This window comes from Bacillus lumedeiriae, from assembly GCF_044891285.1.
Classification (GTDB): Bacteria; Bacillota; Bacilli; order Bacillales; family Domibacillaceae; genus Pseudobacillus; species Pseudobacillus lumedeiriae.
The window spans coordinates 1-86,436 of sequence record NZ_JAUIYO010000012.1 but is presented as its reverse complement, the minus strand read 5'-3'; the positions used below and the strand labels follow the sequence as shown (position 1 = coordinate 86,436).

78 protein-coding genes, 4 tRNA genes, 1 rRNA gene and 2 pseudogenes are annotated in these 86,436 nt (G+C 39.7%); 25 read left to right on the top strand and 60 right to left on the bottom strand.

Annotation, left to right across the window (positions count from 1 at the left end; all coding sequences use genetic code 11):
- Positions 1–417: 417 nt before the first annotated feature.
- Positions 418–1,536, bottom strand: a complete 1,119-nt coding sequence (locus tag QYG89_RS13375) for an NAD(P)/FAD-dependent oxidoreductase (RefSeq protein WP_404318119.1) — start codon at positions 1,534–1,536, stop codon at positions 418–420.
- Positions 1,537–1,750: 214 nt separating this feature from the next.
- Here QYG89_RS13375 and QYG89_RS13370 point away from each other — a divergent pair, with 214 nt between their 5' ends.
- Positions 1,751–1,930, top strand: a complete 180-nt coding sequence (locus QYG89_RS13370; RefSeq protein WP_404318117.1) for a small acid-soluble spore protein H — start codon at positions 1,751–1,753, stop codon at positions 1,928–1,930.
- 73 nt (positions 1,931–2,003) lie between these two features.
- On the opposite strand, the gene cidR is transcribed toward QYG89_RS13370, so the two are convergent.
- Positions 2,004–2,915, bottom strand: coding sequence for a cidABC operon transcriptional activator CidR (gene cidR / locus QYG89_RS13365; protein ID WP_404318115.1), 912 nt, complete (start codon positions 2,913–2,915; stop codon positions 2,004–2,006).
- Positions 2,916–3,026: 111 nt separating this feature from the next.
- Between cidR and QYG89_RS13360 the strand changes: the two genes are divergently transcribed.
- Together QYG89_RS13360 and QYG89_RS13355 are read left to right on the top strand one after the other, a co-directional pair.
- Positions 3,027–3,401, top strand: a complete 375-nt coding sequence (locus tag QYG89_RS13360; protein WP_404318114.1) for a CidA/LrgA family holin-like protein — start codon at positions 3,027–3,029, stop codon at positions 3,399–3,401.
- Positions 3,398–4,084 (top strand): CidB/LrgB family autolysis modulator, encoded by a 687-nt coding sequence (locus QYG89_RS13355; RefSeq protein ID WP_404318112.1) that lies wholly within the window; start codon positions 3,398–3,400, stop codon positions 4,082–4,084. Before QYG89_RS13360 ends, QYG89_RS13355 begins: the two co-directional genes overlap by 4 nt.
- Positions 4,085–4,152: 68 nt before the next feature.
- Here the strand turns inward: QYG89_RS13355 and QYG89_RS13350 are convergent, their stop codons facing one another.
- Entirely contained in the window at positions 4,153–5,211 is a 1,059-nt protein-coding gene (locus QYG89_RS13350; protein ID WP_404318110.1) for an NAD(P)/FAD-dependent oxidoreductase, read from the bottom strand.
- Between the two features lie 180 nt (positions 5,212–5,391).
- Between QYG89_RS13350 and QYG89_RS13345 the strand changes: the two genes are divergently transcribed.
- The 4 genes from QYG89_RS13345 (at position 5,392) to QYG89_RS13330 (ending at position 9,262) form a co-directional block, all read left to right on the top strand.
- On the top strand, positions 5,392–6,174 hold the full coding sequence (locus QYG89_RS13345; protein WP_404318108.1) for an ABC transporter ATP-binding protein: 783 nt from the start codon (positions 5,392–5,394) through the stop codon (positions 6,172–6,174).
- Positions 6,175–6,187: 13 nt separating this feature from the next.
- Positions 6,188–7,111, top strand: coding sequence for an iron-hydroxamate ABC transporter substrate-binding protein (locus tag QYG89_RS13340; RefSeq protein ID WP_404318106.1), 924 nt, complete (start codon positions 6,188–6,190; stop codon positions 7,109–7,111).
- A gap of 136 nt (positions 7,112–7,247) precedes the next feature.
- Complete coding sequence (locus QYG89_RS13335) at positions 7,248–8,258, top strand: FecCD family ABC transporter permease (protein WP_404318104.1); 1,011 nt, start codon at positions 7,248–7,250, stop codon at positions 8,256–8,258.
- Complete coding sequence (locus QYG89_RS13330; RefSeq protein WP_404318102.1) at positions 8,255–9,262, top strand: FecCD family ABC transporter permease; 1,008 nt, start codon at positions 8,255–8,257, stop codon at positions 9,260–9,262. The genes QYG89_RS13335 and QYG89_RS13330 overlap by 4 nt, the downstream gene beginning before the upstream one ends.
- Positions 9,263–9,361: 99 nt before the next feature.
- Here QYG89_RS13330 and psiE read toward each other — a convergent pair whose 3' ends face one another.
- From psiE to msrA, 3 genes are all read right to left on the bottom strand, one after another.
- On the bottom strand, positions 9,362–9,805 hold the full coding sequence (gene psiE, locus QYG89_RS13325) for a phosphate-starvation-inducible protein PsiE (protein WP_404318099.1): 444 nt from the start codon (positions 9,803–9,805) through the stop codon (positions 9,362–9,364).
- A gap of 291 nt (positions 9,806–10,096) precedes the next feature.
- Positions 10,097–10,702, bottom strand: a complete 606-nt coding sequence (locus QYG89_RS13320; protein ID WP_404318097.1) for a methyltransferase — start codon at positions 10,700–10,702, stop codon at positions 10,097–10,099.
- Positions 10,703–10,791: 89 nt separating this feature from the next.
- Complete coding sequence (gene msrA / locus QYG89_RS13315; protein ID WP_404318095.1) at positions 10,792–11,748, bottom strand: peptide-methionine (S)-S-oxide reductase MsrA; 957 nt, start codon at positions 11,746–11,748, stop codon at positions 10,792–10,794.
- Between the two features lie 260 nt (positions 11,749–12,008).
- On the opposite strand from msrA, the gene QYG89_RS13310 reads away from it, so the two are divergent.
- The 3 genes from QYG89_RS13310 to QYG89_RS13300 all read left to right on the top strand — a co-directional run bounded on the left by QYG89_RS13310 (position 12,009) and on the right by QYG89_RS13300 (position 14,279).
- Positions 12,009–12,782 (top strand): amino acid ABC transporter substrate-binding protein, encoded by a 774-nt coding sequence (locus QYG89_RS13310; protein ID WP_404318093.1) that lies wholly within the window; start codon positions 12,009–12,011, stop codon positions 12,780–12,782.
- A gap of 78 nt (positions 12,783–12,860) precedes the next feature.
- Complete coding sequence (locus tag QYG89_RS13305) at positions 12,861–13,517, top strand: amino acid ABC transporter permease (protein WP_404318090.1); 657 nt, start codon at positions 12,861–12,863, stop codon at positions 13,515–13,517.
- Positions 13,518–13,532: 15 nt separating this feature from the next.
- The gene (locus QYG89_RS13300) at positions 13,533–14,279 is read left to right on the top strand and encodes an amino acid ABC transporter ATP-binding protein (RefSeq protein ID WP_404318088.1); all 747 of its coding nucleotides are present in this window, start codon (positions 13,533–13,535) and stop codon (positions 14,277–14,279) included.
- A 64-nt stretch (positions 14,280–14,343) separates the two neighbouring features.
- Here QYG89_RS13300 and QYG89_RS13295 read toward each other — a convergent pair whose 3' ends face one another.
- The gene (locus tag QYG89_RS13295) at positions 14,344–15,228 is read right to left on the bottom strand and encodes a LysR family transcriptional regulator (protein ID WP_404318087.1); all 885 of its coding nucleotides are present in this window, start codon (positions 15,226–15,228) and stop codon (positions 14,344–14,346) included.
- A gap of 118 nt (positions 15,229–15,346) precedes the next feature.
- Between QYG89_RS13295 and QYG89_RS13290 the strand changes: the two genes are divergently transcribed.
- Positions 15,347–16,537 (top strand): coenzyme F420-0:L-glutamate ligase, encoded by a 1,191-nt coding sequence (locus QYG89_RS13290; RefSeq protein WP_404318085.1) that lies wholly within the window; start codon positions 15,347–15,349, stop codon positions 16,535–16,537.
- Between the two features lie 75 nt (positions 16,538–16,612).
- Here the strand turns inward: QYG89_RS13290 and QYG89_RS13285 are convergent, their stop codons facing one another.
- From QYG89_RS13285 to QYG89_RS13260, 6 genes are all read right to left on the bottom strand, one after another.
- A complete protein-coding gene (locus QYG89_RS13285; protein ID WP_404318083.1) occupies positions 16,613–17,431 on the bottom strand; it encodes a 6-carboxytetrahydropterin synthase in 819 nt (272 codons plus the stop codon).
- A gap of 82 nt (positions 17,432–17,513) precedes the next feature.
- Complete coding sequence (locus QYG89_RS13280) at positions 17,514–19,964, bottom strand: EAL domain-containing protein (RefSeq protein WP_404318081.1); 2,451 nt, start codon at positions 19,962–19,964, stop codon at positions 17,514–17,516.
- A 164-nt stretch (positions 19,965–20,128) separates the two neighbouring features.
- Positions 20,129–20,809 carry an SDR family oxidoreductase gene (locus tag QYG89_RS13275; protein WP_404318079.1) on the bottom strand — a complete coding sequence of 227 codons (681 nt, stop codon included), beginning with the start codon at positions 20,807–20,809 and terminating at the stop codon, positions 20,129–20,131.
- Between the two features lie 13 nt (positions 20,810–20,822).
- Positions 20,823–22,100: a DNA methyltransferase gene (locus QYG89_RS13270; RefSeq protein WP_404318077.1), complete on the bottom strand. Its 1,278-nt coding sequence runs from the start codon at positions 22,098–22,100 to the stop codon at positions 20,823–20,825.
- Positions 22,101–22,498: 398 nt separating this feature from the next.
- Positions 22,499–23,713, bottom strand: coding sequence for an ATP-binding protein (locus QYG89_RS13265; protein ID WP_404318075.1), 1,215 nt, complete (start codon positions 23,711–23,713; stop codon positions 22,499–22,501).
- Positions 23,714–24,106: 393 nt separating this feature from the next.
- Complete coding sequence (locus QYG89_RS13260; protein ID WP_404318073.1) at positions 24,107–25,570, bottom strand: protein adenylyltransferase SelO; 1,464 nt, start codon at positions 25,568–25,570, stop codon at positions 24,107–24,109.
- 353 nt (positions 25,571–25,923) lie between these two features.
- Between QYG89_RS13260 and QYG89_RS13255 the strand changes: the two genes are divergently transcribed.
- Positions 25,924–26,376: a GGDEF domain-containing protein gene (locus QYG89_RS13255; protein WP_404318071.1), complete on the top strand. Its 453-nt coding sequence runs from the start codon at positions 25,924–25,926 to the stop codon at positions 26,374–26,376.
- Positions 26,377–26,476: 100 nt separating this feature from the next.
- Here QYG89_RS13255 and QYG89_RS13250 read toward each other — a convergent pair whose 3' ends face one another.
- Both QYG89_RS13250 and QYG89_RS13245 read right to left on the bottom strand, forming a co-directional pair.
- On the bottom strand, positions 26,477–27,592 hold the full coding sequence (locus tag QYG89_RS13250; RefSeq protein ID WP_404318069.1) for a M20 metallopeptidase family protein: 1,116 nt from the start codon (positions 27,590–27,592) through the stop codon (positions 26,477–26,479).
- Between the two features lie 487 nt (positions 27,593–28,079).
- Positions 28,080–28,613: a DUF6143 family protein gene (locus QYG89_RS13245; RefSeq protein ID WP_404318067.1), complete on the bottom strand. Its 534-nt coding sequence runs from the start codon at positions 28,611–28,613 to the stop codon at positions 28,080–28,082.
- Positions 28,614–28,751: 138 nt separating this feature from the next.
- Between QYG89_RS13245 and QYG89_RS13240 the strand changes: the two genes are divergently transcribed.
- The gene (locus QYG89_RS13240; RefSeq protein WP_404318065.1) at positions 28,752–28,991 is read left to right on the top strand and encodes a hypothetical protein; all 240 of its coding nucleotides are present in this window, start codon (positions 28,752–28,754) and stop codon (positions 28,989–28,991) included.
- Positions 28,992–29,261: 270 nt separating this feature from the next.
- Positions 29,262–29,861 (top strand): hypothetical protein, encoded by a 600-nt coding sequence (locus tag QYG89_RS13235; RefSeq protein WP_404318063.1) that lies wholly within the window; start codon positions 29,262–29,264, stop codon positions 29,859–29,861.
- 310 nt (positions 29,862–30,171) lie between these two features.
- Here QYG89_RS13235 and QYG89_RS13230 read toward each other — a convergent pair whose 3' ends face one another.
- Positions 30,172–30,483 carry a DUF378 domain-containing protein gene (locus QYG89_RS13230; protein ID WP_404318061.1) on the bottom strand — a complete coding sequence of 104 codons (312 nt, stop codon included), beginning with the start codon at positions 30,481–30,483 and terminating at the stop codon, positions 30,172–30,174.
- A gap of 543 nt (positions 30,484–31,026) precedes the next feature.
- Here QYG89_RS13230 and QYG89_RS13225 point away from each other — a divergent pair.
- The gene (locus QYG89_RS13225; protein ID WP_404318059.1) at positions 31,027–31,965 is read left to right on the top strand and encodes an SDR family NAD(P)-dependent oxidoreductase; all 939 of its coding nucleotides are present in this window, start codon (positions 31,027–31,029) and stop codon (positions 31,963–31,965) included.
- A gap of 190 nt (positions 31,966–32,155) precedes the next feature.
- Here QYG89_RS13225 and QYG89_RS13220 read toward each other — a convergent pair whose 3' ends face one another.
- Positions 32,156–32,992, bottom strand: coding sequence for a DMT family transporter (locus QYG89_RS13220; protein WP_404318058.1), 837 nt, complete (start codon positions 32,990–32,992; stop codon positions 32,156–32,158).
- A 223-nt stretch (positions 32,993–33,215) separates the two neighbouring features.
- On the bottom strand, positions 33,216–34,403 hold the full coding sequence (locus tag QYG89_RS13215; RefSeq protein WP_404318056.1) for an amidohydrolase: 1,188 nt from the start codon (positions 34,401–34,403) through the stop codon (positions 33,216–33,218).
- Positions 34,404–34,879: 476 nt separating this feature from the next.
- On the opposite strand from QYG89_RS13215, the gene rluF reads away from it, so the two are divergent.
- The gene (gene rluF / locus QYG89_RS13210) at positions 34,880–35,587 is read left to right on the top strand and encodes a 23S rRNA pseudouridine(2604) synthase RluF (protein WP_404318054.1); all 708 of its coding nucleotides are present in this window, start codon (positions 34,880–34,882) and stop codon (positions 35,585–35,587) included.
- 276 nt (positions 35,588–35,863) lie between these two features.
- Here the strand turns inward: rluF and QYG89_RS13205 are convergent, their stop codons facing one another.
- From QYG89_RS13205 to QYG89_RS13050, 32 genes and pseudogenes are all read right to left on the bottom strand, one after another.
- Positions 35,864–36,631 (bottom strand): YhfC family intramembrane metalloprotease, encoded by a 768-nt coding sequence (locus QYG89_RS13205; protein ID WP_404318053.1) that lies wholly within the window; start codon positions 36,629–36,631, stop codon positions 35,864–35,866.
- A 119-nt stretch (positions 36,632–36,750) separates the two neighbouring features.
- Complete coding sequence (locus tag QYG89_RS13200) at positions 36,751–37,449, bottom strand: helix-turn-helix domain-containing protein (protein ID WP_404318052.1); 699 nt, start codon at positions 37,447–37,449, stop codon at positions 36,751–36,753.
- Positions 37,450–38,070: 621 nt separating this feature from the next.
- Positions 38,071–38,604, bottom strand: coding sequence for a 3-phenylpropionate/cinnamic acid dioxygenase subunit beta (locus QYG89_RS13195; protein WP_404318050.1), 534 nt, complete (start codon positions 38,602–38,604; stop codon positions 38,071–38,073).
- Positions 38,601–39,962 (bottom strand): aromatic ring-hydroxylating oxygenase subunit alpha, encoded by a 1,362-nt coding sequence (locus QYG89_RS13190; protein WP_404318049.1) that lies wholly within the window; start codon positions 39,960–39,962, stop codon positions 38,601–38,603. Before QYG89_RS13190 ends, QYG89_RS13195 begins: the two co-directional genes overlap by 4 nt.
- A 370-nt stretch (positions 39,963–40,332) precedes the next feature.
- Positions 40,333–40,583: pseudogene (locus QYG89_RS13185) on the bottom strand (transposase); the annotation flags it as partial.
- Positions 40,584–41,008: 425 nt separating this feature from the next.
- Positions 41,009–41,227 carry a zinc-binding dehydrogenase gene (locus QYG89_RS13180; RefSeq protein WP_404318129.1) on the bottom strand — a complete coding sequence of 73 codons (219 nt, stop codon included), beginning with the start codon at positions 41,225–41,227 and terminating at the stop codon, positions 41,009–41,011.
- A 263-nt stretch (positions 41,228–41,490) separates the two neighbouring features.
- The gene (locus QYG89_RS13175) at positions 41,491–42,999 is read right to left on the bottom strand and encodes a DUF1846 domain-containing protein (RefSeq protein ID WP_404318046.1); all 1,509 of its coding nucleotides are present in this window, start codon (positions 42,997–42,999) and stop codon (positions 41,491–41,493) included.
- Between the two features lie 311 nt (positions 43,000–43,310).
- On the bottom strand, positions 43,311–43,790 hold the full coding sequence (gene rlmH, locus QYG89_RS13170) for a 23S rRNA (pseudouridine(1915)-N(3))-methyltransferase RlmH (protein ID WP_404318044.1): 480 nt from the start codon (positions 43,788–43,790) through the stop codon (positions 43,311–43,313).
- A 324-nt stretch (positions 43,791–44,114) separates the two neighbouring features.
- The gene (locus tag QYG89_RS13165; protein ID WP_404318042.1) at positions 44,115–44,264 is read right to left on the bottom strand and encodes a CxxH/CxxC protein; all 150 of its coding nucleotides are present in this window, start codon (positions 44,262–44,264) and stop codon (positions 44,115–44,117) included.
- 75 nt (positions 44,265–44,339) lie between these two features.
- Positions 44,340–45,554: a S1C family serine protease gene (locus QYG89_RS13160; RefSeq protein WP_404318128.1), complete on the bottom strand. Its 1,215-nt coding sequence runs from the start codon at positions 45,552–45,554 to the stop codon at positions 44,340–44,342.
- Between the two features lie 183 nt (positions 45,555–45,737).
- The gene (locus tag QYG89_RS13155) at positions 45,738–46,532 is read right to left on the bottom strand and encodes an MBL fold metallo-hydrolase (RefSeq protein WP_404318040.1); all 795 of its coding nucleotides are present in this window, start codon (positions 46,530–46,532) and stop codon (positions 45,738–45,740) included.
- A gap of 15 nt (positions 46,533–46,547) precedes the next feature.
- Positions 46,548–47,342, bottom strand: coding sequence for a two-component system regulatory protein YycI (locus tag QYG89_RS13150; RefSeq protein WP_404318038.1), 795 nt, complete (start codon positions 47,340–47,342; stop codon positions 46,548–46,550).
- Positions 47,329–48,669, bottom strand: a complete 1,341-nt coding sequence (locus QYG89_RS13145; protein ID WP_404318036.1) for a YycH family regulatory protein — start codon at positions 48,667–48,669, stop codon at positions 47,329–47,331. The genes QYG89_RS13150 and QYG89_RS13145 overlap by 14 nt, the downstream gene beginning before the upstream one ends.
- Entirely contained in the window at positions 48,666–50,489 is a 1,824-nt protein-coding gene (walK, locus tag QYG89_RS13140; RefSeq protein ID WP_404318034.1) for a cell wall metabolism sensor histidine kinase WalK, read from the bottom strand. Before walK ends, QYG89_RS13145 begins: the two co-directional genes overlap by 4 nt.
- 5 nt (positions 50,490–50,494) lie before the next feature.
- Positions 50,495–51,205 (bottom strand): response regulator YycF, encoded by a 711-nt coding sequence (gene yycF, locus QYG89_RS13135; RefSeq protein ID WP_404318032.1) that lies wholly within the window; start codon positions 51,203–51,205, stop codon positions 50,495–50,497.
- A gap of 284 nt (positions 51,206–51,489) precedes the next feature.
- Positions 51,490–51,562 (bottom strand) — tRNA-Phe (locus tag QYG89_RS13130).
- 237 nt (positions 51,563–51,799) lie between these two features.
- Positions 51,800–51,876 (bottom strand) — tRNA-Asp (locus tag QYG89_RS13125).
- An 80-nt stretch (positions 51,877–51,956) separates the two neighbouring features.
- Positions 51,957–52,028, bottom strand: a tRNA-Glu gene (locus QYG89_RS13120).
- A 12-nt stretch (positions 52,029–52,040) separates the two neighbouring features.
- A tRNA-Lys gene (locus tag QYG89_RS13115) sits at positions 52,041–52,116 on the bottom strand.
- A 209-nt stretch (positions 52,117–52,325) separates the two neighbouring features.
- The gene (locus QYG89_RS13110) at positions 52,326–53,618 is read right to left on the bottom strand and encodes an adenylosuccinate synthase (RefSeq protein ID WP_404318030.1); all 1,293 of its coding nucleotides are present in this window, start codon (positions 53,616–53,618) and stop codon (positions 52,326–52,328) included.
- 144 nt (positions 53,619–53,762) lie between these two features.
- Positions 53,763–55,112 carry a replicative DNA helicase gene (gene dnaB / locus QYG89_RS13105; RefSeq protein WP_404318028.1) on the bottom strand — a complete coding sequence of 450 codons (1,350 nt, stop codon included), beginning with the start codon at positions 55,110–55,112 and terminating at the stop codon, positions 53,763–53,765.
- A gap of 123 nt (positions 55,113–55,235) precedes the next feature.
- On the bottom strand, positions 55,236–55,685 hold the full coding sequence (gene rplI, locus QYG89_RS13100; protein ID WP_404318027.1) for a 50S ribosomal protein L9: 450 nt from the start codon (positions 55,683–55,685) through the stop codon (positions 55,236–55,238).
- Entirely contained in the window at positions 55,682–57,652 is a 1,971-nt protein-coding gene (locus QYG89_RS13095) for a DHH family phosphoesterase (protein WP_404318126.1), read from the bottom strand. Before QYG89_RS13095 ends, rplI begins: the two co-directional genes overlap by 4 nt.
- 36 nt (positions 57,653–57,688) lie before the next feature.
- Complete coding sequence (locus QYG89_RS13090) at positions 57,689–58,627, bottom strand: YybS family protein (RefSeq protein WP_404318024.1); 939 nt, start codon at positions 58,625–58,627, stop codon at positions 57,689–57,691.
- Positions 58,628–58,819: 192 nt separating this feature from the next.
- Positions 58,820–59,758 carry a methyl-accepting chemotaxis protein gene (locus tag QYG89_RS13085; RefSeq protein ID WP_404318125.1) on the bottom strand — a complete coding sequence of 313 codons (939 nt, stop codon included), beginning with the start codon at positions 59,756–59,758 and terminating at the stop codon, positions 58,820–58,822.
- Between the two features lie 12 nt (positions 59,759–59,770).
- Positions 59,771–60,793, bottom strand: a pseudogene (locus tag QYG89_RS13080) (cache domain-containing protein); the annotation flags it as partial.
- A 264-nt stretch (positions 60,794–61,057) separates the two neighbouring features.
- On the bottom strand, positions 61,058–61,294 hold the full coding sequence (gene rpsR, locus QYG89_RS13075) for a 30S ribosomal protein S18 (protein WP_404318022.1): 237 nt from the start codon (positions 61,292–61,294) through the stop codon (positions 61,058–61,060).
- Positions 61,295–61,319: 25 nt separating this feature from the next.
- Positions 61,320–61,832, bottom strand: a complete 513-nt coding sequence (gene ssb, locus QYG89_RS13070; protein ID WP_404318020.1) for a single-stranded DNA-binding protein — start codon at positions 61,830–61,832, stop codon at positions 61,320–61,322.
- A 69-nt stretch (positions 61,833–61,901) separates the two neighbouring features.
- Positions 61,902–62,192, bottom strand: a complete 291-nt coding sequence (gene rpsF / locus QYG89_RS13065; RefSeq protein ID WP_404318018.1) for a 30S ribosomal protein S6 — start codon at positions 62,190–62,192, stop codon at positions 61,902–61,904.
- A gap of 115 nt (positions 62,193–62,307) precedes the next feature.
- The gene (gene ychF, locus QYG89_RS13060; RefSeq protein ID WP_404318016.1) at positions 62,308–63,408 is read right to left on the bottom strand and encodes a redox-regulated ATPase YchF; all 1,101 of its coding nucleotides are present in this window, start codon (positions 63,406–63,408) and stop codon (positions 62,308–62,310) included.
- A gap of 229 nt (positions 63,409–63,637) precedes the next feature.
- Entirely contained in the window at positions 63,638–63,844 is a 207-nt protein-coding gene (locus tag QYG89_RS13055) for a DUF951 domain-containing protein (RefSeq protein WP_404318014.1), read from the bottom strand.
- A 142-nt stretch (positions 63,845–63,986) separates the two neighbouring features.
- Positions 63,987–64,820, bottom strand: coding sequence for a mechanosensitive ion channel family protein (locus QYG89_RS13050; RefSeq protein WP_404318013.1), 834 nt, complete (start codon positions 64,818–64,820; stop codon positions 63,987–63,989).
- 172 nt (positions 64,821–64,992) lie between these two features.
- On the opposite strand from QYG89_RS13050, the gene yyaC reads away from it, so the two are divergent.
- Complete coding sequence (gene yyaC / locus QYG89_RS13045; protein ID WP_404318011.1) at positions 64,993–65,670, top strand: spore protease YyaC; 678 nt, start codon at positions 64,993–64,995, stop codon at positions 65,668–65,670.
- On the opposite strand, the gene QYG89_RS13040 is transcribed toward yyaC, so the two are convergent.
- The 10 genes from QYG89_RS13040 to rpmH form a co-directional block, all read right to left on the bottom strand.
- Positions 65,648–66,352, bottom strand: a complete 705-nt coding sequence (locus QYG89_RS13040) for a DUF554 domain-containing protein (protein ID WP_404318009.1) — start codon at positions 66,350–66,352, stop codon at positions 65,648–65,650. The genes yyaC and QYG89_RS13040 overlap by 23 nt on opposite strands.
- A gap of 63 nt (positions 66,353–66,415) precedes the next feature.
- The gene (locus tag QYG89_RS13035; protein ID WP_404318007.1) at positions 66,416–67,267 is read right to left on the bottom strand and encodes a ParB/RepB/Spo0J family partition protein; all 852 of its coding nucleotides are present in this window, start codon (positions 67,265–67,267) and stop codon (positions 66,416–66,418) included.
- On the bottom strand, positions 67,260–68,021 hold the full coding sequence (locus QYG89_RS13030; RefSeq protein ID WP_404318006.1) for a ParA family protein: 762 nt from the start codon (positions 68,019–68,021) through the stop codon (positions 67,260–67,262). The genes QYG89_RS13035 and QYG89_RS13030 overlap by 8 nt, the downstream gene beginning before the upstream one ends.
- A 208-nt stretch (positions 68,022–68,229) precedes the next feature.
- Positions 68,230–69,102, bottom strand: coding sequence for a nucleoid occlusion protein (noc, locus tag QYG89_RS13025; protein WP_404318004.1), 873 nt, complete (start codon positions 69,100–69,102; stop codon positions 68,230–68,232).
- Between the two features lie 177 nt (positions 69,103–69,279).
- A complete protein-coding gene (rsmG, locus tag QYG89_RS13020; RefSeq protein ID WP_404318002.1) occupies positions 69,280–69,996 on the bottom strand; it encodes a 16S rRNA (guanine(527)-N(7))-methyltransferase RsmG in 717 nt (238 codons plus the stop codon).
- Between the two features lie 25 nt (positions 69,997–70,021).
- The gene (gene mnmG, locus QYG89_RS13015; RefSeq protein ID WP_404318000.1) at positions 70,022–71,911 is read right to left on the bottom strand and encodes a tRNA uridine-5-carboxymethylaminomethyl(34) synthesis enzyme MnmG; all 1,890 of its coding nucleotides are present in this window, start codon (positions 71,909–71,911) and stop codon (positions 70,022–70,024) included.
- Between the two features lie 24 nt (positions 71,912–71,935).
- Positions 71,936–73,321 (bottom strand): tRNA uridine-5-carboxymethylaminomethyl(34) synthesis GTPase MnmE, encoded by a 1,386-nt coding sequence (mnmE, locus tag QYG89_RS13010; protein ID WP_404317998.1) that lies wholly within the window; start codon positions 73,319–73,321, stop codon positions 71,936–71,938.
- 423 nt (positions 73,322–73,744) lie between these two features.
- Complete coding sequence (gene spoIIIJ, locus QYG89_RS13005) at positions 73,745–74,491, bottom strand: YidC family membrane integrase SpoIIIJ (protein WP_404318122.1); 747 nt, start codon at positions 74,489–74,491, stop codon at positions 73,745–73,747.
- A gap of 87 nt (positions 74,492–74,578) precedes the next feature.
- Positions 74,579–74,944, bottom strand: a complete 366-nt coding sequence (rnpA, locus tag QYG89_RS13000; protein WP_404317996.1) for a ribonuclease P protein component — start codon at positions 74,942–74,944, stop codon at positions 74,579–74,581.
- A gap of 63 nt (positions 74,945–75,007) precedes the next feature.
- Complete coding sequence (gene rpmH, locus QYG89_RS12995) at positions 75,008–75,142, bottom strand: 50S ribosomal protein L34 (protein ID WP_100401286.1); 135 nt, start codon at positions 75,140–75,142, stop codon at positions 75,008–75,010.
- A 577-nt stretch (positions 75,143–75,719) separates the two neighbouring features.
- On the opposite strand from rpmH, the gene dnaA reads away from it, so the two are divergent.
- The 8 genes from dnaA to QYG89_RS12955 form a co-directional block, all read left to right on the top strand.
- Entirely contained in the window at positions 75,720–77,063 is a 1,344-nt protein-coding gene (dnaA, locus tag QYG89_RS12990) for a chromosomal replication initiator protein DnaA (RefSeq protein ID WP_404317994.1), read from the top strand.
- 189 nt (positions 77,064–77,252) lie between these two features.
- A complete protein-coding gene (gene dnaN / locus QYG89_RS12985) occupies positions 77,253–78,389 on the top strand; it encodes a DNA polymerase III subunit beta (RefSeq protein ID WP_404317992.1) in 1,137 nt (378 codons plus the stop codon).
- Between the two features lie 229 nt (positions 78,390–78,618).
- Positions 78,619–78,837 carry a S4 domain-containing protein YaaA gene (gene yaaA, locus QYG89_RS12980; protein WP_404317990.1) on the top strand — a complete coding sequence of 73 codons (219 nt, stop codon included), beginning with the start codon at positions 78,619–78,621 and terminating at the stop codon, positions 78,835–78,837.
- Between the two features lie 20 nt (positions 78,838–78,857).
- Positions 78,858–79,976 carry a DNA replication/repair protein RecF gene (gene recF / locus QYG89_RS12975; RefSeq protein WP_404317988.1) on the top strand — a complete coding sequence of 373 codons (1,119 nt, stop codon included), beginning with the start codon at positions 78,858–78,860 and terminating at the stop codon, positions 79,974–79,976.
- 182 nt (positions 79,977–80,158) lie between these two features.
- Complete coding sequence (gyrB, locus tag QYG89_RS12970) at positions 80,159–82,084, top strand: DNA topoisomerase (ATP-hydrolyzing) subunit B (protein WP_404318121.1); 1,926 nt, start codon at positions 80,159–80,161, stop codon at positions 82,082–82,084.
- Between the two features lie 212 nt (positions 82,085–82,296).
- On the top strand, positions 82,297–84,813 hold the full coding sequence (gene gyrA / locus QYG89_RS12965; protein ID WP_404317986.1) for a DNA gyrase subunit A: 2,517 nt from the start codon (positions 82,297–82,299) through the stop codon (positions 84,811–84,813).
- Between the two features lie 87 nt (positions 84,814–84,900).
- Entirely contained in the window at positions 84,901–85,986 is a 1,086-nt protein-coding gene (locus tag QYG89_RS12960) for an HD-GYP domain-containing protein (protein ID WP_404317985.1), read from the top strand.
- A 326-nt stretch (positions 85,987–86,312) separates the two neighbouring features.
- Positions 86,313–86,436, top strand: a 16S ribosomal RNA gene (locus tag QYG89_RS12955); the annotation flags it as partial.

Below are 86,436 nucleotides of genomic sequence, written 5' to 3'. Positions count from 1 at the left end.
GGCACGCCGCCAGCGTTCGTCCTGAGCCAGGATCAAACTCTCCAAAAAGATTGTTTGCATAGCTCAATTGTTTTAAATAAGAATTAACTTACTGGCATGTATTTTGTTCAGTTTTCAAAGATCAATTTCATCCGCCGCTTCCTGCGACAGGATTTCATTATAAGTCTTTAACTCTTTAAAGTCAATAACTTTTTATAAAATTGTTTTTTCAACACCGTTGTTTTTAACGGGCGAGAATTAATATACCATGGCCTAAAATATAAAGTCAATATGATTTTAGAAAAAACTTTTTTATAAAACTCAATTCCTTTTTACTTCATTTTGCTTATATATTCTATCACTATAAAAAACCGAATCGTGGACGCGTATAAAACGCGCTTGATTCGGCAGTTGTACAGAAAAGGGAGCTTTTTTATTTCAAATTCCCATGGCCTTCCCTACATCATATAGCTCAAGATCTATCTCCACACGTTCCCCAAGAGCTAATTTTGCAAGCTGGGCGCCAAGGAATGGTCCAACCGTTAACCCTGATGCTCCAAGTCCATTTGCCAGAAGAAAGTTTTGATGTCCTGGAACCTCTCCTATAATCGGGAGAAAGTCAGGTGTAAAGGGGCGAAAACCAACACGTGCTTCAATAAATGCACCCCCAGCTAACCCCGGTGCTATAGATAACGCTTTGTGAAAGACCTCATGCAATCCTCCCGCTGTCACACGCTGATCAAAATTGACGTGATCTTCATGAGTCGCTCCAATGACTACACGCCCTTCATCAAATGCAAGAATATATTGATCATTCGGGGGCATGACTACCGGCCAATTGGCCGTTTGTGTATTTTCAAGCTGCAAATGTACAATCTGTGCTTTCTGAGATGTCAATTGAAATGTAAGCCCAAGCGGTGCTAAGAATTCATCTGCCCAAGCCCCGGCTGTCACGATGATACGATCTCCTGTATAATACTGATCACCGACTCGTACACTAGTCACTTGGTTATCTGTATGTTCTAGCTGGGCGGAGCCATTTACAAACATAGCACCGTGCTTTTTTGATGCATTAATAAGAGCCTGCCTCAATGCACGTCCATCCACACGCGCTGCTCCGCTCACATGAACGGAGGCATATTCTTCAGATAAAGGAGGAAACAACAAGGATGTCTCCGCCGGTGTCCGTTGCTGGATGCCGCCAATCTCAGGCGCATCTTCCCGTCTTTTTACTGCCCTCTCTTCCATTTTATCCAGCTTGTCTGCATCCGTCTGAAGACTGATCGCTCCAACCTGACGATATCCTGTTTCCGTTTCCCCGTCTTCTTCTAGCTGTCTAATAAGCGAAGCATAATATGCAGCGCCTCCTTTTGCCAGCGCATACCATGCTTTATTCCGCCGCTGGGACAGCCACGGACAAATGATACCCGCAGCAGCGTCAGTCGCCTGCCCCGGATCTTGCCTGTCTATCACAGTTACAGCTGCTCCTGCTTTCGCTAAATGATACGCTGCCGATGCGCCTAAAATTCCTGCACCAACGATAATAAACTCTTTCATAATAAACACCTTTTTCAAGTAATTTTCATGTGTTTATTTTACAGCAGTTATGAATGAGACTCAAAATAAGGGAGTATCCGATTGCTTATCCAAATAATTAAGAGGGGCTTACATGAAGAATTTAAATTGACAATATTTTTCAATGCGGAGGAATACATCAGTATGTTGAAGCAGATATTATACATACTACAAATCACAGAAGGAGGTTATTGGAATGAACAAACAACGTGCTAAAGAGATTGTCGCTTCATCTGTTATGGCTGATGTTACTTATCAGGGCTCTCCGGTTTATATCCAGAATGTAGACGAGAAAAATGAAACAGCTAGAGTCTATCCCTTGGCTCAACCAGAAAATGAACAAACCGTTCCTTTGAACAGCCTAGTGGAACATTAAACTAACTCCCCACTACCTTCTATAATTAAGTAACAAAACAATGAAGCTGTCTTAAAGCCTAAGATTCAGGCTCTTATAAGACAGCTTCATTTTCTGTGTCCCTTCTTTTAAAAAGATCCTGGGTAAATCGAATCCATTCCCGTGCAGCGAATGAAAGATACCGATCTTTGCGCCAAATCATCGTTAAATGCCACGGAATAACTGGTTCAATAAGAGGAAGAATTCGAATGCGCTCTGCATCAAGCTCCCGGCAAATCGGTTCTGGGAGAAACGCAATGCCGAGATTAGCTGCCACCATTTCGCTAATAAAATCCCATTGGGAACTTTCATACACTACACGGGGCTGAAACCCCGCCCGCACACACTCCGCGATAATTCGATCATGTAGTGCAAAGTCTTTCCGAAAAAACACAAAAGACTCCTGTGTTAACTCAGATAAAGATACGCTTTCTCTATTCACCAACATGTGAGATGGATGGACAAGCAGCATCAACTTTTCTTTTACAAGTGAAAAAGAATGGAATACTTCTTCGTTCGTTGGCAACAGTACAACACCGATATCAAGGATACCCTTTTCAATATCAGCCTCTACTTTCTTTGCCCCATCCTCCACAAGCTGAATAGTGATATTAGGATACTGCTCCCGGAACTTGCCAAGCACTTTCGGAAAAAAACTTGAACCAACCATCGGAGGCAAACCAATGCGAATGTGCCCTTTTTTCAGTTTCATTAAATCTTCTAATTCAGACGATAAGTTTTGAAATGAATTGACAATGTCCTGAGCTTGAGCGAGGATCATCTGTCCAGCATCCGTTAACTCCACCTGTTTGCCGAAACGGTTAAATAACACAACTCCCAGTTCTTCTTCCACGCTCTTAATCATTTTACTAATCGTTGGCTGCGTAATATATAAATCCTGTGCAGCTTTTGTAAAACTTTTATGCTGTGCTACTTTTAAGAAATAGTGTAAATGCCGGATATCCATCTCGTCTCCCCTTCACTTCTTATAGATAAAAGGAATGATATATATTCTATATATGTATTTTACCCATGAAAACAGATAGTGTACACTTTTCACTGGGAGGGGCGAGCATCAGTGACAACAATTATGAAAGGCATAGGACAAGTGATCCTTTTATGCCTCATTTCTCTTATAATGAACAAAGTTGTGGATCTATTTCATCTAAGAATTCCCGGCAGTATTTTAGGGATCTTTGTCGTTTTTGTCCTGCTGCAAACAAAAATCATTCGCTTAGAATGGATCGAAATAGGAGCAAATTGGCTGCTGGCTGAGCTGCTATTATTCTTTATTCCATCGGCTGTCGGAATCATGAAATACAAAAACATTCTAATAGAAGATGGAGTATACGTAATCTTAGTTATTATTATTAGTACCATCATCGTTATGGCCTGCACAGGGCTGACGGCCAAAAAAATTGCAGAAAGAAAGGAGAGGGAACATTCGCGATGATAGCTCTTTTTAGCGTAGTCTTTACCGCAGGACTTTACTGGGCGGCTAAATGGTGTTATAAACATCAACCGAAAGTATATTTATCCCCTCTGCTTACAGTCCCGCTGTTTGTCGTTGTTTTTTTACTTTGGACTCATATCTCATACGAATCATACAATGCAGGGGCTAAGTGGCTGACTCATATGCTTGAGCCAGCCACGGTTGCCTTTGCTATTCCGCTATACAAATATTTAAATATATTAAAAAAGCATGCCGCTGAAATCATTGTGAGTGTTTTGTCCGGATCGGTTGCCGCTATTATTTCATCCATGATTATTGCCCAAGTATTGCACTTAAATACTCAAATCGTAAACAGCCTGATTCCGCGTTCCATTACTACGCCGATTGCTATGGGCCTGTCCGCAAGTATTGGCGGCATACCTGCCGTGACAGCTGTATTTGTCATTATAACGGGGCTATTAGGTACCATCATTGGTCCTGTACTCATTCGAGTATTATGCATTGAAAATGAAATTGCCCGCGGTGCACTTCTCGGTACTGCAGCACACGGCGCAGGCACCGCGAAAGCTTTTGAATTTGGTTCCATTACGGGAACAATTTCTAGTCTATCCATGATTATCGCTGCACTCATTACACTCTGTGTGGCACCATGGGTTATATCCATGCTACTGACCCTTTTTTAATTCAGTTCTTGAAGAAAAGGTCTGGTCCCATTGACAATATATTATCAATGGGGCCAGACTTTTTTTAGTTACCACTCCTTCGATATCATTTGTTTCACTAATTCCCGATTTCGCTTTTTAAATACCTCATTGTGTGAAGAAACCATTGCTATTTGATCAGCTTCAGGCTGGATAAATTGCTTCGCTTTATTTACAGCGTTTGCTGCGTCTTGGAAAGCTCCAGAAATTAAGTTTAATTTTCCGTCGTGTTTTAGAATATCCCCAGCTGCATAAAGTCCGGCTACGGATGACTCACTATTCACATTACCTGCGATATAATATTGATCAGCTCTTTCAATATGTAATTCACTATTTTCGAGTAATGTCGTATCCCGCTCGTATCCGTGATTAATAATGACTTCATCAATTGGCAAGTACGAAACCTCTCCTGTTTCGTGATTGGTCAGTTCCACACGTTCAATGGCTTCATGATTCGCACATGCAATGAGCTTTGTAATCGTCGTATGAAAGAAACAGACGACAGAGCTGTCCAACAGCTGTGTCACTTGAGCTTCATGACCTGCCAAAGCGTCTTTTCTATAAATGACATACACCTTTTCAGCAATCGGCTCTAATTCATTTGCCCAATCAATTGCTGAATTTCCACCTCCTGAAATAACGACCGTTTTATCTTTGAAGCGTTTCAAAGATTTCACTGTGTAATTTAAATTAGACACTTCGAACCTCGCCGCGCCTTCTATCTCTAACTTTTGTGGATTCAGTATCCCGCTTCCGACAGCTACTATGACCGTTTTCGAAAGATGGGTTTGACCAGAGGCAGCGTGCAGCACAAAAATACCTTCTTTATTACGTGTGATGGACTCTACTTTTTCATTTAAGACCACTTCTGGGTTAAACGTTAACCCTTGGCCGACAAGCTGATCGATTAATTTTGCTCCTGGGATAGGGGGTTGTCCTCCCACATCCCAAATCATTTTTTCGGGATATACGTGTATTTTCCCGCCTAGTTGGTTCTGGTATTCAATAAGCTTTGTTTTCATCTCCCTCAGACCACTATAAAAAGCAGAGTACAGTCCAGCCGGCCCCCCTCCGATTATCGTTATATCAAATAATTCCTGCTGTTCCATTACGTTCACTCCTTAGTAACCAAATGTAATTGATTATCATTATCAACTAATATACAAGTTTTTCTTTCTCTCTACAATAAAAATAATATTGACAATAGAAACAAAGAAAACTATAGTATGTAATTAATCGATATTGATAATCGTTATCACTAATTTTCCAATAGCTAGGGGGGGAAAAGCATGGTTCGTCTATATACGAATGACTTACATATTGGCTACGGTGAACGATTAATTGTGAAAGGTCTCAGCGTAGAAATTCCAGATAAAAAAATCACTACTATTATCGGTTCGAATGGCTGCGGGAAATCTACATTGTTAAAAGCCATTACCCGTATTATTTCGCATCAATCGGGGACTGTCATTTTAGATGGAGAAAATATTGCAAAAGAAAACACAAAGATTCTTGCTAAAAAAATGGCGATTCTTCCGCAAACTCCAGAAAGTGCAAGCGGATTAACGGTCGGCGAACTCGTATCCTATGGCCGCTTCCCTTATCAAAAAGGGTTTGGACGATTAACAAAGAAAGATTATGAAGTCATTGACTGGGCACTTGAAGTGACAGGAACAAAAGACTTCAAATTTCGTTCTGTAGATGCTCTGTCAGGAGGACAGCGCCAACGCGTTTGGATTGCTATGGCCCTTGCTCAAGAAACAGAAATGATTTTTCTTGATAAGCCGACGACGTACTTAGATATGGCGCATCAACTAGAAGTACTAGAGCTTTTACAAAAGCTGAATGTGGAACAGGAACGGACGATTGTGATGGTTCTTCATGATTTAAACCAAGCCGCTCGGTTTGCTGACTATATTATCGCATTAAAAGACGGTGAAATCGTACAGGCGGGCGATTGTGAAGAAGTGATAAATCGAGACGTGCTAAAAAAAGTATTTCATATTGATGCTGAAATCGGCCGGGACCCTCGGACAAACAAACCAATGTGCCTCACATATGATTTAGTATAAGGAGATTAAAAAAATGAAAAAAATACTCATTCCATTCATGCTATTATTTGTACTCATTCTCAGCGCTTGTAATAGCGAATCAACAGAAAAAGAGAACGACTCCGCTTCAACGGATAAGAAGCCAGAAACTATTACTTATGAATCTGAAAATGGACCGATCGAAGTCCCTGCCCATCCAAAACGGGTTGTTGTTCTGCAATCATTCGCAGGCAATGTCATGGCTTTGGATGTTAATCTTGTGGGAGTTGACTCATGGTCTAAAATGAACCCGCGCTTTCAAAAAGAATTAGACGGTGTAGAAGAAGTTTCAGATGAAAGCTTAGAAAAAATTATCGAATTAGATCCAGATTTAATCATCGGTTTATCAAACACTAAAAATATTGATAAATTAAATGAAATCGCCCCTACTGTTACATACACATACGGAAAAGTAGATTATTTAACACAGCACGTAGAGATCGGTAAACTTTTAAATAAAGAGAAAGAAGCACAAGGTTGGGTGGACGACTTCAAACAACGTGCTGCAAAAGCGGGCAAAGACATTAAAGCAAAAATCGGTGAAGACACAACTGTCTCTGTTATCGAAAACTTCGATAAACAGCTTTACGTATTCGGCGATAACTGGGGCCGCGGCACGGAAATCCTATACCAGGAAATGAAATTAAAAATGCCGGAAAAAGTAAAAGAAATGGCTCTGAAAGATGGTTACTATGCATTATCTTTAGAAGTTTTGCCTGAGTTTGCCGGTGATTATATGGTTTTCAGTAAAAATAAAGATACCGACAACTCATTCCAAGAAACAGATACGTATAAAAACATCCCAGCTGTAAAAAACAATCAAGTAATGGAAGTAAATGCGAAAGAGTTCTACTTTAACGATCCGTTAACTTTGGACTTTCAATTAGACTACTTTATTAAACATTTCCTAGGCAATTAACTAGCACATAGAGGCTGACTCAAAATGAAATTACCAGACCGCACTCACAAGACACTATATACAGAGTTTGTGAGTACGTTCAGAACTTTTGAGTCAACCTCTTTCCTTATATCACCAAAAGAAAGATGAGAGACTGATGACGAAAGAAAACCGACGTTCTATCCCGTTTGTATATAAGTTGATTGCAGGAGTCGTTTCGTTAATGGCTATGTTTGTGGCTGCTTGTGTTTTGGGGGCAGCAGATACTACGGTTCAAGATGTGTGGCGGGCCCTTACTTTCCAAACTTCCAGTGATAAAACTTCCCTTATCCGGGAAATTCGCCTGCCGCGTGAAATAGCGGGAATGTTTGTTGGAGCGGCACTCGCTGTTTCCGGTGCCGTCATGCAAGGAATGACACGAAATCCACTCGCAGATCCAGGCTTACTTGGATTAACCGCTGGAGCCAATGCCGCATTGGCTATAACGATCGCACTGAGCCCTTCATCTAACTATTTCTATATCATGATCGCTTGTTTTATCGGAGCCGCCGCCGGAGCAATGATGGTTTTCGGTATTGGTGCAGTGAAAAAGGGTGGTTTTTCTCCGCTTCGAATTGTATTAGCTGGGGCGGCCGTTTCAGCCTTCCTCTATGCGATTGCGGAAGGCATTGGTATTTACTTTAAAATTTCAAAAGATGTATCGATGTGGACTGCAGGAGGATTGATTGGAACCACTTGGGAACAGCTTCAAATCATCGTGCCATTTATTTTAATCGGTCTGTTTGTATCCCTTTTACTCTCAAAACAGCTGACAATTCTCAGTTTAAGTGAAGAAGCAGCGATTGGATTAGGTCAAAAGACTACACGAATAAAAACGATTCTGTTCATCGTGATGACTTTACTCGCCGGTGCTTCTGTTGCTCTTGTCGGAAATATGGCGTTTATCGGTTTAATGGTTCCTCATATCGTTCGAGCGATTGTTGGAACGGATTACCGTTTTATCGTGCCTATGTCGATCATCGCCGGGGGCTTCTTCATGCTGTTGGCTGATACACTGGGCAGGACGATTCACTCTCCATATGAAACACCTGTAGCCGCTATTGCAGCAATCATGGGCTTGCCTTTCTTCTTGTTTATTGTTCATAAAGGAGGGAAAGCATTCTCATGATTCAGCCAGCTTTAATCAAAAAACAACGTATGCTCCTATGCATTTTACTCGCACTTATTCTCATTACGTTTGTAGTTGGTATGGGAATGGGGTACGCCTCTTTATCTTATGACAGGCTGATCCCTACTCTTCTCGGTCAAGGTACATTCAAAGAAGAGTTTATTTTATTTTCCATTCGATTGCCGCGAATGATGATTACACTCTTAGCAGGAATAGCACTTGCGCTATCGGGCGCTATTTTACAAGGAATTACGCGAAATGATTTAGCTGATCCCGGCATCATTGGCATCAACTCGGGAGCAGGTGCTGCTATTGCTGTTTTCTTTTTATTTTTCCCTATAAAAACAGGTTCATTTATTTATTTGCTGCCGCTTGTTGCTTTTATCGGTGCCATCCTTACTGCCGTTCTTATATACATGTTTTCATATGACAGAAATGCGGGCCTTCAGCCTGTAAAACTCGTGTTAACTGGGGTCGGGTTTGCGATGGCGCTGTCTGGGATCATGATTGTGCTCATTTCATCTGCTGAACGTTCAAAAGTAGATTTTATCGCCAAATGGTTAAACGGGAGCATATGGGGGTCAGATTGGACTTTTGTTTGGGCTATTGTTCCTTGGCTGGCTGTACTCATTCCTTTTACATTGTACAAAGCGAATCGATTAAACCTCCTTGCATTAAACGAACCTGTAGCTGTCGGTGTTGGTGTATCTATAGAAAAAGAACGCCTCACCCTGCTTTTAACAGCAGTGGCGCTGGCTGCTGCCGCCGTATCTGTCACAGGGGGAATTGCCTTTATTGGACTGATCGCTCCACATATGGCCAAAGCTTTAGTCGGGCCTAGAAATCAATTGTTTCTCCCTCTCGCCATTCTAATTGGCGGCTGGTTATTATTGCTTGCAGACATTATCGGACGCAACTTAGTCGAGCCCGATGGTATTCCAGCAGGCATTATCGCCGCATTGATCGGTGCACCGTATTTTATCTATCTATTATTTAAAAAATAAAAGCGCAATATACAAATCGGGACAGCCCTCAGTCAGTGCTTACATGACTAGGACTGCCCCGATTTTTCATAAACCTCATCGTTTATAGCGAATAAGAAATCATTTTCTAAAGAACCATTTACTATCCGGTCTTTCGCGCGGAGTAATATTCATAATGAAGTATCCAATGATTAGAATTAAGACGACAAGCGAATAAAGCAATGTATTTATAGGATGTTCATGATCAACAATAATCAACCTGATCATGGCTGTAATGCCGATGTATAAAAAGTATCTTAGAGGAAAGTGGTACTCCTCTTTGAAGTACTTTACAATCATCGTAATAAACTCAAAATATAAAAAGAAGATCAGTATATTCGCAAGAAAAAGTTTATAATCATTGCTGCCTTTCTCTATTAAAATTTCACCGAAGATAATTAATTCCTTTACGAGTAAAAAACATAAAATAAGTGCCAGAAAAACGAGCGAAACATTCAATACCGTTTGGAAAACTTTTGGAATCAGACGCAAAACAAAACTAAAATCCTTTTTTACCTTAAACATGGAACTCCTCCTCTCTTCCCCATTTTAAGCAACCATTTTTGTTGATAAAAGGCTTCTTTTGTAAAGTTTCATTCATCCTCTCTTTACAAAGGAAGCCTTCATCGTGCACGTAATGATAAGTATATATATTATTTCAACTATTAAAAAAATTCAAGATCATTTAAATAAGTATTGATGAAGAAAAAAGCACATTTTAAACACGATAGGCTGCCATTCTTAATAGCAGCCTATCGTGTGATAAATAATTTCACGTGGAACATTCTATTTTCGGTTACTAGTAAATAGACCAGATCAGTCGTATCGAAAAATCAAGAACCGTTCATTTTCATTCTTTTCATACAGTCCCCGCACCTTTACTTCTGCCAACAGTTGAAAAGTCGTCTGTATTTCGAGAAAATGAACGTACTCAGTCGTTGGGTAATAAAGGATTACATCAATCGGCCGATCATTTTCCTCAACCGAAAGCAAAATATTACGAATAACCTTCATAAAAACCTGGATAGAGAAAGGGTTAAAAAAATAGAATCGGTTATCGAGCCTCTTGATTTCATACTTCTCAGCCGGACAGCATTCGAAGTGAATAGAGCCCTCCTTTCGCCTGCCCCTTTTCATATAATTCTTTTGATTTTCAAGCGCCTCTTGATACAGCTGTTCATTTATTTCAATGCCTGTTACAGACACTGCAAAACGATCATGGATATAAAATGGCAGCCGCCCTTTTCCACAGCCAAAGTCGACCACCCGATCACTTCTTTCTAATTCATACTCATAAAAAAGCTCGTCTAATGCGATATATGGTGTAGCCTCATAACGGTTACAGTGAATCGATGAGTGCGGCTTTTCCCTCATACCGGTTGTTTTAATTTGCAGCTGTTGATCACGTTGTTTTTCATTCATAGAAATTCCTCGGTTCCTATTGGTTCATTGTCAGGCATCGACTGTACCATTTTTCTCTTGTCCGGTGAATAACTGACACGATCAAGCTGTCATTTAAACAAACTGACAAACTCCTCATATCCTTCTTCTTCAAGCTTGCTCTTTGGTACAAACCGCAGGGCAGCCGAATTAATGCAGTACCGCGCATAATAAGGACCAGGACCATCATCGAATACGTGGCCAAGATGGGAGTCAGATATTTTGGTACGGACTTCAATCCGCCGCATGCCATGTGACGTATCAAGCTTTTCTTCTATTTCAGTATGACGCAAAGGCTTCGTAAAGCTCGGCCAGCCGCATCCCGCGTCGTATTTATCCTTGGAACTAAACAGCGGCTCTCCTGAAATGATGTCCACGTAAATTCCTTCTTCGGTATGATTCCAATACTCATTACGGAACGGCGGCTCAGTAGCGTTATTTCTTGTTACTTCATATTGAATGGGTGTTAGCTCCTTGCGCAGCTGCTCATCACTTTTCTGGTTTTTCCAATTCTCCCGGATGAATCGTGCTCGTCCAGAGCCTTCTTTATAAAGGTTGTAGTGAAAAGAATTCTTTTTATAATAATACTGATGTTTTTCTTCCGCTCTATAAAAAGGACCTGCCGGCATGATTTCTGTGACAATCGGCTTTTGGAAACGGCCGCTCGCAGCAAGCTCGGCTTTTGAAGCTTCTGCCATTTTCTTTTGTTCTTCATCATGATAAAAAATGGCCGTCCGATAAGACAGTCCCCGATCATTGAATTGTCCTCCCTCATCAGTCGGGTCAATTTGCTGCCAGAATAGCTTCAGTAATTTTTCATATGGGAATACGGCAGGATCAAATGTAATCTGCACGGCTTCATAGTGGCCTGTTTCATCTGTGCACACTTCCTCATAAGTCGGGTTTTCTGTATGCCCGCCTGTGTATCCAGAAATCACCTCTTTAATACCCGGCTGCTCATCAAATGGAGAGACCATACACCAGAAACAGCCTCCCGCAAATGTTGCCTGTTTAAGTTGTTGGGACATAAGGCTTCGCTCCTTTATCTTTTATTTTCAATATTGATTTTTGCACTTTCTTAATGAAATATTACACAACTATTCATAAGTATTCCTTTAATTATAACACCGAAACCCTATTTTCTAGATGGTCTTTTCTTTATGACAAAATAGAGCGGTGACCCAAGATATTTATTCCATTTACAGAAGCGACATTATTATGATAGTATATCAATACAGTAGTATGGTAGCGAACTAAAGTAAATTAACTATTAAAGGTGGGTTTTCATATGAAACGTTTCATAACTATGATCCTAGCTGTTACAGCTGTTCTTTCACTATTAGCAGGCTGTTCGTCAAAGTCTGAGAAAGAAGACGATACATTAGTCATTGGGATCGACGATAAATTCGCTCCTTTAGGGTTCCGCGATGAAAATAATAATATCGTTGGTTTTGACATCGACTATGCGACAGCAGCAGTCGAGCAAATGGGGAAAAAGGTTAAGTTCCAGCCCATTGATTGGAAAACAAAAGAGACTGAGTTAAGCAGCGGTCGAATTGATCTCATTTGGAATGGGTATACCATTACGGATGAACGTAAAGGAAAAGTTCTTTTTACAAAGCCTTATTTAAAAAATGCACAAGTAGTGGCTGTTCCGGTGGATTCAAAAATTACTAAACTCGACGATTTAGCAGGGAAAACCGTTGGGATTCAAGGTCTTTCTTCTGCAGGTGATGCTTTAAATGCGAATCCTATTAAATCTAAGATCAAAACTGTTACAGAGTTTGCTGATAATGTTCTAGCTCTCACTGATTTAAAAGCCGGCCGTGTAGACGCGGTCATTATTGATGAAGTTGTGATCGACTATTATATGTCGAAAGAAGAAGGAAGCTTTAAGCTTCTAGATGAGTCTCTTGCTCCAGAAGAATACGGAGTAGGCGTTAAAAAAGGGAACGACGAATTGCTCAAAGAACTTCAAACAGCACTTGATGAGATCAATGCAAACGGCACTGCCGCTAAAATCTCACAAAAGTGGTTTGGCGAAGATAAAGTGTTAAAGTAAAATAATAGATTTAACAGATTACAGAACAAAACAGGATTTCCACAGGAAACCCTGTTTTGTTTTTGGAGGAATCCTTTCATGTCAGATTATATTAGTACAATCATTAAACCTCTGCTCGAAGGGGCACAGATGACCGTCCTTTTGTTTGTGATTGCCATTGCAGCATCGATTCCGCTGGGCTTCTTATTAACCCTAGCTGTAAAAAGCAGCATCAAGCCGATATCATGGCTTGCACAGACTTATATACACTTGATGCGCGGCACACCGCTGCTGCTGCAGCTGTTATTTATATGCTTCGGTCTGCCGCTTATCCCTGTAATTGGGGAATATTTAATTTTGGATCGCTTTGTGGCGGCTTGTCTAGGATTCATTTTGAACTATGCTGCCTATTTCGCTGAAATCTTCCGCGGCGGTCTTTTAGCCATTGATAAAGGTCAATACGAAGCCTCTCAAGTGCTCGGCTTGAACAAGTGGCAGACAACAACGCGGATCATCCTGCCGCAAATGTTCCGAATCGCGCTTCCTGCTGTTGCTAACGAATCGGTAACACTCGTCAAGGATACAGCGCTGCTCTATGCTGTAGCCGTACCAGAACTTCTGCACTTTGCCCAGACAGCGGTTAACCGAGATTTTACCATCGTGCCTTTCTTCCTGGCCGGTATCATTTATTTGATTATAACGCTCATATTAACCATGTTCTTTAAATGGCTGGAACGACGATACAAATTTGAATAAGAAGGAGTGGTGAATATGGCTGTGATAGAAGTATCCAATCTTAAGAAATCATATGGTGATCTAGACGTACTTAAGCAAATTACGTTTGATGTAAATAAAAATGATGTCGTAGCAGTCATCGGTCCATCTGGTTCCGGGAAAAGCACCATGCTTCGGAGTCTCGCCCATCTTGAAGAAATAAATGGCGGGAGCATCTGTATAGCTGGTGATTATCTAGTGGAAAATGGAATCTATCCGAAACCACAAAAGATTAAACAAATTACCTCTAAAATGGGAATGGTGTTCCAACACTTTAACCTTTTTCCTCATCTTACGGTGAAAGAAAATTTGGAGATTGCGCCTAAACTAGTGAAGAAAGAGCCAGCTGCCGTCCTTCACAAACGAAGCATAGAGCTATTGGAAAAAATCGGACTAGCTGACCGCGCGGCTGCTTACCCGTCAAAGCTCTCAGGCGGACAAAAACAAAGAGTGGCCATTGCCCGGGCACTCATGATGAACCCAGAAATTCTGTTGTTTGATGAACCTACTTCAGCCCTCGATCCCGAATTAACCGGGGAAGTACTGCAAGTAATGAAAGACCTGGCTGAAGAGCAGATGACGATGATTGTAGTAACGCATGAGATGGGATTTGCTAAAGAAGTGGCGAATCGTGTTATGTTCATGGACAATGGCGAGATCGTCGAATCCGGTCATCCGGATGAATTCTTTACGAATCCTCAGTTCGATCGGACAAAAGCCTTCTTGAAACGCAATTTAAAATAATTTATCCTATCCCTAGAAAAAAGAAAACAGGCCTAAATAAAATTCGGCCTGTTTTCTTTTTTCGTTACGTTCTTTCTATAATCTCAACAAATTTCATTGAAGCGGGTGACAGCGGTACACTTTTTAAAAAACATACCCCCATACTTCTCTTCGGTATTTCTTCAATCAGCTGTACTTCATACAATAATCCATTGTCTAAATACTCCTGCGAAAACTCTTTCGTCACACAAGCGACTCCTAAATTGATTTTCGCAAAATCTAACAATAAATCATGGGAGCCTAATTCAAATTCCGGGGAGATCTTTACCCCTTTAGATAATATATAATCCTCTACGTACTGCCTCGAATTTGATTTACGTTCAAGAAAGATTAACGGCAGCTTGACTAATTCGTGAAAGCTTAATGGTCTAGATAATATACTCTTATATTTCTCTCCACAAACGAACGTATCATGGATATCAATACACGCTCTTAACTCGAACGCGGAATCATCAATCGGAAAGTTACAAATCGCAATATCTACTTCTCCTGATTTTAAAAGAGAACAGATTTCTAATGTTGTGCCATTCACAATTTTAAATTTAATATTCGGATATTTATTGCGAAACTCTTCTAAATAAGGAAGTAAAAAATACCTTGAAATCGTGTCGCCTACACCGATCTTTAACTCGCCTGTCGTTAAATTCTTAAATTCTAACATCTTTTCTTCTCCAACATCAATTAAACTAATTGCTGAGTGAACATATTCGAACAGAAGACTGCCTTCATCTGTTAAAGACACCCCTTTAGGTGTTCTATTAAAAAGCCGTGTATCCAGTTCGCTTTCTAATTGCATGATCGCCTGACTAACAGCCGGCTGTGTCATATAAAGGTCTCTCGCTGCTTTAGAAAAACTTTCACTTTTCCCCACCGTACAAAACACTCTATATAAATCTAACTTACTTACCATATAAACACTCCTTATATCCATCATTAGATATATTAATTTTACTTATATCATTAAAGCAATGTATAGTACAAGTAGAAGCGGTTTAAATTAACTTCATTAGTTATAAGGAGCGATTATATTGGAAAGAGTAGTTGGAACGGTTGTTAGGGGTCTTCGTTGCCCAATCATCAATCAAGGAGACAACATCGAAGAGATTGTCGTAGATAGTGTATTAAAAGCTTCAGAAGTTGAAGGCTTTCAAATTAATGATAAGGATATTGTTACGATAACAGAATCCATCGTTGCCCGGGCACAAGGGAACTATGCGACAATCGATCATATTGCCCAAGATGTTCGTTCAAAGTTTGGTGAAGACACGATTGGAGTCATCTTCCCGATCTTAAGCCGTAACCGTTTTGCCATCTGTCTCCGCGGGATTGCAAAAGGAGCTAAAAAAATTGTTTTAATGCTTAGCTATCCATCTGATGAAGTTGGCAATCACTTAGTGGATATCGATTCACTTGACGAAAAAGGAGTAAATCCTTGGACAGATGTGTTAACAGAAAAGCAATTCCGTGATCATTTCGGATATAATAAACATACATTCACTGGCGTTGATTACATTGATTATTATAAATCAATCGTTGAAGAATACGGTGTTGAATGTGAAGTGATCTTCTCAAACAATCCAAAAACGATTTTAGACTATACAAAAAATGTTCTTACTTGCGACATTCATTCAAGATTTAGAACGAAGAGAATCTTAAAAGCAAATGGCGGCGAAAAAATTTACAGCCTCGATAACATCTTATCAGAGTCTGTTGATGGCAGCGGCTGCAATGAAGCTTACGGTCTTTTAGGATCAAACAAAGCAACAGAAGACAGCGTGAAGCTTTTCCCACGCAACTGCCAGCCGATTGTTGACAAAATCCAGCAGATCCTGAAAGACAAAACTGGAAAAACGGTTGAGGTCATGGTTTACGGGGATGGGGCATTTAAAGATCCTGTAGGAAAGATATGGGAACTTGCTGATCCAGTTGTATCGCCGGCTTACACATCAGGCCTTGATGGCACGCCAAATGAAGTAAAATTAAAATATCTTGCTGATAATAACTTTGCTGATTTAAAAGGTGAAGAACTTAAACAAGCCATCGCTGAATTTATTACTAATAAAGAAGCGGATCTTGTAGGTTCAATGGAAGCTCAAGGAACAACACCTAGAAAATTGACAGACCTGATCGGTTCTCTATCTGATTTAACTTCAGGAAGCGGAGATAAGGGAACACCTATCGTCTTTATCCAAGGTTACTTTGATAACTACACAAAATAAGATGAACAAAAAAACTAGATGCCTTTAAATAAAACAAAGGGCATCTAGTTTTTTCTATGTTATCACTGTACTTCTTTATTCTTTTGTTGGACCACAGTATTCAAAATAATTCTTTGCTGTCTCCCAAAGTCCTATTTTATATAGATTCGGTACATGCGACTCAAGCAACTCCCAAAAGACCATCGCCATCACTTCCGCAGTTGGATTTAATTCATTAAATTCAACTGTATCTAAGTTAAGATGTTTGTGATCGAACTTTTGGATAATAGCCTGATCCACTTCTCTATCCAGGTCGGCTAAATTCATAATCATCCCTGTTACAGGATCCACTTCTCCCTCTACAGTGACTTCAAGAATGTAATTATGTCCATGTCCATGCGGATTATTACATTTCCCAAAAATCTTTTTATTTTCTTCATCAGATAATTGATCGCTATGCAATCTATGCGCAGCTGAAAAATGATATTTTCTTGTTAATTGAATCATTGACTTTTCTCCTTTTTGAGAGAACAAAAATGGATTCTCGTGCAATATTATTTTATGAAGTTTACAATCTTCGAACTGACCCTGCAAAGCATTCCATATGTACGCAACAATATTTTCGGTCGTTGGAATATGTTCCTTAAAAAAAGAATGTTCCTTATTTAAGAATTTACCGTCCAATTCTTCTAAAACAACACTCTTAACTATGCGGTCAACATCTGTAATATTAACAACGATGCCTGATTTCGAATCGAGGTTTCCTTTTACTGTGACTTCCAACGTATAATCATGACCATGACCATTGGGATTACTGCATAAACCAAATATTTCTCTATTTTTACCTTCATCCCAAGTTGAAACACGGTAACTATGGGCCGCTGAAAACTCTACTTTTCTAGTTAGTAAAATCAAGGTTTCACTTCTCCCTCATTCAATCTAGTAATTTAAGACATTAAATTTCAATGCTTAAGCTGTTTTTCTATTTCTGCTCTTCTCATAAGGATGATGTATTAATTTTAATTCGTGCCGCTTCCTGAACCTCTTCAAACATCCTATTGTACTCTTCCACTGATAAAGGTTTACTAAATAAGTATCCCTGTATTTCATCACATTTTTGCTGTTGAAGAAACTGTAGCTGCTCATCCGTTTCTACCCCTTCAGCAATAACTTTAACTTTTAGATTATGAGCCATTGCAATAATGGTAGTAATAATTTTAGTATCATCAGAACCAGCTTCTATGTCCTTAATAAATGACTGATCAATCTTTAATATATGGATCGGAAATTTTTTTAGGTAACTTAGCGAAGAGTATCCTGTTCCAAAATCATCAATTGCAATTTTCACGCCTAGATTTTTTAGTGCATGTAACTTATCAATAACATAGTGCTCATTGTACATGGCAATACTTTCTGTAATTTCTAATTCTAAATATTGCGGGTCAAGGCCTATATCACTTAACACTTCATTAACAAGCTCTACTAAGTTAACTTGTTGGAACTGACGTGGAGAAAGATTAACGGATATACTCATTTCAGGAAATCCGGACTTCTGCCATTCCTGATTTTGTTTACAAGCTGTACGTAAGACCCATTCTCCAATCGAAACGATTAATCCGGTTTCCTCAGCTAATGGAATAAACTCCGCTGGAGAAATCATCCCTAACTTTGGATGACACCAGCGAATCAAGGCTTCATTTCCTATGATCATCCCTGTATTTATATCGACCTTAGGCTGATAAAATAAAGTGAATTCATTACGTTCTAATGCCTGACGCATCCCTTTTTCTAAAACGGCTCTTCTCTGAATAAGATCATTCATATCAGATGTATAAAATTGATGATTGTTTCTTCCTTGTTCTTTAGCACGGTACATAGCTATATCAGCATTTTTAATGACATCTTCTACGTTTTCACTGTCTATCGGATACATACTTATTCCTATACTTGATGTAATAAAGAATCCATTCCCTTCGTGAACGAAAGGCTTTTCCAATTCTTTCAGAATAGTCTGTGCCATATCACCTGCTGCTTCCCTGCCCGTGTTAGGTAAAAGCAGAATGAATTCATCTCCCCCAATGCGTGACAGCATTTCACCTTCTTTAAGGAGGCATGAAATCCGATTCGTGACAGCCTTCAAAATGGCATTACCCGTAGCATGTCCAAACGTATCATTGATAAATTTAAACCTATCCAAATCAAGAAATAAAAATGCCATGGGCCTGTTATTATTTAAACTGGCCAGCTTCGATGCTGCTTCATTAAAAAAACGCAAATTAGGAAGCCCTGTCAGAAAATCATAATAAGCATGATATTGTATTTCTTTATTCTTTTTCTTAAGTTCATCGGTATAATGTAATAAGTTTAACGACATCGTATTGACTTGATTAGAAAGCAAGCCCAATTCATCGCTCCGTTCAACTAATACCTGTTCTCCAAAATTACCTTTAGCAATTTCATTCACTTTTAATAGAATTTGATTGATAGGTCTAACAATATATCTAGCTAAAAAGTAGCTAACAATAAAGACAAAAACCAAAACAATGATGGAAATAATCAAACTATTTAATAATTGCTTGTTCAATACCTCTTGAATAACGTTATAATCTGTCACTATTCCAATTACATAAGGTTTTTGAGAAGGGACAGAGATAAAACTTTTCAATACTTTTTTATTACCAAAATTACTCTGGAAACTAACTAATTCACCCGTCTTATTTGCTTTTCGAACAGCAGAAATATCGGCTGTTTTATCTTTATATTTATACTGTCCAAATTGAATATCCTTGTTTCCTAGTTCAATAAATCTCTTTCCATTCTGCTCAGTATAAACAGGTGAAAAGCCAAAAGTCTGCGGATTAAAGCCAACAATGTTTAGCAAAGTAGCGTTATCCCTTAAGGTTTTCTTTACAATAGCATCAGGGCCAATATGATCTTGAACATCCATAATCTGATTATCTCTCATGTACGGACTAATAATGTAATTAGTTGTGCCATCATAATAATAGCCCCATTTATCAACATGATTAGGATTGGACGCAGAAATATTCATCGGGCCTGACCAGTAATTTGGCAGCTTTTGTCCTTGAGAAATAGACACATTTTTATGAAGGTATAATTGTTGGAATGCGGTATACCAGTAATCCCATTCTTTCGTGCTTAAGTTCCTTTCATGTGGATCAGAAGACTTCACTCCCCTAATGTCATCTTTTTCTTTGACCATCAAGGTAATATGAGAAACGCCCAGCTTTTCGCTAAGCTTCGCGAGTTGTTCATTAGTCACTTTATTTATGTCGGGATTAAGCATACTCTGTGCTGCAATAGCTGCAGTACGAAGTTTTTCCCCCACTTGATTTTCTAAAGACTCGACCCCAATTTGTGAGTGATCAATGGCTATACTGATTTCCTTTACTAGGAGTTCCATCTGTTTTTCTTGATCTTTTATCAACAAGTCTCTCGTGTAGTAATAATATAGTGTATTATTTAAAATTAATATTAAAGTTACTATCATAGAAAATATGAATGATAGTTTCTTTGTTAAGGACAAACAAACTCCCCCTATGCAGCTATCTGTATCTGTGAATTTTTTATTATACTATTTGACCTTGTGAACTATAATACGCCTTTGGGTGGAGTCAATGTCATCTCATCAATCCGAACATGAAGCGGGGTCTCAGCAACAAACGATACCACGCGTGCTACATCATTAACATGCAGCATGTCTTCAGGGGAAAATCCTTCAACCCCCTTCCAAATATCCGTATACGTTGCTCCTAGATGTATATTAGTAGTAAAAATATTATATTTATACCATTCTTCTGCTAAAACATTCCCTAAGCCACTCATTGCATGTTTTGAGGCTGCATATACGGAATTCAAAGGGAGGCTTCTCTTAGTCGCGATGGAACTAATATTAATAATACGTCCCCCCTCTTTTTTCAATAATCCGAACGCATTTTGGATGCAGTGGAACGTCCCAAAAACATTCGTTTGAAAAACATCTTCCCATTCTTTAGCAGTAAACTCTTCAAATGCTTTAAAATAACCAATTCCTGCATTATTAACTAGCACATCTATCGTATTATGCTGCTCACTAATAAGTTTAAAAACATTATGTATTTCTTTTTCGTCCATCATATTCATTTGCAAGGGAAACAGATTTTCTACATGAATATCTATATTCTGTTCACGAGTTGTGGCATACGTAATGAATCCCTTATCTACAAGGTCAAGACTAATTGCCTTGCCAATCCCTCTTAAACCGCCTATAACAATCGCTACTTTTTGTCTCATATTCTACCTCTTTTTATTTAGGGACTTTATAAAAATATCCAAACACATCAATTAATAAATAATAAGCATCGTATTCCTTAATATAATCAATCCAATTGGCACTTATTTTTAAATAAATATCGTTCACCCTCTGTTGCAGCGAGTCAGAGTCAAGAATATAATGATCTTCTTCAATCTGCCCATGTACAATATGATGCAGAATCCAGTTTAACGGATTCGTCACAACGAGTTGATAACCATCTTCTGTTAACATTGGCCTTGGCCTTGGAATACTCGTTTTAACAATATCTTTAATGCCGTTAGGAGTTACAGACGGCATGATCAACTGAAATGTAAAGCTCTCATTCTCAAGTAAATCTATTTCGGGGGTATATTCATAAGCATTCACAATAACAGATGAATTATTTAATTCTTCTTTCAGTCCTTGAAATTCATTCAAAGAAAAGGGAACTTTCGTTTTCTTTGTATATTCGTTACCCCGAAGATATGTTTTATTAAAATCCTCTACTAGTTGGTGTACAGTGACATCAATCCCTAGCGTGCTCATTCTACTCACTGTAGTCTGTATCGCTAAGCGGGAATTATCACTGGCGATCCATCTTCTCTTCATTTTTTCTGCTGTAAATGACAAAGTGCCGCTGCCACAATAAAAATCACCGACTAAAGCGCCTTCATCTGTAGTCATCTGCAAAATACGTTCCATTAGTTTTTCAGGCTTTTGTGTAGCATAGAATGTATCTTCTTTGCCCAAATACTCATATTTTCCCACGTCGTCCCAAACAGATGAATAAGAAACATCCTTCTTTTTAAAGTACTTATCCGTTTTAGAATAAAAAAATAAGGATTCATGATTAAGACCCCATTGTGCCTTTTTATATACGGGGGCATCAGCAAACTTCCAAATGACCTCTCCAAGAAAATGGTTAGATCCAAACACTTCATCTAAGATCACTTTTAGATAATGCCCTTCTTTTTGCGAGGTATGGAAAACAAGAATCCCATTTTCATTTAACAATTCTTTGGCAGCTTCAATTCTCTTCTTATAATTAGACCGATAAATATCAGAATGATAAAAGTTTTGAATGGTAGCAGCCTCATTCCAAGGATCAATGATATGTTCATTCAATTTTTTATTAAACACAGAGAAAATCCACCCTGAATTAAATGGGCCATCAAAATAAATCATATCAAATTTTTCTTTGTATCCTATATTCATTAATCCTTGTATAACATATAAATTGTCGCCATAAAATAGTCCGTTTCCCTCAAATACTTCTGGTTGGAATTTCATGTCTAAATCACCTTCTTCTCAATGCAGATCCTTGATATTAAGGACTTAATCCCCGTGAACGAAATACAATTTTCACACGAAATACATTAAGTAACCAAAACTATCAATCTTTGAAAGAATCTGTCTACATGCAGTATAACAGATTCAAAAGTTCATAGATATTTGAAAAAAATTTTCTATCAATGATTGATATCATCAAATAAGGATGCCTCACGAAAGATGGCATCCTTATTTTTTATGAATAGTCAATCACGAAAAATCATCAACTTGATTGAGAAAAACAGAAATACCATGACGATCTATCACTGTCCGGAATTCGATAGATACTACCAACTCCATACCTAAATTGTCCTTTGCTTCTTTTCGAGGAATCAACACACCTGTAGTTATAACAGCCCTCATAAGTGTTTTGCTGGAAAGCAGATCGTAACCGTTGTTCCTTCTCCTTTTTTACTTTGGAAGTCAATCGTCCCTTTATATTTTGTTGCAATGTTATAACAAATCATCATCCCTAACCCTGTCCCTTTACTTTTTAAAGAGTAAAAAGGAGTACCAAGCGACTCTACTTCTGCTTCTGACATGCCATGTCCACAATCGATGACTTTAATCTCAACAAAATCTTTTTTCCTTCCCGCCGTTATCATCACTGATTCACCGACTCCGGAGGCCTCAATGGCGTTTTTAATGATATTGATTAGTAATTGTTTAAACTCTATCTTGTTAGCCGCGATATAACACTCTTCCACCATATTAAATTCGATCTTATTGTCATGTAAAAGTCCATATGAATGAAGTAAATCGGTGACACTCTGAAGAACAGCTTTTACATTTACCGTTTCCGTTTCATGATCTTTATTAGGCTTTGCGATAGATAAAAGTTGAGAAATCACCTGTTCAGCTGTATTCAATTCGTTAATCATCAAAGAAAAGTGTTTTTTTATACCCTCACTCAATGACGAATCTTTTTCGTATAACTGCAAAAAACCATTCACAACTGTTAAAGGATTTCTAATTTCATGAGCAACAGCAGCCGCCAGCTGCCCAGCTGTCTTCAAACGCTCTGACTGTTTGATTTGTTCATAATACAATTGCTGTCTTTTCATACGCCCATATGACAAATAAAAGATAAAATAGATAATTACTTGACTTCCTACAAAATTGATCACATTCCCGATTAAATCCCGTTTTATATACGGATATAAATGTCCTTGATCAACGAGAGCAATGTAGCTAAACGTCAACGTTATGGATAAACTATTTAGTATTAACGAAAAATAAAAGAGCTTAGAATCAAAAAACAAGATTGAAATCGCTGGAATAAAACATAGAAAAATAAAGTTGGACCAAGTGTCTGGATATAAAAAGAAAAGTGTATAAAAATAAACCGATGCCACAATCATAATAATTGCTCGGCAAACATGGGTGACATGCTTAGGATAAAGCAATAAACAGACAGATAGAACAACAACAAGTACGCTATGGGAAATGAACCCCATCTCAAGCTTGCCAAAACGCGGGTTATCAATTAACAAGCCCATGATCATAATGGTTATAACGATGATCACTGTACTGTAATATAATTTTTTATTTATGTGAGTATCAAGCGTATTCATATATACTCCTTTTATTGCTGTTATTTAAAGCTTTAGGGTATAAGTGATGTTACTTAATGTGTATCAACTGGGTACTTTTATACATAACATTGGTAAATAGAACGCAACTGGATGATAACTTTTAAAACTAATAGAGTCATCTATTCATTTCAACATCTTGCCATTCTATATTGTTTCCAATGTCCCTTCCTGCTTCTTACTAAACAAGGATGAAAATCACAACTAAAAAAATGCTGCTAAAGCCCAAAGTGCCAGACTCCATATCAACAATATACTCTATCTTTAAAAGAATGAATATACAGTATATGAATGATCAGGTCAGACCTTTATGGGGGCAGCATTTTTAAAGTGAATTCTATTCAAAAAAGCGGAAAAATCATTCCTGCTTTCTCGTTAGGTACCACAAAAAGTTCGGTAAGGGGCTGTGGACACAGGCACTGTGGCGTAGTCAGCCTGTTCAGCGGTATGGGCATAAGGATTTGCTAGAATGCCCAAAAGCCTTTCCATCACGCTGTAGTCTCCCCGTTCAATTGCGGCTTCTAACGCCTCTTCTACTCGATGATTTCGTGGAATGACAGCAGGATTGCTGTTTCTCATCAACTGATTCGCGGCTTCTTTCGCTTCCCGCTGCCTGTCCAGCCGCTCCAGCCAGCGCTTACGCCACTGAACAAATTCTGAAGCCTCAAACAAAGCTGTATTCTCCTGCGTATCAAAAGTTAAAGCACGGAAAGTATTCGTATAGTCCGCACGATACTTCTTCATCAAGTGAAGGAGATCGTTCATAAGTACCTCATCTTGTGCTTCTTCGTTCAATATCCCTAGTTTTGCCCTCATTCCAGAGAGCCAGCTCGTTTGATAGAGCGAAGGAAAATCTGAAATCGCATCCTGAGCCAGTTTGACCGCCTGCTCCTCATCGTCATGCAGCAGCGGCAATAGACTTTCGGCCAATCGTGCGAGATTCCAGCCGGCCATGTTAGGCTGGTTGCCATAAGAGTAGCGGCCATGAAGATCAATGGAACTGAATACCGTTTCCGGGTCATAGGCATCCATGAAAGCACACGGGCCATAATCGATCGTTTCTCCGCTGATCGTCATGTTGTCAGTATTCATTACCCCATGAATAAAACCAACAAGCTGCCACTTCGCAATAAGCTCAGCTTGACGCTTGATCACTTCTCTCAGCAGCGAAAGGTACGGATTCTCACTAGCTTCAATGTCTGGAAAATGGCGATTGAGTGTATAGTCAGCTAAGGTCTGAAGTTCTTCCACTGTGCCCCATTGTGCAACATATTGAAACGTACCGACGCGCAGATGACTGGAAGCGATACGAGTCAAAATAGCACCAGGGAGCTCAGTTTCACGGATTACCGGCTCACCAGTGATCACTACCGCTAAACTGCGAGTCGTCGGAATAGTAAGAGCATGCATAGCCTCGCTGATAATATATTCACGCAGCATAGGGCCCAGTGCCGCTCGGCCATCCCCCCCACGGGAATACGGTGTTCTGCCTGAACCTTTAAGCTGAATATCTACCCTCTCACCTTTGGGTGTGATCTGTTCGCCTAACAGTACCGCCCGGCCATCCCCTAACATATTGAAATGCCCGAACTGATGCCCCGCGTAAGCTTGAGCAAGAGGTGAGGCACCTTCAGGAATCTGATTGCCGGCAAGCACCGCTGCACCATCTTCACTTTGCAGCCCCTGAACGTTTAAGCCTAAATCTTCTGCTAACGGATGATTCAGAATGATTAACTTCGGTGAGCGCACAGAAGTTGGATTGATACTGGAAAAAAATGATTTCGGCAGACGGGCATAACTGTTGTCTAAGTTCCATCCTGTTTCTTTACTATTCTTCATAATGTCTCCTTTTCTTTTATGTTATAGTGTTTTCTATTTATTGATCAAAAACACCAGCATTTTATGTTATTTTTCGTGATCTATACTTCATAGAAGCACCTTGTAAGCCCTTTTTAATGTGTACTTCTTCCAATTTATTATACCGTTTCCATATAAAGATGCGTCCTTTTAATTAAAATGATTACCTGTCATTGTTCTAAATGCGAAATCATTTATTTGTGTTCAACAGACATTTAATTTTTTATAATGGTTTGTAAACCCTTCTTTTTTACTATTTCCTCGATTTTATGTTGCTTCCTCTTTACATCAAACTAAAAATATTAGGTCAAAAACCATGAAGGGTACATAAAAAAATGAAGTTGAAAAATAGAGTAGCAAAAAAAGCGATGTTATGTTGTTTTTTTATTACCAATGTTGTTACATTAATGACCTACTTGTTGGATATTGATCATTTTAAAGCAGTGAATGATGAATTTGATCATCAATCCGGGGATATCGTCTTAGTAGAGGCAGCCAAGGTCTTAAAAGATAATGTTAGGGAAATAGATACAATCGGTCGATGGGGAGAAGAGGAGTTTCTAATTATTTGCCCACAAACCACACTAGAAGAGGCTTTGCAGCTTTCAGAGAATCTTCGTAAACAATTAGAAAACCATCGCTTCCCAATAGTAGAACGAAAAACTGGCAGCTTTGGAGTTACCTCTTATGTCCAGAATGATACATTAAACGTTTTACTATCAAGAGGCGATAAAGCCTTATACCAGGCAAAAAATAAAGGAAGAAACTGTGTTGAATATTTAAGCTAATTAAAATGTGCACGAAAACAATCCATTCTTGTTATACTATTACAATTACTAAAAGGCTCCCGGTATCACCGGAAGCCTTTTTTCATTCTGAAATAGTTTTTTATATTGCAGCAAGTCCTTTGAACAGTTCCACTGCTGTTTCAATAAGATCATCTTTAAAGTCATACTCGTAGCTGTGAAGGTGTGGATAATCTTCTCCATTACCTATGTAGCAATAAGAACCTTTTATGATTTTCGTGTAATGACCAAAATCTTCGGAAGCCCGAAACGCTTCTGACATCTCAACTATTGGAAGGCCTTTTTCTTTGCAGACCTGGCGAACCTTGTCGGTGCTTTCCTTGTGATTTACAGTTTCCGGGAATTCATCCTGATACTCGAACCTCACCTTTAATCCAAGCTTTTCTGCTTCGGCCTTCGCAAGGTCTTCAAGATTCTTTTGAAGTCTGTCCAGCTCTTCCTCATAAAGTGCACGGATCGTCATTCTTAGTGCACCTTTGCTGGCATTTACACCAAAGGCTTTTGCGCCGATGTCTACATGAACAACTGAACAGAGAACAACACCTTTATTAACTGCAGAGTCAGTGAATGCTGGAATCGAATCGATCACCTTCGGAATAGCAAATGCCGGATTGATTCCCTTCTCCGGTTCACTTGCATGAGCAGGAGCCCCTTCCATATAAATGGTCATTCCCTTTGATGCACACTGTGCTGTTCCATCAATGACATGGACAACCTTATGTTGACAGCCGCTCATATTATGCCAGCCAAAAATTTCATCAATATTATTTTCCTTAATGAAAACCGAACATTCGGCAGCCCCGTCACCTGTTTCCTCGGCGTGCTGGAATAGGAAATAGACGTTATTCTCGCAGCCCTTCTGATCAATTTCCAAAGCAAAACCGCAAAGCGTCGCGGAGTGTCCATCATGTCCACATTTGTGGGAAACACCAGGGAATTTAGAGCCGTATGGGAGATCAATCATTTCTTCCATCGGAAGAGCATCAAAGTCTGCGCGGAATGCTACGTTCCTTCTTCCCGCTTTGGAATGGTAGACAGCATAGAACCAACGGCCCCTATCCACGATTTCAAGATTTGTATGTTCTTTAAGAAAATCGATTAAACGCTGTTTAGTCCATACTTCATGATTTGATAATTCTGGATGAGCATGCAGTTCGTGGCGTAGTTGAATCGCCAATTCAAGATTTTTCTTTTCCAATTTTACTTTCTCCTTTATTCAAAGTACATCTCAGGCTATACAGGTCATTTATTCTCTTTTGATCACGCAGCTAGCGTTCGGCTGAGTGCATATACAATAAAATATGTAACAGAAGCTAATAATGATGCGAATACATCGGCGTTTTCTCAAATTATAAGGCTGGGAGACGCTTTTTATCTAATTTTTATTATGCACTTTTTGTGCCAAACTAACAAAGTCTTTTACTTTATGGGAATTTTTTATTTAACCCCTATCCTTCTTTAACTTTCAACAATATAAAAACTAACATCATTTGCGAAAAGTATATTATTGCAGAAAAATTTTTATGATCATCGTAAAAATAATTTTACTATAATAAAAAAAATAAGGGAATGACACCAATTAAAACACAGTAGTGTCAATACCTTATCTCTTTATCTATATCCGTCTTCAAAGAAGGGAATAGATTATATATTTCTTTTATCTTTACATTTATTGTTTGATGATCTTAGTTCCTTGTATCTTTTTCAAACCAGCCAAAGGCAACTTCTGACTCAACAATTTTATTATCAGTTGAAACTAAAAAAATAATAAATGACTCGCCTGGTGAAAAAATAAACTTTCCATCCTCATCACTTGTCAATGTACTTTTTGGCGGAACTATTCGCTTAAAAGCATTTACTCCCCGCTTTGGAACTTCTTCCACCAACTCCGCAAATACAATTTCTACTTCTGGCTTTGGAAGCGGAGAAAGAGCTGTATTTGCAGGGGTTACCTTGTCGGAAATCATTGACTTTCCAGGAGGTATTGCATTAAACCAAATTTCAGCTATAAAAGGCTGCTCAGAATGATTCGTAATGGTAAACGCATTTACAAATAAATGGATATCTGAATGAAAGGGGTTAATTAAACTTCCCCAAGCGTGTTTGCCTTTGCCTAAACGAATCGTTTCAGTCTGCCCTACAAAGTATCTTCCCTGCAAGGATTGATATAATGGATTAGGTATGTTGACAGACTTAGAATATCGGTGATTATTAAACATTGGTATACGAACACCTCCCTCCTTTCTTAAGTTTATGCAGATTCATATAAAATGTTTGGACCGATATTTCGAAATAGGTACAAAATTCACTAGTTGTTCCTATCATAATTATCAGGACTTTCCACAAACGTTAAGTAGATGAAGTGGATGGATCAAAACCCGCTGATGGATGAACTTGCTGATCATAACAGAAACGTTAATAAGTTTGTCTCAACATTAGAAGAAAGGGGTTTTATTGTACAGGAAGGTGAATTAAAGTATTTAGACATACTAAAGCTTTGCAGTGAAGGCGTTGTAGATAATTGTATGGGGAATCATGCTGGTACCCCCTATTCATCCGTCTTACTGCCGCCAGCTCCTAATCAGCATCCATCCTAAGGGCAGGACCGACCAATTGGATATGACCCAAATGCTCCTACTAATTACCCTGCTAATATAAATTACGCAGCACCTGGATTTACTTATAAACTCAGGTCTGATGAGGCTGTTGTATTAATCGGACAGACACCTCCGTCCGCTGTTTATTTCGGTTTTCGGAACTATCTTGGGTTTGTTGAAAATAAACCTGGAAAGGATTACAGCGGGCTTGGTAAACATGGGCCTTGAAAAAGGGAAGGAGACCTTTTCCTTTTTTATGAGAGCCGCTATATGAAGGTATATCGAATTACACCTAAAACTCCTTACACAAGCCTAAACCCTTGGCCAGTTCCGAAGCTTAAAATCAAGGAGACGGGCATCACTGAATTTCAAATTGTTCCTCATGCAAGAGATGAATTGGATTACCTCAGGAATCAGATTCTTGCCAAGTATGGAAGTGAAGAATTTGATCATATTGACCTGAATTTCGATCTAGAAATTATCAAAGGATTTGAGGCTAGCTTAAATGATGTCAATGTACGGGCAGATAACAGAGATGCGATCTACATTCGATCAGATCATTTCCAATTGGAATCTGATGATGATTTTATTATCCTTTATGGTGTGAATCACGAACAAACCGGAAAAGCCGTCTTCTCCAATGCAAGCTTCTATGGAGCGGAGCTTTTTAATGGTGTAGCTGTAGCGAACACAACCGTTGAGTTCAAAGACTCTGCGGCCGAACTTTTCCCAGAAGGCTACGAAAATGAGAAGTTCTATTATGTGTGTAAAATGGCGAGGAAGAAGGAATGGAAATTCTCGTACCGTACAGTACGGGCAACCCGAACGGAAAGGCCTACGGAGTTGATAATAATAAGGAAGCTTTTATAATCTTTAGGATATATATTGATAAAGAGACTTTAGTTGGTCCAGCCCTATTTGATGTTATTTGGGACCGTCCCATCCTATTTACTAAAAAGAACAATCGCGGGAAAGCGGCTCTCAAAGATATAACGATCAAAATTGGCAGTATGGAAACTAGGTTTTAGAGAACTTTATTCCTGTTAAGCCAAAAATACCAGATTTCTATTGGAAGCTGATGTTTTACTTTATTAATGTAGGCGACAAATAATCCTTTAACACCTATCATAATGAAAAGTAAAGAAAACCATGCAGCTGCACGGCTTTCTTTATTTTCTTCTTAATCATCTTCTCTGTCAGTTTTTTTAAAATCAGATAGGTCTGTTTCCTCACCAAATTCAGTTCCATAATTAAGTTTACCGTAGTCACGTCTGTTAACTTCTTCAGTATCCTTCTCTTCCCATTCCTTGAACAACAGGGTTAAACAGAATAATCCGCTTAGCCCGACTAGACTATAAATAACTCTTGATAAAAAAGCGCCTTGCCCGCCAAATAATGCTGCTACCAAATCAAAACGGAAAAAACCAATTAATCCCCAATTAATAGCCCCAATTATTGTTAATGTTAAGGCAATTCTTTGTAGGGTTCTCATGAAACATCCCTCCTTTAAATTTAGATTTCTTCAGCATACAAGTCTGTACTCTTCAGTTAGAACGATCATCTACCTTTAAATAATTAGATCGTATTTTTATCATTTGTATCGAATGTGGATTTCATACACTAAAATCGGGAATTGAATGAGAACTTTTTGTATATGCATCTTAGCTTATTTGACGCTTGTATTTATGAATAAACACGCGACACTCAACATAATGATAAAAAACCGATCGAAGCTGGCTGCTTAGGCCATTTCAAACCAGAAAAAGAATGGTATATGGTACCACGGGTTACCAGGAACAGGAGTATGAGAATTCTTGTAGAAATAGTGAAACAAGATCACCTTCTTAAAGGAATGATTGGAATATAAATGAATTTTTTTTAAACAGGTATTTGTATCATAGCGGTCAACAGATGAATGTCCGATGATTTACATTTTAGACAGCACCAGCACCACTACGAATATAATAACTGCCGCACAAATTCATAAATGAGGACTGGAAGGTTCAAGTATGAATAAAAAAATAGGAGGGTCGTTATGAAAGAAAAAACTGTTATCATTACAGGAGCAAATTCCGGAATTGGTAAAGCAGCTGCCCTTAAATTTGCAACAGAAGGGTATCATGTGATCATGGCTTGCCGCAATATGGAGATTAGTACAGCCGTACAGGAAAACGTGATTGAAATAACTAAAAACATCAATGTCGATCTGATGCAGCTTGATATTTCTTCTTTTGATTCTATTCGCACATTTTGTACAGCTTTTAAGTCCAAATACCCACGGCTAGATATCCTGATACATAATGCCGCCTACTTAAATCACGGTGAAAAAGAATATAAACTTAGTCCCGAGCATATCGAATTATCTTTCGCTACTAACACATTTGGTCCTTTTTTGATGACTCGTTTATTGGCAGATCATCTTGCAAAATCACCAGACCCAAGAATCCTCCATGCTTGTACGACAAACATTAAAAATTTCTTTGACCCGAAAAGGAAGATCGAGTTCGATAACTTGCGTGGAGAATTAAGGGGTACACGGCCTTATAGTACTTATAAGATGTATGGGGACTCAAAAATGGCCCTATTGATGCTCACTTTCAAACTGGCCGAGGAATATAAAAGCATGGGGATCAAAGTCAATGCACTTCAAATTAACCGCGTAAAACTATCAAAAGAAACGATTAAAAAAATGCATTCCTTTTGGAAAGTGTTTGCATTGTTACAAAATATAACCAATCCCTTACCAGCAGGCATGGCTGATAACTACTTTCACATTTGCACTTCGGATGAATTTAAGAATGTTACGGGCCAACTGATCAATCATAAGAGAGAGGTTGTTAAACCATCAACAAATGAAAAAGGCTTGACACAATTGAAGAACATACTCGGCTCAAACAGCTACCCTAGATACGCAGCAGATCCTCAAAATGTTGAACAGATATGGAGGTTGAGCACCTTGCTCACCGAAGACTAAGATGTCAATTTTTATCCCCTCAATGACTCCGCATTTTAACTTCATTAACCTTATGGAAGCCTAAGAGATAAGACATAATGGATAATACCTATTTAGACTAATTAAGGGACTTGAAGAAGTCCCTTATTCACGGTTGTAGAACAAATGAAATTTTATAAAAAACAATGATCATTCGTATGAATGTTTTTTGTTATATTTTGGTTAGCACAATACCAGCTAGTGCAGATATAACCCCGATGATTTGATACATTTTAAGCCTTTCTTTCAATAGCCAGCAGCTGCCGAGAACGACAACTAAACAACTTAAACTAACAATGGGGAACACAATACTTGCTACTCCTGTATCAAGAGCAAAAAAGTAGCTGCTATAACCCACAACACTAAAACATCCAATCATTGCACCAAATTTCAACTCTGTACGCTGCCAGTTTTCCTTCATGATCAAACTATTAATGAGTAAATAAGCGGCACCGCCGCCATACATACAAACAAGCGTATTGATAGAATCAATATGTAAATGAGAAGACGTTTTCATCAACACACCTAGTACACCAAACGATACAATCGATAATAAAATGCGATACATCCACGGCTTATAATCTATTTTCCCCCCACTACTTGGTACATATTGAATAATGACTGCAGAAGCAAGCATAACAATAATGCCAATCCACTGAAGTAAGGTAATATTCTCGTGGAAAATAAGTGCCGCACTTAGTATCGGAATCACCGTATTTGTGCTAATAAGCGGCGATGTTAAACTCGCAGGTCCTTTTTCAAACGCCTTTGACATTTGAATATTACCGTTTGCATTCAATATGCCGATAAACGCACCTAGTACAATGGTTAATCCATTAAATGAGGCAAATCCTACAACTGTTCCATAGCCAAACATTAATAAACACGCAATCAGATAAAAGAAAAACTGCATATGCACTTTTGATAATCCTTTTCCTGATGTAACCTTAAAAATCATATTATTAACTCCAAAACAAAACATCGTCAGTACTGCTGCTGCAATCCACATTAAAGATCCTTCTTTCCCTTTGATAGAAGTATTTTAATATAGATTTCTAGCACTTCAAATAGTTTTTACAATTTAAAAACCATAAACCCATTTATCAGCATCTCAAGACAGAGAAGTGATGATATGCGTGCAGTTGTAAATATGGGTCAGATTCCCCGTAACGAATCTAACTGAGGTTTCTGCTCTTACCTTGCTAAGTCGAAAGGCTTTTCAACCTAGCCTGTTACTCTAACCCATAGTAGCCGCAAACAACATATCCTACTGATTTTGCTGCGACAATCAGCGCATCTTCATCAATGTTAAATTTCGGATGGTGATTGTAGTATGGCTTTTCGCCCCCTTTTGGAGCAGCGCCAATGTAAAAGAAGCAGCCAGGAATTTTTTCTAAATAGTAGGCAAAGTCTTCGGATGGCGACATCATTGGATACTCAATAACCTGCTTAATATCTGGGTCATTCGCACCTTCAAGACTTGCTTTCACTTCTGCGGTAACCTCTGGATCATTATACAATGGCGGGTAATCAGAAGTATAAGTTAACTCACATTGCACACCAAACTCAGCTTCGATTCCACTGACAATACGGCGGGCTTCCTTCTCAATGATCTTCTTCGTTTCCACATTCATATAGCGAATATCTCCCTCTAGCTCCACCCGATCTTTAATGACGTTAAAGGTACCTTTTCCGTCAAAGGAACCAATCGTGATAACACCCATATCAAACGGATTTATACGGCGGCTAATAATTGTTTGGATAGCTGTGACAAAATAGGAACCTGCGACGATCGCATCATTTGCCATATGTGGGGAAGAGCCATGACCTCCAACACCTTGAATTCCTAATTTAAAATAAGACCTGCCAGCCATGGAAAAACCACTATGGAAGCCCACAACACCCGATGGATTCAGTGGAAGTAAATGAATTCCAAAAATATTATCGAGGGCATCAAGCGCTCCCGAGTCTACAATGCTTTTCGCTCCTCCAGGCGGTACTTCTTCTGCATGCTGGTGAATGATTTTGATTGTACCAGGAATCTCGTCTTTCAATTGGATTAAGCAATCGGCAAGTACTAATAAATAAGCCGTATGTCCATCATGACCACATGCATGCATAACGCCTTCATTCTTCGATTTAAAAGGGAGCTCGGTTTCTTCCACAATCGGAAGCGCATCAAAATCTGCACGAAGACCAATCGTTTTTCCCGGTTTTTCACCTTTAATAGTCACGATTATCCCATGTCCATTCCCTACATTGGACTGAACTTCTACTTCTTTTCCCTTATAGAAGTCTAAAATATATTGAGCTGTTTTCTCTTCTTTAAAGGATAATTCAGGGTTTTCATGTAAATAGCGGCGAATTTCAATCATTTCTTCTTTACGTGCTTCTAACATGTCCATTAAAACTTTTTTCATTGTCTTGGTCTCCTCTTTCAATTTTAAAAGATGCCTAATCAGTAATATTTGAGTTTTTGATTGCCTCTATTCGTATGAAAGACTGGTCCCCTATAAAGGTGTTCTCTTTTTATTGAGTCAAAGTTATCACTTTGATTTTCGAGATTGCTTTTGCATTCTGCTGTATAAATCCATTTACGCTGCTTATAGTGAAAAGACGTATTGAGGAATTTTTCGACAAGGGTGATTAAGGCTGAGGGAGTTTTGAAGAATAAATATTCAATTAAAGACTAAAATATACCAATATAAACTGTATATCGCTATTTAAAAGAAAAGAGGATTTTAATTAAAATAAAAATAACAATTGCAGCTGAAAAAGCGGCTTCTTTTGAAACAAACTTTTATCGGTTGTATCGAAATAATAGTATGTAATTCATCCTTAAAATAAAGTATAGTTAGTATCTAATAAAACAATCACTGATTAAGGATGTGTCAACATGCGCATTAATAAATATATAAGTGAAGCTGGAAAAGCATCTAGACGGGGTGCCGATAAATTAATTACCGATGGAAGAGTTACTATTAATGGTAAACGTGCAACTATAGGCAGCCAAGTTGAAGCTGGGGATGACGTTCGAGTAGATGGAAATCCAATCCGAGTAGCAAGAAATCATGTCTACATTGCCTTAAATAAACCTGTAGGCATTACTAGTACAACAGAAAAAGGGGTAAAGGGGAATATTGTTGATTTGGTCAACCATCCATTAAGAATATTTAATATTGGGCGTCTGGATAAAGATTCCGAGGGCTTAATACTTCTTACGAACGATGGAGACATTGTTAACAAAATTCTGCGTTCTGAAAATAAGCATGAAAAAGAATATATCGTTTCAGTGGACAAGCCAATTACTCCTGAATTCTTGAAGAAGATGTCAGAGGGTGTCAAAATACTAGGTACAAAAACGCTTCCTTGTGAAATAGTTCAATTATCAAAATTTGATTTTCAAATCATTTTAACACAGGGACTAAATCGTCAAATTCGCCGCATGTGTGCTGAATTAGGATATGACGTTTACCGATTGCAAAGAATCCGAATCATGAATATTCATTTAGGCAACCTTCCTCCTGGACAATGGAGAGATTTATCCAAGAAAGAGCGAACTCAATTATTTAGAGAATTAAATTATGAGCCAAAAGAATGGTAAAAACTATAGAACATCAAGTGTAAGTAGAATTATCATTGGATTAATTCCCAACTAAAGGGACAATCTCATTATAATTAAATCTTAGTGCTTCTTTCTTGGAAAGAAGCACTAAGGAAGATAAGCATAAAGGTCATCTGTGTCCTTAGAAACTTCCTATAGGAGGTTTTTATATGAAATGCTAGTTAAGGATGTGCAAACTGCAATTTAACCATGTTCCACTATGCAGAATAATACTCTTATACCAATAATAGATTAGTTTTCGCACCCTTTTATTTCCTAGTGTATACTTTTCTCAACTTTCTTTATAAATACAAACGAAAATACTCCTATGATGGCCAGATATAATTCAAGTATCCATAAACTTTTTATATGACCTGTTTGATAGAATGCAAAAGGAAAATCAATAGCAGCATGAATGAGAATAGCATACATAACATATACAAATTTTCTTTTAACCACTGCCGACAAAACGAATAAGCTTAAGGCCATTTGTATGAAAACAGCAGAGAATCGTTCTACACAGGCCAATAAATAAAATGATGCCCCTTGATTTAATACTGTTTCTTTTAATGTTGGTAATTGATCACTTGGCACTTGCCCAGCTAACGCAGTCTCAAAGGTTCCTGCATTAATCATGTAAGCAAAGATAATGTTTGGTAACATGATTGTAAGCATTAATACAACTGCTTCAATGCCTCCCCAACCAATACCAAAGGATATTCCACCTTTAAAATTAAGATATTTTTTAAGTATCCATGTAAATAATATGAATCTCCCGAGCTCTTCAAATAACCCTGCTGCCATTCCTCCATATAATCCAAATAACCATGGATGATCTGAATAATTAGGGAAATTTGTTAACACTACAACGTGCAATACCTTTTCTAGAATTTGTGTAATCACAATAAATCCAATACTCCCAATGATCAATGGCTTAATATAGATGCCTGTTTTCTTTTTATAAAACAAAATCAGCCCAGCAAATAATAAGAAAGAAAATAAAATCGGAATAAACATTGAAATGATTGTAACATGACTGACCATATTGACCCTTCTCTCTTTTCATTGTAATCGTTGCTAATTTCCTTTGCGCCTCTTTCCCCTGCTTGATGATCTTCAAATTATTTAAACTCCAGAAAAGTTAAGTTATAAGTTTCCCTCGATTAGTATCTGGAGAATAACGCTTTTGAAGCTTGAACTGTCCAAAGCGTGGTGCTCCATCTGAATATATTTATGCGAATAACTCGGATAAATGTCGGTATTAATGCAAGGTTTTGCAAAACTTTTAACACTACCTTTTGTAAATCAAAATCCTCTTGAGCTATATATCTTTCAAAGTCAGCTAAAACAATTGAGAAAAATTTCATAAAGGAGTCCATATGTTCTTCGACATTCCAATTTGAAATTTCTTCAGCAGATATGGATCCGGATGACTTTGGTAATGCATAGACTTTTTCAACTGCACCCCTAACAGGATTTTCTTCTACAACTTCTATAACTTTAGCATGTAACATTCTTTTTAAATGGCGATACAAAGTTGCTTGTGGTATATCCTGAAGATTTTCTCCAAGCTGCTGAACTGTTAATTTTCTTCCATTGATTAATGTTTGTACAATTCTCATTCGCACAAGATGTAATATTACGTCTGCTTTTGATTGCTTCATGATAAATCCTTTCTTCACATTATTATCATTATTAATAATGATAATAATGTGCCAATAAAAAATTGTAAACATTTTCAAGAAATTATTTTCCTGAGTAAAATCTATACACTTCTTACTATTCCAAAATCCATTTTTTCTTATTCCCTTGGAAATACCCGTTCTTTCGGAGAATGCTTGTATCATCATGAATTTACTCAAACCAACATACCCCGTCAACTCTAATGTTACACCTTATAAAAAATTGAATGGCAAGGCCAAATTCAAAATAAAAGACTTGCCACTCAGGCAAGCCACCTCAACTCTGCTGACTTCTCACGATAAATCTTGTTTCAACCGAGCGTAATTTGCTCGTCCGCGAGACCTCCCCGGTAAGAACGATAACCTTCTTCTCATGTAACTGCTATATTTACTGTATGGGATTCGGGCAGTATTGGACTTTATCTTGTTATGCAGACTTGTTCGTCCCAATTCAGCCTTGTATATAGTTTCTGTTCGTCAGTTCGAGAATTCTTCTCCACCTTCCTTCAGGTTCCACCTCAAGTTGGACACCCTTGCTATTGACTAACAGTTCCTACTGCCAAGCCTGTAGTGGGCTTTTACCACCAAGCTATCGCCCATGCCGGGCGCACATAAAAAATGAGGTCATGCTCCTAACAGCATGACCTCATTTTTTAAACTATTTAGACAAACCCATCTGGATTGCGGCACATCTCTGCACCCTCAATCCAAATTTTTTACAACAAATTCGAATTCAAAGATCAGATTATATAGAAATGGTGGTCACGTCATCACCATGTGGAGACTCGAAATGACGCAATTCTACAAAAACATACTCAAATTCATAACCGTTAATATTGCCTGATCAGGAATGATTCTCCTTGCAGCAATCTTCCACTGTCCATCTACTTTCCGAATGATGTCTTCCCGCTCGCCAATAATTTCTTCTAATTGATGTTCGGAAGCTCTGCTGCGTTTGAAGTGAAAATAACTTCTAACTTTATATTCATCAGAATTATCACCAGGCTTTACCATGATGTTGGTGATATAATGTCTCTGCCTTGTTCGTGGATCTTCAACCCACGCGGAATTCGTATAAAGTCGTTTCACCCTCGTCTCCAAGGATTTTTTCGTTTCTTCAAAAAATGTCATATCATCGACGATATTCGAACCTTCTCTTCTTTCCGTTGTCACACGCAACGGCATACGATAGATAATATCATCGGTTAATAAATCATGCCATTCTTGGTACATATGGTGGTCTAACAAATAGGCTTCATGATAGAGAAATTGAGTAATTTCATGTTGTAATTCTGCATTCACTTGAGTGTTTTGAAATTGTAATTCCATGCTCATTGGCTATCCTCCTCTTCGTCCAAAAGACCTTTTGAAATTAGTTCAAACCAACGTTTGTGCATATTTTTTGCTAAGTTATCCGTGTAAGTAGATGGGTAAGCCACACCTGGTCCAGGGAAGTTATCAACTGGCTCAAATACGTCTTCTCCCAATAGGTAATTGCTCACATTATTATAGCTTAATTCTTTATCTTCCATCATGAGCGCGTTGTTTATTTGAGTAATACGAGCCCAAACTTCTGTATCATCCTGTTCTAATGTTCCAGAGGGACCAAAGGAACCGACATAAGCTTTATATGATTTCTCCTTGTATTCTTCGGGTGCTGCCTTATCAATTAAGAACCAACACCATACCTCTACTTTTTCAGGCCCTATAGGTCTCCAAACCCGAAGATTTAAGTAGTTGATCATCTCCCCTTCCATCCCATGCACTGGACTGTCGAAAGCAAGGTTAGGGAAAACACCACCGACAAAAACGGTCGTATTTGAAAAGACTTCAAGTTGTTCAGGACTTAAATTTCGTTCAAACATTGGCCACATCGATTCAGGCAATGTTTGGTACTTATAGGCTGACTTGCCTGTTTTAGACGCCGTCATGACACTTAGACCGTGACCGTTATCTAAAGCGATGTGATGGCCATAACTTGCAAAATTCGGGTCATTTGGGCTGATTCCTAATTCAACAGTGGACCGGTGGTTCGTTTGAACATGATATGGGTCTGAAGCAAAGTTTTCTTGCGTCATCTTCCAGTTGGCTTGTGCTACCCAACGTTGAGGAACGCCTCTGACTTCCATTCCGCCATCACTTCTGCCTAACATGATGTCTAAATACCATTTCATATCCCCTAGGTAATCTTCCAAAGACATGGCTTGAGGATCCAAGCTTGCAAATATCAACCCTTGGTACATCCCTACTTTCGGAATTGGACGCAGCCCCCACTCGTCCTTTTTCATATTTTCTCCGTATACTGTTTTTCCGGATACGATACCAACCAGTTCCCCTTCAAGGTTATAACTCCATCCATGATAGGGACAAGTAAACGTTTTCTTTTTTCCGAAATCAGCTGTACATAAGTGTGCGCCTCTATGCGTACAGGAGTTTAGATAAGCTTTAATCTCTCCGGAATTTGTTTTTACAAGTAATACTGGATCACTCGCAATCCAACGCGTCACATAACTTCCGGGCTCTTTTATTTCAGATTCATGCCCAATAAATTGCCACGTTTGACCAAAAATATTTCTGCGTTCCAATTCATAAATATCCTTATCTGTCACTGCCCATTGAGGCATTAAACCCTTATCTAACTTTTCTTTCAGCTTCTGTAATGTTTGCTTATTTAAGCTATCTTTAACCAACATTGTCTGTTCACCTCATGAAATCAAATTTTGATGAGTAAGATACATTTTCGTTCATTTCTACTGTATAATACCTATTGGTGATATTTACACATGATTGCAAGTTTGCAGGTTTTTTATTCTATAATTTACTAAATATATCGTCCCCCTATAATTGATTGGTAAATTAAATATTTCATTATATTACTATTTGAAATGTTCTGCTTTCTATAGTTTAAAATGTATTTTATGTAATGTAAATACAGGTTTTTTATGATTATTTATGATTATTTATGATCATTTCTGATTAGAGCAATAAAATGAATGTAAGATATTTGCCTGGACCGTCAATAATTTTGTGTAAATGACGAACCCCTTTTCTTGTAGCTCGTCATTAATCAATGGTTTTAAACATGGCGGCGAGTTCCGCCCGGGCTTGATCGAAACCAATATGGCACCGCACTGCGAAACAAGAAAGCGCTCTAGGGCTTCTTCATGGGGGGGCTGCTCTTTGCGCTTCGTGTATTTCTTATTTTGCTTATTGAATGACTCGAGCAGGTTCGTTGAATATAAGCTTCTCCAGATAGATTTTGGGAAGCTGTAAAACGTAAAAATATAGGGGTTTTCCGCTAATGGTTTGGTCACCGTCTGTTGTTTAAACTCGCCGTTTCCAGATGGGAGATTCATAGGGAAGACCTCTTTTCTTTGGATGGGTTATGGTGACTTAATTCTAAAAGAAAGGGTCTTCCTTTTTGTATTTATTCATTTACAAAAGATATTTTACGCTCTCAAAGAACTCCTTTTGAAACAAACTTTTATCGGTTATACCGAAATAGTAGTATGTAATTCACCCTTAAAATAAAGTATAGTTAGTATCTAGGCAACCTTCCTCCTGGAACTTATCCAAGAAAGAAGCACTAAGGAAGATAAGCATAAAGGTCATCTGTGTCCTTAAGAACCTCATTTACTTATGATACGGTTCACCGCGGCTATTTTATATGCGGTTTTATTTTTCTGTTAGATTGAGTAAAATTATTTTTGTATAGTCTTTAAAATCAACACAGCCTTTTTTATATCTTAAAAATAGTCTTACCCACTACTTTACGTGAATTGAGTCTTTCAAAAGCATCTTCATATTCTTCAAGTGAGAGCGTTAAATCAATTGTTGGCCGAATATCAAATTGCTCAGCCAACTTGAAAAGCTGTTCTAAAGTTTCTCTGAGGTCTTGATTAGAGTATTCCTTAACGGCAAAAGGTTTAGAATATTTAAAAAAAAATTTTCGGAACAGCCATTAGAACATCTTCCAATCATAGCTGAAAACAATACTGCTAGAAAAAGACTTCATTCCAGTGCTTGATCTCTAGTATGCTAAAGCTTGTCCTTAATAGGTTCCAACAGACATTCCGGCAGTTAATAGTTAATCGATTAATCCAAAAAGGTGTAGTCTTCTCCTAATGAGAAGACTACACCTTTTTTAGTAAAATCTATAAACGAAAAAGCACCTGTCTTAGGCTTCCATGTAAAAAGAAAAAGGCAGGCGTTTTCCAAAACCTAATTGTAATACAGATTCTCAGTCGGATAGACTGGGTCATTGGTGATGTCGATTCCAAGCTTCTTAAAGGTCTGTTCGTTTTCTCTATTCAATATGACCGTAGAATGAGCTTGTGTGTCTTTTAAATTCGGCAGTTGCTTATAAGCCAGCTCAGAAGTAGGATTGGTGACTGCACTGATTGCCAGTGCGATCAGCACTTCATTAGCGTTTAGTGTCGGGACTCGGCTGTTCAAATCATCGATTTTCAACCGTTGAATCGTCTGCAAAATCATCGGTGACAACAAATCGATTTCATCGGCAATATTGGCCAATTTCTTCAACCCATTCAGAATTGCGGCTGCCGAGGAATCCATCAAGGTTGTCGTTCGACCGGTGATCATCTCGCCATTTGGCAGTTCTATCGCAATTACCGCTTGCAAATTCGTGCTGTCAATTCTCTCTTGAATTGCTTTCGCATAATTACGGGCCGGCAATACAGGTGCCCGATCCTCCTTCTTTAAGTCAGTCTCTTCCAAAATCACTTGCATATGGCGCACACTATCTTCATCGGCAAGCCCTTTTTTATAGTCGTTCTCTACGGTGAAACTGCGCCGAATGATTTCTTGCCTAGCGGCTTCCTGCGCGACCATATCGTCGATGATACCCGATTTCAGACGATTGACACCCATATCGGTCGGTGAGCGGTAAACAGACTCTTTACCAGTAATCCTTTCAATAATTCGTTTAATGACAGGAAACGTCTCAATATCACGATTGTAATTGATCGCTACTTTCCCGTATGCTTCATAGTGGTAATTGTCAATCATATTCACATCTTTCAAATCGACGGTAGCCGCTTCATAAGCGATGTTTACCGGGTGCTTTAACGGCAAGTTCCAAACCGGAAACGTCTCAAACTTGGCATAGCCGACTTTATTCCCCAGTTTATTCTCATGGTACATTTGGTTAAGGCAAGTCGCAAGCTTCCCGCTGGCCGGGCCAGGTGCCGTTACTACCACGATTGGCTTTGTCGTTTTAATATAGGGATTCATCGCAAATCCCTCCTCACCAATGACCACGTCTACATTTGTTGGATAACCTTTGATTTCACTGTGAGTGAAGACGCTAATTCCGCTTCTCTCAAGCTTAGTCATAAATACTTTGGCTGTTGGCTGTCCTTGATAACGAGTGAGCAAGACACTGTTGACAGAAATGCCATATGCCCTGTATTCATCGATTAAGCGCAAGACATCTTGGTCATAAGTGATACCGTAATCTTCACGGACTTTGTTCCGCTCGATGTCTCCAGCGTATACACAGATGATGATTTCCGCATTTTCTTTCAGCGTGTTCAACAATTTAATCTTGGCATCTTCGTCAAATCCAGGCAAAACACGCTTGGCATGTTTGTCGCCTATCAATTTTCCACCGAATTCCAAGTAAAGTTTATCATACTGCTGCACCCGTTCTAGGATGTAAGCAGATTGTTCTTGCAAATATTTCTCCGAATCAAATCCAATTTTTTTCATTTAATTTCCGCCCGCTTTCTATACTTCAAGCTTTCTCTTAAACCGATAGATAAAAATGCCTTAAGAGAGAGTACTAACTAAAATACATCTTTTATCATTATAAAGCTTTTAAAAAAATAGACAAAGGAAAACTGGCCCAATCATTTCATTGATTGGGTCGCACTAATAATTCCATTGACCTTATAATGAATATATTCGACCAAAATAACGAAATTTTGGCAGGAAGAGTTGCCCCTTCTTAACTTATTTATAGTTTAGCATTTGTACAAAACATGTATAAGTTAGAGCTTATTTAATGTTATAAACCTCATTTACTTATGATATGGTTCCCCCCGATTAATACGAAAACTCCTGTACACCTGTTCTACTAAGATCAGCCGCATTAGCTGATGGGGAAAGGTCATTTTTGAGAAGGATAGTGTATCATTGGCTCGCTGCATGACGTCTTTGTGGAGGCCGAGTGAACCGCCGATGATGAAGGCAATTTTGCTTTTTCCGTATGTGGCAAGCTGGTCGAGTTGTTTGGCAAGTTCTTCAGATGTTTTCATTTTTCCTTCGATAGCGAGCGCGATCACATGCGTGTCTGGGCTAGTCTTGGCGAGGATACGTTCGGCTTCTTTTTGTTTTACTTGCTCCATTTCTGTTATACTTAATTCTTCTGGTGCCTTTTCATCAGCCACTTCGATGATTTCTATTTTTGCATAGGCAGATAGACGTTTGACGTATTCGGCAATTCCTTGTTTTAAGTACTTTTCTTTCAACTTTCCGACTGTTATAATTGTGATATTCACAGCTATTCCTCACTTTACAAACAATTTACAAACAGGTTGTCCACAAAATTATCCACATATCCACAAAAGTGATTATTTACATACTTTTTTCCTTCTATTCACCTGTTCCCACTCGATTTGTTATTTTTCGACCATTTTTTCCATGTTTTTTGAAAAATGACGCCTTTTGTCATAAATAGCGGTCATATTTCTTTCTACACGCATATAAAAAAGAGCGCACTTGTGTATAAGTCGCTCCCATTTGACTATCCACAGCTATTTTTTAACTTTTCCAAAAAGTTATACACATACTCACAATATCTATCCACATATAGTAGGCGAATATTAGTTTGCTACTACATATTCCGCCTCGTTTTGACAATATTCACATGTCTTTTTTTCTTCTTCCACCTTTTCAATCACCGGTGCTGTTTCGTACTCATCTACAACAATATCGAGTGCAAGTTCCACGTGCTCTTGGCAGCAATAAATCATTTTGTTCACTCCTTTACGATTTTATTTTATCACGAAAAAGCGCAGAAGAGCATAAAGCTTTTCTGCGTCTTTTACTTAAAATGTTTCTTCTGATGTAAGCGTCATTGTCACTGTGTGCTGTTTTCCATTACGATAAAAAGTCACTTCTACTCTATCGCCGACTTTTTTCTCATTATACATGTATTTGCGAAGTTCTAAAACATCCCGCACTTCTTGATGATCCATCTTTACAATCACATCAAGTTCCTGCAGTCCGGCTTTGGATGCTGGTGTATTTGGCAGAACTTGTTCGATCATCGCTCCTTCCGTAATGTTTCTCGGAAGCTTCAGCGTTTCTTGCTGATGGTAAGCTGGGACTTCGCTGACGTTCCGCAGCTGTACTCCCATCGCAGGCCGGATCATTTCCCCTTTGCTCTCTAAACTATCGATAATTGGTTTAGCAAAGTTAATGGGGATAGACAAGCCGATTCCTTCTACCGCGTTCTGAGCAATTTTCATCGAATTGATACCAATTACCTGACCGGCAATATTCACGAGTGCTCCCCCACTGTTCCCAGGGTTAATGGCGGCATCTGTTTGTAATACTTCCGCCTGCCAATCGAGAATGTTGTCACCATTAATATCCACCGGAATCGTGCGCTCAAGACCAGAAATCACTCCTTGAGTAACGGATCCAGAGAACTCTAGACCGAGTGGATTCCCAATCGCAATCACCGGTTCACCAATTTTTAGTGCATCGGAGTCACCAAATTCAGCGACTTTTTTTATATTTTTTCCGTCTACTTCAATGACGGCAAGATCACTCCAAATATCTGTTCCGCGAAGTTTGGCTGGTAATTTTGTTCCATCTGCAAGCGTCACCTCGAGCTGCTGCGCCCCTTCGATCACATGATTATTGGTCACAATATATGCCTTATTTCCAGCTTTTTTATAAATAACACCCGAACCTGTTCCAGCCGGCTGTGCAGATTCTCCTTCCCAAAAGTTTCCCGATTGAATATTTGTAATCCCAACGACCGTGTCCTGCGCTTTATCCACAGCTTTTGTTACATCAGTCGTTACATTCAATGATACACTCTGTCCTCTTGGCTGTTCATTATTTCGTTCAATTTGAACTTGTTCATTACCCGCTTCACCCGGCAGAAGATTATAATCCACAAGTTTAGGAAGAACAGCAATCACAAGCAGTGCACCTAAAATAAGCCCCGCAAGACTTGCCAGAAAGTACCCGCTTTTACTAGGGCCGCGCCGGTTTCGGTCCACTCTGCCATCATCATCATAAAAACCCAAACACCTCACCCTTTCCATCCATACTGTCACTTATTTTCCCCATGTAGCACAAATTATAACGCTTCAAATGAAAAATTCAACAAATATGCAATGTCTGTCACTGCGCGGTTGTTGTGTTTATCTAGACAATCAAACAAACGAGAAAACCGCCTGACCAACAGTCGTCAGACGGTTTTCTATCTCTTAAAGCTCTGTCAAGATTGTTGGAACTTTTGGATCAGTATGAAGCAGTTCAAACTGATCGCCAACCGGCATATCTTTCATTTTGAGCGTTTGCGTTACACTCATTTCGGCCAAGTCTTTCATATTATTGTCCTGACTTAAGTGAGCCAGGTAAATACGTTTTGTCCGGTCACCAATAACTTCACTCATCGCAATCGCGGCATCTTCGTTCGACACGTGGCCAAAGTCACCTAAAATGCGGCGCTTAATATTCCACGGATAGCGGCCGACACGCAGCATTTGAACATCGTGATTGCTTTCAAATATGTAAGCATCCGCATCTTTAATTGTTCCTTTCATACGGTCACTTACATAGCCTGTATCCGTAATTAATACTAGCTTTTTTCCTTCATGATGAAAGACGTAGAACATCGGCTCAGCTGCGTCGTGCGATACTCCGAATGATTCGATCTCAAGGTTTCCAAAGTTTCGGACGGTCTCCATGTCGAACGTAAACTTTTGTTCTGTATCGATCTTCCCGATTAATGGCTCCATTGCCCGCCATGTTTTTTCATTCGCATAAATCGGCAGCTTATACTTTCTCGCAAGGACGCCGAGTCCCTTAATATGATCGCTATGTTCATGCGTCACTAAAATACCGGATAAATTGTTAACCTCTCGATCAATAGACGAAAACAGTGCCTCCATTTGTTTGCCGCTCACCCCAGCATCCACTAGAAAAGCCTGTTCATCTGTTTCAACGTAAAACGCATTTCCTGTACTACCGCTTGCCAGAACACTAAAACGCATCGTCATATTGCTTCACTCCACTTACAATCGGCTGTTTTTTTCATTTTTATGAATGGATCCGTCTAAAGCATTTACGTATACTTCTTCCGTATTCTCACCGTTTCTAATTTTGAAATACCAAGTAGGCGAAAGCACTTGTAATTCTGTTAACTGTACAACAGTATAATAACCGAGTTCAGCATTAGAAATTTTACTGTTCGGTTTAATTAAACCATTTTTATAAAGTGTCTGAATGGCCTGATGGGCAGATAATATGCTTTCTTTCTGACCATTTTTCTTTAAGTCCCTCAGCAGCGTCTGCCGGTAAGAAACGATATCTCCGTTGTCATTCAATTCAATTTCCAGCTTGCCATTAATGTTTTCAAACATTCTTTTCTGATCATATTGCTGATAAAAAATAGCGACATTTTTTTCATCATTCATGCCCCAATAGCGATACTGACCGCCGAAAAGAACATGTGAATCAACAAATGATTTCAGTCCGTCCAGCTTTTTCTGACTTAATTTAACAGGTTTTTGCAGATGGCTAGATAAAACCGGTGGATCATCTGACAGCTCGATCGTTTGGTTTAACAAGTGAGTGGTCTCTTTTTTTGTGAAACTTTTTGTTTTTGCCGTAATGATCGTTTCTTCGCTCACTTCTTCGGGCAATTTTTCGTACTCAATGTTGTATGATTTTAATTTATCTTCAATTGATGCTTCTTTAATAAATTCGAACTGGCTGGCACTATGCTTATTGAAAAATACCGCCAGGAGAAAAAGGTCCAAGATGAAGAAAACAGTTATAAAAATAGTTTTCGTTTTACTCCAATCCATGGAAGCTTCCCTCCGTATCCTCGATAAATGAAAGTTGTCTCCAGCTGCCTTCATATTTATAAAACCAGGCAGGCTCAAGAACAATGACTTTCGGTGATTGTGAATCCGACTGCAATTGATAGCCGACTGCCATATCTTCTAGCAGCTCCGGATTAAAATCCTCTCGCTTTTTCACTTGCTTTAATGCCGATGTACTATCGGGCAAAATAATTTCTTCTTCATCAGATGGAAGCGGCAGGGAAATATCAAGTGTAAAATAGGGACGCACATATTGGAAAATCTTATCTTTTCCCCACATCTGCACAATCTCCGCCATTCCTTGGTTATTGAACACCGGCAGACCATTTTTAAACAAGCGGTAGCGTACTGTAGATGATCCCTGCTGCGCTTCGAACAGCCGATACTGATCTGTCCAGCCGCTATGCTCATTAATAAATTTAATGCTTTTGTCCAACAAATCATACAAGCTTCCGGAAGGATTAGTTTCAGATTCTTTTGCAGGATTCACATAAGATATCATATGCGTGTTGTAATCTACTTTCATTAACGTGGAACCGTCTGTGTACTCTTCACCATTCGTCTTCGGCACTTTTTTCACTAAGCTTGGATCACTGAACAGCAAATCTTTAAAATCTTCTATATTAATGTCGTCCGGCAAATATTTATATCTAGATAATACAGGCTGTTCTTCTGGAAGAAATAGTTGTCCATTTGCCACAAGTGGATAGTGAACATACGATTCCCACTTTTCTGCTCCTTTAATAAATTGTTTTTTAAACGCAGAAAGGTTCAGCGATAACACTTGACTTTGAAAGACGAGCCGCTCTTTTGTTGAAACAAAATACACGCTTGCCCGTTTCTCCTGAGTATCTACGTCTGTAATAATGATCCGGTCAAACATAGCATTAGGCACAGAATCATCTTCAAATACAATAATGGTGTCCATCATATAGAGTGGAACGTAAGTAGGAAAAACGAGCTCTAAGCGATTTTCTCCATGCAGCAGTTCATCAAATTCTTTTTCAGTCATTCCCTTAGATACACTTATGGCACTTGTAAAAGTCCACTTTTGCATTTCTTTCATAACTTCATCTGTTTCTATATCTCTTGTCGATCCATAATGTTCGCCTTCTTTATGAAATAGAACTTTAGAAGGCTTAATCAAATAAGAAGCATCTTTCTTTTCACTGATCGACGATACTTCATGAATATTATCCTTCTTGATCGTTTCGTAATTTGGTTGGTAGTTCCAAATGCTTAACGTCAAAATAATACTAATAACTACGAGCACTGCTAATCCAATTGATTTCACTTTTTCGTAATTCATGACCAATCATCCTCTTGAGACAGCTCATATGGAAGAGTAAAGAAAATAGTCGTTCCTTTTCCTTCAACGCTTTTTGCCCAAATGTGGCCGTCATGAGCAGTAATTATTTCTTTCGCTATGGCGAGTCCTAAACCGGTTCCGCCCATTTTACGGGATCGTGCCCGGTCCACACGATAAAAGCGTTCAAATATCCGCTCAAGGTTTTTCTTTGGAATCCCCATTCCTTGATCTCGGATACTAACGACAATTTCATCGCTTTTTTCTTCTACTTTAAAAGTAACTTGTCCGCCTTGTGGAGAATACTTTAATGCGTTAGAAATAATGTTATCAATCACCTGCGTTAATTTATCTGTATCGATTTCTGCATAAATAGGGTAGCGGGGCATCTGCCTCTTAAATGTAACTTCCTGGGACTTCGTCATCTCAAACCGGTCAATAATTTTATCAAAAAACTCGGTGAAGTCGACATCTTTTTTCGTTAATTGGAAATCACGGCTGTCAAACTTAGTCAACTGCAGCAAATCATTCACAAGACGAATCATTCGTTCTGTTTCCGTTTGCGTTACTTCAAGAAAATGCGGGGCAATATCCTCATCCCGCCAGGCTCCTTCTGCCAGCGCTTCTAAATAGCTTCTCATCGTTGTCAACGGTGTTCTTAGCTCATGCGACACATTAGCAACAAATTCACGGCGGTCCATCTCAATTTTCTCTTGCTCTGTAATATCGTGAAGAACAGTAATCAATCCGTTCACAAAACCGGTATCTTTCTGAATCACTGAAAAATTCGCCCGCAAAATATACGGCTCATCATCATCACTGTAATCCAAAATAACTGAATCCTGTTCATTGAGTAAATCGTCAAACGTATATTCCTTCTCAAGACCAAGCAGCTCGGTGATCGGCTGCGAAATAGCTGTTTCACGTGAAACATCCAACAGTCCTACAGCTGGTTCATTAATTAAAATGACTCGTCCTTTTCGATCGGTCGCAATGACCCCGTCAGTCATATAAGCCAAGACAGAAGAAAGCTTTCTTCTTTCCCCTTCTGTCGTTGCCTGCGCTTCTTGCAGCCGCTTCGTTAAATTGTTAAAAGTAACAGCCAATTCACCAATCTCATCCTGCCCGTATACTTTTACTTTGCGTGAAAAGTTTCCTTTTCCCAGCGCAACAGCCTGTCGTCGCATATCAGTAATCGGACGGGTAATAGTACGGGCTAGTAACACTCCCAATACAGCTGTTAACACTAAAGCCAAGGCAGTAGCTGAAAAAAGGATTTCATTAATCTCTTCCATCTGACTAAAAACGGTTTCTGCTTTTCCGATTAAATATATCGCTCCAATCGGTTTGCGATTAGACATAATGGGTGAAGTATATACCCAAATACGCCTGTTCGATTGCTGATCGATATACATTTTATCTTCTTCAGCGCCAAAAGAAAGTGTCCGTTTAACCGCAATGTCGGTTATTCTCTGTCCAATAATTCCCTGCCTATTGGAATCAGATGTTCCGATGATACGGCTATTGTGATCAATTACCCTGACCTCAGATACATCGGATGCTGAAAAGTCTTCCAATATTCTGCGAATGTCCTGCTCAAGAGTCGGTGTTTCTTCCGTCCGTTCTTTCAGCATTTCTTCCCTTAAGTTGTATTCAAGAAGATTGACCCGCTCTTGTAAGGATGTTTTAAAATTCGTAAGGAGCTTTTCTTCTAGTTCCTTTACAAAATAAACACCAATGATTTGCATAGCAAACAAAATCAGCAATACATAAATTAATACAAACTTCAGTTGTATTGATCGAAAAAAGCCGACTCTTTTCATGTACGTTACTCCTGTTCAGGGTTGCGCAAGTAATAGCCTACCCCTCTTCTCGTTACAATCCAAGAAGGATGGCTTGGGTTATCTTCAATCTTTTCACGAAGACGCCGAACAGTAACGTCCACTGTGCGTACATCCCCGTAATAATCGTATCCCCACACGGTCTGCAGCAAATGTTCCCTCGTCATTACTTGTCCAATATGCTTTGCTAAATAATGCAGCAATTCGAACTCACGATGCGTTAATTCAATGGTCTCACCACGCTTAGAAACGACATACGCGTCTGGATGAATCGTTAACATCCCCACTGAAATTTCATTTGTATCTTCTTCTTCCTCCGATTGGACAGGAACAGTCTGATGGCGGCGCAAGTTTGCCTTCACACGGGCAATTAACTCTCGCGTACTAAATGGCTTCGTCACATAATCATCTGCCCCCAGCTCAAGACCAAGAACTTTATCAATCTCTGAGTCTTTTGCCGTTAGCATCACAATCGGCATCTCATATTTTTTTCTTACTTCCCGGCATACTTCCATGCCATCACGTCCAGGAAGCATGATGTCCAACAAAATTAAATCGGGCTGCAATTCCTCTACCATTTCTACGGCTTGATCGCCATCATAAGCACAATGAACGTCATATCCTTCTTTTTTTAAATTGAATTGTAAAATATCTGCAATCGGCCTCTCATCATCTACGACCAATATTTTCTTCTGCATAGCGTTCTCCTCATTTCTTTAGAAAGAATGGTTCTATTATTTTATCATATTTCTTTTAAAAATTTATTTAGTCTATCGCTCCACACAAGCGATAGCAGCCGATCTACTACAAACAGGCCGCTGCAGAAACCAACGACCAGACATTCTTATCATACTTCATTTGCTCTCACTAACTTTATCATGAAAAACAATGTTTTTCACCAGTTCTAAACAATTGGAACATTTTTCTTGACTATGAAAAAAAGCACTGCGAGAGTAAATGATCGTCGCAATGCTTCTTTAAGTGGCTCAGGACGGAATCGAACCGCCGACACATGGATTTTCAGTCCATTGCTCTACCGACTGAGCTACTGAGCCATAATAAGAGTATTTCATAAAAGAATATCGGCTTGTCTATCGACCCGCTCTCGAGAAGTAAATGCAAACAGCTGCTCGCTGATGTATCGCTTCGAGGATTACTGGGGTATGCTCTGCCAACGGAGCTGCTGAACCTAATAAAAAATGATGCGGCCAACGTTGAAGTGAATTCAGGAAGGTCATGGCCGTCATCTAGGAAAATAGGATTCATAAACGTAAAATCAAACGGTTTTAAAATGGCGGTCCGGACGGGACTCGAACCCGCGACCTCCTGCGTGACAGGCAGGCATTCTAACCAACTGAACTACCGGACCGTAAATACGTTGAATTTTGTCTAGCTGAAGGCGTTAACAGCTCACCGTCGCCGCTGAGCAGGCGCCTTACGCTTTTCTAATGACCCGTACGGGATTCGAACCCGTGTTACCGCCGTGAAAGGGCGGTGTCTTAACCGCTTGACCAACGGGCCATTTTATAGGAATGGTGAGCCATGAAGGACTCGAACCTTCGACCCTCTGATTAAAAGTCAGATGCTCTACCAACTGAGCTAATGGCTCTTAACTGTGCTTATTAACAATAACGTTGTTAATATTATCACACGCTTAAATAGCTGACAATAGATTTTTGAAAAAAATTGTCGAAAAACATAAAACTATTGCAATGCAATTTTACCTAAACACAAAGCACCCTAAACAAATATAAAAAAGAAGTGAACTCAAGACTAAAATAGCAAGTCCTTTTGAGTTCACTTCTACTCATCCATGAATTATCTTTGTGCCCACACACTGCGGACAATATTCGTTTGAGCACGGTCTGGACCTACCGAGAACGTTGATAATGGAATACCTGTCAGTTGAGAAACACGTTCTAAATAATGACGGGCATTGACAGGAAGTTCGTTTAACGTGCGGCAGCCAGTAATATCTTCTGTCCAGCCTGAAAGCTCTTCGTATATAGGTGTACATTCAGCTAAAATATTAAGGTTTGCCGGATACTCTTCGATCACTTCACCTTTGTAGCTATAAGCGACACAGATTTTCACGGTCTCAATCCCTGTCAGCACATCAATGGAGTTAAGGGAAAGATCGGTCAAACCGCTGACACGGCGTGCATGGCGGACAACGACACTGTCAAACCAGCCAACACGGCGCGGACGGCCTGTAGTTGTACCATATTCACGCCCCACCTCACGAATTTGATGACCAATTTCATCATGAAGCTCCGTCGGGAAAGGGCCATCCCCTACACGGCTCGTGTAAGCTTTAGCTACACCGACAACATGAGTAATTTTCGTGGGACCAACACCAGAACCAATCGTTACACCGCCGGCAACTGGGTTAGAAGAGGTAACGAATGGGTACGTCCCTTGGTCAATATCGAGCATGACACCCTGGGCACCTTCAAATAATACACGGCGTCCATGGTCTAAAGCATCGTTTAAAACAACAGATGTATCGCATACGTATTGTTTAATTTGTTGGCCATATTCATAGTACTCAGCAAGTATATCATTCAGTTGGAAGCCTTCTGATTCATAAAAACGTTCAAGCAAACGATTTTTTTCTTCTAAGTTGCGGGTTAGCTTTTCTTCAAATGCTTTGCGGTCTAAAAGGTCTGCTATACGAATACCGATCCGAGCTGCTTTATCCATATAAGCAGGCCCGATGCCTTTTTTCGTCGTACCGATTTTATTGGCGCCTTTACGTTCTTCTTCTATTTCATCAATTCTTAAATGATACGGAAGGATCACGTGTGCGCGATTACTAATACGCAAATTTTCTGTTGATATGTTGTGATCATGTAAATACTTCAATTCTTGAACCAGTGCTTTTGGATCAACGACCATTCCATTGCCGATCACACAAATTTTATCACTGTAAAAAATGCCTGATGGAATTAAATGAAGCTTGTACGTCACATTGTTGAATTTAATCGTATGTCCTGCATTGTTACCGCCTTGGTAACGAGCCACCACTTCTGCATTCTCTGAAAGGAAATCAGTAATCTTTCCTTTTCCTTCATCGCCCCACTGTGTTCCAACTACTACTACTGATGACATGAATAAGCACCTCCAAAGGGTCCATTAATTTCTTAATCTTTCACCAGATTTATTTTAACAATTTAAAAATAAAGAAGTCAAACGTGAAATACGAACATTCAATAACTTAATTATATTTTTGTTCGTATAAATATCATTTTTTCATTATCCGGTTTCCTCGAATCTCCGTTCCAGGTTCACGAACTTATTATATTCTTTGACAAAAGCAAGCTGAACAGTACCGACGGGGCCATTCCGTTGTTTCGCTATAATAATTTCAATAATATTCTTGTTCTCAGACTCTTTGTCATAATAGTCATCCCGATATAAAAAAGCAACAATGTCGGCATCTTGCTCAATCGATCCCGATTCACGAATATCAGACATCATCGGACGCTTGTCCTGACGCTGCTCCACTCCACGCGAAAGCTGGGACAGTGCAATAACCGGGACTTCTAATTCACGGGCAAGCGCTTTTAGGGAGCGGGAAATCTCTGAAACTTCCTGCTGACGGTTTTCACCGGAGCGTCCACTTCCTTGAATGAGTTGTAAATAATCAATCAAGATCATGCCGAGACCCTGCTCCTGTTTTAAACGGCGGCACTTTGCACGGATTTCGCCAATACGCACACCAGGTGTATCATCAATGAAAATACCGGAATTAGACAAACTGCCCATCGCCATCGTCAGCTTCCGCCAGTCCTCATCTGTCAGGGAGCCGGTCCGTAAGTTTTGGGCATTAATATTGCCCTCTGCACATAGCATCCGCATAACGAGCTGTTCGGCTCCCATTTCCAAACTAAAAATCGCGACATTTTCATCGGTTTTCGTCGCTACGTTTTGGGCAATATTCAAGGCAAAAGCGGTTTTACCAACAGAGGGCCGGGCAGCAACGATAATAAGATCATTTCGCTGAAAACCGGCAGTCATGCTGTCAAGGTCCGCAAATCCAGTAGGAATACCTGTGACGTCCCCTTTGCGGTTGTGGAGCAGTTCAATATTGTCATACGTACGTACGAGAACATCTTTTATATTATGAAAAGCACTTGTATTCTTGCGCTGAGCAACTTCCATAATGCTTTTTTCTGCTTCATTTAATAAAGCATCTACTTCGTCTTCACGGGTGTATCCATCCTGTGCAATCGTTGTAGCTGTACGAATGAGCCGGCGTAAAAGCGATTTCTCTTCCACAATGCGGGCATAATATTCAATATTAGCAGCTGTTGGTACAGATTCCGCAAGCTCCGTTAAATACGTCACGCCTCCGACATCCTCAAGTTCTTTTGCCGCGGCAAGCTCTTCTGTCACAGTGATCACATCGACTGCTTTCCCTTGATCATTCAGTTTCAGCATCGTGTGATATATTTTCTGATGGGCCGTCCGGTAATAGTCTTCCGGAATTAAAATTTCGGAGGCCACAGTTAACGCAGCCGGCTCTAGAAAAATCGCACCAAGCACTGCCTGCTCCCCCTCAATGCTTTGCGGCGGGATTCGATCAGTCAACAAATCACTCATTACCTGAACCTCCTTGAAGGAAGGATTGTTTCTTCCTTTGCTAACTGTCTATTTGTTAAAAAAAATGTGATCAGAAAAATCCGATCACATTTTTTCAACCTTATTATTTTAGCATGAAACGCGTTATTTTTCCTCTACTGTGTGAACTTTTAGTGTGGCAAATACTTCATTATGCAGCTTAACAGGTACATTCGTATAGCCAAGCGCCCGAATTCCTTCAGGAAGATCCATTTTACGTTTGTCAATTTTTATATTGTGGGTTTTCTTTAATTCCTCTGCAATTTGCTTCGTCGTCACGGAGCCAAACAAGCGGCCTCCTTCACCGGACTTCGCTTTAATTTCTACTGTCAGCTTTTCTATTACCTCTTTTAACTGCTTCGCTTCTTCTAGCTCCTGCTGAGCAAGCTCTGCCTCTTTTTTCTTTTGAGCTTCCAATGTTTTTTTATTGCCCGCTGTCGCTTCTACAGCTAGGCCATTTTTAATTAAAAAGTTATGGGCATATCCGTCCGCTACATTTTTTACTTCGCCTTTTTTCCCTTTTCCTTTTACGTCCTGCAAGAAAATTACTTTCATTTTTCACCGTCTCCTTCATATAGATTTGTTATTACTTGTTGAAGCATTTTTTCTGCTTCTATAACAGTTACTTCTTTCAACTGAGTGGCCGCATTAGACAAGTGGCCTCCCCCTTCTAATTGTTCCATGACAACTTGCACGTTAACTTCTCCAAGTGAGCGTGCACTGATGCCAACCGTATTCGGTGCTCTCCGGGCAATAACGAATGAAGCCTGTACCCCGTCCATCGAAAGGAGTGTATCTGCTGCTTGAGCGATCAACACAGGATCATATGTTTCTTCTTCACTGCCTTTTGCAATCGCAATTCCTTTGTTGTAAAAGTATACGGTTTCAATGATTTGTGAACGTTGAATATACGTATCAACATCTTCTTTCAAAAACTGTTGAACAAGTACAGTATCAGCCCCGCGTGCTCGCAAATAAGACGCCGCATCAAATGTCCTGGACCCTGTCCGCAGCGAAAAGCTTTTCGTATCAACGATAATTCCCGCAAGCAGTGCCGTCGCCTCCAGCATAGAAAGCTTGCTGACCTTCGGCTGATATTCAAGCAGTTCCGTAATCAGCTCAGCCGTTGAGGAAGCATAAGGCTCCATGTAAACAAGCAATGGATTCTTCACAAACTCTTCACCGCGGCGATGGTGGTCGATCACAACCACTTTCTCCACTTTATGAAGCAGCTTCTCATCGATCACTAACGATGGTTTATGAGTATCAACTACTACAAGCAGCGTATCATCTGTTGCTAGACCGAGCGCTTCTTCCGGCGTAATAATTCTTGAGTAGAGATCCGGATTTTTCTTTGTTTCTGCTATTAGCCGTTTCACTGCGGTATCCATTTCGGAAAAGTCGAGCACGATGTATCCTTCTCGTCCATTCATTTCTGCCACACGGTGAATCCCCATCGAGGCACCGAGCGCATCCATATCCGGATACTTATGTCCCATAACAATAACTTTATCACTTTCTGTCACGAGCTCCCGTAAAGCATGAGAAATTACCCGTGCTCTGACACGCGTTCTCTTTTCCATTGGATTGGTTTTGCCGCCATAAAATCTTACTTTACCATTTAACTGTTTCAAAGCGGCCTGATCCCCGCCCCTCCCAAGAGCAAGGTCTAAACTTGATTGAGCAAGGTTCCCCAGCTCAGGCAGTGACAATTCTCCATGCCCTACCCCGATGCTTAGTGTCAGTGAGGCAGCCTGCTTTGCTGTCTGTTCTCTCACTTCATCTAAAATTGAAAATTTGGTTTCTTCAAGCTTCCACAAGATCTTTTCATTCAATACAGCAAAAAAGCGTTCCGAAGAGATTCTTTTTAAGAAAATGCCATGTTCAAGTGCCCAATTATTTAAAATAGAAGTCACCATGCTGTTTAAACTAATGCGTGTTTGATCATCCATGCCCTGCGTTAAATCATCATAGTTATCTAAATAAATGCTGCACAAAACGGTCTGCTCTTCTAAAAATCTTCTTGCCGTTTCTTCCTGTTCCGTCACATCAAAAAAATAAAGAAGATTTTCTTCCTTTTTTACAATAACGTTAAACTTACGTCCATGCAGTTCAACTATGTCCTCTTTTTCATTTTTAATGATGTTAATTAGGGGAGCCGACAAGTCATGAAGGGACTTCCCTGCTAATATATCTTCTTGAAAATGAGAGGAGAGAAAAGGATTAGCCCACTCTATGTAATACTCATTATTATACAAAATGATCCCAATCGGCATTTCCATAAGCGCTTCTTCTCCTACCCTTTTTAATCGATAGGAAAGAGTCGTAACATACTGTTCAACTTCGCCATATATGCTATTTTCAGCTCTCGCCAGCAGAAAAAATAGCACCATAATTGCAATGAACCCCGCAACCGCTGCCTGCCAGTTAAAAATAGCAAGCACAGCAAGCACAATCATGAAAACTGCCAGTAATCCATATAACGGAAATTTTATTTTCCGCCTGCTATAGTAAGAAAGCATCATTTCAGCTCCTAGAAATAAAAGTAGCCCAATTAATTATATTTTTCGTTGAAGACGCTGCCGCAAATCAAATCCTAAGTCAATTATACCTAATAATCTTACAATATAAAGGAGAGGAAGTATAAGAATTGAGAAAGTTGCCAGCAAAATCGGGATAAAGATTGGCCATTTTTTTAAATGAGCTGTGAAAAAAAGAAACGATAATCCTTGCAATAGTAAACAAAATTGCAGCATAAACATAATATTTATGTATGAAAGATACCACATAGTTCCTTTTTCTGGGACTGCAATTAGGCTCAGCAGCAGCAAAAGAACATAATACCATAAAATACTCTTTGGTACATGCCATTCGCGGAAAGGCTTAAAACGAGGCACATCCACAGACATTCTTTTGGCGATTGGAAAATTAACTGCCATGATCAGCAGCATAGAAAAGAAAGAAACAAGGACAAGTAAACTTGGCAGAAGCGCTAGTAAATAGTCAAACATTTCCTGTGCCTGCTCAATGGCCTCCTCTGGTAAAGGTTGACCCAAACTTTCCATTAACTGTACAGAGTCTTGGTAAGACTGTTTAAATGCTTCATTGACCTGCGCAGCCTGATCCCCGGCAAGCCCCATAATCACTGCATATAACACAACTATATTCAGCAAAAAAAGCAAACTTCCTGCCATAAACACAGAAATTTTATCCCGCTTTTTTTGAACCATGCTTCCCATCACAGTTCCCGGCACGATAAATAACAGGGCAAACGGTACTGCCACTGGTCCGCCAATAAGTAAAGAAATCAATAAACCTATGGCAGCAAAGCTTATGGATGCCCTTCCCGGGTACTTCGCACTGTATACGAAAAATGGAAGGAGCAAAAAAAGGCTGGCAGCAAGGCCTAAAATCGGGATATAAAGAGACACAATAAACAAAGCGGCAAACATCCCCGCCATTTTCATCCCTTCAGTCATCATTCTGTTATTCTTCACTCAAACACCTCATTAACTATTTCTTCACCTGATAATGGATGACGCTCGTTTCTTTCTCTTTCAAACTGTTAACATCTTTATTATTTTATCCTTCTTTAATCATTCATTCAACTTTTCCTATCGTTACAAAATAAGGCTATCCCACAAATGAAGTGTCAAACACTCATGGGATAGCCTCTTTGATCTTTCATCTCAATATAGTTTAAAACGGCCTACGGCACTTTTCAGCTCATTGCTAAGTTCCATTAAACGTTCAGATGACTCAGTGACCGCTTGAATGGCGCGAAGCTGTTCATCAGCAGAAGCACTGATTTCTTCACTTGCCGCTGCTGATTGCTGTGAGGAAGCTGCAATTCCCTCCATTACTTGCAGCACTTCATTTTTCGCCTCAGCCGCTTCTATGATCTCTTGATTAATAGTAGCGATAGAAGTCTCTATCCTTTCTACCAGCGAAGACAATGCCTCAAAAACGGCACCTGTTTCTTCTACGACTGCTGTTTGATTGTCAAAGTTTGTCCGCGTTTTTACCATTTGACTAACAGCTTGTCCGGCTCCTTCTTGAATATCGTTGATGGTCGATTTTACCCGGTCTGTCGCCCGGGCAGACTGCACGGCCAGCTTGCGTACTTCTTCTGCTACGATGGCAAATCCTTTTCCATGTTCTCCTGCACGAGCTGCCTCAATAGATGCGTTTAAAGCGAGCAGATTCGTTTGTGAAGAAATGTCGGTGATCGTCTGCATAATCATTTCAATTGCATTAATTTTTGTTTCTAAGGAAACGATGACTGTTTCCATTTCATCGATGTATATTTTTGTCTCTGTGTTAGATAATCCGAGTTCCTTTACTTGCTTAAGGCCCGCCTTTTGCATTTCTTCTGTTTCACGGGCAGCAGCAGCCAGCTCTCCTGCTTGACTAGTAATCATATTGATCTGACTGCCAAGGTGGTGAGAACGCTCTGTAGCTTCACTTGATTCTTCTGCTGATCGGGCTGCTCCTTTAGCAATTTCGTTAATAGCAGCAGCGATTTGTTCACTAGAAGCATTTGTTTCTTCAGAGATGGCTCCTAAGTTTTCTGCAGCCCCCGTTACATCACTTGATGAACGATTAACGACAGAAATAATGCCTTTCATGCTGCTGACCATTTCATTAAATGCTCCGGCAAGCTCGCCAACTTCGTCTTTAGAAGTAACAGGTACTTGAACACTTAAGTCACCGGTTGCTACTTCCCTTGCTGACTGTTGAAGCTCACGGATCGGTCCGAGAATTCGATGAAGAATATAGAGAACGGCTGTAATCATCATAAGCAGAATGAAAATGCCTGTAATCGTTAATGCTGTTTTAATTGATTTAGATAATCTGAGAAGTTCTTCCCTATCATAACCGGTCCCAATTTTCCATCCGGTCTCTTCCACTGTGTCATATACGAACAATCGATCTGATCCTTTCAATTCATAGGAAACAGCTCCCTGCGTTTGTTCACTTGCCAAAACTGATTTCACATAGCTATATTTCGTTAAGTCTTTCCCCTGATCAGTCGGATGAACGATGCCAAGACCTTCCTTAGATATAATGATTGGTATTCCATTATAACCAAGGTTCATTTCACTCATCTTGTCAGTCATGACAGCGAGAACGATGTCAGCTGCCAGTACACCGATCGTTCGGTTTCCTACAATAACCGGTTTAGAGACAGTAATCATATACTTTCCGGACGTTTGCTCTAAGTACGGCTCACTCCAGACCGCTTCTCCATCTGAATCCATCGCATTTTGGTACCACTCTCTCTCCCGTGGATCATATCCTTCAGGCAAGTCAACATCTGGATACTCATCCATAGTTCCCTTAGCGGTTGCATAATAAATACTTGTAGCATCTTCGTATTCGTTTAAGTACCGCTCGTACATATTCATTAAAGCTGGTCTGCCTTTCCCATCCCCTGCTGTCAGCAAGTTTTCACCATAACTAATAAGCACAGGATCCTGAGCAGCTAAATCTATGCTTTTCTTGTACTGTGCCAAGAATAAATAAACATAGTCCCCCATCTGTTTAACAATGCTTTTCGTTTGGTCAACGACTTCTTCTTCTGTCTGCTTTTCTGCTTTGTATCCAATAAAAACAACGATAAAAGCAAATGAAAGAGTAAGCAGTACAATAAGAGGAATCATTAACTTTGTTTTAATTGACCTCACTCGCTTCATCCTCCCCTAATATGAATAATTTTCCCATCCCCTGGTATTATTCAAATATTAAAAAAATAAAAAATACTCTATTCTTTTATCGGACGTTTCACTAAAATATCCACACTTATGTGTGATTTTTTCCAATAAAAAAACATCCATTAAGATGGATGTTCAATTAACATAAATAATATTTAACTAAACTATGTCTACAATAAAAAAACCCGCCGGTTAAGGCAGGTTTTTATCTACTTACTCTCCAGATACGAATGGAAGAAGAGCTACTGTACGAGCGCGTTTAATTGCAATTGTTAAACGGCGCTGATATTTAGCACTTGTTCCAGTTACGCGGCGTGGAAGAATTTTTCCACGTTCAGAGATAAACTTTTTCAAAAGTTCAACATCTTTGTAATCGATGTGTGTAATATTGTTTGAAGTGAAATAACACACTTTTCTACGTTTACGTCCGCCTCTGCGTCCACCTGCCATGTTCGTTTCCCTCCTTTTTCAATCATTAGAACGGCAGATCATCATCTGAAATGTCGATCGGCTGTCCATCGCTTGCAAATGGATCTTCATCCATTCTTGTATAACTTGATTTATTGCTATTATTGTTGCGTTGATTCTGCTGTTCAAACGGAAAGTCCTGATTTCTTTGATCGCTCCCGTACGCATTATTCTCATTGCTGCGACCGCCTGCGGCGGCGCTACGCGGCTCTAAAAATTGTACGCTTTCAGCCAGAACTTCGGTGACATACACCCGTTTACCGTCTTGTCCTTCATAATTACGTGTTTGAATACGGCCATCAACTCCAGCCAAACTTCCTTTTTTAAGGAAATTGGCTACGTTTTCTGCCGGTCGACGCCAAACAACGCAATTAATGAAGTCCGTTTCCCGTTCACCTTGCTGATTAGCGAATGAACGATTAACGGCCAGCGTGAAAGTAGCAACAGCTACTCCGTTCGGTGTGTAACGAAGATCTGGATCTTTGGTTAAACGACCAACTAAAATGACTCGGTTCATCATCAGAATCAACCCCCTTTAATTCAAATTATCCCAGACGGAACATTTTGAAAGTTTGTTTATTTAAACGATTTATTTATCATCTTCGCGAACTACGATGTGGCGGATGATGTCGTCGCTGATTTTTGCTAAACGATCAAATTCTTGAACAGCTTCAGCTTCAGCATTAGCTTTTACCAACTGGTAGAAACCTTCACGAAAATCGTTGATTTCATATGCTAAACGACGTTTACCCCAATCTTTAGATTCGATGATTTCCGCACCGTTAGAAGTTAGGATTCCGTCAAAGCGCTCAACAACTGCTTTTTTCGCGTCCTCGTCAACAGTTGGGCGGATAATGTACATAAATTCGTACTTTCTCATCTTTCTTTCACCTCCTCATGGTCTATGCGGCTCCTTTCCTTTTGAAAAGAGCAAGGAGTAACTGTTTCATTACTCACAAGATAGAATTATAACACAACATCTCTTTTTGCGCAACTTACACGTTAAACCTAAAATGTACAACGTCTCCGTCTTTCATAATATATTCTTTTCCCTCAAGACGGACTTTACCGGCTTCTTTTGCCGCGGTCATAGAACCAGCAGCAACAAGATCATCATAGGAGACTGTTTCAGCACGGATAAACCCGCGTTCAAAGTCAGAATGAATAACGCCCGCACATTGCGGTGCTTTCATTCCCTGACGGAAAGTCCAAGCTCGCACTTCTTGAACGCCTGCTGTAAAATAAGTAGCCAGCCCCAACAAAGAATAAGCCGCACGAATCAATTGATCCAGGCCAGATTCTTCAATGCCAAGCTCTTGTAGAAACATCGTTTTTTCTTCGTCGTCGAGTTCAGCAATTTCTTCTTCAATTTTCGCACACACAACAATAACTTCGGCATTATCTTCCGCCGCAAATTCGCGGACTTTTTGAACGTATTCATTGTCGGATGGATCAACGATATCTTCTTCACCAACGTTAGCCACGTATAGCATTGGTTTGGCTGTCAATAAATGAAGCTGTTTAGCAATACGTGCCTGTTCTTCGGAAAACTCCACCGTACGAGCCGGTTTGTTCTCTTCCAGCGCTTCTTTTAATTTTACTAATATATCATTTTCCATGACAGCATCTTTATCTTTTTGTTTTGCTAGTTTAGCTACACGCACAAGACGTTTATCGACTGTCTCCAAATCAGCTAAAATTAACTCTAGGTTGATAACTTCAATATCATCAATCGGGTCTACCTTTCCAGATACGTGTGTAATATTGTCATCAGCAAAGCAGCGGACTACTTGACAAATGGCATCTACTTCACGAATATGGGCCAGGAACTTGTTGCCGAGTCCTTCTCCTTTGCTCGCTCCTTTTACAATTCCTGCAATATCTGTAAATTCAAATGCTGTAGGAACGGTTTTTTTCGGCTCCACCATTTCCGTAAGCTTATTTAAACGGCCATCCGGTACTTCTACGATCCCGACATTTGGATCAATGGTACAGAAAGGATAGTTAGCGGATTCTGCTCCCGCTTTCGTAATTGCATTAAATAATGTAGATTTCCCTACGTTAGGCAAACCGACAATTCCAGCTGTTAAAGCCATTTCAGTCACTCCTCTATTTACACTCTTCAATTGTTTATTTTCGTTTCAAACCTTTCATAAGTATAAATTTAGTCATAAAAAAAGGCAATTGCCGCTTTTCCTCAGCCCTGCTCCTCGGTTCAAATAACTTTCGCTCGCTGAAGTCAAAGGGCCACTTCTTTGAGCAAAGAACATTTGCCTGTCGGGGCAGAACAGGCGCTTCCGCTTTTCTATAAAAAAAATAGCAGCGTTATTGTTCGCTGCTATTTTCGGATAGATCGATGACTTTTTTCATTTTTTTAGTGAACTCTTTTCTTGGTAAAATGACGCTGTGCCCACAGCCCTCGCATTTTATACGGATGTCCATGCCAAGTCTAATAATTTTCCAGCGGTTTGTTCCACATGGATGCGGCTTTTTCATTTCTACTACATCATGTAAATCAAATGTCTTTTCCATTAGATCAGCCCCCTTTCACACGCTCATGCTTATTTCGTGCCACCGCTTTTTCTTGCTCATTACGGGAGTACATAACCAGCCGCGGAAATGGAATTTGAATTCTATTTTCATCAACGTACTAGTCTGCTTCTTTGCTGATCGATCATCCGGACATTTCAACTCCGCTGCGATCAAGACATAATTTTACCTCTTTACGGATCATCCGGGCGACAAACGCATGCTTCATCGGAATCGTTTCAGCTGTAATTCTCAACACTACATCAGAAACACCTAATTCTTGAACACCGAGCAATTTAGGTGCTGCAACAATTTCCTCGTACTTATCAGGCAATGTTTCTAATAAATCAGCAATTTCCTTTTCTGCTTCCTCAATATTCTCTCCAGAAGCAATGGTCACATCTACAATAGCTATACTGTTATGTAAAGAAAAGTTCGTCACTTGACTGATAGTCCCATTCGGTAAAATGTGAAGCTCTCCTGTCCAATTTTTAATTTTTGTTGTTCTTAACCCTATTTCCTCTACGGTACCTTCAAACGTGCCAATACGCACAAAATCACCGACTGAAAATTGATCCTCAAAAATAATAAAAAAACCAGTGATGACATCACGCACAAGGTTTTGAGCGCCGAAACCAATGGCAAGCCCCACTACACCAGCACCGGCAATTAACCCTTTAATATCAAAGGTTAGTATAGATAATATATTGATTAAAGCAACAAAATACACAACATAAGAAAGCACATTTTCCGTTAGTTTTAAAAGCGTATTCTCCCGCCGCTCCGAAAATCCAAGACGGGTTTTTGAACGCAAATGAAAAAAGTTGCGAAGCATGACTTTAGCGGCTTTCACGACGATGACAGCCACTATCAGCGTCAACATAATTTTTAACGCACCTTCGCCCCAGGCTAACCATGTTTCTTCATTTGTGAATTTATCCCATATCTTTTTCCCGACTATATCCCGAATGGTAGACATACGATTCCTCCTTTATTAGTGCATACCGAAGGATATCTTTCATTTTAACAAGAATGAAAAAAAATTAATAGTCACACACTTTTAGATGAAACTTTCTTTTTTCACTTAGCATCATGTATAGAAACCCTTTGAAATCCGTATACTGTTACTATTATCCAGCAGGAGGTAACATATGAATCTTAAAAATTTATTTGAACGAAAACCTGATTCATATAGTGTTCATTATGAAGAGCAGCAAGCAGCTTCCGCATTTGCTGATCACTTACTGACGCTGCTTCCGTCGCCAGGAAGCTGCCCAATCGTCTTTACTTTCATTGGAACTGACCGCTCAACCGGTGATTCTCTCGGCCCATTAATCGGCACACTGCTTGAAGAAAAAAACTTGGGTCACTTTCATACGTATGGTACACTTCAGAACCCTGTCCATGCGGTGAATCTAGTAGAGAAATTATCTCTGATCCAAAAACAGCATAAAAATCCTTTTATTGTTGGTGCCGATGCATGTCTAGGCAGATTGAAAAGTGTTGGAAACATACAAGTTGGCAAAGGACCTGTCAAACCAGGTGCCGGAGTAAAAAAAGAACTCCCAGAAGTTGGTGATGCTCACATAACTGGTATTGTCAACGTAAGCGGGTTTATGGAGTTTTTCGTTTTACAAAATACACGTCTTCATCTCGTAATGAGTATGGCTCGTGTCATAGCCGAAGGAATTGCTGAAGCATCTGTTCGTTATTCAGCCTCCGCGATCTTACAAGATTTACATCAATCAGATAATGGAATACAGGTAAACACAAAAAAGCAGGCCATTATGCAGCCGAATCACTTATTTAAAGAAGATATTGAATCGTAATGATCAGCCCGACTACAAAGAGGCTTGGCAGTAAATTTGCTACCCGCACTTTCGTCAAGCCAAGTACGTTTAACCCGATAGCCATAATCATAATTCCGCCAGTGGCAGTCATTTCTATAATAAAAGCATCCATCCATTCCTTAGGAACGAACTGGTCAATTTGTGTGGCAAATACGGCAATCATCCCTTGATAAACCAAGACGGGAATAGCTGAAAAGACCACACCAATTCCTAAAGTAGTTGTTAAAACGAGAGCGGTCACGCCATCAAGGATCGCTTTTGTAAAAAGCACCTCGTGACTGCCGCGAATGCCGCTGTCTAATGCCCCAAGAATAGCCATGGCTCCAACAACAAAGATTAATGTCGCTGTCACAAATCCTTGAGAAATGCTTATTTCATCATTCTTTTTTCCAACCTTTTTTTCTAGCCACAAACCAAGCTGATTTAGACGATTATCTAGCTTGAGCACCTCCCCAATCACTGCCCCAATCACTAGACTAACAATCACAGTTAAAAATTCTTCACTTTTCAATCCCATCTGCAGGCCGAGCACGATGACGGCTAATCCAATTGCCTGCATCACGGTTCCTTTAATCCCTTCCGGAATACGATTGAACCACTTGCCGAGCAGTGATCCAGCAACAATAGCCAACGCATTCACAATTGATCCATATAGTACCACTTTCTTCTCTCCTTCTCATTTATAAATCATAAAGGGAGCTGTCGATCATCGACAGCTCCCTGATTAATCTTTTTTTAATAAATCAAGTATTCTGTTTAAATCGTCTACTGATAAAAATTCAATTTCAATTTTTCCTTTTTTCTTATCTTTCGTCTGTCTAATGTGAACAGATGTGCTGAAATGTTCCCTTAATACATCTTCCTGTTCTTTTAAAAATATATCTTTTGTTCTCTTAGAAACTGATGTTTCACGTGGAACATTCTCTTGAAGCTGCTGAATCCACTTTTCGAGCTGCCGGACATTTAAACCTTCTGATATAACTTTTTTCGCACCATGGATAATTTGCTCCTTCTTTTTTAAGCCTGCGAGCGCCCGTCCATGACCCATTGTTAATTTTCCTTCCGTCAGAAGTTGTTGTACTTCCATCGGCAATGAGAGCAGGCGCAGGTGATTGGCTATATGAGAGCGGCTTTTCCCCATTTTTACTGCTAACTCTTCTTGCGTAAGGTTTAGTCTTTCAATAAGAGTCTGATAAGCTGCAGCTTCCTCAAGAGCCGTTAAATCTTCTCTTTGCAGATTTTCAAGTAAAGCCCACTCCATCATTTGCTTATCAGACAGTTCACGGATAACGACAGGAACTCTTTCAAGTCCGGCCTCTTTAGCTGCCCGGTATCTTCTTTCTCCAACAACAATTTCATAGCCTTTAATACTTCGGCGGACAATAATCGGCTGTAAAATTCCATGTTCTTTAATAGACTCTTTTAATTCCTCAATGGTTTCTTCGTTAAAAATTTTACGTGGCTGATAAGGATTTGGTCGCAGCTCCTTTAGTTTTACATCTTTGACTACCTCATCATCTTTAAGTTGATTTCCATGAATAATAGCGTTGATTCCTTTCCCCAGTGCTTTAACCATTAGCTGCCACCTCCTTTGCAAGGTCTAAATACATTTCAGCTCCTTTAGAACGGGGGTCATACAAAATAATTGGTTTTCCATGACTTGGAGCTTCGCTAAGCCGAACATTTCTTGGAATAATTGTTCGATACACTCGATCCTGAAAATACTTTTTTACTTCTTCAATTACTTGCAGCCCCAAATTTGTACGGGCATCTAGCATTGTCAGCAGGACTCCTTCAATAGCCAGTTCTTTATTTAAATGCTTCTGTACGAGTCGTACAGTATTGAGAAGCTGACTCAGTCCTTCAAGTGCATAATACTCGCACTGCACAGGGATAATAACGGAATCAGCCGCTGTTAAAGCATTCACCGTCAATAGTCCCAGCGATGGAGGACAATCGATTAAAATATAGTCAAAACTGTCACGTACTGTTTCTAGCGCTCTTTTCAAGCGTAATTCCCGGGAAATGGTTGGCACAAGTTCAATATCGGCGCCCGCTAGTGAAATGGTTGCCGGTGCTACAAATAAATTTTCTACGGCAGCCGGTTTAATAATATCCGTTATATCCATATCATCAACTAATACATCATAAATGCATTCGTCAACATCGCCTTTTTCAATTCCCGCGCCGCTTGTTGTATTTCCTTGCGGATCAATATCAACGACCAGTACTTTTTTATCGAGCGACGCTAAACAAGCTCCTAGATTAACAGAGGTTGTTGTTTTCCCTACTCCCCCTTTTTGGTTAGCTACTGCAATGATTTTTCCCATCCATCCCACCTGCTCTCTCCTAACCTATTCATCTATTGTACTTACATTTTAACAAAAATAGCTCCTTCATTTACTGTCTCTATATAAATTATCTTTCAATTTGAAAAGTAAATGTTATGTATCACTTCTAAAGTCATACACAATAATCCAGCGGATCACGTCTTCGCACGATGAAAAAAAGCGAGGAGCCATCGGCCGGCTTCTCGCTCTATTTCTTTTTCGGTATTTTAATTGTAATTTGGTAAAAATCATCGAACTCTTCTTCCTGCGATTTTAAGTCAATGCCATTATCACTCACCATCGATAAAGACTGACGGATTGTATTGACAGCTATTCTAACATCTTTACTGAACGCTTTCCGGCGTGGTTTTCGCGTTTGCTTTGATGTGCTCAGCAGTTGGATGATTCGATCCTCGGTTTGTTTCACATTTAACTGTTTTTCAATCACTTCATTCATAACTTCCACTTGTTTTTCTGGATTTTTCAAAGGAATAAGTGCCCTTGCATGACGCTCAGTCACTTTCTTTTGCGCTAATGCTTCTTGAACTTCTTGCGGCAGCTTTAACAGTCTCAGCTTGTTAGCCACAGTTGACTGTCCTTTTCCAAGTCGCTGGGCAAGTGCTTCTTGTGTTAGTCCGTGCAGCTCCAGTAATTTTCCGTAAGCAATAGCTTCCTCAATCGGCGACAGCTCTTCTCTTTGCAAGTTTTCTATTAAAGCAACCGAAGCAGTTTCGGTATCATCTAAATTATTAATAATCGCAGGAACGGTTTCCCACTTTAATGTTTGAACCGCCCGCCAACGCCGCTCACCGGCAATCAGTTCGTATTTTCCGTCTTCTGCCTCCCGGACTACGATTGGCTGAATAATGCCATGAATGTGAATCGTTCTAGCCAGTTCTTCTATTTTTTGATCATTGAAAACAGTTCTTGGCTGAAAGCGGTTCGGCATAATCAAGGAAACCGGAATTTGTTTAACTGCTTCTCTCTCTGCTGCCGGCTCTTCTGCTATCGCTATTTCTCCTGGCTTTTCATCCGCTGCTTTTTCTCCCAAATTAAAAAAACGAGAGAAACGATGCTTCATGATCCCTACACCACCTTTAACGAATCCAACTCCCTAGATATACCTATTCTCTCTCTAACAGTCTTCTTCCTTCTTCTGTGGACTTCTTTTTTATTTAATCTAAAAAATAAAGTTATCCACAAGTGGATAACTTTAAATGTTAGAAACAGTCTATTTCAAACATCCTCAAGCCAAACTTTATTCGATCGGAGATTTATTAGGTGTCCCTGGTTTACGGGGATACTTTTTTGGTGTTGCTTTTATCTTATGAATCACCATAATCGTCCGTTCACTCTCTTCTATCGGAAGCGTAAATGAATAATCGGCTTCTAGCTGGGCTCCTAGTACTGTCAGCGCTTTTTGACTGCTTTGCAGTTCATCTTTCGCGCTAGCCGCCTTCATGGCTAAAAAGGTGCCGTCCATTTTTACAAGCGGCAAACATAACTCACTTAACACAGACATACGGGCAACCGCACGAGCCATAACGACATCGTACTGTCCTCTATGTTCAGACAATCTGCCAAACGTTTCGGCACGATCATGATAAAAATGAACATTTTTGAGGTTCAGTTGCTCTGCTAGATGATTTAGAAACGTAATTCGTTTATTGAGAGAATCGACAATCGTGACTTGAAGGTCCGGAAAAGCGATTTTCAATGGAATACTTGGGAATCCAGCTCCCGCTCCAACATCACAAACCGTCAATTCACCGGAAAAATCAAAATAAAACGCAGCAGATAACGAATCATAGAAATGCTTTAAATACACTTCTTCCTCATTCGTAATCGCCGTTAAATTCATTTTTTCATTCCATTCAACGAGTAGCTTGTAGTACAAATCAAACTGCTCAAGCTGGGAAGGAGAAAGCTTAATCCCTTTCTCCGCAAGCAATTGCTGAAATTGGTCTTTATTCACTTGCCTAACATCCCTTCAACTAGACTTAATTCGCTGTACGTGCGATTCGGCCTTGTTCAATATAAATCAGTAAAATGGAAATATCAGCTGGATTGACGCCGGAAATCCGGGAAGCCTGGGCAATAGAAAGCGGCTTTACTTCCTTCAGGTTGTGGCGTGCCTCTGAAGCCAGTCCATTGATTGCATCGTAATCGATGTTCTCAGGTATTTTTTTATTTTCCATTTTCTTTAGTTTTTCCACTTGCTGAAGGGATTTTTCAATATATCCCTCGTATTTTATTTGTATTTCTACTTGCTCTTCCACTTCAGCGTCAAGTGCCTCAGGTGCAGAAATAAGCTGTTTTAAATGACCATAGTGCATTTCCGGACGCTTTAAGAGAGCGGCAGCTCGAATTCCATCTTTCAGCTCACTTCCACCAGCTTCACGAATAATTGTCTGTGTTTCCTCATTCGGTTTAATGATAATGGATTTCAAACGGTCTATTTCCCCGGCAATAGCCGCTTTTTTCGCCAAGTAGCGTTCGTACCGCTCTTCGGAAATTAAACCAATTTGATAACCAATCTCCGTTAAACGCAAGTCGGCATTGTCGTGGCGAAGAAGCAAGCGATATTCTGCCCGTGAGGTAAGCAGACGATAAGGTTCATTCGTTCCTTTCGTAACAAGGTCATCAATCAACACACCGATGTAAGCGTCTGAACGGCTTAAAATCACTTCATCTTTGCCGAGGACGCGGCAAGCTGCATTAATACCTGCCATCAGTCCTTGCGCAGCTGCTTCTTCATAACCAGATGTTCCATTGATCTGTCCAGCAGTGTATAAATTTTTGATTTTTTTCGTTTCAAGTGTCGGCCACAATTGTGTTGGTACGATAGCATCATACTCAATCGCATAACCCGCGCGCATGAGTTGCGCCTTTTCAAGACCAGGAACAGTCCGCAGCATACGATATTGCACGTCTTCGGGCAAGCTGGATGACAAACCTTGCACGTACACTTCTTCTGTATTTCGGCCTTCTGGCTCTAAAAAGATTTGGTGGCGCGGCTTATCGTTAAAACGAACGATCTTGTCTTCAATAGATGGACAGTACTTCGGTCCTTTTCCTTTAATGACTCCGGAAAACATTGGAGAACGGTGCAGATTTTCGTTAATAATCTTATGCGTTTCTTCGTTCGTATACGTCAGCCAGCAAGGAAGCTGGTCTGTAATAAACTTCGTCGTTTCATAGCTAAAAGCCCGTGGTTCTTCGTCTCCAGGCTGAATTTCCGTTTTGCTGTAATCAATCGTCCGGCTATTAATACGCGGCGGTGTACCCGTTTTGAATCGAACGAGCTCAAAGCCGAGTTTCTCCAAGCTTTCAGATAAACGGAGTGATGGCTGCTGATTGTTCGGGCCGCTAGAATATTTCAAATCACCGATAATAATTTCTCCGCGTAAAAAAGTTCCCGTCGTAATAATGACCGCTTGTGAACGGTAGACCGCTCCTGTCTGCGTTACCACACCACGACATTCACCATCTTCAGTAATCAGTTCTTCAACCATTCCTTGAATAAGCGTTAAGTTTTCTTGATTCTCGATGGTCTTTTTCATTTCCTGCTGGTACAGCACTTTGTCTGCCTGTGCTCTTAATGCCTGCACAGCCGGTCCTTTGCCTGTATTCAACATACGCATTTGAATATGGGTTTTGTCAACATTCTTGCCGATTTCACCGCCAAGGGCGTCAATTTCCCGAACGACAATTCCTTTAGCCGGACCCCCGATTGACGGATTACATGGCATATAAGCAATCATGTCTAAATTAATAGTGATCATTAACGTCTTTACTCCGGTACGTGCAGCCGCTAATCCCGCTTCTACACCAGCATGTCCGGCACCGACAACAATGACATCATATTGGCCCGCTTCATATCGTGGCATACTTCTTCCTCCTGTATTCATTTATTATTTTCCGAGACAAAATTGCGAGAACAGCTGATCAATTAGGCTATCGTGAACACTTTCACCGATAATTTCTCCTAATAATTCCCACGTTCTCGTTAAATCAATTTGAACAATATCAATCGGCGTTCCCGCCTGTGTATTCTCAATGGCATCCGTAATAGCTGTCAGTGCCTGATTCAGTAAAGCAATATGACGAGAATTAGAAACATACGTCATATCACCTGCTTCAAGCGAACCGGAGAAAAATAAGGAAGCAATCGCTTCTTCCAGCTCATCGATTCCTTTTTCCTGCAGAAGAGAAGTCGTTACAAGCTGTTTTCCTGTTGCAAGTTCCTTCACGCGCTCCATATCAATTTGCTGCGGCAAGTCTGTTTTATTCACAATAACGATTACATCCATACCGGCCGCTGCTTCAAATAGCTTTTCATCTTCAACTGTCAGCTGATCAGAGTAATTGACAACAAGCAAAATTAAATCTGCTTCTTTTAACACTTGACGGGATCGTTCGACACCAATTCGTTCAACGATGTCCTCCGTTTCACGGATACCCGCTGTGTCAATGAGCCGGAGCGGAACCCCTCTCACATTGACATACTCTTCAATGACATCCCGTGTCGTTCCTGGAATGTCTGTTACAATTGCTTTATTTTCCTGTACGAGTGTATTTAATAAAGAAGATTTTCCAACATTCGGCCGTCCAATAATGACGGTTGACAGTCCTTCTCGCAAAATTTTTCCTTGTTGGGATGTATGCAGAAGTTTCTCTACTTCTTTTTGAACAAATAGTGACTTTTCCAACAACACGTGATGCGTCATTTCTTCCACATCATCATACTCAGGATAATCAATATTCACTTCCACATGAGCAAGTGTCTCAAGGATTTCCTGGCGAAGCTGACGAATTAGTTTGGAAAGACGGCCTTCCATTTGATTTAATGCTACGTGCATTGCCTTATCTGTTTTTGCCCGAATCAAATCCATCACTGCTTCTGCCTGCGATAAATCGATCCGGCCGTTTAAAAAGGCCCTTTTCGTAAATTCCCCTGGTTCAGCAAGGCGCGCTCCTTCATTCAACACTAGTTGCAGTACACGGTTAACGGAGACAATTCCTCCGTGGCAATTAATTTCTACTACATCTTCTCTCGTGAATGTTTTTGGTCCCCTCATAAGCGATAACATCACTTCTTCTACCGTTTTTCCTGTTTTCGGATCAATGAGATGACCGTAGTGAATCGTGTGGCTTGCCATTTCAGTCAATGGCTTTTTAGACGGACTTCGGAAAACACGGTCAGCAATTTTCACCGCTTCTTCGCCGCTTAAACGAACGATAGCGATCGCACCTTCTCCCATCGGGGTAGAAATAGCAGCAATTGTATCAAAATCCAATGATTTCACCTCTTCCTTCTTCCGTTTTATCTATAAAAAATAAACATGATTTTATTCTCAAACCAATAGATTATCACAAAAAGTGCGATTTAAAAAGAAGCCTGTTTTGTCCACAGCCTTCTTTTCAACCTTATTTATTTTAACTTATTAACGTGTGGATAACAATCATTACTGACGTCTATTAGTTTTGGGAAATAAAGTAACAATCTATCGAATGGAAAATATATTACATTAATGACTAGTGTTGATTTTGCTGATTTATCGATTAGAAGGGAATTCAACGGAGGAATTTAATAAAGCAAAAAAACTTCCCAGCCATTCTTTTCTTCATCGTAAGAACAGAAATGACTGGGAAGTCCTTTATTTTGTTTTCAGTACAATGAACATATTCGATCTATACTGATCACTTTTTGTATATTTCACCTAATTATTAACAGAAGCAGTCTTGTCCGCCCCTGGTTTATTAATAATAATCGTTTGAACGATCATAAAGATATTTCCTACTACCCAATACAGGGATAAAGCGGCTGGAAGATTAATAGCAAATACAACAATCATAATCGGCATCAGCCATAGCATCATTGCCATTTGCGGATTCTGATTCATCGTTCCTGCCATCATTAGTTTTTGCTGCAAGAAAGTTGTCACACCGGCCACAATTGGAAGAATAAAGAAAGGATCTGGTGAACCGAGATCAAACCACAAGAAGGTATCTTGCTTAATTGCTTCGGTACGCATAATTGCCTGATAAAATCCAAAGATAATCGGCATTTGCACGATTAATGGGAAACAGCCGGCCAGCGGGTTTACACCATGCTTTTGAAAAAGAGCCATCGTCTCCTGCTGCATTTTTTGCTGAGTGACAGCATCTTTGGATTGGTACTTTTCTTTAATTTTTTTCATTTCGGGCTGCAGTAATTGCATCGCTTTTGCATTTCTGGTCTGTTTAATCATTAAAGGTAAAATAATCAAACGAATGATGATCGTAACAATCACAATCGACCAGCCATAACTACCTACTGCTTCAGCTGTTTTTATAATAACCATGGAAAGCGGGTAAACAACAAATTCATTCCAAAAGCCCTTACTTTCCGGTGTAATTTCCTGATTTATTTCTGTACAACCGGCCAGCAGCATCGTTACTGCTGCTAAAAAGATCAGAGTGATCATTTTCTTGTTCAAACTTATACTCCCCCTGTCCATCTTTCCTAGCAGCCGTCCTCAAGCGGATCCGGCTCAACTCATTACATTTTCTAACTATTTATCATTAGAGCGATCCATCCTTCTACTGAATGCCTTTGCTCGCTTTAACACATGAATGAGGCTCTTTTTCACTTCGTTGCCATTCATATCAGCTGCTGGCTTTCGAGCAATAATGATAAATTCGTATCCAGGAAGGATCTCTTCTTTTAGTTCTGTAAAGCTGTGTCTAATATGACGCTTGATTCGGTTGCGCGTCACTGCATTTCCAATTTTCTTGCTCACAGACAATCCGATTCGAAAAGGGACTTGTAAGTTACTTTTGTACATATAAATAACAAATTGACGATTGGCAAAAGACTGTCCGCCTTTGAAAACGGATTGAAAGTCGCGGTCTTTTTTTATACGGAACGTTTTTTTCATTCGTCATTCACCTTTTCTTCGTCATTTTTTCTAAAAAAAAGACCACTGAGATTTTTCAGTGGCTTATGCAGATAATACTTTTCTTCCTTTAGCACGACGACGAGCTAGAACACGACGGCCGTTTTTAGAGCTCATACGGTTACGGAAACCATGAACTTTACTTCTTTTACGCTTATTTGGTTGGTAAGTTCTTTTCATTATAAAACACCTCCCTAAAAGGAATGGAAAATTTAACGTTAAGACAGTCTTTTTGATTATAAAGACGAATGAACATCCTGTCAACACCTGATCAAAAAACAATTCGCCGAGACGGCGAGTCTTCTAGAACCGTCCCTCTTTACTAAAAGAAAAAATCATTGCATAAAAACCTGCTCCTCTGCGACTGTGGATAATTTTCGACAGATTTTTTTTATTCACAATCGTTACTGACAACTTTTACACAAAACCGCATCCTGTGGAAAAGTTTTTATGCACATGTTGTATTTATTGTGGATAAATTATATATTACATTGCACGACAACGTTTTTTCTGCTATCATTATTTTGTTTTCACTCTGAATAAGTATTTCCCTAACTATATTTATCCACAATTGTTGATAAGTTGTTGATAAGTTATTCATACCCTTTGTAAAAGATTGTCCACAAGTTGTTAGTAATGTCGAAAAACTACTTTTTTCTTATTATATATTTAATCACAATCAATTCAGTGCATAAATATAAAAATCCTTAAAAACTGTTATATAATAGCTGCAATTTGATTAAAAGGAGGGGGCCTTATGGAAAATATCGAGGATCTATGGAATAAAGCGCTAGAAAACATAGAAAAGAAGATTAGCAAGCCGAGTTTTGATACGTGGCTAAAATCCACGAAAGCACATTCCTTACAAGGTGATTCCATCACTATTTCTGCTCCAAATGATTTTGCTAGAGACTGGCTTGAAGGGCATTATTCCCAACTTATTTCGGGAGTGCTTGGTGAGATTACAGGTGAGCAGCTAGCTGTCAAATTTATCATTCCCGAAAACCAAGCATCCGAAGAATACGAACTCCCTATGCCAAAGAAAAAGAAGAAAAAAGACGAATTTCATGAATTTCCGCAAAGTATGCTCAATCCGAAGTATACATTTGATACTTTTGTCATTGGCTCCGGCAACCGTTTTGCTCATGCGGCTTCGCTTGCTGTTGCAGAAGCACCAGCCAAAGCTTACAACCCGCTGTTTATTTATGGAGGGGTAGGGCTCGGCAAAACCCATTTGATGCACGCAATTGGCCATTACGTCTTAGAACATACCCCAGATGCAAAGGTCGTATACTTATCTTCTGAAAAATTTACGAATGAATTCATCAATTCAATCAGGGATAACAAAGCGGTTGATTTTCGTAATCGCTATCGAAATGTAGATGTTCTTCTGATAGATGATATTCAATTTCTTGCTGGCAAAGAACAGACACAGGAAGAGTTTTTCCATACGTTCAATACACTTCATGAAGAAAGCAAACAAATTATTATTTCAAGCGACCGGCCCCCTAAAGAAATTCCGACACTGGAAGACCGTCTGCGCTCTCGTTTTGAATGGGGTCTAATTACAGATATCACTCCGCCAGACTTAGAAACGCGTATCGCTATTCTGCGTAAAAAAGCAAAAGCTGAAAACCTTGATATTCCAAATGAAGTCATGCTTTACATTGCCAATCAAATTGATACAAATATTCGTGAGCTTGAAGGAGCACTGATTCGTGTCGTTGCTTATTCATCACTAATTAATAAAGACATTAATGCAGATCTCGCAGCAGAAGCACTTAAAGATATTATTCCGAGCTCTAAACCAAAAGTAATTACGATCCAGGACATTCAAAGAGTAGTCGGTGAACAATACAATGTGAAACTCGAGGACTTTAAAGCAAAAAAACGGACAAAGTCGATTGCATTCCCGAGACAAATTGCTATGTATTTATCACGTGAGCTAACTGATTTTTCTCTTCCTAAGATTGGAGAGGAGTTTGGAGGCCGAGATCACACAACAGTCATTCATGCTCATGAAAAAATTTCAAAGCTTCTCGACACAGACAGCCAACTGCAATCAAACGTAAAAGAAATACAAAGCATTTTAAAATCTTAATAGTGTGAATAACTTGTTGAAACTTATAAACAGTCTGTCCACATGTGGATAGACTGTTCTTACTTTAACTTTTTAAGGTTATCCACATATTCACAAGCCCTATTACTATTACTACTATTTTTAAATACAAAATTATTATTATATGCAGTTACTGAAAAAATTATGCTTGAATAGCGAAAGGAGAAAAAAATGAAGTTTTCCATTCAAAAAGATCGTTTTGCTCAAAGTGTGCAAGACGTTCTAAAAGCAATCAGCTCTAGAACAACGATACCGATTTTAACAGGGATTAAAATTGATGCTACAGAAGAGGGGATTAAATTAACGGGCAGTGACTCTGATATTTCTATTGAATCCTTCATTCCGAAAGAAGAGGGAGAACAAATCATCGTTGAAATCCAACAAACAGGCTCTATTGTAGTAAATGCACGTTTTTTCAATGAAATTGTCAAAAAATTGCCTTCTGAAAAGGTAGAGATTGAAGTAATTACCTCTTTTCAAACGGTTATTCGTTCTGGCCAAGCTGAATTCAACTTGAATGGACTTGATCCAGATGAATATCCGCAGCTTCCGCAAATTGAAGAAGGGGAAATGTTCAAACTGCCGACAGATTTGCTCAAAGCAATGATTAGACAAACTGTTTTTGCAGTGTCCACCTCAGAAACACGCCCCATCTTGACAGGTGTCAACTGGAAGATGGAAGAAGGCGAGTTAATTTGTATTGCAACGGATAGCCATAGACTGGCCTTGAGAAAAGCAGCCATAGAAACAGACTTAAATGCGGAATACAACATTGTTATTCCGGGGAAAAGCTTGAATGAACTAAGCAAAATTCTTGATGATACTCAAGATCCAGTAGAGATCGTCATTACAGAAAACCAAGTACTTTTTCGGGCGAAGCATTTATTATTTTACTCCCGTCTGCTCGAAGGAAATTATCCAGACACAAGCCGTTTAATTCCTACAGAAAGCAAAACAAAACTGGAATTGAATGCGAAAGAATTTTTGCAAGCGATCGACAGGGCGTCCTTGCTTGCTAGGGAAGGACGCAACAATGTAGTCAAATTATCGATGATTGACGAAGAAGTAATTGAAGTCTCTTCTAACTCTCCGGAAATCGGCAAGGTTACTGAACAAGTAAAGAGTCAGGCCATTGAAGGTGAAGAAATAAAAATCTCATTCAGTGCCAAATACATGATGGACGCGTTGAAGGCACTCGAAGGAACAGAAATTAACATTCAATTTACCGGACCAATGAGACCTTTTGTCATTCGACCTGAGCATGACCATTCCATTTTGCAGCTCATTTTACCTGTGAGAACGTATTAATCAACTTTACAATGTGAACAATATGAAAAAAATAGGCGATGAAAGGCTGTTACATGAAAAATGGGCAGCCTTCTTTCGCATGCTGGATAATACAGCTAGTGAAAATGATCAGCTTCCAGCACTGAACAGATCAAAGGACTTAGACAATTGGTTCTTTCTTCTTTGTGTTAAGTTGAAAAGTTTAGTAAAATAAAGCATTAGAGAATTCATTCGAAAGCAGTGAAAAATAATGGACAAAAAAGTAGTCATAGAAACCGAGTATATCCCTTTAGGACAGTTTTTAAAGCTGGCTGATGTTATTCAGACAGGCGGTATGGCTAAATGGTTTTTAAGCGAACATGAAGTATTCGTAAATGACGAGCTTGATCAGCGAAGAGGGAGAAAGCTTCGTGTGGGTGACCGGATAGATATTCCGGGGATTGGCAGTTTTAAAATTGCGGGTTCATAAAATAAAAGGGTGTTTTGCACATGCATATAACAGAATTGTCTTTGGAAAATTATCGTAATTACGTTTCTTTAGACATTGAATTTGAAAATAAAGTGAATGTTTTTCTGGGGGAAAACGCCCAGGGCAAAACAAATATGATTGAATCTATTTTTGTATTGGCTATGGCCAAGTCCCACCGGACCTCCAACGATAAAGATTTAATTCGCTGGGAAGCGGAATATGCTAAAATAAAAGGAAGAGTGCAAAAAACTCAAAATGCTATACCCTTAGAATTAATCATTTCCAAAAAAGGAAAAAAGGCAAAATGCAATCATCTTGAACAGCAGCGTTTAAGCCAGTATGTCGGAAATATAAATGTTGTGATGTTTGCCCCGGAAGATCTTCATCTCGTCAAAGGAAATCCTCAAGTGAGAAGGCGCTTCATCGATATGGAAATTGGCCAAGTTTCTCCTGTCTATCTTCACGATATCAGCCAATACCATAAAGTGTTGCAGCAGAGAAATCATTACTTAAAGCAGCTGCAAATAAAGAAAGCAAATGATTTTACGATGCTGGATGTTTTAACAGATCAACTCATTGGATTAGCCGCAAAAGTTGTCAGAAGAAGATTTGATTTTATTGAGCAACTTCAAAATTGGGCACGATCCATCCATTCAGGCATTTCACGCGGAGGAGAAAGTCTCGATATTGTATATACACCGTCTATTCATGTATCCAAAGAGGATGATTCGTCTAAAATAGTTAACGTATTTGAAGAAAAGTTCTATTCCCAGCGAACAAAAGAAGTAGAGCGGGGAATAACGTTAACGGGTCCGCACCGAGATGATCTCATTTTTCAAGTGAATGGAAAAAATGTGCAGACATTTGGTTCCCAGGGTCAGCAGCGGACAACAGCGCTATCGGTCAAACTGGCAGAAATTGAATTGATTCACTCTGAAATCAAAGAATATCCCATTCTTCTACTCGATGATGTCCTGTCAGAGCTTGATGATTATCGGCAGTCCCATTTGCTAAATACGATACAGGGAAAGGTGCAGACTTTTGTCACTACAACTAGCACAGAAGGAATTAATCACCAGACGCTGCAGGAAGCTTCTACGTTTGCGGTAGAAGGAGGAACAGTAGCACAAATAAAATGAAAGACGACCAAAGGTGTTTCAATTCGTTATTGTGGCAGTTGAAAATCATTTTATCTTTTTTCCCTTTTATTCTATACAGTAAAAAACGAATATATGAAAATCATTTTCAAAAGCCTGGCGGATTACGCTGTAAATGTCAACAATAGGCTTTTAAAAGAAAGAGCAGGTGAACGGATTTGACTATGGAACACACTAATGCAGCTAACCAGCCTTCTTATGATGAAAACCAGATACAAGTGTTAGAAGGACTTGAAGCCGTTCGCAAACGGCCGGGGATGTATATCGGTTCAACGAGTGGAAAAGGTCTTCACCATCTCGTCTGGGAAATCGTTGATAACAGTATTGATGAAGCACTGGCAGGATACTGTGATGAAATCCGGGTAATTATCGAAAAGGACAACAGTATTACTGTTAAAGATAATGGGCGGGGAATTCCAGTTGGTATCCAGGAACAGACAGGCCGGCCGGCAGTAGAAGTCATTTTAACTGTTCTTCATGCAGGCGGAAAATTCGGCGGCGGCGGTTATAAAGTCTCTGGTGGTCTTCACGGCGTAGGGGCTTCCGTCGTCAATGCTTTATCGAAGCAGCTTGAAGTGTTTGTTCACCGTGATGATCATATTTACTACCAATCTTACAAACGAGGAGTACCTCAGGAAGATCTTAAAATTATTGGTGAAACGGATTATACAGGAACAACCATTCACTTTCGTCCAGACGATGAAATCTTTACTGAAACGACAGTATATGAATATGATACGCTTGCCAATCGTCTGCGCGAACTCGCTTTCTTAAATCGCGGCATTAAAATTATCATTGAAGATAAACGTGAAGATGGAAAGATGAACGAGTACCACTATGAGGGCGGTATTAAATCATATGTAGAGCATTTAAACCGGACGAAAGAAGTCGTTCATAGCGAACCTATTTACATGGAAGGCGCGAAAGACGGCATTTCTGTGGAGATCGCTTTGCAATACAATGAAGGGTTTGCCAGCAATTTATATACATTTGCTAATAATATTAATACGTATGAGGGCGGAACGCATGAATCTGGATTTAAAACAGCTTTAACACGTGTGATTAATGACTATGCCCGCAAGAACGGTTTGATTAAAGAAGCGGAAACGAATCTATCGGGTGAAGATGTTCGGGAAGGGATAACAGCCATTGTTTCTATCAAACATCCGGATCCGCAATTTGAAGGGCAGACAAAAACGAAACTTGGCAACTCTGAAGCTCGAGCAGTAACTGATTCGGTGTTTTCGGCCCGTTTTGAAAGTTTTCTTCTGGAAAATCCAGCAACTGCTAAAAAAATTGTGGAAAAAGGTTTGATGGCTGCCCGTGCGCGTATGGCAGCGAAAAAAGCGAGGGAGTTAACCCGCAGAAAGAGTGCGCTCGAAGTATCAAGCCTGCCAGGGAAACTAGCCGATTGTTCGTCGCGTGATCCTGAAATCAGCGAATTGTATGTAGTAGAGGGAGACTCGGCTGGCGGATCAGCCAAACAAGGGCGTGACCGTCATTTTCAAGCCATTCTGCCGCTTCGCGGAAAGATCATTAACGTGGAAAAAGCCCGGCTCGATAGAATCTTATCAAATAATGAAATTCGGACAATTATTACGGCCCTTGGCACGGGAATCGGGGACGAGTTTGATATCTCTAAAGCTCGTTACCATAAGTTAGTTATTATGACGGATGCAGACGTAGATGGAGCTCATATTCGGACGTTGCTTCTGACTTTCTTCTTCCGCTACATGAGACAGCTGATTGAAGCAGGTTTTGTCTATATTGCTCAGCCGCCGCTATATAAGGTAACCCAAGGGAAACGAATTGAATATGCCTACAATGACCATCAGCTAAATGAGATCATAGCAGGCCTTCCTGATAATGCAAAACCAGGATTACAACGCTATAAAGGACTGGGCGAAATGAATCCGGAGCAATTATGGGAAACAACAATGAATCCGGAAACGAGAACGTTACTGCAAGTGAACCTGGAAGATGCCATTGAAGCGGATGAAACGTTTGAGATATTAATGGGTGACCGAGTAGAACCGCGTCGACAATTTATTGAGGAAAACGCACTGTATGTGAAAAACCTGGACATATAACTGGGAAAAGGACAGCCCGAGAAATAGACAAATGGAAACAAGTGGTTGACTTAAAAGGGTCTGATCTCACCCTCGATATACTGTATATAGTGGATGCTCATTCTGTAAATATACAATCCATCGGGGATCAGAGGTCTGGCACTTTAGCTTTGAGTCAACCTCCTGTCTTTTTCAAAAGATAGAAAGCAGTTCGTTAAAGGAGGTTCTTTTAAATGGCTGAAATGCCTCAATCTAAAGTAACAGAAATCAATATTAGCCAGGAGATGCGCTCATCTTTTTTAGATTATGCAATGAGTGTCATCGTTTCCCGCGCTCTTCCAGACGTTAGAGATGGTTTAAAGCCGGTTCATCGCCGGATCCTTTATGCGATGAATGATTTAGGGATGACAGCTGATAAAGCTTATAAAAAATCTGCCCGAATTGTCGGTGAAGTGATCGGTAAGTACCATCCGCATGGCGACTCGGCTGTGTATGAAACGATGGTGCGTATGGCGCAGGATTTTAACTATCGCTACATGCTTGTCGATGGTCACGGAAACTTTGGGTCTATCGATGGGGATGCTGCTGCTGCTATGCGTTATACAGAAGCCCGCATGTCTAAAATATCAATGGAATTAATACGTGATATTAATAAAGACACCATTGATTATAAGGATAACTATGATGGATCAGAAAAAGAACCTGTTGTGCTGCCATCCAGGTTTCCGAATTTGCTCGTAAACGGCACGTCAGGAATTGCTGTCGGCATGGCAACGAATATCCCTCCTCATCAGCTTGGTGAAGTAATCGACGGACTGATTGCTTTTAGTAAAAATGAGGAGATGTCAGTACCGGAAATTATGGAGTATATTCCAGGTCCAGATTTCCCTACAGGCGGTATGATTATGGGACGAAGCGGCATTCGTCAAGCATATGAAACAGGCAAAGGTTCTTTAACGATCCGGGCAAAAGTAGATATCGAACAGCGTGCTAATGGGAAAGAAACCATTATTGTAAATGAACTTCCTTACCAGGTGAATAAAGCAAGGCTCATAGAAAAAATTGCTGAACTTGTACGCGAAAAACGAATTGACGGGATTACTGACTTAAGGGATGAATCAGACCGAAATGGCATGCGGATTGTTATGGAAATCCGCCGGGATGCAAATGCCAATGTCATTTTAAACAATTTGTACAAGCACACGGCTATGCAGACGAGCTTCGGGATTAATTTATTGGCACTCGTAGACGGTCAGCCGCGTGTGTTAAGCGTAAAAGAGTGTCTTCGTTATTACTTAGAACACCAACGGGTAATTATCCGCCGCCGCACAGAATTTGAATTGAGAAAGGCAGAGGCAAGAGCTCATATTTTAGAAGGGCTAAGAATTGCTCTCGATCATATTGATGAAATTATTCACTTAATCCGCAGTTCTCAAACGACTGAAATTGCTAAACAAGGATTGATGGAGCAGTTTTCCTTATCTGAAAAACAGGCACAAGCTATTCTCGATATGCGGCTACAGCGCTTGACTGGATTGGAAAGGGAGAAAATTGAGGAAGAGTATCAAAACCTCATTCAATTAATTGCCGAATTAAGAGCCATTTTGGCTGACGATGAAAAAATTCTTGCGATCATCCATGAAGAATTGTTGGAGATCAAAGAGAAGTTTAATGATACACGCCGGACAGATATTATGGATGCCGGTCTTGAAGATATTATGGATGAAGATTTAATTCCCCGTGAGCAAGTTGTGCTAACGCTGACGCATAATGGTTACGTGAAGAGGCTGCCTGCATCAACATACCGCAGTCAGAAACGAGGAGGTCGCGGCATACAAGGGATGGGGACAAACGAAGATGATTTCGTTGAACAGCTATTGACGACTTCCACTCATGACACCATTCTTTTCTTTACGAACAAAGGAAAGGTTTATCGTTTAAAGGGATACCAAATTCCTGAGTTTAGCAGAACAGCAAAAGGGATCCCTCTTATTAATTTACTAGGAGTAGAAAAAGATGAGTGGGTGAACGCGATGATTCGCGTGGAAGAGTTCGTTGAGAATTCCTTTTTATTCTTTGCAACAAAGTCAGGTATTGTAAAGAGAACGGAATTAAAAGAATTTGCTCATATTCGAACAAATGGGTTACGTGCTCTTAACTTAAGAGAAGATGACGAGTTAATTTCCGTACGGCTGACAGACGGTCATAAACACATCGTAATGGGGACCAAGGACGGTATGATGATTCGCTTCGAAGAAGAAGACGTCCGTCAAATGGGACGGGTCACTACCGGGGTAAGAGGCATCAGACTTTCCAAGGATGATTGTGTTGTAGGCATGGAATTACTTCAGGAAGATGATTATGTACTGATTGTCACAGAGAACGGTTACGGTAAACGGACACCTGAAAAAGAGTATCGGATTCAGACAAGAGGCGGAAAAGGACTTAAAACATGCAATATTACGGATAAAAACGGGCCGCTTATCGCGATCAAAACAGTGAGCGGACAAGAGGATTTAATGCTGATTACCGTCGGGGGAGTCCTTATTAGAATGGATGTAAATGATATTTCCATTACAGGAAGAAACACACAAGGGGTAAAACTTATTCGATTGAATGGAGAAGAAACAGTGGCAACTGTAGCTAAGATAGCCAAGGAAGAGGAGGAAGAACTGCTTCCTGACGAAATGGCTGAAGAGACAGCACAGGACCATGGATTAGATCAAGATTCGATGGAAGAGAACAAGTAAAGAAAGCCGGGATTTCCGGCTTTTTTTATTCCGCATTCATCCAGTATTTGCTAAGATATAAGTAAAAAACACTTGGGGGAAAGGTGTATGTACGTGAGGGTGGAAGATGTAAAGGAAGGGAACGTACTGCTTAATGATGTCATGCATAAGGCGTCTGAGCCGTTAATGGCTAAAGAAACCGTTTTAACAAATTGGCACATTAAAATACTTAAAGCATTTTTAATTGATGAAGTAGATGTGGGAGAAGGAGCCTCCATAGGAATCGTGACCGAATCAGGGACTCATACAGATAAAGAAAAGCCAAAAGCAGATGTTCCGGTAGATAAAAAAGTAGACTTCTTTAAAAGTTATCTTCAGAGCGTAGAAGAATACAAAAAGGAATTTCAAAAGTGGCAGGCAGGGGCTAGTATAGATATTGTCAAGATACGTGAAATTACTTTGCCATTGCTTGATGAAATGTTAATCGATCCAGAAGTAATTCGTGAAATATCTAAATATACTGAAAAGGAAAGCTATTGTTACCATCACTCTGTTGCAACCGGCTTGTTAAGTGGTGCCATTGCCGCTCAATTAAATTATGAAAAAGGATTTATTGTTCAAGCTGCCCTTGCCGGCGTTTTAGCCGATTGTGGAATGGCAAAAATCAGCCCGCACATTTTATTAAAAGAAACTTCATTGACGGAGAGAGAGAAAAAGGAAGTGAACGAACATCCTTTTTTAAGTTATAAAATGGTCAAGGATATTAACCTGCTAAAACCGGAAACGAAATTGGCTGTTTTTCAACACCATGAACGAACAGATGGTTCAGGTTATGTAAATGGAGTAAAAGCAGAGAAACTACTTCCAATTTCCCGAATTGTGGCGATAGCCGATGTGTTTCATGCGATGACTGCTGAACGTGTGTATCGTAAGCGGCAGGCTCCGTTTAAAGTACTTGAAATGTTTAGACAAGACTTCTTTGGAGAGTTTGACTTATCAGTAGTGAAGGCATTAACGGAGTTATTTACAAAACTATCTTTAGGAACAAGTGTCCAGCTGTCCGATGGTGGAGTAGCGACAATTCTATTTATGAAACAACAAAATCCGACAAGGCCGCTTGTACAACTAGAAGAAAGTAAAGACATCATAGATCTTGAAAAGAGAAGAGACCTTCACATTGAGCAAGTCTTATAATGGAATTATTAGTACTCTGGAAAACATCAGCATGTTTTTCAGAGTTTTTCTTTTGTCCATTTTTTAGAAAGTTTATCGACTGTGGGAAGAATGATTAGAGACGATGTGTACTACTAGAAGAGATATTTTCATATGATAGGTACGATTTACATTGTCTATGATAAATAATTTACAAAAAAGAGAACGGAAGTTGTTGACTAAAAGAGTAATAGGTGATATATTATAAAAGTCGCTTGAGAGTGACGTGAATCGAACATTGAAAACTGAACAAAATACATGCCAGTAAGTTAATTCTTATTTAAAACAATTGAGCAAGTCAAACAATCTTTTTGGAGAGTTTGATCCTGGCTCAGGACGAACGCTGGCGGCGTGCCTAATACATGCAAGTCGAGCGGACTTGACTGGAGCTTGCTCCAGTTCAAGTCAGCGGCGGACGGGTGAGTAACACGT

Bases quoted from the DNA above. Each gene is read 5' to 3' on its own strand.
- QYG89_RS13355 (WP_404318112.1), top strand. From the start codon at position 3,398: ATGATAGCTCTTTTTAGCGTAGTCTTTACCGCAGGACTTTACTGGGCG.
- psiE (WP_404318099.1), bottom strand. From the start codon at position 9,805: ATGTTTAAGGTAAAAAAGGATTTTAGTTTTGTTTTGCGTCTGATTCCA.
- QYG89_RS13340 (WP_404318106.1), top strand. From the start codon at position 6,188: ATGAAAAAAATACTCATTCCATTCATGCTATTATTTGTACTCATTCTC.
- QYG89_RS13055 (WP_404318014.1), bottom strand. From the start codon at position 63,844: ATGGAAAAGACATTTGATTTACATGATGTAGTAGAAATGAAAAAGCCG.
- QYG89_RS13155 (WP_404318040.1), bottom strand. From the start codon at position 46,532: ATGACGATGCGTTTTAGTGTTCTGGCAAGCGGTAGTACAGGAAATGCG.
- QYG89_RS13215 (WP_404318056.1), bottom strand. From the start codon at position 34,403: ATGAAAAAAGTTTTAATGGACATGTTAGAAGCACGTAAAGAAGAAATG.
- QYG89_RS13085 (WP_404318125.1), bottom strand. From the start codon at position 59,758: ATGAAAGGCATTATTTCTGTCGTTAATCGTTCATCAAGTGATGTAACG.
- cidR (WP_404318115.1), bottom strand. From the start codon at position 2,915: ATGGATATCCGGCATTTACACTATTTCTTAAAAGTAGCACAGCATAAA.
- QYG89_RS13240 (WP_404318065.1), top strand. From the start codon at position 28,752: ATGAAGTGGATGGATCAAAACCCGCTGATGGATGAACTTGCTGATCAT.
- rpsR (WP_404318022.1), bottom strand. From the start codon at position 61,294: ATGGCAGGTGGACGCAGAGGCGGACGTAAACGTAGAAAAGTGTGTTAT.
- QYG89_RS13320 (WP_404318097.1), bottom strand. From the start codon at position 10,702: ATGAATGAAAAACAACGTGATCAACAGCTGCAAATTAAAACAACCGGT.
- QYG89_RS13350 (WP_404318110.1), bottom strand. From the start codon at position 5,211: ATGGAACAGCAGGAATTATTTGATATAACGATAATCGGAGGGGGGCCG.
- QYG89_RS13375 (WP_404318119.1), bottom strand. From the start codon at position 1,536: ATGAAAGAGTTTATTATCGTTGGTGCAGGAATTTTAGGCGCATCGGCA.
- QYG89_RS13190 (WP_404318049.1), bottom strand. From the start codon at position 39,962: ATGTTGGTTAAAGATAGCTTAAATAAGCAAACATTACAGAAGCTGAAA.
- rpsF (WP_404318018.1), bottom strand. From the start codon at position 62,192: ATGAGAAAGTACGAATTTATGTACATTATCCGCCCAACTGTTGACGAG.
- gyrA (WP_404317986.1), top strand. From the start codon at position 82,297: ATGGCTGAAATGCCTCAATCTAAAGTAACAGAAATCAATATTAGCCAG.
- QYG89_RS13335 (WP_404318104.1), top strand. From the start codon at position 7,248: ATGACGAAAGAAAACCGACGTTCTATCCCGTTTGTATATAAGTTGATT.
- QYG89_RS13235 (WP_404318063.1), top strand. From the start codon at position 29,262: ATGAAGGTATATCGAATTACACCTAAAACTCCTTACACAAGCCTAAAC.
- QYG89_RS13110 (WP_404318030.1), bottom strand. From the start codon at position 53,618: ATGTCATCAGTAGTAGTAGTTGGAACACAGTGGGGCGATGAAGGAAAA.
- rpmH (WP_100401286.1), bottom strand. From the start codon at position 75,142: ATGAAAAGAACTTACCAACCAAATAAGCGTAAAAGAAGTAAAGTTCAT.
- QYG89_RS13145 (WP_404318036.1), bottom strand. From the start codon at position 48,669: ATGAATTACGAAAAAGTGAAATCAATTGGATTAGCAGTGCTCGTAGTT.
- dnaN (WP_404317992.1), top strand. From the start codon at position 77,253: ATGAAGTTTTCCATTCAAAAAGATCGTTTTGCTCAAAGTGTGCAAGAC.
- QYG89_RS13330 (WP_404318102.1), top strand. From the start codon at position 8,255: ATGATTCAGCCAGCTTTAATCAAAAAACAACGTATGCTCCTATGCATT.
- recF (WP_404317988.1), top strand. From the start codon at position 78,858: ATGCATATAACAGAATTGTCTTTGGAAAATTATCGTAATTACGTTTCT.
- QYG89_RS13265 (WP_404318075.1), bottom strand. From the start codon at position 23,713: ATGAATACGCTTGATACTCACATAAATAAAAAATTATATTACAGTACA.
- dnaA (WP_404317994.1), top strand. From the start codon at position 75,720: ATGGAAAATATCGAGGATCTATGGAATAAAGCGCTAGAAAACATAGAA.
- msrA (WP_404318095.1), bottom strand. From the start codon at position 11,748: ATGTCCCAACAACTTAAACAGGCAACATTTGCGGGAGGCTGTTTCTGG.
- mnmG (WP_404318000.1), bottom strand. From the start codon at position 71,911: ATGCCACGATATGAAGCGGGCCAATATGATGTCATTGTTGTCGGTGCC.
- QYG89_RS13220 (WP_404318058.1), bottom strand. From the start codon at position 32,992: ATGTGGATTGCAGCAGCAGTACTGACGATGTTTTGTTTTGGAGTTAAT.
- QYG89_RS13205 (WP_404318053.1), bottom strand. From the start codon at position 36,631: ATGGTCAGTCATGTTACAATCATTTCAATGTTTATTCCGATTTTATTT.
- QYG89_RS13095 (WP_404318126.1), bottom strand. From the start codon at position 57,652: ATGCTTTCTTACTATAGCAGGCGGAAAATAAAATTTCCGTTATATGGA.
- yycF (WP_404318032.1), bottom strand. From the start codon at position 51,205: ATGCAGAAGAAAATATTGGTCGTAGATGATGAGAGGCCGATTGCAGAT.
- dnaB (WP_404318028.1), bottom strand. From the start codon at position 55,112: ATGAGTGATTTGTTGACTGATCGAATCCCGCCGCAAAGCATTGAGGGG.
- walK (WP_404318034.1), bottom strand. From the start codon at position 50,489: ATGAAAAGAGTCGGCTTTTTTCGATCAATACAACTGAAGTTTGTATTA.
- QYG89_RS13345 (WP_404318108.1), top strand. From the start codon at position 5,392: ATGGTTCGTCTATATACGAATGACTTACATATTGGCTACGGTGAACGA.
- ychF (WP_404318016.1), bottom strand. From the start codon at position 63,408: ATGGCTTTAACAGCTGGAATTGTCGGTTTGCCTAACGTAGGGAAATCT.
- spoIIIJ (WP_404318122.1), bottom strand. From the start codon at position 74,491: ATGATCACTCTGATCTTTTTAGCAGCAGTAACGATGCTGCTGGCCGGT.
- QYG89_RS13310 (WP_404318093.1), top strand. From the start codon at position 12,009: ATGAAACGTTTCATAACTATGATCCTAGCTGTTACAGCTGTTCTTTCA.
- QYG89_RS13195 (WP_404318050.1), bottom strand. From the start codon at position 38,604: ATGAGCATGGAATTACAATTTCAAAACACTCAAGTGAATGCAGAATTA.
- QYG89_RS12960 (WP_404317985.1), top strand. From the start codon at position 84,901: ATGTACGTGAGGGTGGAAGATGTAAAGGAAGGGAACGTACTGCTTAAT.
- QYG89_RS13035 (WP_404318007.1), bottom strand. From the start codon at position 67,267: ATGGTTAAAGCACTGGGGAAAGGAATCAACGCTATTATTCATGGAAAT.
- QYG89_RS13245 (WP_404318067.1), bottom strand. From the start codon at position 28,613: ATGTTTAATAATCACCGATATTCTAAGTCTGTCAACATACCTAATCCA.
- rplI (WP_404318027.1), bottom strand. From the start codon at position 55,685: ATGAAAGTAATTTTCTTGCAGGACGTAAAAGGAAAAGGGAAAAAAGGC.
- QYG89_RS13175 (WP_404318046.1), bottom strand. From the start codon at position 42,999: ATGAAAAAAATTGGATTTGATTCGGAGAAATATTTGCAAGAACAATCT.
- QYG89_RS13370 (WP_404318117.1), top strand. From the start codon at position 1,751: ATGAACAAACAACGTGCTAAAGAGATTGTCGCTTCATCTGTTATGGCT.
- rnpA (WP_404317996.1), bottom strand. From the start codon at position 74,944: ATGAAAAAAACGTTCCGTATAAAAAAAGACCGCGACTTTCAATCCGTT.
- QYG89_RS13165 (WP_404318042.1), bottom strand. From the start codon at position 44,264: ATGATTTATTGCTGCCAAGAGCACGTGGAACTTGCACTCGATATTGTT.
- QYG89_RS13255 (WP_404318071.1), top strand. From the start codon at position 25,924: ATGAAGTTGAAAAATAGAGTAGCAAAAAAAGCGATGTTATGTTGTTTT.
- QYG89_RS13050 (WP_404318013.1), bottom strand. From the start codon at position 64,820: ATGTCTACCATTCGGGATATAGTCGGGAAAAAGATATGGGATAAATTC.
- rluF (WP_404318054.1), top strand. From the start codon at position 34,880: ATGCGCATTAATAAATATATAAGTGAAGCTGGAAAAGCATCTAGACGG.
- QYG89_RS13300 (WP_404318088.1), top strand. From the start codon at position 13,533: ATGGCTGTGATAGAAGTATCCAATCTTAAGAAATCATATGGTGATCTA.
- QYG89_RS13270 (WP_404318077.1), bottom strand. From the start codon at position 22,100: ATGAAATTCCAACCAGAAGTATTTGAGGGAAACGGACTATTTTATGGC.
- QYG89_RS13150 (WP_404318038.1), bottom strand. From the start codon at position 47,342: ATGGATTGGAGTAAAACGAAAACTATTTTTATAACTGTTTTCTTCATC.
- QYG89_RS13230 (WP_404318061.1), bottom strand. From the start codon at position 30,483: ATGAGAACCCTACAAAGAATTGCCTTAACATTAACAATAATTGGGGCT.
- QYG89_RS13225 (WP_404318059.1), top strand. From the start codon at position 31,027: ATGAAAGAAAAAACTGTTATCATTACAGGAGCAAATTCCGGAATTGGT.
- QYG89_RS13275 (WP_404318079.1), bottom strand. From the start codon at position 20,809: ATGAGACAAAAAGTAGCGATTGTTATAGGCGGTTTAAGAGGGATTGGC.
- ssb (WP_404318020.1), bottom strand. From the start codon at position 61,832: ATGATGAACCGAGTCATTTTAGTTGGTCGTTTAACCAAAGATCCAGAT.
- QYG89_RS13030 (WP_404318006.1), bottom strand. From the start codon at position 68,021: ATGGGAAAAATCATTGCAGTAGCTAACCAAAAAGGGGGAGTAGGGAAA.
- gyrB (WP_404318121.1), top strand. From the start codon at position 80,159: ATGGAACACACTAATGCAGCTAACCAGCCTTCTTATGATGAAAACCAG.
- QYG89_RS13305 (WP_404318090.1), top strand. From the start codon at position 12,861: ATGTCAGATTATATTAGTACAATCATTAAACCTCTGCTCGAAGGGGCA.
- yaaA (WP_404317990.1), top strand. From the start codon at position 78,619: ATGGACAAAAAAGTAGTCATAGAAACCGAGTATATCCCTTTAGGACAG.
- QYG89_RS13295 (WP_404318087.1), bottom strand. From the start codon at position 15,228: ATGGTAAGTAAGTTAGATTTATATAGAGTGTTTTGTACGGTGGGGAAA.
- QYG89_RS13260 (WP_404318073.1), bottom strand. From the start codon at position 25,570: ATGAAGAATAGTAAAGAAACAGGATGGAACTTAGACAACAGTTATGCC.
- yyaC (WP_404318011.1), top strand. From the start codon at position 64,993: ATGAATCTTAAAAATTTATTTGAACGAAAACCTGATTCATATAGTGTT.
- noc (WP_404318004.1), bottom strand. From the start codon at position 69,102: ATGAAGCATCGTTTCTCTCGTTTTTTTAATTTGGGAGAAAAAGCAGCG.